Below are 114,056 nucleotides of genomic sequence, written 5' to 3' on the forward strand. Positions count from 1 at the left end.
CACGCCGCCGTCGCACCCGCTATCAGTCTGGAAGACGTTCTGCACAAGCGTCCGCAAGTGGTCATCCTGGCTTACCGTGACCCCGCCCAGCTGCGCGCGCGCCATCTGTTCTGGGAAAAGCATCTGGGGCTCAGTCCCCACGCGTTACTGAACCTGAACCCGGACGCCCTGTACCGTCCCGGCCCAAGGCTGATAGAGGCCACTCGCCAGTTGTGCGAACAACTGGACCGCTATCGGGCCCAGGCTTTTTGAACGGTTTTTCTTCTGCCGCTTAAAACTGATACTTCACTGCCAGCATCATATTGCGCGGCTCACCCCAGGTGTAGGTGCTGTACCTGACCGGCGTAACCGGGCCGGCTGACCTCCCCCCACGTTTTGCTTTGCCAACGTGCGCCACCGCCCAAGGTCAGTCCCTTCCAGCCGCCCTCGAAATCATAGGTGGTGTAGCGCTTGAACTGATGCTCGGGTGACAAGATGGACACGTTATCGCCGTCCTGGCGCGAGAGCTTGTAAGCGTAACCCGCATGCATCTGCCGTTGCGACGTCAGTTGACCCGCCAGCTCGAACTCTACCCAATGGGTGCGCACGCCAGGCACCGCTCCATACGCGATGCCGCCCGAGGGCGTACGTCCTCTCGTTTCTTTACCGAAGTTGTCCTGCCGCAGCTGAAAATAAGCCAGGCTGGACGTCAGTCGACCTTCCATGAATTCGCCTTTGAGCCCAACCTCAGAGTTATCCCCGCGCAAGGGGTCCAGGACACGACCGCTCTCGTCTTGCAGGTCTTGAGGCTGGAAAATCGTGGTGTAGCTGGCGTAGACCGAGAAGTTGTCATTAAGGTCATAAACAGCCCCCAAGTAAGGCACCCATACGCCGGTCTCGCACATCTCTTCCTTGCTGTAATTGGCTTGTAGAGGGGAATAAAGACAAAAAAGCGTACAGCGCCAGACAGGACGTCCAATCAACGGGGACGGCACATTAACCGTCCCCGTGGGTCCGCAAACGAGGTAAAGCGAAGCGCGGGCTGGTGGACCATCCTCAGAACCAGCCACACTCAGCGTAGGCTTGCTGCACTCTCACATCACAAAGGACGGCAGGGTCAATACCGCATGGGTAGGTTGACGACGCAAGCCCTCCACATCATCCAGACGGGTTTGAGCACGCCGAGACAGATGCTTGAGCACTTGACTGCGCTCCACAGTAGGCAACGTCGCCAGAACGTTTTCAATGGCGCGCCCGGACAGATCATTGAGCGCATAAGCGTATTCGCGGGCGCCGTGTGTTTGCAGCAGCTCCAGCAAATAATCCTGACGCTGGCGGGTGGCAGCCTGACGCAGCGCTTCTTGCAAAGCCAGGTTGCAGGGAGCAGAGCGAAACAGCGTGAGACGGAACATAGCATTCTCCTTCAGACCCGGGGTCCAGAAAGAGTGCTCATCTTCTTAGAGAAGCCCGCTTCGTGGTCCGGCGTCCGTTTGATTGGTCATTAAGAAGGCCGCCCTGGAACAGGGACAAAGCCATGAAGAGGGATCAGGGTCCATTGCGTTGTAAACCTGAGTGGTTAAACAAGAAGATCCGAAGGTTTTCCGAACCGGCACTATTTTCGCATCGTGCCCCAGGGCTTGTCTGCAAGGCATTGGCCTACGTGGCCTCACCCTTTGGACATCCCTTTTATACTTAGGGATACCTCCTTTTGCCGTTCGCCTGCAAAGGCTGGCCAGTGTCGTGCCGCGGCCAAACTGCCCATTCCAGCTGGGCGACCGACAAACTGGCGTGGCTTAAAATTGATGGGTCACACCCAGAGCGACACGGCTGGTACGCGGTTCACTGACATGGACGGCTGTCTCCATGTCATAGCGCCGCCCTTGGGCCGCAAAGACATAAAGGCTGGTGCGCGGCGACAAAGGATGCACATAAGCGACAGACATCACCTGGAGGCGGCCAGCCTGTTCCCCGGTCGCTTCCCACCTCCAGTTCGGGCGCCCCAATGACCACTGCCACTGAACCTCGCCCTTGCCAAGCGGAATGGCCGAGCCCACGTACCAGGTATCCAGGCGGCCGCCCTGAACAAACTCCGTCGGCCCCAGGCCACCCAGCCCCCTCTGCTGCCAATACGTCGGGCCTTCATCGCCATTCAAGCCCACAAAACCGTTGCTCTGACGACTCCAGCCTGCCGCCACACGAGCAAATCCGAAGTCATAGCTGGCCCCCAACTGCAAGGCGGTGGGCCGATTGGATTCGATCCGGCTCAAACTCTCATGACTGGCTGCCAGTAACCAAGGGCCCTGCTCATAACGCAGCGCCAGGCTGTATAGCTTTGTGCGCGCATCAGCCAAACCAGACAGGCTCTGCTCGCCAACATCGCCGCTGTAGCTCAGTCCGAGCTGCAGGCCCGCCCACTGTGGGCTACGCCAGCTGAGCTGCTGAGAGACCTGATAATTGTCCGAGGCACGCATCAACGCCCCCATCCCGAAGTCTTTCCAGGAGCCCACTTCAATAGCAGAGACAAACTCCTGACCGACGGTGTGCTGACGTCCAAACCGCAGTTCACCCCACTGATCGCTCCCCAGCCCCAGCCAGGCCTGGTAGTTGAATAGCCGCGCCGACTCGTCGCCCCGTCCTGTGGCCAGATCAATGCCACTTTCAAGATTGAAGGTGGCACGCCCCCCCTCCCCCAGAGAGTCCTGGCCCCGACTCCCCCACAAGGAGTCTGCCTGTCCGCCACTGAGAACGCCTCGTTGCGAGCCTTGACCGCTCACATGCGTCCAGCCCAAACCGGCATCCACAGTGCCATAGAGCTGCGCGGAGGTTTCGGCATCACTGTGACCCGGCACCAACACGCCACCAAGCCCGCCCAAGGCCACGCACACCACCCAATAAGTACTGCGCAAACGCAAAGGCCGGGCGTGGCAGACCCCATGACCCTGGCCACGGTGCCTCAGGTGTCTTGAAGCCGGTTCTGCAAACAGACTGGGGTCAGGGTAAAAAGACTCGGTCGGGTTCATGCGCACCTCTCGCTCGTGATACAAGGACAGCCATCCAGCCCGGCTTGGACACGAGCTGCTTTCTTGTCATCGTAAAAAACAAAAACCGCTATTTATCATCTCAGACGTGCCCAGCCCGACCCTCTGTCCGATCCCTTGATTGCGCCTTAGGACGGCTACAAACGGGAAAACGCCCACCAACTCCATCCCCCGCAGACTCTGACCCGGCGCTGGAACCGACCGGTGTGGGCAGACCCACCCTGCTTGGCAGGCCCGTGCATCAGGAGCAACAGGATTTTCGCATCGCGGCCCTGACAGAGCCAGTGGGCATTAGGCCTGTCTGCATAGACTTGAACATAAGGCGACTATGCCAAGGTATAGCGTTGCCCGGTCGACAGCCCAATGTGGCCAGCACATCGGGTCATGCTTTGGCCCGAGCCGCCTCCCTGCCCCGCACCGGCAAGGCCGCCTAAGGGTTTTCCTGCGGGCCCCGCCCAAATGGATTATTCTTGCAATGTTTGCCCAGCAAAAAACCAATTCTTGATCCGTCCACAGGCACGGATGCGCAACAAAGCACCACCATGACCCAAACAGTGAACAACGATCCTTTTATCCTGGCCGGAACCCACTACCAATCCCGGTTATTGGTAGGCACCGGTAAATACAAAGATTTTGATGAGACGCGTCAGGCGATTGAAGCGAGCGGCGCTGAGATTGTGACTGTGGCTATTCGCCGCACCAATATCGGCCAGAATGCCAACGAGCCAAACTTGCTCGATTACCTGCCGCCTTCCAAATACACGCTGCTGCCCAACACCGCCGGCTGCTACACGGCCGAGGATGCCGTGCGCACCCTGCGCCTGGCGCGTGAACTGCTGGACGGCCACAAGCTGGTCAAGCTGGAAGTGCTGGGCGACTCCGGCAATCTGTTTCCCAATATGCCTGAAACCCTGAAAGCCGCCAAAACCTTGGTGGATGAAGGCTTTGACGTCATGGTGTACTGTGCCGACGATCCTATCCAGGCACGGATGCTGGAAGACATCGGCTGTGTCGCCATCATGCCTCTGGCCTCCCTGATTGGTTCGGGGATGGGCATTATCAACCCCTGGAACCTGCGCCTGATCATCGATCAAAGCAAGGTGCCGGTATTGGTGGATGCTGGCGTAGGCACCGCTTCGGACGCCGCCATTGCCATGGAACTGGGCTGTGATGGCGTCTTGATGAATACCGCTATCGCTGGCGCCCGGCAGCCTGTCCTGATGGCCAGCGCCATGAACCTGGCGGTACAAGCCGGTCGCCAGGCTTATCTGGCGGGCCGCGTGCCGCGCAAATACTACGATGCCGACCCCAGCTCCCCAACCGAAGGGCTGATTCACTCCCGTACCTGAACGAGACATGATTCCCAATACGCTGACCATTGCCGGAGTTGACCCCTCCGGCGGCGCCGGTATTCTGGCTGACGTGAAAGCCATGAGCGCCCTGGGCGCTTATGCCACCGCTGTCATTGCCGCGTTGACGGCACAAAACACCCAAGGGGTAAGCGGCATCAGTCCGGTTCCCGCCGAATTTGTACGCCAGCAGATCACCACTCTGTTTGCCGACGTACGCATTGATGGCGTCAAGATCGGCATGTTGGGCCAGGAGGCCGTCACCACGGTGGTGGCCGAATGCATGGCTCAATTCAAACCCAAGCATCTGGTCCTGGACCCGGTCATGATCGCCAAGAGTGGCGATCATCTGCTGGAAAAATCCGCCGTGCATGCCTTGCGTGAACAATTGGTACCCCAGTGCACCATGATCACGCCCAACCTGCCCGAGGCCGGTGTATTGCTGAACGCCCGGCCGGTAGAGACCGTCAAGGAAATGCGCCAGGCAGCCGAGCGTCTGCGCCGTCTGATGAACCACAGCGATGAACGCTGGGTTTTCCTGAAAGGCGGCCATCTGCCCGGCTCAGAATGCATCGATTTGCTGCATGATGGCGACAAAATGATAGAAATGCCGGCCCGGCGTATTGATACTGCCAATACCCACGGCACCGGTTGCACCCTGTCGGCAGCGCTGGCAGCCCTGCTGCCCCAATACGACCGTGTGCCTGATGCCGCTCTGGCGGCCAAAAAGTACCTGTACGAAGCCATCGCCCGTTCGGGTGAGCTGACGGTGGGCAGCGGCCACGGCCCGGTACACCATTTCCATAAACTGTGGCCATCGTCCTGATACGTGCCGTTTGATCGGGCCGCTTGATGGCCCCTGTCTTATGTCTACACTTGGAATTATTGTCGCCATGCGCGAGGAGCTGGAGATTGTGCTGGAGCGCCTGCAAGCGCCACAGACCATCCAGCGCGCTGGCATGAGCTTTCATCGCGGCAGCTATCTGGGCAAGCCCGTCGTCGCCGTGGTCTGCGGCGTGGGCAAAGTCAATGCCGCGGCATGCACCCAGATGCTGATCTCGGAGTTTTCCGTAGGCAGCATCATCAATATCGGAATCGCCGGCGCCGTTGAACCTAGCATCCGGCCTGGCGATATTGTGATTGCCGATACCCTGGTCCAGCACGATGTGGAGCTCAAAGCCCTGGGGCTGGCGCCCGGACAGGTCTTTCGCCTGGATACCTTTGATTTTCCCGCGGACCCGGCCCTGCTGGCGATAGCCCAAACCGCAGCCCAGCAAATCGAAGGGCATCGGGTTCATACTGGCCGAATTGTTACCGGCGACCAATTTATTGCATGTAACGATAAAATACAGTGGTTGAGCACCACCTTTGACGCTATCGCCTGTGAAATGGAAAGTGGCGCCATTGCCCAGGTGTGCTATCTGAATACCGTGCCTTTTGTCTGCATACGCAGTATTTCGGACAATGCCAACAACGAGGCACACATGGATTTTGATACCTTTTTGCCCATTGCCGTCAGTAACGCCAGCACTTTGCTGCATGCGATGGTGCCGTCCTGCTAAGCCCAAGCGCGCATCTTTATCCATGCGCTGGCTTATAATCGGCTCTTTGCCAAGCCTTTAGTTTTCTGGAAGCTATGAACCATATTGCGCTGTCTGAACTCGAACGTGCCCGTTACTACATGGTGGAGCAGCAAATCCGTCCCTGGAACGTATCCGACGAAAACGTGCTGCAAGCGTTGGTCGCGGTCCAGCGTGAACGCTTTGTGCCCCCGTCTTTGCGCTCGTCGGCTTTTTCGGACACCGAGCTGCCACTGATCATCAATGCCGTGGACACGCACGAGACCATGCTCTCGCCCAAAGTGGAAGCCCGCCTGACGCAGGAACTGCTCTTGCAGCCCAGCGACGGCGTACTGGAAATCGGTACTGGCTCGGGCTACCAGGCGGCGTTGCTCGCCCACCTGTCGCAGCAAGTGACCTCTATCGAGATCGACAGCAAGCTGGCCGCATTCGCTCAGGAGAACCTGCAGCGTAACAATGTGCGCAACGTCAAGGTGGAAGTGGGCGACGCCCATGCTGGCTGGGGTACGACCGAATACGACGCCATTCTGGTCACTGGCTCAGTCCCTGTCATTCCTGACGCCCTGAAATATCAACTCTGTATCGGCGGGCGCCTGGTAGTGGTGGTCGGTCAGAATCCGGTCATGACGGCAGTGCGCATCACTCGCACCAGCGCAGCCAGCTTTGAGACGACGCCCTTGTTTGATACCTGGATCAAACCGTTACGCGGCACCGCGGTTTCGCAGTTTCGCTTTTAAGCACGCATGCGGTGCATGATTTCCGTGCGACTGGCGCTGTGCTCGCTGCTTGCCTTGAGCAGCACCGCCCAGGCGCAGGATCTGTTGCAGGCCTGGAATCAGGCCTTGGCTCGTGAACCCCAATTTGGCGCCGCCCAAGCGCTCCGTCAGGCGGATCAGGAACTCGTTCCGCAAAGCCGGGCGCAATTATTGCCACACATCAGTGCGATTGGTACGGCCGAGCTCCAGGAGCGCCGTCAGACCGGCCAGCTATCCAATCAACAAGCCAGCAATCGGGCCGCCTGGACGCTGACGCTGAGCCAGCCCATCTACAACCGCAATGCCTGGGCACGCTACGAACGTGCTCAGTTACTGGCGCAAGGAGCCGATATTCAGCTTAGCCTGGAGCGGCAGGACTTGATGTTGCGCGTCAGCCAGCATTATTTTGATGTGCTGGCCGCGCAAGACACGCTCTCTACCCTGACCGCCCAGCAGGCTGCTATTGAGGAGCAGTTACGCGCGGCCGAGCAGAACTTTGAGCTGGGCGGCACCACCATTACCGACGCCTACGAAGCCAAATCACGGCTGGACCTGACCCGTGCCAACGTCATTCAGGCGGAAAATGCCTTGCAGGTAGCGCGAGACAAACTGGCAGCACTGACGCTGGAACGCGCTGAAACACTGGCTCGCCTGCGTGACCCCCTGGTCTTGCCTGCTCCCCAGCCCGCAAATCTTCAGGACTGGCTCGATCAGTCCCGTCAATCTGGCCTGAGCGTTGCCTTGGCGGAGATCAAGGCGCGAGCAGCCGAAGAGCAATTGAAAAGCATCCAGGCACTGCATGAGCCTACCCTGGCACTGAAAGCCCAGACAGGTAGTGGCAGTGACCAAACCCTGTTCGGCCAAACCGGCGGTGGCCCCCGCTCCTTAAACAGCGCGCTGGGTCTGGAGCTGAGCATTCCCATTTTCCGGGGGGGTGAGACCCGCTCTCAAGTTCGTGAGCAAAGCTCGCGGCTGCAGCAGGCCCGCTACGACTACCAATTCGCCATTCAGCAGTCTCTTCAGCAGACACGCCAGTACTTCTCGGGTGTCACCACTGGTCTGGTGCGGGTAAAAGCACTGGAAACGGCCACCCAATCCAGCCAAGATGCACTGGAGGCCAACAAGCTGGCATACGAGGTCGGTGTGCGCGTCAATATCGACGTACTCAATGCTCAGCAGCAGCTTTATGAAGCCCGACGCAGTCTGGCACAAGCCCGCTACGAGGTCCTGATGAACAGTCTGCGTCTGAAAGCCGCCAGTGGCACCTTGAACGAAAACGACCTGCGTGCTGTCAACGATCTGCTTGAACCGGCATCCTGAAGCCTGCGCTGGCAAGAGACACGAACCAGGCACCGCAATCTGGCCCTAGAAGCATGACCTCTCCAGCCAGACTCGAGAACTCATACATACGCTCAATATCTGCCTCCGAGACACATACGCCCAGCCCACCAGATCAAGCACGAGGGCCGCATCACATCTTGCTCAGCCACTGATAAACGCAGGAGCAGTCCTGTCTGGCTTGGGCCCAATACTCCGGCATCTATCAAACACTAAACCATCCTGGGCATCAGCAGACCCTCGAGCTCCCTGCTTGCAAGCAAAAAAAATCCCAGACCAAGCCGGGATTAAACACATCCATTTGTATTTCGCTTTCAGTCGCGCAGCTTCTTGACCAGTGCTGTCGTGGAACGCTGAAACTCAAAGGGAATGGCGACGGCATCGCCTCCCCAGCTACGCACCAGTGCCGTTTCGGGCAAGGCTTCCATATCGTAGTCACCGCCCTTGACGATCAAGTCTGGGCGCAGGGCGGCAATCAAGGCTTCCGGGGTGTCCTCATCGAACAGGACCACGGCATCCACGCAAGCCAAGGCAGCCAACAAGGCGGCGCGATCCTGTTCGGAATTGATGGGGCGCTCCGGGCCTTTGTTCAAACGGCGTACCGACGCATCGGTATTCACCCCTACGATCAGTGATGCACCCAGCTGCGCGGCCTCATCCAGGTAGCTGACATGCCCGCGATGCAAGATGTCAAACACACCATTGGTAAAGACCAGCGGACGTGCCAGGCGACCCTGCTCCACAGCCTCACGCAACGCCTGCAGTTCCAGCACCTTGGCCTCGAAACGCGCACTCATATCAAGCCTGCACCAGGGACGAGTCCGATCCAACCTGACGAGCCAGTTCCTTACGGTAACGGTTCAATTCCTGAACGGTTTCAAACGAGCTGCCCATCAAAAGGGACATATTGTGCAGGATACGCGAGCTGACTTTATGCTCCCACTCCTTGTCAAAACGAATCTGCGTATCCAGCCAGTTTTCCAGCCAGCCGGGTGAAGGCAGCTTGGACTGCACGGTATCTTCCGGGAACATGGCCTTGTTGACGTGCAAGTTGGTGGGATGCAATGCCTGGGCCGTGCGATGCGCCGACGCCATCAGCACTCCAATCTTGGAGAAGGCCAGTCGGGCTTGCAGACCGAACTCCTGGCCCTTGTGTACCAGGGCACGCTTCATATAGCGCAGGTACGCACCGGCATGACGGGCCTCATCCTGGGCCACGATCTTGTAAATGGCCTTGATGACAGGTTCGGTGTGCCAGTCTGCGGCACGACGGTACCAGTGGTTCAGGCGAACCTCGCCGCAAAAGTGCAGCATCAGGGTTTCCATGGCGGGTGCCGGATCAAAATCAAAGCGCACTTTATGCAACTCTTCTTCGGTAGGCATCAGCTCGGGGCGGAAACGGCGCAGGTACTCGATCAGAACCAGTGAGTGTTTTTGCTCCTCAAAGAACCATACGGACATAAAGGCGCAAAAATCGCTGTCATCTTTATTGTCACGCAGGAACATCTCGGTTGCCGGCAAGGCAGCCCACTCGGTAATGGCGTTCATTTTGATGGTGTAAGCCTGCTCGTCGCTCAGCTTGCTGCCGTCAAAATCATCCCATGGTATGTCATGCGCAAAATTCCAGCGCACCGCTTCCATGGATTTAAATAAGTCATGGTAAAGCATAACGATTCCTAAAAAGAATCAAGCGGTTCCTTGAGGGCGGCCATTTACCGTCCGGAAGGCGCCGGAAAGCGCCAGCTTAGCAATACGCTGGCGGACCTGCGTCTATCGTAGAACCTGCAGTTATCAGAAATATGTCAGCCACAAAAAAACTGACACGCTGCGGGGTCGTCACACTTAACGCCCCACCAAAGCCCAGATGGCCACCCCGACCGCCACCGCCAATACAGCACATAAGGCGGTCAACAATCGGTTGGTCTGCTGCTGCGACTGACGCAGCAGCTTAAGTTCCTGGTTCAACGCCTGCCCTGTCTCTGGTCTATTCAGGCTGGAATAAACCAGACGCGGAAGCTGCGGCATGATCTGGGCCCACTGCCCGGCTTCCTGTTTCAAACGCGAGTAAAAGCCCGATGGTCCAATACGCTGGTACATCCACTTTTCCAGATAAGGTTTGGCGGTATCCCACAGATCCAGTTCCGGATCCAGGTCCCGCCCCATCCCCTCCACATTCAGGAGAGTTTTCTGCAGCAGCACCAGCTGCGGCTGAATTTCCACATTAAACCGGCGCGAGGTCTGAAATAGACGCAAGAGCACTTGCCCCAGCGAGATCTCGGACAAAGGCCGATCAAAATACGGTTCACACACCGCGCGTACCGAGCCTTCCAGCTCTTCCTCGCGGGTTTCTGGCGGCACCCAACCAGACTCAATATGCAGTTGGGCTACCCGGCGGTAGTCGCGCCGGAAAAAAGCCAGAAAATTCTGTGCCAGGTAGTTTTTGTCGAACTCGGACAAGGAGCCCACGATGCCAAAATCCAGGGCAATGTAACGGCCCAGCGTCTCAGGGGCATCCGACACATAAATATTGCCAGGGTGCATGTCAGCATGGAAAAAGCCGTCGGTAAACACCTGGGTGAAAAAAATCTCCACCCCTTTGCGGGCCAGATCTTTCAAGTCCACGTTGGCCGCACGCAAACGATCAATCTGATTGACGGGGATACCCTTCATGCGATCCATGGTGAACACGGTGGATGCGCAGTAATCCCAATGCACTTCAGGCACGATCAGCAATTGGGTGCGCTCGACATCCTTGGTGAAATTGCGGCGCAGCTGACTGCAATTGGAGGCTTCACGAATCAGGTCCAGCTCGTCGTTCAGATACTTGTCGAACTCGGCGACCACCTCACGCGGCTTCAGACGACGGGCATCCGGTCCCAGACGTTCCATGAACGCGGCCAGAACCCGCATCAGGCGCAGATCTTTGTGAATGACCTCACGCATGCCCGGACGCAGCACCTTCACAGCGACCTCGCGGCCATTGTGAAGGGTGGCAAAGTGAACCTGGGCGATCGAGGCCGAGGCGACGGGCGTGCGATCAAACTCCTGGAACAGATCGTAAGGCGAGGCACCCAACGCTTTCTGAATCGTCGCCTCCGCCACGTCGGAAGGAAAAGGCGGCACACGATCCTGAAGCATGGCCAACTGTTCGGCGATATCCATCGGAATCAGATCCCGGCGCGTAGAGAGCACCTGACCGAACTTCACAAAGATGGGGCCCAGACTTTCCAAAGCCAGGCGCAAACGCACACCGCGCGGCAGCTTGGGCTTGCGGCCCAGACGCACAACGCGCAACAGGCGGGACGCCCAGGGATGGCGGATACTGGAGAGCACCAGCTCGTCCAGACGAAAACGGAATACAACCAGCAGGATGCTCAGCAGACGGCACAAGGAGAACATATTCAGGACTCCCGCCGACGTGCATCAAGACGACTCAAGCGCTGGTCCAGCTCGTTCAGACGCTGGACCAAACTGGACGCCTGCCCGCGCATCCGATCCAGTTCGGGACGGGTGACCAGCAAGGCACTTTCCTCGGTCAGGTACTCGGTGGCATTGCCGGCCAGACGCTGCCCCAAATCCCGCAGCCCGGAAACAGCCCGTCGCGCGCCACTGAACAGACGCACCGCCATGACATCGCCCACTATCTTGGCCAGATCATGTTCCGCATCCCAGCGCAGATTGGCCGCCAGATCAGATACCAGATTAGCCAGACCGGCCTCACCTTGCACATGCATCAGTTGCGCCACCCGGCTGAAATCGCCATCCTGCAAAATTTGTGGCAGCTCCGGCAGCTTGTCCTGAGGCAGGGTCAAGGTCACATCAGGAACCACAGCGGGGTGGCCCTGCTCCAGCTTGCCCTGGGAAGTGATGGTGTAGACCAGTTGTAAACGGCCCACAATCAGCGAGACGGTTTTACCTGCATGCGCCTGCAAACGATCGCGCGCCCAGTCCTCGCGATCAAGCAAGGCATTGAGCAAACGCACGCCCACGGCGCTAGGTTCTAGGAATGAAGGGATACCAAGCATGTCCATGCAAGTCTACTGCCGGGGCGAGTAAACCAGTCCAATTAAAACAGCCAGTTTAACCCGACAGACACACGGCCGGATGCACGAGACTAAAGGAACACGGGCAGATGGGATCACAGAGAAACGAGAGCGCTCATAACAGAACAGCCGCCTGAACAAGAAGGCGGCTGTTTGTTTCGATAAAGATCAAGCGTTGGGGTCAACCGGGATCTGCTGAATGCCTGCCAGCAGCCAGCCGGCGCCGTCAGCTTTAAACAGATTCCAGACTTCCTCGAAGCGGAAGGCCTCGGCACCCGCCTCTTCACGCAACATGCCGGAGTAACGAACACTGGCCAGGTGACCATCGGCCACTTTTTCAATGCCCAGCAGCTCCGCATTGAGCAGGACCACCTCAGTCACGTTCTCACCCTGACGCTGGGCGATCTGAGGGGCAGCTTCCTTGAGCAGATCATCGGTCAAGAATGTACGCAGCTGTTCGACATCGCCCTTGTCCCACAGCTTCTGGATTTCCACAAACTGGGTCTTGGCATTGGCCAGGAACGTCGGCGTATCAAAGTCACCAGGGATAAACCAGCTCTCATCGACCGGAGGTGCGGGCACAGCGGCAGCAGCGGCCGGCTGTACAGCAGGGGCAGCGGCAGGAGCCGGTGCCGGCGCAGCCTGGGGCTGTTGCCAGGGGCTGCGAGCAGGCTCGGCATTACGCATCATGGACTGACCACCGGCTTGCTGCATGGCAGGACGAGCCGCCGAACCACGCAAACGGCGCACGATAAACAGCACAGCGAAAATAACCAGGCCAATCAGCAAGAGGCTGGACATCATTTCCAGGAACGCACCACCCAAGCCCATGCTGGAGAGCAAGGCGGCAATACCCAGGCCGGCGGCAATGCCGGCGATCGGGCCCAGGAAGCGGGACATACCCGACTTGGCAGCCGTACCCGCAGCGGCCGTACCGGCAGCAGCAGCGCCAGCAGCAGGAGCCGCCGAGCGAGTCGTGTTATTGGCCGCGGCTGGCGGCGTCGCAGCCGAGCGATTACTGGTGATATTGGAAGACTGGCGGCCAAAACTGGAGCCACCACCCATACGACGTGCTTCCGCATCGTAGGAAACGGTCAGCAAAGCGCCGGTGCTAAAAGCCAGCACAGCGGCCATGAAGTAACGAGAAAGCCGTCCAGACATAGTCACAAACTCCTGACCAGGACAAGCGCTTGACACACAGGGGGTTGAGCCCCCGGCCATACCATCCCAGTCGGTTATTCAAGAAAACTTACGATAAGCTGAACATTAACATGACACGTACACCTGCACCATGTTTTTTTTACCCTGTGTGACAGACAAAAAACAAACGGCACCCAAGGGTGCCGTGATAGAAAGACAGAATTCGCAGCGGATCAGTCCAGACGAATGCCTTCATGCAACGCAGCCACACCGGCTGTCAGATTGAAATACTGCACGCGCTCCAGCCCCACGTCCCGCATCATGTCCGCCAGCGTTTCCTGGTCAGGATGCATGCGAATGGATTCGGCCAGATAGCGATAGCTTTCCTCATCCTTGGCCACCAGCTTGCCGATACGGGGCAGCACGTTAAACGAGTACCAGTCATAAGGAGCCTGCAAAGGCTTGGCCACGCGGGAAAACTCCAGCACCAGCAACTTGCCGCCCGGACGCAGCACGCGTTTCATTTCGGCCAGCGCACGGTCTTTGTGGGTCATATTGCGCAAACCGAAGGCTACCGAGACGCGGTCAAAATAGCCGTCGGGAAAAGGCAGATGTTCAGCATCGCAAACCGCAACCGGGGTAATGATGCCCTTGTCCTGCAAACGATCACGCCCCACGCGCAGCATGGAACTGTTGATATCCGTGTGCCAGACCTCGCCATCGGCACCGGCCTGACGCGCAAAGGTCTTGGTCAGATCCCCTGTTCCCGCCGCAATATCCAGCACCTTCATTCCCGGTCGAACGGCTGCGCGTCCAATGGTGAAGGCTTTCCAGATACGGTGCAGGCCGCCCGACATCAGATCGTTCATAATGTCGTAGTTGTTAGCCACCGAATGAAAAACCTGGGCGACTTTGCCCGCTTTTTCGCTTTCGGCCACGGTTTGAAAGCCGAAGTGCGTATCGGCATTCTGGGCGGAGGGGTGAGAAGGACGCTGTTTTTCCATAATGGCATAATCGTAACGCAGATTTCCCGGTACAGAAACGAAAATCCCGCCCGCTGACAGCCACCCTTTCGCGCACATTCACAAACCTGAAACATTAACGCCATATGATGGCCGTATTACGTGCAGTCAGGAATTGAAGTGCCTCCCGTATTGCCCTTGAGCGGCCTGAGCCCTGCGGCAGGTTCCCGTGCTCAAGCCCGATACAGACAGGCCGCCGACCTGACCCCTCTTTTATTTTTTATCGGACCAGTCTGAAGCTAACAATGAGTACAAGCATATTAGTCGTGGAAGATGAGCCTGCGATCCAGGAGCTGATCTCTGTCAACCTGTCTTTTGCCGGCCATAAAGTGCTGCGCGCCTTTGATGCTGAGCAAGCCCAGATCCTCATCCGTGCCGAGCTGCCAGACTTGATCCTGGTGGACTGGATGTTGCCCGGCTCTTCGGGCATCAATCTGGCCCGCAAATTGCGTTCGGACGAACGCACGCGACACATTCCCGTCATCATGCTGACCGCCAAAGGCTCGGAGCAGGACAAGGTGGACGGCCTGGAGGCCGGTGCAGACGATTACATCACCAAGCCCTTCTCGCCCAAAGAGCTGATTGCCCGCATCAAGGCCGTGTTGCGCCGCCGCGCGCCTCAGTTGACCGACGATGTGATCTCCATTGGCAACCTGCAGTTGGACCCCAGCACACACCGCCTGTCCAGCCAAGGCATGGCCCTGACCATCGGACCGACTGAGTTTCGCCTGCTGCACTTTTTCATGACGCACACCGAGCGCGTTTTCACCCGCTCCCAGTTGCTGGATCAGGTGTGGGGCGACCATGTGTTTGTTGAGGAACGCACGGTAGACGTGCATATCCGCCGCCTGCGCAAGGCGCTCGAACCGAGCGGACACGACAAACATATTGAAACGATCCGTGGCTCAGGCTATCGTTTTGCCCTTTCCCCACTGGAAAAGGCGCCGACCGCCTGATCCCATGTTCAGCATATTTACGTCTATTGTTATCTGGGCCCTGTTGGGCAGCCTGATCGCCTGGTGGCTCGGTCCATTGATCGGTCTTGCCCTGTTTTGTGGAGGACTGCTCCTACTGCTGGTCATCAGCACCTTGCAGTTATCCCGCGTTGAACGCTGGACTCGCAACCTGAACGACCCGCCCCCTCCCGCAGTCGGCCCGTGGGATGCCATTCTGGCCCCCATTTACCGCCAGTTGCGCCGCGACCGCCAGGAAATTCAGGACCTGAATCGTTACGTAGACGGCATCATGATGGCAGCCGAGGCGCTGCCCGACGGCGCCATTACCCTGAACGGGGATATGGAACTGCAATGGTGCAACCAAACCGCCTGTGAGCACATCGGCCTGAATCTGGCCACAGACCGTCACCACAGCATCTTCAACATCCTGCGCGAGCCCGAGTTTTCCCGCTACGCCCGCCAACCCCAGTGGGATGGCCCCCTGATGCTGCATCTGAACAAAGATGGGCGGGAGCGCTCTTTGCTATTGCAATTGACGCCTTACGGTTTGGGCCAGTTCCTGATTGTGACTCGCGATGTCACCCAGGTTGAAATGCTTGAGACGACCCGCAAAGACTTTGTGGCCAATGTGTCCCATGAGCTGCGCACCCCCCTGACGGTATTGCTGGGTTTTCTGGAAACGCTGCAGGATATGCCGGCCGACAGCCTGCCTTTGGAACAGCGTCAGCGCTACGAGCAAATGATGCTGGAGCAAACGCGCCACATGCAGTCGATTGTGTCCGACCTGCTGACCTTGTCCACCCTGGAATCTTCCCCCACCGTCGAAGGTGACGTCGTACAGGTCAGCCAGTTGATTGAAAGCGCCTTGAAACAGGGCGAGGCCATTTCGGGCGGGCAGCACAGCTTTGTCACGGACATAGATCCCCGCATTGCCATTCAGGGCATGGAAACCGAGCTGAGCTCGGCCGTCTCCAATTTGATTACCAACGCGGTGCGCTATACCCCCAAGGATGGCACCATCACCGTACGCTGGTATTTGAATGACAATGGGGAAGCCTGCTACAGCGTTCAGGATACCGGTATCGGCATCGCCGCCCAGGATATTCCCCGCCTGACTGAACGTTTCTACCGTGTGGACAAGGGCCGCTCCCGTTCCACAGGCGGCACCGGGCTGGGCCTGGCGATCACCAAACACATTATCGTGCGACATAATGCCGATCTGCAGATTCAAAGCCGTCTGGGCGTAGGCAGCGTGTTTATGTTGCGTTTCCCCAAGAGCCGGGTCCGACTCCAGGACAGCTAGAACATACGGGGCCATATTGGCCCTACAATAAATGGCTCTGAAGACCACGTTGCCGGCCTTATGCCGCACAGGAGCCAAGCATGTCCCATACCAACGAGCTGCGCCCTTTCCACCTGGCTTTTCCGGTCCATGACCTGGCCGTTGCACGCCAGTTCTACGGACAGACCCTGGGCTGTCCCGAAGGCCGGTCCTCTGACCAGTGGATCGACTTCAATTTCTACGGCCACCAGATCGTGGCACACCTGGCCCCGTCGGAATGTGGCAGCAACGCCACCAGCGCGGTGGACGCTCATAATGTGCCCGTTCGACACTTTGGCGTCGTCCTGGACATGCCCACCTGGCAGGCCCTGGCAGACAAACTGGTCGCCGCCGGCACCCAGTTTGTCATCGAACCGTATATCCGCTTTAAAGGTGAACCCGGTGAACAGGCCACCATGTTCTTCATGGACCCATCGGGCAATGCCCTTGAGTTCAAAGCCTTCAACAATCTGGATTCGCTTTTCGCCAAATAAAGATGCATACCTCCTGGCAACTTAGCGAACAGGGCGACCGCTGTCTGCGCGTGCAGTTCAGCGGCGAGCTATCGTTGGACACGGGCCTGCGCTGTACCCGGGCTGCGCGTCTGCTGCGTGAGCAGGCACCGGCCTGCGTCCGTGATCTGGTCCCCAGCTTTACGGCGGTGGCCATCCACTTCTATCCCGATGGCAGCACGGACCAGCTCGCCCGTTTGCGCGACTATGTCCATCACGCACTGGTCGACCTGGATGCCGTGAGCGATCAGGTCGCCCCCGGCGCATTGGTGGATATTCCTGTTTGCTACGGCGGCCCCTTCGGCCCCGACCTGCCAATCCTTGCCGAGCAGTTGGGGCTGAGCCAGGAACACCTCATTGAGCTGCACGGCAGTCAGCCCCAACTGGTATTTATGGTGGGCTTCGCACCGGGGGCTCCCTATATGGGCATCTTGCCTGAACCGCTGAATGTACCGCGCCGTGCTACGCCGCGCACCGTGCTGCCCAAGGGCTCGGTGGCAATTGCCAACCGGCAGACCATTATTTACCCCAACGAGTCTCCCGGAGGCTGGCATTTGATCGGCCGCTCGCCGGTCAGCTTGTTCGATGCCCGGCGCTCTCCCGCGGCCTTGCTTGCCCCCGGCGACCAGGTGCGCTTTGTGCCATTGCCTCACGAACAATTTGATCTTTGGACTCCCGCATGACGGTACATATCCTCAAGCCGGGCATGCTAAGCAGCCTGCAGGACCGAGGCCGGTATGGACACCAGCATCTGGGCGTATCGCCCAGCGGCGCGATGGACGAGCGTGCTCACCGCCTGGCCCATTTGCTGGCAGGCAATACCCCCGAACAGGATCTGGCCAGTCTGGAAATGACGGTACAAGGCCCCAGCCTGCGCTTTGATGAACCCGCCTTGTTTGTCCTGACGGGCGCAGACCTGGATGCCACCCTGGATGGCCAGCCCGTCGCTGCGCTACGCCCGACGCTGGCGCGCGCCGGACAAACGCTAAGCCTGCCAGCCGCTAAACCCGGCCACGGTGCGCGTGCGTACCTGGCGGTGCATGGCGGATTTCAGGTCGAACCCATACTGGGCAGCCAAAGCACCCATATGCGCGTAGGCCTGGGTGGATTTGAGGGCCGCGCTTTGAAAAAAGGCGACCAGATTGCGCTGGCCCGGCCACTCCCCAAGGACGAAACGGTGCTCAGTCGTCTTCAGGCCGAGCTGGATGAATTGCGCATCTACCTGCCCGCCGCCCTGGCCCTGAGCCCACGGGAGCGCCTGCGCGTCATTCTGGATCAAGCGGATCTGTTTACCGACGAGTCGCTGGTCTTGTTTCAAAGCCAGCACTATCGCATCAGCCCCGCATCAGAACGCATGGGCTACCGTCTGGAAGGTCAGCCCTTACGCCGTACGTCATCTGAAGAACTGCTGTCCGCCCCCACGTGTTTTGGCACCATTCAAGTGCCTAACGATGGACAGCCCATTGTGCTGATGGCCGACCGGCAAACTACAGGCGGCTATGCCCGCATCGCTCAAGTCGCCAGCGTAGACCTGGCCCAGATCGCCCAACGCGTACCCGGTCAGAGTCTGGGTTTCGAAGTGGTGACCGTGGAGCAGGCGCAGGCACTGGCGGCTCGTCAGGAGCAGGCCTTCACGCGCCTCAATGAAAGTCTGGAGTCGTTGCGGCAGGCCCTGAAACGCTGTCTGGCCTAGTTTCGCAAGACGCCAACAGCAAAGCCTCTGTCGCGGCTGCCCTCCTTCGTTCTGCCCTCGGGACGCAAGACTATCCGGCAACCTGAGCCATTCCTTGCTGACGAGCCCTCGGGCAACAAGGAATGGCGCCTTGCTGGATCGCGGCTCGGCCTGCCGCTCTCGAACTCAAGCACAAAAAAAACACCTCACTTGATAAAGTGAGGTGTTTTTATGCGGATGCTGCTGACCGCAAGCCCTAAGGCCTTCAAGTCCTCGCCCGTGTTACAGGAACAACTTGTAAGCGGGGTTGCCGGTCTCATCCCAATACGGGTAGCCAAGATTGCCCAAAAAGGCCTTGAACTCTTTCTTGTCCGAAGCAGGAACCTGGATACCGATCAGAATACGACCGTAATCGTCACCCTGGTTACGGTAATGAAACAGACTGATATTCCAGTCCTGATTCATGCTGGAGAGAAATTTACGCAACGCGCCGGGGCGCTCCGGAAACTCGAAACGCAACAAGACCTCGTCGGTCGCCTGACTGGATACACCACCCACCATATGTCGCAGATGGGTTTTAGCCAGTTCGTTACCGGTCAGGTTCAAGGTACCAAAGCCTTTTTTTACAAATCGCTCTTCCAGCTTCTCGATTTCTGCTTCCGAAGAAATCGACATCCCCACAAAAACGTGTGCCTTTTCAGGATCGGACATGCGGTAGTTGAACTCGGTGACCGAACGGGTCCCCAAGGCGTCGCACAGGCGGCGAAAGCTGCCTTTGGCCTCGGGAATCGTCAAGGCAAACAGTGCTTCACGAGCCTGACCTACGTCGGCGCGGTCGGCAACCATGCGCATGCGGTCAAAGTTCATGTTCGCGCCCGAGGTCACCGCAATCAGGGTCTTGTTTTTAAGCTTGTGCTGGGCTGCGTAACGCTTGGCACCGGCCAAGGCCAGGGCACCGGCAGGCTCAAGCACACTGCGGGAGTCCTGAAATACATCTTTGATCGCCGCACAAATCGCGTCCGTATCCACGACGACAAAATCATCCACGTACTGACGCACCAGACGGAACGTTTCCGAACCGACCTGTTTGACCGCAGTACCATCCGAAAACAGGCCCACATCGGTCAGGTTCACGCGGCGACCCGCCTTGATGCTGCGCACCATGGCACAAGAATCTTCGGTCTGAACGCCAATGACCTTGATTTCAGGGCGCAAGGCCTTGATGTAGGTAGCAACACCAGCCGCCAGCCCACCCCCGCCAATCGCCACAAACACCGCCTCAATCGGGCCTGAATGCTGCTGCAGTATTTCCATGGCCACCGTGCCCTGCCCGGCGATCACATCGGGATCGTCGAACGGGTGTACAAAGGTCAAACCTTCGCTTTTTTGCAGCTCCAGAGCATGCTGATAGGAGTCGGAATAGCTCTCGCCCTCCAGCACCACTTCTCCACCCAGGTTGCGCACGCCATCAATCTTTACTTGCGGGGTGGTGGTGGGCATCACGATGACGGCACGGCAGCCGAGCTTGCGCGCTGCCATGGCCACCCCTTGGGCATGGTTGCCTGCCGACGCGGCCAATACGCCCCGCTTCAATTCTGCGGCCGACAAATTGGCCATCTTGTTATAGGCACCGCGCAGCTTGAAGCTAAAAACAGGCTGATAGTCTTCGCGCTTGAGCAGCACCGTGTTACTAATTCGTGCCGATACCTGAGGAGCGGGTTCAAGTGGTGTTTCGATGGCTACATCGTACACTTTCGAGGTCAGAATGCGCTTTAGGTAATCGTTCGACATGACTCAGCTTTACTTAACAACCGGTTTTGCCACCAAGGCCAGCCGCAGGCCCCTGCCTGAGACCGCTCACCGGGAAAGAAAAACAGAATACCATAGGCGCAAGCCCTCACTGGCGTCCATTATTTCCTCTCTTACCCACCCACTTTACTTATGCAAGCCTGGACTTCTGATCTCATTGCTTGGCTCTTGAACACCTTGTCTTTACCGGAAGTGGGCCTCAGTGCCATTTTCATCGTCAGTCTGGTCTCGGCGACCCTGCTTCCCCTGGGTTCCGAACCGGCTGTCTTCGCGTATATCAATCTGGCTCCCGATATGTTCTGGCCCGCGGTGCTGGTGGCAACAGTCGGCAATACGGCGGGGGGCGCCATCAGCTATGCCACGGGCCTGGCGGCCGAAAAAGCCTATGAGGCCTGGCGCGAGAAACATCCCCAAAGCACGGATGAGGACGAGACCAAGCCCAGAAACAAGGCCGCTGGCCGCTGGCATGAGCTGGGGCAGCGCTGGCTGATCCGCATGGGCCCGCCCGCCCTGCTGTTGTCCTGGCTACCCGTCGTGGGCGATCCCTTGTGCGCGGTAGCCGGCTGGCTGCGTCTGCCTTTTTGGCCCAGCGTGTTTTACATGGCGGTGGGCAAACTGGGGCGCTATATCACCATGACTGCCGGTTTGCTGTGGATTTTCCCCAAGCTGGGTTGGTAAATTGCTGCAAACTCGCCGCAAACCTCTCATTAACCCTGTTTCCCGCCGGTAGTAAGGGGGCAGCCCGGCGACGATTCGTATACACTTGTCTTTTGCCTATCTGCTCCTCGTTGAGCCGCCCTTTGACGGGCCTTGCCAATTATCGCCATGAACGCCCCCATTGCAAGCAAGCACCTGGCTGCCCAGGCACGCAACAACGACACGCCGCGCCTGCGTGAAATCCCCTACAACTACACCTCGTACTCAGACCGGGAAATTGTCCTGCGACTGCTGGGTGAGGAAGCCTGGGAAAAGCTGTCCGAGCTTCGCTCCGAACGCCGCACCGGCCGCTCCGCCCGCATGCTGTTTGAAGTCCTGGGTGATATCTGGGTCGTCAAGCGCAACCCCTATTTGCAGGACGATCTGCTGGACAATCCCAAGCGCCAGCATCAACTGATCGAAGCCCTGAATCATCGTCTGAACGAGATCGATCAGCGTCGTGACAGTGCCGTGCCCGATCGCGATGCAAAGGTTTTGCGCCTGTTGCACGCCGCCCGGGGTGCCGTCGCTGCGTTCGAGCAGGAATTTACCGATACCCGCGAACTGCGCCAGAAGATCGTGCGTTCACTCTCGCGTCTGACCGCCAAGGACAACATCAAGTTTGATGGCCTGTCGCGTGTCTCGCACGTCACTGACGCGACCGACTGGCGTGTGGAGTACCCGTTTGTCGTGCTCACGCCCGATCACGAAAACGAAATGGCCGCCCTGGTTCGCGCCTGTATTGAACTGAAGCTGACCATCATCCCGCGCGGAGGTGGTACCGGGTATACCGGTGGCGCCATTCCACTGAGCTGGCGCTCGGTTGTGATCAACACCGAAAAGCTGGACACCATTGGCAAGCCTGAACAAATCACGCTGCCTGGCATGTCCGAACCGGTCACCACGATTCTGACCGGCGCCGGCGTGGTTACCCGCCGTGTCGCCGATGCGGCCGAAGCCGCAGGTACCGTCTTCGCGGTCGATCCCACCTCTGCCGATGCCTCCTGTGTCGGCGGCAATATCGCCATGAACGCGGGTGGTAAAAAAGCCGTACTGTGGGGCACCGCGCTGGACAACCTGGCCTGGTGGCGCATGGTCGATGCCCAGGGCAACTGGCTGGAAGTGACCCGTCTTGAGCACAATATGGGCAAGATCCACGACGTGGAAATGGCCCACTTTGAAGTCAAATGGTTTGATGGCCGTTACGCCCCCGGCGCCCAACTGCTGCGCAGCGAAACCTTGCACATTGAAGGCCGCCGTTTCCGCAAGGAAGGCCTGGGCAAGGACGTAACCGACAAATTCCTGGCCGGTTTGCCAGGTATCCAGAAAGAAGGCTGTGATGGCCTGATCACACAGGCGCGCTGGGTATTGCACCGCATGCCGGCGCATACTCGCACCGTCTGTATGGAGTTTTTCGGCCAGGCCAAACAGGCCGTGCCCTCCATTGTGGAAGTCATTGACTACCTGAATGGCGAAGGCAAGCGTATCGGCGCCATTCTGGCCGGTCTGGAGCACTTGGACGAACGCTATCTGCGCGCTGTGGGCTATGCCACCAAGAGCAAGCGCGATGGCCTGCCCAAGATGGTTCTGATTGGCGACATCGTGGGCGATGACCCCGATGCTGTGGCAACGGCCGCCTCGGAAGTCGTGCGTCTGGCCAATGGCCGCTCCGGTGAGGGTTTTGTGGCGGTCAGTGCCGAAGCACGCAAGAAGTTCTGGGCCGACCGTGCCCGTACTGCTGCCATTGCCCGCCACACCAACGCCTTCAAAATCAACGAAGACGTGGTGATCCCCCTACGCCGCATGGGCGAGTACACCGAAGAAATTGAACGCATCAATATCGAGCTGTCCACGGACAACAAGCTGCGTCTTACCCGTGAGCTGGAAGATTTCCTGCAAGGCGATCTGCCCGTTGGCAAGATCGAGGACCACAACGATGCCGAGCACACCCGCGAAGAAATTCTGAACGAGCGTCGTCACGACGCCCTTCAGGTGGTACGCAGCGTGCGCCAGCGCTGGCAGTGGTTGCAGGACAACCTGGACAAGCCCCTGAAAGACGCGCGGGCCGAGCTGGCCAAGATTGGCGTGCCGCTGGACAGCGCCGCCATCGACGCCCGTTTGCAGGCCGACCCGGACACCTCGATCTTCCAGCTATTACAAGACCACACCATCCGCACATCCTGGAAGAGCGAGATTCGCGAGAATCTGGAACACATTTTCCCAGGCGCCGACTGTGCTGCGGTGCTGGCCGAACTGCAGGCCATTCACGACCGCGTGCTCAAAAGCCGTGTATTTGTCGCCCTGCACATGCACGCTGGCGACGGAAACGTACACACCAACATCCCCGTGAACTCAGATGACTACGGCATGCTGCAGCAAGCCAATGTCACCGTCGCCCGCATCATGCAAATTGCACGCGGTCTGGACGGCGTGATTTCCGGTGAGCACGGTATTGGCCTGACCAAGTACGAGTTCCTGACTCAAGAAGAGCTGGAACCTTTCCAGAACTACAAGCGCGAAGTGGACCCGAACAACCACTTCAACGCTGGCAAGCTGATGCCCGGTGCGGACTTGAGCCGCGCCTGGACCCCCAGCTTCAACCTGCTGGGCCACGAATCGCTGATCATGCAACGCAGCGAGATTGGCTCCATTTCACACGCCATCAAGGATTGCTTGCGTTGCGGCAAGTGCAAACCGGTCTGTGCCACCCATGTGCCACGCGCCAACCTGCTGTACTCGCCCCGCAACAAGATTCTGGCCACCTCTTTGTTGATCGAAGCCTTCCTGTACGAAGAGCAGACACGCCGCGGGATCAGCCTGAAGCACTGGGAAGAGTTTGAAGACGTGGGCGACCACTGCACCTTGTGCCACAAGTGCTACAACCCCTGTCCGGTCGATATCGACTTTGGCGATGTGTCCATGGAAATGCGTTCCTTGCTGAACCGCATGGGCAAGAAGTCTTTTAATCCGGGCTCGGCCGCGGCCATGTTCTTTCTGAACGCCAAAGATCCGCGCGTCATCAAAGCGACGCGTACCGCCATGATCGAGGTGGGCTACAAGGCGCAGCGTGCTGCTCACAATCTGCTGGCGGCGCCGGCACGCAAACAGGTCAGTGCGCCGCCTGCCACGATTGGCAAGGCACCGATTCGCGAGCAGATCATTCACTTTGTCAACCGCAAGATGCCCGGTGGCCTGCCCAAACAGACTGCCCGTAAACTGCTGGACATCGAGAACTCGGACTATATCCCTATCATTCGCAATCCCGAAGCCACCTCGGTAGATTCGGAAGCCGTGTTCTATTTCCCCGGCTGTGGTTCGGAGCGCTTGTTCTCGCAAGTCGGTCTGGCAACCCAGGCCATGCTCTGGCATGTTGGCGTGCAGACTGTGCTGCCTCCAGGCTATCTGTGCTGTGGCTACCCGCAGCGTGGCAGCGGCCAAAGCGACAAAGCCGAGAAGATGATCACCGACAACCGTGTGTTGTTCCATCGCATGGCCACCACCCTGAACTACCTGGACATCAAAACCGTGGTGGTGAGCTGTGGGACCTGTTACGACCAGTTGGCAGGCTACGAGTTCGACAAGATTTTCCCCGGTTGCCGTCTGATCGATATTCACGAGTTTCTGCTGGAAAAAGGACTGAAACTGGAAGATGTGCAAGGCGTACGCTATATGTACCATGACCCTTGTCACAGTCCCATGAAGCTGCAGGACCCCATGAAAACGGTCAAATCCCTGGTGGGCGATAGCACCATCAAGGCAGACCGCTGCTGTGGCGAGTCCGGCACGCTGGCGGTGTCACGCCCAGACATCTCCACGCAGATCCGTTTCCGCAAACACGAAGAGCTGCAGAAGAACCAGGATGCTGTTCGCGCCGATGGTTTCCAGGGCGAAGTCAAAGTGCTGACTTCCTGTCCTTCCTGTCTGCAAGGCTTGTCCCGTTACGAGGACGAAACCAAGATGGATGCGGATTACATCGTGGTGGAAATGGCCAAGCACATGCTGGGTGAGAACTGGATGGCGGACTACGTCCGCCGTGCCAACGACGGTGGTATCGAGCGCGTGCTGGTGTAAGCCTCGCGCCTCACATTCCGCAAACAGGCCGGCTTTATGTCGGCCTGTTTTGTAAATGCCATATCGGTATTGTTTAGCACTGGGCAGCCCCCAGGTAAAAGCGTTCCTCGTGGGCAGCTACACGAAGAAGCGGCATGGGGCTTTCTTGATCGCTGAGCCATTAGCAAGATAAAGGTGCCCGGCAACGGATAACGCGACAACGGTGCCATGAGGAGGCTTTTCTGTCGGGCCACTCAAGCTAATATCCCCTTCGCAGCACCTCCCGCACAAGACGCTGTATGGAAGCTTTTTCAGAATAGGTGTTTTTATGTCTATGGATGATCCATTGTTGCTCAGCCTCCAACGCCTACTGCGCAGCGAACGGACTGCTTCGCTGGGCACGCTCAGCAACCAGGGTTTGCCGGTGGTTTCCCGCGTTCCCTTTGCGATCTGCCCCGAGCAAGCCAACATCATCATTCACATCAGTGAAATGGCGGCCCACACCCGTTATCTCATGCAACGTCCCGACGCCAGTCTGATGGTCAGCCAAAGCGAACATGGACAGGATGCCGTCCATGACCTGCCACGCGTCACCTTTCAGGTGCTGGCCCGCCAGCTCGAACGAGGTCAGGCCGATTTTGATCAGGCCCGGAAAGCCTATATAAGACGCTTCCCCGATATGGAGTTTCTCTGTCATTTCACGGACTTTCACTTCTTTGCTTTGGATCTGGTACGCGTGCGCCATATTGCAGGCTTTGCTGCCGCACGTACGTTGAAGCCTGAACCGGTACGTGCCCTGTTGGCAGAATCTTCAACAGGTCAGGACTGACGCCTCCTTGAATCAATACGCACTACCGCTCTACTCCATTGCCTGTGCCTTGACCGCTTACTGCGGTTTTCCACCGCAAATTCAGTCTAGTGGGTTTCGGGTAAAAGGCCGATTTGTTGTCACTTTGCTGCCGCTACCGCAATAAAATCCGGAGCCGCTGGTTTTCTCAGCAGTTGAGCAGCCCCTCGATTAAACGCCCCTCTTCCTACGTAAAGCCTCCGCGCACCCGCCTCGCCAAGAGATAAAGGTGTCACGTTTTTGCCGCTCTCAAACGCTAAAAATGACAAAACGTAAATTCAGTCGCTATAAGATTCAACGGCCATGACGTTAAATGTAATGCGGAAAACTGATCGGTACCCATGCACGACGACTTGCCGCCACGTCTAAGACCCCCCTGGAGAGGAAGAGATGTCGAACAAGACACGCAGCACCTATGTTCTGGTGCAGATGGCGATGCTGACCCTGGCTTTGCCCGGCATTGCGTATGCTGAGCCTGACAGCACACTGGAACAATGGCGCAGCAAAGAATATAAGCGCCAGTCTGGTCTAGATATGGTCAATGCCGCCAAAGCCTATTCACTGGGTTTTACCGGCAAAGGCGTCACAGTCGGCTATCTGGACTCTGGCATTGAGGCCAAGCACCCTGAGTTTGCAGGGGCCATTGCAGGCGGCTTTGACTTCAACACGAATACCGCCTACGCCAACGGCCAAGGCATAGACTCCGACCCACCGTCAGGTCACGGCAGCCACGTTGCAGGCATTATCGGCGCACGTCGTGACGGCGTTGGCATGCATGGTGTCGCGTTCAACAGTCAGCTTTTTGCCGTCGCTTACGACGGCACGGATGAGGACGACGACATGCTTGGCAATGATCCATATGAACCCGACCCGCGTGAAGCGGCCGCCGCCTTTGATCGCGTCGCCTCGCAAGGCTGGAACTATTTGGCACAGTTCAAGCTGCCTATCATCAACAGCAGCTTGGGAGTCAATGGCTGCAATGATGTCAGTTCCCCACCCCCCTGCAATGTCGTGGATTATGGCTCCCCCGAAGGTGTACTGGATTGGCAGCCGCTGGCGATCAACGCATTTCACAACAGCGTAGCAGCAGGCTCTCTCATGGTATTTGCTACCGGCAACGAATCTCAGGACCACCCTGACCTGCTGGCTGGCTCCCCCTATTGGTTCCCCGAGCTGAAAGACAACTGGCTGGCTGTAACGGCCCTGGCTGAGGATGGCTCCCTGGCTTCCTACGCCAATAAATGCGGAGTTGCTGCCGAGTGGTGTCTGGCCGCCCCGGGGGGTGACGATAAGCCCGGCATCAATTCGGTCAATTCCTCGGGTGGCTATATCGCTTTTAGCGGCACCTCCATGGCCGCCCCGCATGTCGCGGGTGGAGCGGCTTTGGTCAAGGAGGCCTTCCCCTATTTCACCGCTTATCATTTGCAGCAAACCCTGCTGACTACCGCCACCGACATGGGCGACCCCAGCACGTACGGCTGGGGCCTGATGAATGTAGGCAAGGCCGTGCAAGGGCCCGCGCAATTTACCCGCCTGTTTGACGTCGATACGCTGGGCTATCACTCCACCTTCGCCAATGACATCAGCGGCACGGGTGGACTGCACAAGCGCGGCGCCGGCTCACTGGAGCTGAGCGGCAACAACAGCTACACCGGCGATACCACCGTCAGTGGGGGCCGTCTGGCCGTCAATGGCACCCTGGCCTCGGCTGTCACCGTCGAGCGCGACGGCACCCTGGGAGGCTCCGGGACCGTCGCCCAGGTCGATAACTACGGCACCCTGGCCCCCGGCAACTCGGTGGGCACACTGACCGTCAGCGGCGATTACACCGCCCATGCTGGCTCAATACATGAACTGGAGGTTGGCCCTGCTGGTGCAAACGATCGTCTGGTCGTCGGGGGGGCCGCCCATATCGACGGCACCCTGAAGCTGGCCGGCGGCCCTTTCCGTCAAAACGTCGCCTATTCTTTCATGGAGGCAGCCCAGGGCGTGACCGGGAAATACAGCCACATTACGTACGACATGGCATTCCTGTCACCAACGCTGCTCTACGGCCCCGGCCTGTCCTTGATGATCCAGCGCAATGACACCCCATTTGCAGCATTTGCCCATACCCGCAACCAGAAAGCCGTGGCCAACGCTCTGGATACCGGCTCGGACCAGCCACCAGCCGCGATGGCTGAACTGTATGACACGGTGCTCAATGCCCAGTCCAGCCAGGTCGCAGGCTATATGGAACAACTGCAAGGCCAGATCCATGCGGGCACCACCTCGGCACTGCTCAGCAATGGCGATCTATTGCCCCGTACCTTGGGCAAACAAGCCTCGGGCGCCCGTCATGCCACAGGACAAGACACCGTGTTGTGGGCGGACGTGATCCATCAACAACGCGATCTGGACGGCAACGAGGACAGCCAGGATGTACGCCACAAAGTCGGCGGCCTGTTCCTGGGTGGCGATACCTCCATCGGCGAACAAGGCTGGCGCATGGGTGCGTCTTTGGGCTATCTGGAAAACCGCATCAAACTGGATGATCGCCGTCAGAGCTCGCGCAGCAACAGCTACAGCGCCGCCCTGTACGGGACGCAGGCGTGGGAAATGGGCTCAGGCAGCTTGAACCTGCTGGCCGGCGCTGCCTACACCCGTCACCGTCTGGACAGCGAACGCTCGATCTTCGTTCATCAGAACGAGACGCTGAACGCCGACTACAAGGCCCACAGCGTCCAGGCCTTTGCCCAATTGGCTTACCGCATGCCGGTGAGCCCCCGCTCCAGCGTGGAGCCTTATGCCAGCGTCAATTGGCACCAACTGCGTCACGGCTCCTTTAGCGAATCAGGCGGTCAGGCAGCACTGCGAGGTAACTCCCAGCGTCAGAACCTGAGCACGGTCACGCTGGGGCTGCGAGGCACCACGGAGCTGGACCTGTCCAAAACCACGGTGGCCCTGAGCGCCGGTTTGGGCTGGCGTCACGCCCTGGGTGATACCACCCCTGAACGTGAACTGGCCTTTGCGGCCCTGCCCGGCAGCAACTTTCGCGTAAGCGGTGCGCCTATCGCCAAGAACGCCGCCGTTGCCGAATTGGGTGCCGAACTGAAAGCCGGCAAAAACACCTCTTTTGGCTTGAACTATCAGGGGCAGTTTGGCCGCAACCAGGATCATGCCGGTTCACTGTTCATGAAACTGCGCTTCTGATTGAAACCCTCAAGGCGGGCTTGGCATTTAGCCAAACCCGCTGCGAGCTTACAGGCGACCAACAAAAATCCCTGCGATAGGCATGCATGGCATGGGTCCCCACAAGAACACGATCTCGACAATACTGCAGTCCCTAACAGCCGGATTAAACGGCTATGCCGTTAAATGAAAGATGCCTTGAGGACCTCCACGGCAGGTTTTCACAACGAGTGGCCACCCTCCTTAGCAAATCCAAGTAGATAAGACATGTCGAACAAGAAACGCAACACCTCTATGCTGGTGCAGTTGGCTTTGTTAAGCCTGACTTTACCTGGTATCGTCCACGCCGATTCTGAGAGCTCGCTGGAGCAATGGCGCACCAAAGAATATAAGCGTCAACCCGGCCTGGACATGATCAATGCCGCCAAAGCCTATTCGCTCGGCTTTACGGGCCAGGGCGTCACGATCGGTTATCTGGACTCGGGCATTCAGGCAGATCACCCGGAGTTTGCCGGCGCTATTGCAGGAGGCTTTGACTTTACCAGCAACAGCCTCTACGCCAATGGCCAAGGAGTCGATACTCAGCCTCCTGCCGGGCACGGGAGCCATGTTGCCGGAATCATGGGTGCGAGACGTGATGGAGCAGGCATGCACGGGGTCGCTTTCAATAGCCAGCTTTTTGTCGCTGCTTACGGCATGGTTGCTGACGATGATGATGATGATGATGATGATGGTGATGATGATGATGACAATGACGGCACTGCACCGACTCCAGACGATATAAGGGCCTTTCAAGATCGAATGCTCTCTAATGGCTGGAACTATCTCGCCCAATTCAAGCTACCCATTATCAATAGCAGTCTAGGGCTCAATGACTGCTCAAGGTCCTATAACCCGCCCTGCCATATTGTGGACTATGGCTCAGCGCAGAGCGCCCTAGAGGCCCACCCTCTGATCATTGAGTCCTTCAAGAACAGTGCGCAGGCCGGCTCCCTGATGGTGTTTGCTACCGGCAATGAATCTCAAGACCACCCCGATTTTCTGGCCGGTTCTCCCTATTGGTTCCCCGAGCTGAAAGACAACTGGCTGGCCGTGACGGCAGTAGGGGAGGACGGTTCATTGGCCGTCTACGCCAATAAATGTGGGGTTGCCGCCGAGTGGTGTTTGACCGCGCCAGGGGGGCAGTGGGATCCTGGCATCAACGCCGTCAACTCGGACGGCGGCTATACCTATAAAAGCGGCACCTCCATGGCATCACCACATGTGGCCGGAGCAGCAGCATTAGTCAAGGAGGCCTTCCCCTATTTCACCGCTTATCATCTGCAGCAAACCCTGCTGACTACCGCCACCGACATGGGCGACCCCAGCACGTACGGCTGGGGCCTGATGAATGTAGGCAAGGCCGTGCAAGGGCCCGCGCAATTTACCCGCCTGTTCGACGTCGATACGCTGGGCTACAACTCGACTTTCGCCAATGACATCAAGGGCACAGGCGGCTTGCACAAGCGCGGCGCCGGCTCTTTGGAGCTGACGGGCAATAACAGCTATACCGGCGACACCACCGTCAGCGGTGGTCGTCTGGCCGTCAATGGCACGCTGGCTTCTGCTGTGATCGTTGAGCGTGAGGGAACGCTGGGGGGGGCCGGTACGGTCGCACAAGTCGATAACTACGGCACCTTGGCCCCCGGTAATTCTGTAGGCACCTTGACCGTCAGCGGCGACTATACCGCCCATGCCGGTTCGGTGCATGAACTGGAAGTCGGCACCGCAGGCGCAACAGATCGTCTGGTGGTTGGCGGTGCTGCCCATATCGACGGCACTCTGAAGCTAGCCGGCGGCCCTTTCCGTCAAAACGTCGCCTATTCTTTCATGGAGGCAGCCCAGGGCGTGACCGGGAAATACAGCCACATTACGTACGACATGGCATTCCTGTCACCAACGCTGCTCTACGGCCCCGGCCTGTCCTTGATGATCCAGCGCAATGACACCCCATTTGCAGCATTTGCCCATACCCGCAACCAGAAAGCCGTGGCCAACGCTCTGGATACCGGCTCGGACCAGCCACCAGCCGCGATGGCTGAACTGTATGACACGGTGCTCAATGCCCAGTCCAGCCAGGTCGCAGGCTATATGGAACAACTGCAAGGCCAGATCCATGCGGGCACCACCTCGGCACTGCTCAGCAATGGCGATCTATTGCCCCGTACCTTGGGCAAACAAGCCTCGGGCGCCCGTCATGCCACAGGACAAGACACCGTGCTGTGGGCGGACGTGATCCATCAACAACGCGATCTGGACGGCAACGAGGACAGCCAGGATGTACGCCACAAAGTCGGCGGCCTGTTCCTGGGTGGCGATACCTCCATCGGCGAACAAGGCTGGCGCATGGGTGCGTCTTTGGGCTATCTGGAAAACCGCATCAAACTGGATGATCGCCGTCAGAGCTCGCGCAGCAACAGCTACAGCGCCGCCCTGTACGGGACGCAGGCGTGGGAAATGGGCTCAGGCAGCTTGAACCTGCTGGCCGGCGCTGCCTACACCCGTCACCGTCTGGACAGCGAACGCTCGATCTTCGTTCATCAGAACGAGACGCTGAACGCCGACTACAAGGCCCACAGCGTCCAGGCCTTTGCCCAATTGGCTTACCGCATGCCGGTGAGCCCCCGCTCCAGCGTGGAGCCTTATGCCAGCGTCAATTGGCACCAACTGCGTCACGGCTCCTTTAGCGAATCAGGCGGTCAGGCAGCACTGCGAGGTAACTCCCAGCGTCAGAACCTGAGCACGGTCACGCTGGGGCTGCGAGGCACCACGGAGCTGGACCTGTCCAAAACCACGGTGGCCCTGAGCGCCGGTTTGGGCTGGCGTCACGCCCTGGGTGATACCACCCCTGAACGTGAACTGGCCTTTGCGGCCCTGCCCGGCAGCAACTTTCGCGTAAGCGGTGCGCCTATCGCCAAGAACGCCGCCGTTGCCGAATTGGGTGCCGAACTGAAAGCCGGCAAAAACACCTCTTTTGGCTTGAACTATCAGGGGCAGTTTGGCCGCAACCAGGATCATGCCGGTTCACTGTTCATGAAACTGCGCTTCTGATTGAAACCCTCAAGGCGGGCTTGGCATTTAGCCAAACCCGCTGCGAGCTTACAGGCGGCCAACAAAAATCCCTGCGATGCGCGTGCATGGCAGGGATTTTTCTGGACCACATAAGCGGTGATCGATCGGCCTATAAGGATCAGCGATCCGATTCCTTAAAGCTGCAGACGGTATACACCGACAGGCCGGAGTCTGTTACCGCTTTGGAGCCGCCCAGCTCGGGCAGATCAATAATAGCCGCGGCTTCCACCACATTGGCCCCCAAACGCTGCAACAAGCGTGCAGCCGCCAGCAAGGTCCCGCCGGTCGCAATCAAATCATCAATCAGCAGTACGCGCTGACCAGGACGCACGGAGTCAGTGTGCATCTCCACACTGGCATTGCCATACTCCAGGGAATATTCTTCCGCCACCGTATTGAAAGGCAGTTTGCCTTTCTTGCGTACCGGTACAAAACCCAGATTCAGCTCATACGCCAGCACCGAGCCGACGATAAAACCGCGAGCATCCACACCCGCCACCAGATCCAGTTTTTGTCCCATGTAACGGTAGACAAACAGGTCAATCAGTACCCGAAAAGAGCGCGGGTCTTGCAACACCGGGGTGATATCGCGGAACGTCACCCCTGGCTTGGGCCAATCCGGCACATTGCGAATGATTTGACGGATGTACTGGGTGGGATCTATTTGCATGTCAAAGCTTCTACAACAGAAAATCCGGGCGCAAAGGGCGCACTTGGATACGTTGCAAGTGTACACAATTGGGCAGCAGCAACAAGGGCTCATCCCGCTTGTGCCCGCACGTTGTACTAATACGACGCGATTGAGTGGAAACTCCCGCAGACTTGACCGAGAAAGTCTTTTAGTTCGACGCTACAGTCGTTGCACGCGAGACAGCGACACGCTGCAAACGCCCTGCCTCGAACTGATAAACACAATCAACCAACGGCAGCAAACGCGTGTCGTGAGTCGCCATAATCACGGTTTTGCCCCGAGCGGCCGTCAGGATATCTTGCATCAGGGCCTGACTGGTCGGGCCGTCCAGACTCGCCGTGGGCTCATCCAGGAACCAGATATGGGCCGGCGACAACAAAACACGGGCCAGACATAAACGGCGCTGCTGCCCCAACGACAGTTGCTGCCCCCCCTCACCCAGCCAAGTGTCCAAGCCTTGTGGCAAGTCACGCACGACTGAATCCAGCTGGGCATCGTGCAGTACCTGCCACAGGCGCTGCTCGCAGGCCCCCGGATCGGCCAGCAGCAGATTATCGCGTACAGAACCCAGAAACAGCGGCGAGTCCTGCGCCAGCAAGGCGCAATGATCAAACCAACTGGCACGGCTCCAGTGTGGAGCCGGCTCGGCCTGAATAAGGTATTGCGGACCAGGCACCGGCAACAAGCGCATCAATACGCTTAGCAAGGTTGATTTGCCCGAACCGCTAGGGCCAAAAATCGCAATATGCTCGCCGGGCGGAACGTGCAGCGACAAGTGCTCCAGTACCGGCTGCGAACCATAAGCGAAACTCAGATCGGAAACGTCCAAGGAAGCGGGCCCATCCAGAACAATGGCCTGACCTTGCTCCTGCTGTGCTTCAAGCGGTTCATCTAAAATTCCCAACAAGCGTGTACTGGCCGCCTGAACTTCACCCAAGCGTGACGCTCCTCGCATCATGGGAGCCATAATCTCGAACAAACCCAACAAAGCAAGAACCAAACCGACCCATAAGGGCCCGCTCATGGCTTGTACATTCACCTGCTGCGCACCCACCAGCAAGCAGATCAGCAGGGCTACGCCCATAAGAAGCTGTTGGAAAAACTGACCGGCAATGCCCCAGCCGTTGCTGCGCAACCGGGCCTGACTGAGCGCTTGGGCCAGCTTGTCCACTTGTTGCTGAACCACATCAGCTGCTGCAAACACCTGAATGTCGGCGTAAGCCCGTATCGCTTGATGCACCAGAACACGCTGGCGATTTTCCAGCTGATGGACCTGTTCGGCAGCACGGCTGGCACCCCGGGCGCAAAGGTAGGGAATCAGGCAGGCTGCCACCAGCAGGCAGGCCAGAATCAGCCAGGCCCACCAGGACAACCAGGTTTGCAGAACGGCACTGAACACCAGCCCGGCAAACACGGCAGTGGTCAAAGGCACCAGAATCAACAAGAGCACCAGATCAAGAACGGCGACATCCGAGGTCAGACTGGACGCCAGCTCGCCATCACGAAACTGCGCCAGACGGGACTGACTAAAGCGACTCAAACGCCCAAAAACCAGAGTCCGGATGCGAACCTGCAAATCCAAGGTCAAAGCATGGCCGACCACACGCTCCAGATAACGGGAAGCGATACGCCAAAATGACAAACCACGGATCATGGCGGAGGGGCCGAACAGATTAAAGACGATCCCCAAGGTCGCCAGAAAGGCGCTGCTCAGGAACCAGCCTGCGACCCCGAGCAGGCTGACGCCGGCTGCCACCGTACTGATCGCCAGAAGTACCGTGAACATAACCGCTCCACGGCGTGCGCGCAAACTGGCACCTAAAAGGCGAAACCACGCTTTCATGCCGTCAACACTCCTTGGGCAATCTGCAAGCGGTTGGAACACATAGCCGCCAATTCCTGATCATGCGTGGCCACAACCAGACAGCGGCCCTGACAAAAGCGCAGAACATTGCGCATAACGCGATCTCGTGTGGCTGCATCCAGGCGGGAACTGGGCTCATCCAGCAACACAACATGCGGGTCCGTCAAGAACAGACGCGCCAAGGCCAGACGCTGTATCTGACCGCCGGAAAGCCCAAACCCCCCTTCACCCAGCTCAGTCTGCAGGCCGGCTGGCAGGGCTCGCACGAAATCGGCTGCACAGGCTTGTTCCAGGGCTTGCCACAGTTGCTCCTCATTGGCCTGCGGTGCTGCCAGACGCAAGCCGTCGGCAATCGTGCCCATCGCTAAAAAAGCCTGCTGTGAAATCAGTACCACCCCGTCATGACGAGTCAGCAAGCGTCCGGCAGTATCGCTGTTGCGCAGCAAAATCTCGCCCTGAGACAGGGGACGCAATCCAATCAGACTCTCCAGCAAGCTGGTCTTGCCGGAGCCACTGGCTCCCAGCACCGCATAGGACTGATCTATATAGAGTTGCAAGCCAGGCACCTCCAGTAAGGTCCCCTGCCCGCCCAGTTGCGGCAAATGTAGGTGACGCAAGACCAGTACCGGCAAGTTGGCAAACACCGCTTCATTATCGGCGTTGGTGGGAGCCGCAGGAATCAAATCCTGGCCCAAGTTTGCCCACAGCCTATCGACTTCTACCGCAGCCGCACGCGCCGCTGCCCGATCATGATAATTGGCGGCCAGTTGGCGCAAGGGCTGGTAAGCCTCGGGAGCCAGCAGCAAACAGAACAAGCCTTGTTGCAAGCTGATGCCCGAGAAGGATTCCCCCAAGTAACCCAGATACCCCAGGCCAATATAGACAGCAATACCTGCTACGCCCAGGGCCGCAAAAAACTCCAGCACAGCCGACGATAAAAACGCGATGCGCAGCACTTTCATGGTGCGTGTGCGCAACTCCTGACTGGCCAATTCCACACGCTGCAACTCGTCCTGCCCCCGGCCCATCAGACTCAGGGTAAAAATGCCACGCAGACGATCGGCAAAAAACCCCGACAGACGCAGCGTTGTTTGTTGTTGTTCACGGCTGGCCGCTTCCGCCCCCCAGCCCACCAAGGCCATGAACAGAGGAATCAGAGGCGTGCTCAACAAAAGAATCAAGGAGACAATGCCATCCACCGGCAAGACCGCCAGCACCAGCGCCAAGGGCACCAGGGCCGCCGCAGCCATGCAAGGGATGTAGCGCGTCACAAAGCCATCCAGTGCTTCGATTTGCGTAATCAAGCTAGTAGAAAGTTCACCGCTATTGCTAGCCCGCAAACGCGGCATCGTACTGCGGAACAGTCGGGCAAAAAGCTCCGAGCGCAGATCTTGTTTCAGATGTTCTGAAACTTTTTGAGCGCGGCGTTCCCCCAAAGCGGCAATGGCGGCGCGCAGCAGCAAAAGTGCGGCCACCATAAGGATAGAGAACAACTGCTCTGTCCAGGGCAGCCCGTCGACCACAATGGCCTGCACAATCTGTGCCAGCAACCAGGCCTGGGGGATCAGCAAGGCGCCGGCCAGCACCGGCGCCAACATGGAAACCCGCAAAGCCGTGCGGGCGCGGCTGGAAAACTGCCCCAGCCACTGCTGCGCGTTTGGACTTTGCGGGGTCAATCAGGCCTCGATATCTGCATTGGCCTGGGAGGCGGCTGCATTTTGCAACGCAGTGTTCTCACGCAGTTCGAACCACATCGCATTCAAGATGGAGAATGCGCAGGCCAGACCCAAACCTAGAACCCAAGAGAAGTACCACATAGGTGTTGGCCTCCTTAGTAAGAATGAGAAGAATCTTTCATGCTGGCAACCGATACCTTGCCACGCATGACGCTGTACACCCACGAGGTATAGAGCACGATGATGGGCAGAAACACCAGCGTGACCAGCAGCATGATCCACAGGGTCAGGTGACTGGCCGAGGCATCAAACAAGGTCAAACTGGAGCCGGGATTCAAGGACGATGGCAGCAGGAAAGGGAACACGGCAAAACCAAAGGTCAGAATGATGCCGGCCAGTGCCAGGGACGAGAACAGCAGGGCCAGCAAGCCACGACCACGTCCCGCCAGCAAAGCCCCGAGCAGCAGGCCTGCAAAACCGATAATCGGTGCCGCCCACAAAGCGGGCCAGGTTCGGTAGTTGGCTAACCATCCGCCTTCGACCATCTCGACTGTCTTGCCAATCGGGTTGGACATGGCATGGGCCACTTCCGGCCAAGGCATGCTGTAGCCATTCATGGCAGTGATCCACCAGCCACCGGCAGCAAACGCCACGATAGCCAGCAATCCCAACGGCATGGCCCAGGCACGAGCACGTCGAGCGACCTGATCGCTGCCTTTCCAGGCCACCACGACCGCCCCCTGAAAGGCCAGCATCAGGATGCTGAGCAATCCACACAGGATGGCAAAGGGCTGGAACAGACCAAAAAAGTTACCTTGATACAGGGGACGCAGCGTGGTTTCGTCAAAGCCAAACGGCACACCCAGCATGACATTGCCAATCGCGACTCCGAACACCAGGGCACAAACCACACCGGAGGCGGTCCAGATCGCATCCCAGTTACGACGCCAGCGCGTAGAACTGAGCTTGCTGCGGTACTTGATGGCAACCGGGCGCACTATCAGGGCCACCAGCAGCAACATCATGGCCAGATAAAAACCCGAGAATGCCATCGCATACAGCAAAGGCCAGGCGGCAAAAGCCACCCCGCCGGCCACAATCAGCCAGACCTGGTTACCTTCCCAGACCGGGCCAATCACGTTGTAGAGCGTACGCCGCTCGTCATCACTGCGCGCCACCAGCGGCAGCACCATGGCCACCCCCAGATCAGCCCCGTCCATGATGGCGAAAGCAGCCAACAAAACGCCCAGCAGCAACCACCAGATGATGCGCAAGGTGTCGTAATCGAGAAGAATCAGGCTATCCATAATGGTTTCCCCTCCTTAACCGCGCAGCAACGGCGCGTTGCGCGAACCATAAGACAAGGCGGACGGTGCAGCGGTCTCGCCCCCCTCGTCCGGGCCTTTGCGTATTGAGTGCAGCATGACCTTGATGCCAATCACCGCCAGGGTGGAGTAGAGCAGCAAGAAGATGCTCATACTGATCATCAGGTCTACAAAGGACAGGCCCGAAGCTGCATAGTAGGTAGGCAGAACGCCTTCAATCGCCCAAGGCTGTCGTCCAAACTCGGCCACAAACCATCCACACTCGATGGCAATCCAAGGCAGAGGGATACTCCAGACAGCCGCCTTGAGCAGGCGTGGGTGGCGTTGCAGGCGGTCACGCGATGCCAGCACAAAGGCCACAATGAAGAACAGGATGAAGTACAGCCCCAGACCCACCATCACACGGAAGCTCCAGAACAAGGGAGCGACCTGTGGCACCGTATCCCAGGCAGCCTGAGCAATCGTGTCGGTGTCGGCCTTGGTGATGTCATCCGTGTAGCGCTTGAGCAGCAACGCATAGCCCAGATCCTTCCAGTTATTATCAAAAACCCGGCGGGCTTCAATATTGCTGGCATCGGCGCGAACCAGCTGAAGGGCCTCGTAAGCGCGCAAGCCATTGGCAATACGGATCTTGGCATGCTCTACCAGCTCATTGATGCCCAGCATGGGCGTACTGACCGAGCGTGTCCCGATCAGGCCCATCACCCAGGGAATTTCCACGGCGAAGCGGTTTTCACGGGCCTCCTGATCGGGCCAGGCAATCAGATTGAAACTGGCAGGCGCTTCCTCGGTCTCCCACATGGATTCCATGGCTGCAATTTTCATTTGCTGATGTTCGGTCGTCAGATAACCGCTTTCGTCACCCAGGACCACGACAGACAAGGAAGCGGCCAAGCCAAAACTGGCGGCTACGGTCATCGAACGCTTGGCCAGGTCGATATGACGCCCGCGCAGCAGGTACCAGGCACTGATGCCCATCACGAACATGGCCCCCAGCACATAACCGGCACTGACGGTATGCACGACTTTGGCCTGCGCGACAGGGTTGAGAATGACCTGGGCAAAGTCGGTCATTTCCATACGCATGGTATGGGGATTGAAGATGGCGCCTACCGGATTCTGCATCCAGCCGTTGGCGACCAGAATCCATAGGGCCGACAGGTTGGTGCCAATGGCGACCAACCAGGTGACGATCAAATGCCCCAGCTTGGAGAGACGATCCCAACCAAAAAAGAACAGGCCGACAAAAGTGGCTTCCAGGAAAAAAGCCATCAAACCTTCAATGGCAAGCGGGGCGCCAAAAATATCGCCCACATAATGGCTGTAATAAGCCCAGTTCATGCCGAACTGAAACTCCATCACAATCCCGGTAGCCACACCCAAGGCAAAGTTAATGCCAAAGAGCACTCCCCAGAACTTGGTCATGCGGCGCCAGATGGCCTTGCCCGTCATGACATACACGCTTTCCATGATGGCCAGCAAAAAAGACAGGCCTAGCGTCAAGGGCACAAATAAAAAGTGAAACATCGCGGTGGAAGCAAATTGCAACCGCGACAAGGTAACGACATCCAGATCAATCATGACGACCCCCAGTTTGATCAGCTTTGCGAATCTTTCCGGCGAAACCCAGCACCTTCTGAACTTTGCTACCTAAGCGCATCAGATTTTGCAGGGTTTCGGGCGGCAAGTGATGAACTTCGTCAAACCACCCACAAGCCAACTCAATCAACTCCAGCATTTCGTTAATGCGCTGCTGCCCGTATGCTTCTTCATCATTGACGGGCGCTTCCATAAGGATACTGCGCAACAAGGTTAATGTGGGGTCAATCTCGCGCTTGCGCTTTTCCTCCACCAAGGTACGAAAAATATCCCAGACATCCTTGGGGGATTCGAAATATTCGCGTCGCTCGCCGATCTTGTGCGTCATATTGACCAGACGCCAAGACTGCAGCTCGCGCAAGCTCATGCTGACATTGGAACGGGAGATGCCCAGCGTTTCGGCAATCTCGTCGGCGTGGAGGGGTTCGGGTGTAATGAACAAGAGCGCATAAATCTGGCCTACCGTTCGGTTGACCCCCCAGCGCCCGCCCATTTCCCCAAAGTGCAGAATAAAACGTTCTGCCTGTGGTCCTAGATTCATGGCTTCCTGAATTTTCAGTAATTACTGAAATTACAAAACAAGACGTATCTTAACCCTAAACTATTACGCCCGCCACTGGTCCAAACGCTTCTGATCGTACAATGTGCCTCCTGCGAATCAGCATGCCAAGCGCACACTTCACGTTTACAATTCCGCCATGAATACACCGGCACATTTCGATCCCGAACACATTCTGTCCTCGGCACGACGCACCTTCGCCATTGAAGTAGAGGCGTTGCAGGCGCTGGGTCAGCGCCTGGACCAGAACTTTGTCCAAGCCACCCAGTTGCTCGTGCACTGTCAGGGCCGGGTAGTGGTGACCGGCATCGGCAAGTCTGGCCACGTTGCGCGCAAAATCGCCGCGACACTGGCGTCGACTGGCACGCCGGCTTTTTTCATGCACGCTGCCGAGGCCCTGCATGGCGATCTGGGCATGATTACCAAGCAGGATGTGGTCATTGCCATTTCCTATTCGGGTCAGGCCCAGGAGCTGGTCACGGTGCTGACCGTCCTGCGGCGCATGGGTGCCAAGCTGATTGCCATCACAGGGCACGCCCAGTCCGAACTGGCTCAGAACGCCGATTTGCACCTGGATGCCCATGTCGAGCATGAGGCTTGCCCCCTCAACCTGGCCCCTACGGCCAGCACCACCGCCGCCCTGGTCCTGGGTGATGCGCTGGCCGTCGCCTGTCTGGAGGCCCGAGGCTTTAGCCGTGAGGATTTTGCCCGCTCCCACCCAGGTGGAGCGCTGGGCCGACAGCTCCTGACGTTTGTGCGCGACATCATGCGCAGCGGCGAGCAGTTACCCGTCGTTTCCCCCGACACCCTGGTCCCTGATGCCCTGATCGAAATGTCCAGCAAGGGAATGGGCATGACGATCGTCACCGATCCCCAGGGCCGGCCGGTGGGCCTGTTCACCGACGGGGACCTGCGCCGCCTGATTGCGCGCGCAGGCGACATACGAAACCTGCCCGTGTCCGAAGGCATGTCGCGTGAACCGCGCAGCATTGCCGCCGAGGCGTTGGCCATTGAAGCGGCCGAGCAAATGGATGCCCTGCGCATCAGCCAAATGCTGGTATTGGACGCAAACGGGCTACTATTGGGAGCTCTGCACATGCACGACCTGTTGGCTGCAAAGGTAATCTGATCATGATGAACACGCCCACTGCCCCGCTTCACCCCGCTGAAGCCCAAATTCTGGCCAAGCTGCCCGAACTCGTTCGAAACCAGTTGCGCCAGTTGCGCATGATGGTCTTTGACGTGGATGGCGTATTGACCGACGGACGCCTGTGGTACAGCGCGAACGGCGAGGAATTCAAAAGCTTTCACGCGCTCGATGGCCATGGTTTGCGCATGCTCGGCGAGAGTGGCATCGGCGTGGCTCTGATTACCGGGCGTGAAAGCGGTATCGTGTCACGTCGTGCTGCCGAACTGGGCATTCCCTTCGTCCACCAGGGCGTACGCGATAAAATTGCCGTGCTGACGCAGCTGGCACAGGAAAATGGTCTGTCCCTGAGCGAGCTGGGATATATGGGCGACGATCTGATCGATTTGCCTGCCATGCAGCGCGTGGGGTTCTCCGCCAGCGTTCCTGAAGCGCCCTTCTATATTAGCCAGATCGCCAGCTGGGTGGCCACACAGCCTGCCGGCCACGGCGCGGTGCGTGAGTGCTGTGATGCCATCCTGGCCTCCCAGGGACGCCTTGCCGCTTTTATCACCGGGGGCCCCTTGAAGACCACGGGAGTCATTCAGTAATCATGCGCGACCGTCTACCTACCTTCATTTCCCTGTTGCTGCTGGCTTTGCTGGTACTGGCAACGCTGTGGGCGGTCGATTACACGCAACGCTCGGTCGCGATTGATCCCCCTCGCCGTGTTACCCACGAGCCCGACTCCTGGGCGCGCAATTTCACCATGATCAGCTCCGATGAAACGGGCATGGCAATCAGCCGCCTGGACGGAGAAATTGCCTATCACTACCCCGATGACGACTCACACGACATCACCTCCCCGCGGGCCGTCAGCAACCGGCCCGACTCGCCCCTGACGATTGCCACCTCGGACACCGCCCATATGAATGCAGGCGGTGACGTCATCACCATGAAGGGCAATGCCCATATCCACCGACAGGCCACGCCCGAGGAAGAGGCAATGGACGTGCGCAGCGAAGTGCTGATCATCCTGCCCGAGGAAGACGTGGTGTACACCAACGAACCGGCATTGGTCGTGAACGGCCAGTCCACCATGCGCGGCACCGGAATGCGTTACGACAATCGCGTTCGCCAATTGAACGTCATGTCGGAATCCGACGTTAAAATCTCGGGCCAGCAAACACAAAAAGCGCGTTCCTCCAATAGCTCTAAGGATTCCCCTCCATGACTACGCCTGACAGCGCCCGCCTGGGCCACAAGCCCATGCTCTCCTTTGGCCTCGTGCGCGGTGCCCTGGCCCTGTGCCTGAGCACAAGCGCTCTGGCCATGCTGCCTGCGGCCCCCGCCCTGGCCCAGGCAGCGGCCTCGGCGGCTGCCGAACCGGACACCTCTGTATTGTCCGATACCCTGACCTACGACGATATTGCCAAGCAAACGGTTTACAAAGGCAACATCATCCTGACGCGCGGCGCCATGACCTTGATGGCCGACCAGCTCGCAATCGAACAGGATGCGGAAGGCTTCCAGCATGGAACGGCCACCGTCAGTGAACGCCCCCGTGTCACGATTCGACAAGAAGACCCGGCCAAATTTGAGCTGATCACGGCCGAAGGCGTCCGGGCCATCTACAACGGCAAGACCGAAGAGGTCGAGCTCATTGGCAAGGCGGTGGTCAATCGTTATATTTGCGGCAAACTGCAAGACTCCATTCAGGGGCAACGCGTGATCTACCGGCAAAAAGACGGCACGTACCAAGCGTTCGGGGGAGCCGACTCCGCCACACGAGACGGTCGCGTACGCTCTGTGGCGCGCCCCCGCGCCAATGCCGATGCAGCCTTGGCTGAATGCCAACGCAAGTCTTCCTCCCGCAAATAGACCGGACACCCCTGAACCATGGTTGCTCCTAACAACCCGTCTACCCCCACCCGCGCCAGCCACTCGACCAAAGGCAGCCTGATTGCACAAGGCCTGCGCAAAACCTACGGCAAACGCACCGTTGTGCAGGACGTTTCCCTGAATGTGGAAAGCGGTGAGGTGGTAGGCCTGCTCGGCCCGAACGGAGCTGGCAAAACCACCAGCTTCTATATGATCGTAGGCATTGTGCCTGCCGATGCTGGCCGCATCGAAATTGACGGCACGCCCATTACCGCCATGCCCATGCACAAGCGCGCACGGCTGGGCCTGTCGTATCTGCCGCAGGATGCGTCTGTCTTTCGACGTCTGACCGTAGAGGAAAACATCCGCGCCGTACTCGAACTGCAACTGGACGAGAACGGCCGCCACATCAGCAAGCAAGACATCAACGAGCGCCTGGAAACCCTGATTAACGAGCTGCAGATCGGGCATATCCGGCAAAACACCGCCCTTTCCCTGTCAGGCGGCGAGCGGCGACGCGTGGAAATTGCCCGTGCGCTGGCCAGCAACCCGCGATTTATTCTGCTGGACGAGCCCTTTGCCGGGGTGGACCCGATTGCCGTGATCGAGATTCAACGCATTGTGCAATTTCTCAAGGGGCGCAACATCGGCGTGCTGATTACCGACCATAACGTGCGCGAGACACTGGGCATTTGCGACCGGGCCTACATCATCAGTGAGGGCACCGTTCTGACCAGCGGGCATCCGTCCGAAATCATCGACAATGAAGCTGTGCGCAAGGTTTATCTGGGATCGAACTTCCGGATGTAAGCCAATTTCAAGCCTGGTAACCGGACCGGGCGGGGCCAAGGGTTTTCCTGCACATCACAGATTGATTCAGGTCATGTTATCTGACCCACATATAGGTATACTGGGATATCCAAGATCAGTAGTAAGGAGGCTAAAGACGACGATATCCCCCCTCTAGAACAAGTTGTTTGACTACTACGGAGAGCCTATATGAGCCTTAACATCACTGGCCGTAATCTTGACATAACTCCTGCCATTCGCGACTACGTCAAAAGCAAAATTGGTCGAATTGAAAAGCACTTCGACAACGTGGTTGACTCGCAGGTTATGCTTTCCATTGAACGTCTGAAGCACACTGCCGAAGTGACCGTCCGTGTCCCCGGCAAAGATATTCATTGCGCATCTTCAGACGAGAACTTGTATGCCGCGATTGATCTGCTGGCCGATAAGATTGACCGACAGATCCTGAAATACAAGGAAAAGGCAAACAGCCATGCGCATGAGCCCGCCAAGCGGCTCGAAGTTCCGGCTGCCTGATCACGCCGAACTGGTACAGCAGGCATAGCCCTGCCAACAAACCCCGTACTTTTCATAAGTTCGGGGTTTTGTGTTTCAGGGCGTATCTGTCCGCCTGTTGTTAGCCATCCAAAAAATGTTTAGCTAAAAAACATTCCCCCCTATAATGGCCGTCATGAATCTCTTGTCGCGTATATTGCCTTTGTCCAACGTGGTTCTAGATCTTGCTGTCACCAGCAAGAAGCGCGCTTTTGAACAAGCCGGACTAATATTCGAGAACCATCACGGCATTGCCCGGACAGCCGTTTTCCATAGCCTGATCGCTCGCGAGCGCCTGGGCTCCACCGCTCTTGGTCACGACGTTGCTGTGCCGCACGGTCGGATCAAGGACCTCAAGGAGCCTTGTGCCGTTTTCATGCGTCTGGCCGAGCCGGTGCGTTTCGATCCCAGCGATGGCCGTACCGCCAGCCTGCTGTTCTTTCTGCTGGTTCCCGAGACGGCCACTCAAATCCACCTGGACTTGCTGGCCGAGATCGCCCGCCTGATGGCCGATCAGGATATCCGTCAGGCACTGGCACAGGAAACGGACCCGGTTCAAATACACCAGCTCCTGACCCAGACCCCCGATCTCAACGCGGAACATTCCGATGCTGACAGTTCAAGAACTGGTCAATGATAATCACGACAAGCTCGAGGTAAGCTGGGCAGCCGGAAAACATGCTGCCCTGCGCCCCATCCCCGACCTTGGTGCTTCTGCCGCGGATCTGGTCGGCCATCTGAACCTGATCCATCCGGGCCGCATTCAGGTTTTCGGCCCCGAAGAGCTCTCTTTCTACAGTCGCTTTGACGTCAAGCGTCGCCTGCATCACCTGGATGATCTCAGGCAAGGCGGAGTTCCCGCCCTGTTCATCGCCAATGACGCCGTCGCTCCCGACGACCTGATCCAGTTTTGCGAAGAACAAGGCGTACCCCTGCTCTACACGCCTATTGATGCCGCCCAGCTCATTGATCTGCTGCGCATTTATCTGGGCAGACGTCTGGCCCCGAAAACCACCATGCACGGTGTCTTTATGGATGTGCTGGGTTTGGGGGTACTGATTACCGGCGAGTCGGGACTGGGAAAAAGCGAACTGGCGCTGGAATTGATCTCGCGTGGTCACGGTCTGGTGGCAGACGATGCGGTCGAACTGTCCCGCACCGCCCCCAACATGATTGACGGTCAGTGCCCACCCCTACTGCAAAATCTGCTTGAGGTACGGGGCCTGGGTCTGCTGGACATACGCACCATTTTCGGCGAAACCTCCGTTCGTCGTAGAATGAAGCTTAAACTAATCGTGCACCTGGTCCGTTCCAACCCCGACAGTTTCGAGCGTCTGCCCACCCAGGACCAGACGCAGGAAGTGCTGGGGGTCGACATCAAACGTGTCATGCTCCAGGTGGCCGCAGGCCGAAACCTTGCGGTGCTGGTGGAAGCGGCGGTGCGCAATACCATCCTCGCTTTCCGCGGCATTGACACCATGGGCGATTTCATCGAACGCCAGGCACTGGCTATCATGAATAGCCGCGAAGACTAGGCACCCCAGGGCCATTCGCACTCAGCGTGCCCTGAGGGCTTTGTCCTGTTTCACCTAACCGCCGCCCGCCTGCCGGGCAGCGACTCGGAGCCTTTTGCCACAATGCTGAAAGTTGTATTGATTACCGGCATATCCGGTTCGGGAAAATCAGTTGCCTTGCGTCTGCTGGAAGATACCGGCTATCTCTGCATAGACAACCTGCCTCCCCGATTTCTGGCCGAATTTGTTCAGCGTTCTGCTGAACAGGGGCTGGAGCGACTGGCCGTCGCCATTGACGTGCGCGGCGCCGGTGATCTGGACATCCTGCCCGGAGTCATCAGCAAGCTGAACGAAGAAGGCTATGCCCTGCGCGTACTGTTTCTCAATGCCAGCGATCACACTCTGATGCAGCGTTACTCGGAATCGCGTCGCCGTCACCCGCTGACAGACCGCCTCCGTCAGGACGGCCGCTCCCCCTCGCTGCAGGAATGCATCGAAGCAGAGCGGGAAATGACCGCTCCTTTGCGCGAACTGGGCCACATTATCGACACCACGGACCTGACACCCGGCCAGCTGCGCGCCTGGATTCGCGATCTGGTGCAGGCCGATCGGGCCAGCGTGGTGCTGACCTTTGAGTCCTTTGCCTACAAACGTGGCGTGCCCGGCGATGCCGATCTGGTATTTGACGTGCGCTGTCTACCCAACCCGCACTACGACCCCGAACTGCGTCCCATGACAGGCCGGGACGAGCCAGTGGCCAAATGGCTGGCCCAGTTCGGCTCCGTGGAAACCATGATCGATGACATCGCGGGTTTCGTGCGGCGCTGGCTACCTTTATATATGCAGGACACTCGCAATTATCTGACTGTAGCCATTGGTTGCACGGGCGGTCAGCATCGCTCTGTCTATGTAGCGGAACAACTGGCACTGCGTTTTGCCGATTATGCGCCCTTGCTGGTACGCCATCGCAACCAACCGCCTATCAATCCCGTCCCATGAGTCATTCCCTTTTTTACAAATTAGGCGCCGTGCTGAGCATACTGGCCTTGCTGGCCGGGTGCTCATCCAGCCCCAAGCGCGCCAAACCCAAAGCCAAACCGGGGGCCACCGTTTCAGCGCCGCGAGGCGGAGGTTATTACAAAGACGATGGCCCCCACTCTCGCATACCGGCCAATCTGCACGCCACTCCCAACGCCACCCCTCGCATAGAACCGATCGCCCGCAGCAATACCCGTCCCTATACCGTGCTCGGCAAAAGCTTTGTTCCTCATACTTCCCACAAAGCCTTTACCCAGACCGGCACCGCTTCCTGGTATGGACGCAAGTTTCACGGCAAGAAAACCGCTAATGGCGAAACCTACGATATGTATGCCATGACGGCGGCCCATCCCACCTTGCCTATTCCGAGCTATGCGCGTGTGACCCGGCCCAAGACAGGCAAATCTGTCATTGTGCGCATCAACGATCGCGGCCCCTTTCACAGCTCACGCATCATCGATTTATCCTACGTCGCGGCAGCCAAGCTGGACTTGATTGCGCCCGGCAGCGGCACTGTCCTGGTGGAAGCGATTACCGAGGAAGAAATACGTAATGGCAGCTTTGAGCAGGGCGACATTGAGCTGGCCCAGGCCGAGGCTGAAACACCCCTCGACACACTGGCCATCGCCGAACCCCAATCCAGCCTGACCATCACGGAAACGCTGGAGCCTACGCCCGATGCCTTGTCTGCCCTGCCGCAAGAAGAGCTGACGATAGAGCTGGATGATTCCCCCAGCTGGAGCAGCGATGCCAACGATCAGCAGTTGATTGTGCAGGCGACGACAACAAACACCAGCAAGCCGCAGGCTCCTTCGGGTCAAAGCCGGGTTTACCTCCAGTTCGGCGCATTCTCTGCAAGAGAGAATGCCGCCGCCCTGGCGCAACAGCTCAATCGCCAGATAGCGCAGGTGGAATACCGCGATGCCCAGGTTCAGACCCACAACGATCTGTACCGCGTACAGATCGGGCCCTACCCCAATCGCACCGAAGCGATTAACGCGGCCTACCGCATCAAGCAAAAAACCGGTCTTAGCCCCTCTGTCGCTGTGCGCTAAGGTATTGGGAGAAGCAATCCGACCGGCTCCAGCTCACTAGCCTTGGGGCGCGTTTGCCAAGCCCCAGGCATAGAGTACATCGCGGGAAATCCCGGTTGCCTGACTGGCAATGCGGGCGGCGTCCCGCAATGAAACCTGCTCCAGCAGGGCCTTCATCCACCGCTGCGTAGTTGCATCCAAAACGGGCGCATCCTCATCAGGCTCTCGCGGGGCCTCATGCAAAATCAGCACAAACTCCCCTTGCTCCCGGTGACTGTCCTCATCCAGCCAGGCCAGAGCCTGCCCCAGGGGCACGGTGTGAATCTGCTCGAAACGTTTACTCAGTTCACGCGCAAAAGTCAGCTCCCGCATTGGGCCGCATACCTCTTGCATATCGCGCACGGCGGCACGCAGGCGGTGGGGCGACTCGAACATCAACACCGGCATGCCCAGGCTGGACCAATGCTGCAGCCACTTGCGACGCGCCACCGTCTTGGGCGGCATAAAGCCGGCAAACGCAAATGCAGGGTTCTCGTCGCTCGTGGCGCCACTACCCATCAAGGCGGCAATAACGGCCGAGGCTCCGGGCAAAGGCACGACCTGAAACCCGGCTTGCCGCACTGAGCGCACCACACGCGCACCCGGGTCACTGACAGCAGGTGCCCCCGCATCCGACACCAAGGCCACTCGCTGCCCTTGCTCCAGACGCTGAATAATGGCCTGAGCCGCCTGCGCCTCGTTGTGACGATGAGCCGCCATCAGCGGCGTTTGTATGCCCCAGGCCTGTAAAAAAGGGCGCGTTGCCCGTGTGTCCTCGGCCGCAATAATGTCACACAGCTCCAGCGCCTGCCAGCCGCGCAGGCTAAGGTCTCCCATATTGCCAATGGGCGTGGCCACCACATACAGACAAGAGGATGGCCAGACCTGGCCCTGTACCTTGTCCATCATGCTTTGCCAGACTGCCGCGTTCACTGTCCGGTTTTCGGTATCGCTCATGCTCGATCCTGCTTATTCATCATCGTGTATCCCTATGAACCTCTTTGACTACGCCCGCCAGGCTCAAAATCGGCAACTGCGACGCAAACCGCAGCGTCGCCCAGCAAGCAGAAAGGCTGAGCCCAGGCGCTCTCCCAGTCAGACAAGCGGCGATCAGGCCGAACAGCGCGCCTGCGAACATGTCCTCGCTCATGGAGCCCGCGTTCTGGCCCGCCAATTACGTACTCGCTTTGGGGAAATTGACCTGGTCCTGTGCCATCAAGAGCAACTTGTGTTTCTGGAAGTGCGCCAGCGCAATCACAAGACCTACGGAGGGGCGCTTGCCAGTGTAAACCGGGATAAGCAACGGCGCTTGATCCTGGCCGCCCAACACTGGCTGCCAATCCTGAGCCAACGCTATTTTCATGGCCGGCTGCCAGCCTGCCGTTTTGACGTGATCGCGATTGAAGGCGATACCCTGACCTGGGTCCAGCAGGCCTTCGAACAAACTTGAGCCCGTTCCAACCAGGCCTGACTAGCTGGGAATTTTTCGGCAAGGACACTGTCCTATAGAAAAAATCGGGCACCTGCCCCTATCTCAATCCGGATACAGCATCTGGTTTCAATACCGTGGCGTTTTTTTCAACATGACACGTTCTGCCTGCCCCACAGGGAAATTCTCCGTGCGATAATGCGCGCTATGGACCTTATCGCCTTAATGACTTCGCATTTCGACGATTCCGTCGATACCCTCAAAGCCAGCACCCGCGAACTGGCCGAACCTTTGGCCGCCGCTGTCGAGCTATTGTTTGCCACCCTGGCTAACGACGGCAAGATTCTGGCTTGCGGAAACGGCGGATCAGCAGCCGACGCCCAGCACTTTATTGCAGAGCTGGTGGGCCGTTTTGAGCGCGACCGCCTGCCTTTGGCCGGCATTGCGTTGAACACCGATACCTCGATCATGACGGCGGTGGGCAACGATTACGGCTTTGACAGTATTTTTGAACGCCAGGTCAGTGCCTTGGGCCAGACTGGCGACATTCTGGTGGCCATCTCCACCAGCGGCAACTCGCCTAATGTCATCCGCGCCATCGAGGCCGCCCGCGAGCGCGATATGGTCATCATTGCCCTGACAGGCAAAGGCGGCGGAAAAATCGCCGAGCTGCTCTCGGACACAGACATTCATCTTTGCGTACCGCACGATCGAACCATGCGTATTCAGGAAGTACACATTGTTCTGTTGCATGCCATGTGCGATGGCATTGATGCCCTGCTGCTGGGAGATCCCCTATGAAACACCGTTTGATTCTGGCCGCCCTGCTGGCCAGCACCACACTGACCGGCTGCGGACTACTGGTGGTCGGCGGCGCTGCCGCCACGACCGCTGTCGTAGCTACCGACCGTCGCACCACAGGCGAACAGGTCGAGGACAAAACCATCGTCATGAAAGCCGGCGCGGAAACACGTCGCCTGCTGGAGAACAAGGAAGGTCGCATCAACACCACCTCCTACGCCGGGCTTGCCCTGCTGACGGGGGATGTGCCCACCCAGGCTGACAAGGAAGAGGCAGGACGTCTGGTCTCCAAAGTCGACAAAGTCACTCGCGTGGTCAATGAATTGCGCGTGGGCGAGCCCACCCCGTTGAGTGTGCGTTCGAACGACTCCTGGATTACCACCCGGGTCAGCACCGCCTTGCTGAACGCCAAGGACGTGCCTAGCCGCACGATCTCCACCACAACCGAGCGTGGCGTAGTCTACCTGCTGGGCCGTGTCACTCACGAAGAGGGCGAACGCGCCGCGATTGCCGCCTCCAGCGTGCCCGGCGTGAACAAAGTGGTCAAGCTCTTTGAGTACGTCAGCGCCGAAAGCCTGGCACAACCTTTTAGCACCAACAATCAGCCAAGCACTGCCCCCGCTGGCACAGCGGCTCCGGCAGCACAGCCTGCTCCCGCCTCTTCTGTAGAAGTGATGCCTGTCCAATGAAAAAAGTAGTCATCATTGCCTTTGTCGTTGCCATCGCTGTAGGTCTGGGCGTATGGACCATGTCCGGCAGCGCCAAGGCCAGCGCCCCGGACGTCGCCTTCACCGACCTCAATGGCAAACACTTTGAGACCAAAGATCTGCAAGGCAAAGTAGTCCTGGTGAAGTTCTGGGCCACGGACTGCACCACCTGCGTTGCGCAAATGCCTGACAACATTGAGAACTTCAATGCCTTGTCCAGCAAGGGATTTGATATCGTGGCCGTCGCCATGAAGCACGACCCCATCAATTACGTGCGTAATTTCACCCAGTCCCGCCAACTGCCGTTCACGGTTGTCCATGACGACAAGGGCGATATCGCCAAGGCCTTTGGGGACGTCCGTCTGACGCCCACTGCCTTTTTACTCGACAAACAGGGTTACATCATCAAGCGCTACCTGGGCAACTACGACAAGCAGGAGTTCATTGCTACTGTCGAAAAAGCCCTGGCCAGCAGCTAAGCTCCTGTTTTTGCCCCAGCCACATAACCCCGGGTACCAGCAGTGGACCCGGGTTTTCTTCAAGTGAGCGCATCAATGAGCACCACAGATCCGCAGAATTATTCCTCGACCGTCAAAGCAGAAGTTTTGTCCGAGGCCCTGCCCTATATTCGTCGCTTCCACGGCAAAACCGTTGTCATCAAGTACGGTGGCAATGCCATGACCGAAGAAGCTTTGCAGCGCAGCTTTGCCCATGATGTGGTCTTGCTCAAGCTGGTTGGCCTCAAGCCCGTTGTGGTGCACGGTGGCGGCCCCCAGATCAACGACGCCCTCAAGCGCGTGGGTAAGGAAGGCACTTTTATCCAGGGCATGCGCGTGACCGACGCTGAAACCATGGAAGTGGTGGAGTGGGTTCTGGGTGGTCAGGTACAGCAAGACATCGTCATGATGATCAATGAAGCCGGCGGCAAGGCCGTCGGTCTGACAGGTAAGGACGGTGGCATGATTCGTGTCACCAAAAAAATGCTGCCTGACGCCGAGCACCCCGGCCAACTGCTCGATATCGGTTTTGTGGGCGATATCGAAAGCATTCAGCCCGAGGTGGTCAAAGCCTTGCAAGATGACCAGTTCATCCCCGTGATCTCCTCGATTGGATACGGCGAGGACGGTCAGGCTTACAACATCAATGCCGACGTGGTGGCCGGCAAGATGGCCGAGGTGCTCAGTGCGGAGAAACTGGTCATGCTGACCAACACCCCCGGCGTGCTGAACAAGGAAGGCCAGTTGTTGCGCCGCCTGTCGGCTCAAACGATTGACGAGCTCTTTGCCGACGGCACAATCTCCGGCGGCATGCTGCCCAAGATTTCCTCGGCTCTGGATGCCGCCCGCAACGGGGTCAATTCCGTCCATGTCATCGACGGACGTGTTCCCCATTGCCTGCTGCTGGAAATCCTGACTGACCGTGGTGTTGGCACCATGATCAGCTCGCATTAATCCGTGCGCGCTCCAATCCGTGCCCATGCCTGGGCACGGCCTTTGTCTGCCTGCCAGCCCGATGAGACCATCTGGCTGTTTGACCTGGATAACACCCTGCACAATGCCTCTCAAGGCATTTTTCAGGCTATTGACGGGCGCATGCGCATCGGCGTGGCGCAAACCCTGGGTGTAGACATGGACGAGGCCGACCGGCTGCGTCTGGAATACTGGCAACGCTATGGCGCAACCATGATTGGCCTGCATCGCCATCACGGCGCCGACCCGGCGGCCTTCCTCAAGCACGCGCACGATTTTGATGTGCCTTCCCTGATCAGTGCCGAGCCGGGCCTTGCCTACCAGCTGCGCCGCCTACCGGGCTATAAGCTGTTGTTGACCAACGCGCCCCAGGACTACGCACATCGTGTTCTGAAGGCACTGAATTTGCTACCGGTTTTTGATGGCCTGTGGGCTATTGAGCACATGCAACTGCAAGGTCGCTATCGCCCCAAGCCCTCGCAGGCGCTGATGAAGCAGGCCTTGGCCATGCTCAAGGCGCAGGCTCGCGACATTGTGCTGGTGGAAGATACCTTGCGCAATCTGAAAAGCGCCCGACAACTGGGGATGCAAACCATCCACATCTATAACGCGGGCACTCCCTTTAGCGCCATGTATCATGGCCGCAGCCCTTATGTCGATCACCGCATCAACCGCATCGCCCAACTGGTCAAGAACTGGCCACGCCTCTAAGGGCCTTACCATCCCTGTCACGATAGCGAGCCAATTCCCTTTTTCAGTGATGTGTCGTCAAGAGCGGCCATTTTGCTGCTCTTGACTCACCGACATACACAGCGGTCAGAAAAAAATCAGACCTGATGGCGCTGTTCCACCGCTTCGGCACCGCATACCGGGCAGGCCGGATCTTTGCGAAAACGCACCGTATGCCAATTCATGTTGAAGGCATCCACGCTTAACAAACGGCCGACCAAGGGCTCTCCGAAGCCGCCTAACAGCTTCAAGGCCTCGACTGCTTGCGCACTACCCACCATACCCAGCAAAGGCGACAGAACGCCTGTGGTAGCGCAGCGCAATTCCTCAACATCATCGGCTTCGGGGAACAGGCAGTGGTAGCAAGGGGCGTCGGGTTGACGCAGGTCATAGGTGCTGACCTGCCCCGAAAAACGAATCGCCGCACCGGACACCAATGGTTTACGCAGGGCCACGCAGGCGCGGTTAATGGCGTGGCGGGTCGCAAAGTTGTCGCAGCAATCCAGCACCAAATCGACTTGCCGAACCCAATGCATCAAGCCCGCTTCGTCCAGACGCTGAACGACAGGAGTGACCTTGACTTCAGGATTGAGCTGCTCAATGTGCAGCTTGGCAGACTCGACCTTGTCCCAGCCCAGACGATCAGTGGTGTGAGCAATCTGGCGTTGCAGATTGCTCAATTCCACTTGATCATCGTCGACCAGAATGATGGAGCCCACCCCCGAAGCCGCCAGATACGCCACCACCGGGGAGCCCAGGCCTCCCGCTCCAACTACCAGGATGCGGGAGGCCAGCACCCGCTCCTGCGCTTCCACCCCGAACTCGTCGAGCAGAATATGCCGCGCATAGCGCAGTAATTGCTGATCTTCCACGTCAAGAGCCTGTGTTTACGGAGTTACCGGCTCGAGCCCTTTCGGGGTGATTCGGAACCGCTCAACGCTGGGTTGCTGATTCAGGGGACTTTTTTTTTCAGTCGATTCGGACGCCACGTCCTTCTCGCGCTGGGCAGCAGCCTGCTTGGCGGCAGCAACTTTGGCCGGATCATTTTTCATGACCGGACGTCCCGCCAAATGGTTCAGCGCCTGCTGCAACTGATAATCGTCGTCACCACCAAACTCGAACATCTTGAATTCGGGGCTCATACCCAGATCAGGCTGTTCTTCTTCGGTGCTTTCATCCACTTTACTGTTGAGCAAATGGCGTTTGAGATCCACCTCACGAGGCAGACGGAACAAATTACCTTGTGCGGTATCGTCCACCACCACATCTGGCTGAACGCCCGTCACCTGAATCGACGTGCCGTTAGGCGTGTAATACAAAGCGGTGGTCAGCTTCAGCCCTGAGTCCTCGGACAGCGGCACCACGCTTTGCACCGAGCCCTTGCCGAAGGTGCGATTACCAATAATGGTGGCCCGCTTGTGATCCTGCAAAGCACCAGCCACAATTTCCGAGGCCGAGGCCGAGCCCACATTCACCAGCACAACGATAGGCACGGTCTTGAGCCAGTCCAGCTTTTTCAGGACGTCCGCATCCGTGTCGAGCTCACCCAGCACGGACTGCATGGACTTGACGTAATACTCGCGATTGGACGAGGGGATACGACCTTTGGTCGATACCACCAGGTCACCCGAATCCAGGAAGGCGGACGAGACGCCAATAGCGCTTTCCAGCAAGCCACCAGGATCGTTGCGCAGGTCAATGACCAAACCTTTCGGTGCGCCAGGGCCTTTGTAGACTTCGGACAATTGCTTGATCAGATCAGCCGCCGTGCGTTCCTGGAACTGGGCAATGCGCACGTAGGCCACGTCGTCAGCCAGCATCTTGGAGCGCACGCTGCGCACCTTGATGACATCGCGCACCAGATTGAATTCCAGCGGCTTGTCCCGGCCAGCACGACGAATCGTCAGTTTGATCGATGTATTGGGCTCGCCACGCATTTGCTTGACTGCATCATTCAGGCTCAAATCCTTGGTCGGTTTGCCATTGATGTGCGTGATGATGTCGCCAGCCAGAATGCCGGCACGGGCAGCCGGTGTGTCTTCAATCGGCGAGATGACTTTGGGCATCCCGTCCTCGCTACCGATTTCTATGCCCAGACCGCCAAACCCGCCCTGGGTCATGGCTTCCATTTCCTTGAACGCATCCGCATCCAGATAGGCCGAGTGCGGGTCCAGATCGGTAAATAGCCCCTTGATCGCATTATTGACCAGGGTCTGATCCGTCAAAGGTTCCACGTACGTGTTCTTGATGGCAGCGAACACATTGGCGAACTGTTGCAGTTCGCGCAAAGGCAATGGCTCGCCGCGTTGAGCGACCGCAGTAATGCCAAGGCTGATCAAAATACCGCCCACAGCACCTGCTGCCACTAGTCCAATGCTGCCAATCCTTCGAGTGCTCATGCACATTCCCATTATTTTCAGATTCAAGACGGGGCCACCTCCCGGAGCTGACCCGACCATGCATTATAAGAGTAGCGTAAAGCGCCGACCAGCGTGAACTGGGCTTGAGTCGCTACCCTGCGCAACAAATGCGAGCAAAAGTAAACGGCGGCCCAAAAAAACTCAGGGCCCCAGCCAAACCTGCGGATTAATGGGCTTGCCCTGATGGCGCAACTCAAAATACAGGCCCGGCTCAACCTGCCCGCCAGTCGCCCCCACCCGCGCAACAGCGTCTCCGCGCCCCACGACATCACCGACCTGCTTGAGCGTGCTCTGGTTATAAGCGTAAACGCTCAGGTAGTCGCGCCCATGATCAATAATCAGCAAATTACCAAACCCGGTCATCCAACTGGCAAAGACCACCCGACCGGGGGCCACCGCACGGACCGTAGTGCCGGCTGACGCCCGCAACACAATACCGCGCCAAATACCGCCGTCAGGCCGCTCGGCACCGAACTTGCCTTGCACTTGTCCCCGCACGGGATAGGGCAAGCCCCGCTTCAAGCCCTGAAATCCACCTTCGGGCTCCAAGGCAGGCGCGGCAGACTGCTCCACAGGCTCTTCCTCCACCTGCACCTCCCGCACCTTGGGAGCAACAGGCTGGCCAATCGGCTCGCTAGGCTCGGATGAGGCCTCCAGACTATCAGACAGCAACCGCTCGTTTGTCGTCGGTGGCGTGTAGGTCAAGGGCGGACGCGGAATGGCTTGCGCCGGCTCTGCTGGCGCCGGTTTGCTGGGCGGCAGGGCTGGCGGCAATGGTGGCTGGGTAGCGCGGGCGCGCTCCAACAGCTCCCGCTCGCGTTCCAGACGCGCCTGCTCACGGGCGGCCTGCTCCCGCTCGGCCTTGCGACGCAATTCCTGCTGGCGAAGCTGCTCGGCCTTGCGCGCCTCCTCGGCACGACGAGCGGCCTCCCGGCGTCGTTGCTCTTCAGCACGGCGGGCTAGCTCGGCCTGGCGGGCAATCTCGGTTTCCAGCCCAGAGATCAAGTCTCCCAGGCGCTTGTCATTGCTTTGCAAATTGGCTGCCTGGCCACGCTGGCGCTCGAGCTCCGCGCTGATGTCCGCCACCACCTTGGCCCGCTTTTCTTTCTGTTCCTGCAAGGCCACTTTCTGGGCAGCCGCCTCAGCAGCCAGTTGCTCCTGTTCTTTTTCACGCGCGGCAAGCTGAGCCTGCAGGCGATCCAGTCGCTCAACAGTACGACGCACCTGATGCACCTGCTCGGTCTGTTGACGCGACACATAGCCCAAGTAATACAACTCGCGGTTGATGGCGTTGGGGTCATCGCCGGACAAGAGGGCGGCCCAGGGAGAGACGCCATTGGCGTACTGCGCGCGCAACTGCTCGGCCAGTTCCTGCTGACGCTGCGCTTTAAGCGCCTGTTGTTCGCGGATCTGCTTGCCTAGGGTGCCCAGTTGCTCGTGCAACTGCTCTTGCCGCTGTTCGATCTGGGCCAGCGTGCGATCGATATCGGAGATCGCCTGCTCGGATTCACGCAAGGCATTGGCCGCATCACGACGAGAGCTTTCACTGCTGTCAATGCTCTTGCGTAAGGATTCGATTTTCTGGCGCAGCTCTGCCTGCTGCTTTTGAGCCTGGGCCTGGCGCGCGGCCAGATCCGGGTCCACAGCCAGTACCGGAAAGGTCCAGGCTGCCAGCAACAGGCAAACGCTGTAGCGCCACATTGTTTACTGCGCCTTGCCCTGATTGGCGACCGCTTGCATCTGGGCCGCAATCGATTCCTGGTCGCCCAGGTAGTAATGGCGGATAGGACGCAGGTTCTCATCCAGCTCGTATACCAGTGGCTGACCGGTCGGAATGTTCAGGTGAACAATATCCTCATCGGAGATGCCATCCAGATGCTTGATCAAAGCGCGCAGGCTGTTGCCATGAGCGGTTACCAGAACACGGCGTCCGGAACGGATGGCCGGCGCAATGGACTCGTCCCAGAACGGCACGACACGGGCCACGGTGTCTTGCAAACATTCGGTGCGCGGCAATTCATCGGCCGGCACACGGGCGTAACGAGCATCAAAGCGTGGGTTGCGTGGATCATCCTCGGCAACGGGATCAGGAGCGATTGCATAGGCACGACGCCAGATCAGAACTTGATCCTCTCCGTACTTTTGTGCGGTTTCGGCTTTATTTAAGCCTTGTAAAGCACCATAATGGCGTTCGTTCAAACGCCAGCTCAAACCGATAGGAGTGTGCATGGCGTCCATCGAATCCAGGGCGATCCAAAGGGTACGGATAGCGCGCTTGAGGACCGAGGCAAAAGCCAGGTCGAACTCAAAGCCGTTTTCTTTGAGCAGATCACCGGCCTGCTTTGCCTGTTGGCGCCCGGTTTCGGTAAGATCGACATCGGTCCAGCCAGTAAACCGGTTCTCCAGGTTCCACTGGCTTTCGCCGTGCCGCATCAATACAAGTTTATACATGGTAAAAACAGCCTCGAGGTTGAAAAATTGGCGCCACTCTATAATCGTGTGATCCGACCTTTTTTTCTTGCTTTTCTTGGTAATCAACAGGATTTAACGTGGACTTCATCTTAAGTCAGAACAATCTTCTAATTTTAGCAATTGCGGTGCTTGCCGGCATTATGCTGTTAATACCCAGCTTTTTCAAAGGCCGTGCCGGGCGCGCAGTTTCAAGCTCTGAAGCGGTACAGATGGTAAACCAGAAAGACGCTATTTTGATTGATCTACGTAGCGCCGATCAGTTCAAGACCGCGGCAATTGCGCAATCGCGCAACATCCCGGCTGCCGACCTTGACGCCAAGGCCAACAGCCTGCCCAAAGACAAACCTGTCATCCTGGTGTGTGAAACTGGCCGTAGCGCCCAACGCAGCGTTGCGGTTCTGCGCAAACATGGCATTGAGCAGGCCTACACACTGGAAGGCGGTATCCAGGGCTGGATGCAGGCCAGTCTGCCCGTCAAAAAATCGTAAGCTCTCCTTCTACGAGGCTCTCATGGCAAAAGTCACGATGTACTCCACAATGGTGTGCCCTTATTGTGTGCGCGCTGAAATGCTGCTCAAACAACGCGGCGTCACCGAAATCAATAAAATCCTGATTGATCGCGAACCGGAACAGCGCGCCCTGATGATGGAGCGTACCGGTCGACGTACGGTTCCCCAAATCTACATTGGCGACACCCATGTAGGTGGCTACGATGATCTGGCCGCTTTGGACCGTGAAGGTGGTCTGCTGCCTTTGCTGGCTGCCTGATTTTTTTTCTAACCATTTTTTTATCCCATAGGATCACCCATGGCCGACCAGAACAACACAGCCGCTGAACAAGAAGCTCAACAACCCAGCTTCAGCCTGCAGCGCACCTACATCAAAGACCTGTCCATCGAAATGCCCAATGCCCCCCAGATCTTTCTGGAGCAAGAGGCCCCTTCCGTGGAAGTGTCCATCAATGTGGGCGGCCAGCGCCTGGCTGACACGGTTTACGAAAGCACCGTGACCGCCACAGTGACCACACGCATTGGCGACAAGGTCATGTACTTGGTGGAAGCCACCCAGGCCGGTATTTTTGAAGCTGCCAACATTCCTGAAGAGCAGCTCGAGCCCTTGCTGGGCATTGTGTGCCCCACCATGCTGTACCCATACTTGCGCGCTGCCGTGGCCGACGCCATCAACCGTACGTCCCTGCCTGCCCTGCATCTGACGGAAGTGAACTTCCAGTCCCTGTACGAGCAGCGCCTGGCTCAGCAACAGGGCGCAGCCCAAACTGACGGCCAGCCTTTGCAGGCCTGATGATGTCAAACGCGCACACTCCTGTTCGTGTCGCAGTCCTGGGCGCAGGCAGTTGGGGCACGGCGCTGGCCGCCCTGGCCAGCCTCCAGGCTCCCACGATGGTGTGGGCGCGCAAATCATCCACAGCTCATGCCATCGGGCAGGATCATCGCAATCCCGCCTACCTGCCCGATGTCCTGCTCCCCGAATCGCTACAAGCCAGCGACAATCTGAAGCACGTCATGGATTTCGCACTGGCCGACGATACCGGGCCCGCCCTCATCATTCTGGGTGTGCCTGTTCGTGGTCTGGCACAGACCTGTGTGGACCTGGCGCAGCACTTGCCCGCCACACGCCGTCATCCTGTCCTGTTGGTCTGGACCTGCAAAGGCTTTCATCAGGAAAGCGGTTTACTACCCCATCAGATTGTGCGCGAAAGCCTGCCTGAGCGCCCCTGGTTAGGCCGGGCCGTATTGTCTGGTCCCTCTTTCGCGCTGGAAGTGGCCAAAGGCCTGCCTGTCGCCCTGACCCTGGCCTGCCAACCCGCCTCCATGGCGGACATCGCCCTGGCCGCTCTGCATGGCAAGCAAGCCCGCCTCTACACCAGCACCGACATGATCGGTGTGGAAGTCGGTGGCGCTGTCAAAAACATCATGGCAATTGCCTGCGGCATTGCCGACGCACTGGGCCTGGGCCACAACGCCCGTGCCGCCCTGATTACCCGAGGCCTGGCTGAAATGCAGCGTCTGGGTGTCGCTCTGGGCGGTCACGCAGAAACCTTCTTCGGACTGGCCGGTCTGGGAGATCTGGTCCTGACCGCGACCGGCGAGCTCTCCCGCAACCGGCAAGTTGGCCTGGCGCTGGGCGCCGGAGAAAGCCTGGACAGCATCCTGGCCACCGGCATTACGGCCGAGGGGGTACGCTGCGCCCGCGCGGTTCTGGAGATGGGCAAGGCGCACCACATTGAACTCCCGATTACCGCCGCGGTCTGCCAGATTCTGTTTGAACAGCTCTCCCCGCGTGAAGCCGTCCACGCCTTGCTCACTCGCGAGGCCAAGCAGGAAGGCCATTAACCCCGCTTGCCATCTGGTCTGGCCTCTCCTTGTCAGGCCGGCGGTCAACCGTCTTTTTATTCAACATCAAAACAATGTCATTGCTTGCTCGTTCTCGTGATCTTCTGCTCCGCTCCGTGCTGGGGCTGGCCTGCACCGGTTTGCTGGCGCAGGCTGCTCAGGCCCAGTCCAGCTGGCCTGAACGTCCCATTCAGATGGTGGTGCCCTTCCCGGCAGGCTCCTCGCCTGACGCGCTGGCCCGTGCCATTTCCGAACCCCTTTCCCAGGCCCTGGGGCAGACCATCATTGTGGACAATCGCCCGGGTGCAGGCGGCAATATCGGCACCCGCTTTGTTGCTCATGCCAAGCCCGACGGCTACACCCTGCTGCTGACCATTAACGGCCCCATGGTGACGGCTCCCACCCTTTACAAGACCTCGCTGGGCTACGACCCGCTGAACGATCTGCAGCCTGTCTCCATGATTGGCACCAGCCCCAACGTTCTGGTCGTACCGGCTGACTCACCCGCCAATACAGTAGAGGAGTTCATTGCCCTGGCCAAATCCCGCCCCGGTGAATTGAACTACGGCTCTGTCGGCCCCGGCAGCTCGGCCCACCTGGCGATGGCCATGCTCGAGCATGCCGTCGACATCAAGCTGGAGCAAATCCCCTACTCCGGTTTTCCACAAATTCTGACGGCCATTATTGGCGGAGACATTGACGCCGCCTTCATGGTTCCAGGCATTGCCATGCCGCAGGTTGAGGCTGGTAAAGTCAAGGCATTGGCCGTGACGTCCCTGCAGCCCAGCGAATTGCTGCCGGACTTAACCACCATGGCACAAGCCGGTCTGGAAAACTTCGAGGCAATCTCCTGGGATGCTTTCTTTGTCCCCCACAACACCTCGGAGGATGTCGTCAAACGTCTGAACCAGGAAATCACCACCATCTTGCAACGCGACGATATCAAGGCCAAGCTCAAGGCCTTTTACTTTTCGTCCGAACCCTCCACCCCCCAAGCGCTGACGGACAAGATCGTGGCCGACAAAGCTCGTTGGGATGAGGTGATCGAACGCCTGAATCTGTCGCTGGAATAAAAGCCTCGACTCATTCCTCTGCAAATGGCCCTGCGAACCTCTTGGTTGCAGGGCCATCTTTCTGTGGATTCGACCACCATCACGCACAGTCCGTCCAAGCTCAACGGACTGTGCCGCCTCACTGCCAGCCCCATGTCATGGCGAAGCAGACCAGCCCCCCTTTACACCCCGCCCTCATAGCCTGCCTGCCGCCAGGCATCAAACACACAGACCGCCACCGCATTGGACAGGTTCAAACTACGCTGCCCAGCCAGCATGGGCAAACGAATCCGCTGCTCCTGAGGAAACAATGCAAGCTGTTCGGCCGACAAACCTGCAGTTTCACGACCAAACACAAACACATCACCCGGCTTGAAGCTTTGCTCCGCCAGCAAATGGCTGCCGCGCGTCGTCAGAGCAAAAGCCCGATCGGCCGCGGTGCCGGTGGCGCGCAACGCCTCTTCAAGGCTGTCATGCACCTTGACCTGGGCCCATTCGTGATAGTCCAAGCCGGCACGGCGCAGCTTGCTGTCCTCAAGCTCAAAGCCCAAAGGCCGTACCAGATGCAGGACACAGCCTGTATTGGCCGCCAGACGAATGACATTGCCCGTATTGGGAGGAATCTCGGGCGAAACCAGGACGATATGAAACATGAAGAACCCAAAAAAACACAGAAAAGCCGCCAGCTGGCGACGCAACAGAAAAGACTAGAACCTCGTTGACTTCCAGGGCGCCCGGGCCGCGACCAGGGCATACACCGGGCCGGCGCCGGCCACACGACAGGCACGCGCCAGTGCATCCAGCGTGGCCCCCGTCGTCAACACATCATCGATGAGCAGCACGGCACGCCCGTCAAGCGGCTCCAGCACCTGAAAAGCACCCCGCATGGCTTGCCTGCGAGCCTGACGCCCCAGAAACTTCTGGGCCACGTCCTGACGTGGCGACAATGCGACGACATGCAGACATGCCGCTAAACCCAAACGACGCGCTACGCGCTGAGCCAGCACGGCTGCCGGGTTAAAACCCCGACGGCGCAAGGCGTCGCGTTGTGAGGGAACCGCTATGACCCGACACCCATCATCCAGTGCTGGCCCGTAACGGCGCCATTGCTGCAACATCAATTCCGCCAGCACCGCTGCCACCTCCAGCCGACGGGAAATTTTAAACGCATGAATCAACATATCGCCAGGATGTTCATAGTCAAACCCGGCCACGGTGGCTTGCAAGGAAAATTGCCCCGCTCCGCAATCCGGGCAGGCCAGCAAGGCCAGGGGCGGCAAGGCCAGCGCACACCGTGGGCATCGCAAGTCATGAACCGGCCTGAGCAGGGCGTGACGACACCAGGGACACAGCGCCCCGCTTGGTGAACGCAAGCCACACAGCATGCAGGGGCGGGCCAGCAGGGGAAGCCCTACAAGACGATGGAGCGACTCGCGCCCGAACTGGGGATGCGCCATAATAGATCATTACCTTTCAGAGCCAGGCTGATCCGATCACAGCACAAGCTCCTGATCCAAGCCAGCAACGTCCGCGCAATTATGTCCCAGTTACCTTCTTTGCCTATCAACTCCGCCCACGTCGAGCAGCAATTCAATCGCCGCGCTCCCCTGGATCACGCTCAGTTTCTCTACGGTGAAGTCGCCCAGCGGATGTTGTCCCGGCTGGCCTTGGTACGGTTACAGCCCACGCATATTCTGGATGCAGGCTGTGGCGCCAGCCACGCGCTCGAACCGTTACGCTCACGCTATCCGGACATGAAATACACCGGTCTGGATCGCAGCGCGAAGTTGCTGGACGTGGCTCGCGAGCGTTACCAGTCCAAACCCAGCCTTTGGCAGAAACTGCGCAATCAGCCTACCCCGGCTGCCAGCTGGATTCAGGCTGATATGGCCGATACCGGCCTACCGGCTGAAAGCCAGGAACTGATCTGGTCGAATATGGCCCTGCACTGGCACCCCGAGCCCCATCGGGTACTGGCCGAATGGAATCGTCTGCTCAAACCTGAAACGCTGGTGATGTTCTCCTGCCTGGGGCCCGGTTCTTTTGCCGAACTGCGCAGCGCCATGGAGCAGGCAGACCTGGGCACCAGAACGCTGGAATTCGTGGACATGCACGACTTTGGTGATCTGCTGCTGGAAAGCGGCTTTGCCGATCCTGTCATGGATCAGGAACTCGTCACCCTTACGTACCGCAGCGCCGAGAAACTGCTCGATGATCTGCGCCTGCTGGGCGGCAACCCGCACCCTCAGCGCAAGGCTAGCCTGAGCACCTTGACCTGGCGTCAGCGTCTGCTCAATGCGCTGGAAAAGCAGCGCCACATGGACGGAACCCTGCACCTGAGCCTGGAAATAGCGTACGGACATGCCTGGCGTGCCCGCAGTCGCCGCAGCACTCATGGAGAGGTGAGCGTACCCATCTCCACCATCAGCCGCCGTCCCAAGCCTCAGGAATAGGCGGCACCTCCAAGCCCGTTCCAAGGATGGGCAAGCAGATGGGCCCTCTCTGACAAAAAAATGGTTTAGGGGTACACTTTTGCGGTTAGCCAAGCTGGCTAACAATGTTCTCAGGGCGGGGTGCAAGTCCCCACCGGCGGTAATGGCACAGCCTAGCCCGCGAGCGCCTGGCCTTGTGTCAGGGACAGCAGACCCGGTGTGATTCCGGGGCCGACGGTATAGTCCGGATAAAGAGAGAACGGGATATCTTCACCCCTGTACAGGAGCCATCCTGTTGGGGGCTTGAGCTGTCCTGCTTCCTGCATGCCCTGTTTTTGTTGTCATAAAACAGGAAACCAACATGAACAGCATTACCCCAGCCAATCGTCTGGCCCCTCGCATCGCTTTTATTCAAGCTTGCTGGCACAAGGACATTGTGGATCAGGCCCGCCAGGGCTTTATCGACGAAGTCACCTCCTTGGGCCATGACAGCAGCCTGATCGACTTCTTTGAAGTAGGCGGTGCTTTTGAAATCCCGCTACATGCACAGCGTCTGGCCCAATCGGGACAATACGCGGCGATTGTAGCGGCGGGCCTGGTCGTAGATGGTGGCATCTATCGCCACGACTTTGTGGCCACCGCAGTCATTCAGGGCTTGATGCAAGTGCAGCTCAGCACTAATGTGCCTGTGTTTTCAGTCGTGCTGACTCCGCACCACTTCCATGATGGCAAGGAGCACCACGATTACTTCCATCGTCACTTTGTGATCAAGGGCCAGGAAGCGGCCCGCACGTGTCTGGATACCGTCGCCAAGTTGCAGTCCCTGCCTGTGGCACAGGTCGCCGCGCTCTAAACGACAAGGCGGCCTGTCAGGCCGCCCCACCATCCCCCCCCGGCCCGCTGCTCCTGGCAGCGTCGGGACAGACTCAAACCCTGTCGACCCCTATTGGGGCACGGCCCGTCTCAAGACTGGTTACGCTTGCGCGACGAGTCGATACCCAGCTGTTTGAGTTTGCGGTACAAGTGGGTTCGCTCCAGACCGGTACGCTCGGACACGCGAGTCATGCTGTGATTTTCACGGCGCAGATGATATTCAAAATAAATGCGCTCGAACTCGTCACGCGCTTCACGCAAGGGCAAATCCAGGGAAATGCTGCCCAACTGGGACTCATCCTGCTCGACCTCGGGTACGGTCATGGCAGGGGCCATGCCAGGCGCCATCGGCGCTGCCTCAGGACGACGCTCCCCACCCTGCACCACCGGACGAGCTGCCGCTGCCAATGTCTTGGGCGCAACGGTACGCTCCAGACCGGAAGCAACGGTCTTGAGCAAACGCTGCATGGTGATTGGCTTTTCCAGGAAATCCACTGCACCGATACGGGTGGCTTCCACCGCCGTATCCACCGTGGCGTGGCCGCTCATCATGACCACCGGCATATCCAGCAAGCCTTGGGAAGCCCACTCTTTGAGCAGACTGACACCGTCTGTGTCTGGCATCCAGATATCCAGCAAGACCAGATCGGGGCGGCCCCGCAAGCGTGCCTCGCGAGCCTGGGCGGCATTCTCTGCCAATTGCACGGTATGTCCTTCGTCGTAAAGAATTTCCGACAAAAGTTCCCGAATGCCGATTTCGTCATCAACTACCAGAATTCTGGCCATAAAACGTCACCTACGTGATTTTTACGCATTATCGTTTGCTCGCCGCCCAGAGTCCAGACGAATATGCTGGCCAGCAAGCCGGGTAAAGAGGATGGAAATGCGAGCCCCCCCCTCACGGCGATTGGAAACATCGATTCTGCCGCCGTGCTCCTCGATGATTTTCTTAACTATAGCAAGTCCCAGACCCGTGCCGGTGGGCTTGGTGGTTACGTATGGTTCAAAAACACGCACCAGCATCTGCGGATCAAAACCCGGCCCGTTATCTGAGACCACAAAACTGACCGTCGTAGCCGAGTCGGAACCTTCTACGCCTGCAATCATGGTTTTAACAAATACATGCGCCTGGTCAAGTGATTGATCCTGGGCAGCAGCTTCCCGAGCATTGGCCAGCAGATTATGAATAACCTGACGCAACTGTGTGGGGTCCCCCAGGACCATCGGCAAATCCGGGTCCAGTTCCACGTCAATCGCCACACTGTAACCGTCGTCCCGAACCATGCCTTCTTCCGGGTCCCAACCATATAAAGTCAGCACTTCGGTAATCAGCTCGTTCAGATTCAAAGCCTGCATCTGAGTGGCGGGCTTGCGGGCATACTCACGAAAATCCTCCACCATCTTTTTCAGGGAGGCAACCTGGTTGACGATGGTATTGGTGTAGCGCAGCAGCATGGCCGCATGCACCTCGTCCAATTGCGATTCCAGCTTCATGGCCAGACGTTCGGCAGACAGCTGAATAGGCGTTAAGGGGTTTTTGATCTCGTGCGCCAGGCGTCGGGCCACTTCGCTCCAGGCCACCAGACGGCTGGCAGAAATCACGTCAGTAATGTCATCAAACACCACCAGATAACCCGTGGGCTGGCCGTCGACCCGCAGCAAGGTGCCCCGAGCCAAAACGGTGACGATAGTATCACGCGCCTCATTGCCTTCTTTCATGTCCAGCTCAAACTGCTGCTGCCAATAAGGATGATCGGACCCCATGGCCTGATGCGTGGAAAACGCTTCGCGTATGACGGATGCAAACGTCAGCGCTCCGTCCAAGGTCTCCAGCGGGCGACCTTTTATGGAGCGCAAATCCACTTGCAGGATTCGTTGCGCCCCTTGGTTGAACATGGTCACGCGAAACATTTCGTCAAAGGCCAACACCCCGCTGGACAGATTGCTGAGCACTGACTCCAGATACATATTGGAGCGCTCCAGCTGCAAGCGATTTTTCTCGACCATGCGGCGCGCCTCATCCAGTTGCCGGGTCATGGCATTGAACGAGCGGGTCAACTGGCCGACCTCGTCCTTGGCGGGCGGTTCAGGCAAGGCCCGGTAATCCCCCACCCCTACCGCCTGCGTCCCGGCAGCCAGCGTCAGCAATGGGCGCGTCAGACGGCGAGACAGGGCCAGGGCTGCAGCCACAGCGGTAAACACCGCCAGAATCAAGGCCAGTGTCAAGGTGATGCCGTAGAGCTTGCGCAAGCCCTGACGGGACAAAGCAAGCTCCTGATAATCCCGAAACCCCTGCTGGACCTGGTTGGCATTACGGGCGATCTTGTCGGGCACAGGCTGGATCACCTGCAGCCAACGCGAGTCCGCCGTACCGCTCAGGCTTGCTGTAAAACGGTTGGGATCGGCCAGCGGCAGCACCGCCCGCAAACGCAAGCCGGTCGACTCTGCCGGCACACCCCCCTCGTCCAGGCCATTGTCATGTACCGGGGCATCATCATCCACTTCAGCCGCCGCGTAACGACCCGAAATACGCAACTGATTCATCACGCTGGAAGGGGGCATGTCCGGTAGCAAGGTGTCATACCGTGAGGACGAAAAGGCAATCAAGCGGCCATTGCCAGAAAACACCATGGCTTCGGTCACACCGCTGTTTTCCCGCAATGAGATCAGCAGACTGCTGTACTGGGCGCTATCGGCTTTATTCAGCGCCGCCACCATTTCCTGGGCGCGGCCTTCCAGCTCGCTGAGCTGCGAATCCAGAGCCGCCCGCCCCAGACTCAGCCCTGACTCCAAGGCCGAATCCACTCGTACGTTGAACCAGGACTCGATCGAGCGCGACATGAACTGCACCGAGAGCAGATAGATCAGCGCACCCGGAATAATCCCGATCAGTGTGAAATAAAAAGCAAAGCGCGCCGTCATGCGGGCCCCAAACTGGCGCCTGCGTATTTGCCTGAACAGGCGAATCGTCAGCATCAGCACCCAGGAAATCAGGGTGGCCGCCAGCACGCCGTTGAGCACCAGCAACAGATCATATTGCTGTGCGTAGCGCGAGGCGTTGCCTGTTGACCAGACCAGCAGCGTAAACAGCGCTAACGCGCTGACTCCCGCTCCAAACAGAGCGGTACGCAAGATCCAGCGGATCAAGGTTGGGGCTCGTCGACGGAGACGGAAAAGGAAAAGGTTTTCCATGGGGTGGCCAATGTCCAGGCAGAACTATTGATGGCATCCACTTGAAAGGGGCGAGCCAGCAAGGAGGTATCCAGGCGCAGACGCACACGACCCTGGTATTCCTGGTCGCGGTCCAGATCCGCCACATAGGCAACTGCCCAGCCACGGATATGGCGCAGCATGGCCAGTGCATCATTCATGGAGGATTCGGGCAAAGACAGGTCCCCGGTTCCCACACGCCACTGTCGGGTTAACGCGTTATACACAACCCGCCAGGTTTGTTGTTCTTTAACAACATTTTTATCAAACCAATACCAACGGGGCTGAGCCAACTCAACTTCAACCGTGAAATACAGTGGCACCCCTTTCTCGGCAGCCGTCCGCAACTCCGGACTGAGTTCGAACTCGATATCCGCGTCGATATACAGCTTTTCGTCCCGAATATGGGGCTCGACCTTGACGACCCGCTCTCCCGACGTGGCAACCGGCACAATCGTATTGGCCGAGCTGAGCGCGCAGTTGAAAATCAGCAGAAAAGACAGGAAAACGCGCCACATCGTGATTAACCGCAAAAAGGACAAAGTCAGAGCCCTAATTGTGACAAGTCAAACCGGGCGCGTAAATAAGGCATAGAAAAAACCGTCGCCATCTGCCAGAGATCGTCCTGCAACGCCGGGCAAAATCTGGCCAGGAGAGTCCAAAAGCTGCGCCTCAGGATGACGGGCCAAAAACGCCTCGACCTGTTGCTGACCTTCGGCCGGAAAAATCGAGCAGGTCGAATACAACAAATGTCCACCTGCTCGCAACGTGGACCACAAGGCATCCAGTATAGAGCTTTGCAGACGGGCGGTATCGGCAATGTCCGACTCGCGGCGCAACCAGCGAATATCCGGGTGACGACGCACAATGCCCGATGCCGTACAAGGTACATCGGCCAAAATCGCATCAAAGGGCTGACCATCCCACCATTGGGCCGGACGCGCCGCATCACCCCGTTTCAATTGAACCTTGTCGCCGGCCAAACCCAGACGACGCAGGTTGTGATCCACACGCTCCAGACGCTCGCCGTCCGAGTCCAGGGCCAACAAGGAAACATCCGCCTGCTCCAGCAAATGAGCGGTCTTGCCACCCGGAGCCGCGCAAGCATCCAGCACGCGCATGCCATCCTTGACCGGCAAAAGCAGACCGGCTTGCTGAGCCGACCAGTCCTGCACCGACCACCAGCCCAGATCAAAACCCGGAATCGCCTGAACCGGCATGGCCTTATCCAAAGTCACCGCGCCAACTCCAGGACTGCTCGACGCAATCCCGGCTTCAGTTAGCACCGCCTGCAAACGCTCTACCGAACAACGGCGCTGATTAACACGCAGCGTCAATGGACCGGGGCGGTTGGCCGCTTGCAGCAAGGCTTCCCAATCACGCGGATACGCGCGACGCAATTCCTTGACCCACCAGCCGGGGTGATTCCAGCGTGCCTCGGGACGGCTCTCGACCTGAGACAAGATCATCTTGCGCTCGCGCGTGAAGCGGCGCAGCACGCCATTGACCAAACCCTTGGACAGACGCAGCGCAGCCTGACTGTCTGCCGCTCGCACCGCCTGATCCACCACGGTATGGACGGCATACACTGGCACATCCGGGCGATCCTCAAACGCCTGGGCATCCTCCTGCACCCGCATGGCCGTATCCAGCAAGGCCAGCGACACCATCAGCAGGGCATCCAGCCAGCTATTGCTGGGCTGGCGCGGCACCAGCGTGATACGAATCTGACGAGCGTGGCCCAAACGGCGCAGGACATGAAAGCTGACAGACTGCACGGCCGCACGCGCCGCGGCGGGCGTCGCGGCCAGGCTTTCAGTCAGGGATTTGCCGGCCAGCACGCCTTCAATATTGCGCGCGCTCAGCAGCATGACTTCGGACAGGGGCAAGGAGGGGGAAAGATGGGTGTCGGACACAGAACAACCGCTAGAAAAGAAAAATATGACTGCGACTGTAGCACTATTTACCGCATAAACCGGGCTCAAACACACAAGATCCGCACGCATCGGGGCACGGGACGGTAAAATCAAGCCTATTTCCCAATTTCGAGCCCTCAAGCTCCAGAAGGACCCTCTATGAGCGCCCCCAAAGTCGGATTCGTGAGCCTGGGTTGTCCCAAGGCCCTGGTCGATTCTGAACGTATTCTTACTCAACTGCGCACCGATGGCTATCAGATCACCCCCAGCTACGACAATGCTGACGTGGTGGTGGTCAATACCTGTGGCTTTATCGACAGCGCCAAGGCCGAATCGCTAGAAGCGATCGGCGAGGCACTGGCGGAGAACGGCCGCGTCATCGTCACCGGCTGCATGGGTGTGGACGAAGGACTGATTCGCGAGGTCCATCCCTCCGTGCTATCAGTCAGCGGCCCCCAGCAGTATGAGCAGGTATTGCGCGCCGTGCGTGAGGCCGCCCCGCCTTCGCTGGATCACAATCCTTATATTGATCTGGTGCCTCCGCAGGGCATCAAGCTGACCCCACGTCATTACGCCTATCTGAAAATTTCCGAAGGCTGCAACCACAGTTGCAGCTTCTGTATTATCCCTTCCATGCGTGGCAAGCTCGTCAGCCGCCCGGTAGGCGAGGTACTGGGCGAGGCCGAGCGTCTGGTCAAAGCCGGCGTCAAAGAACTGCTGGTCATCTCCCAAGATACCAGCGCCTACGGGGTGGATATCCGCCAGCGTACCGGCTTTTGGAATGGCCGCCCGGTCAAGAGCAGCATGGTGGAACTAAGCGCTGCCCTGTCCGAGCTGGGCGCCTGGGTGCGTCTGCACTACGTCTATCCCTATCCACACGTAGACAACATCATTCCCCTGATGGCCGAAGGCAAGGTGCTGCCCTACCTGGACATCCCTTTCCAGCACGCCAGCCCCTCGGTGCTGCGCGCGATGAAACGCCCTGCATTTGAGGACCGCACCCTCTCGCGTATCAAGCAGTGGCGCCAGGACTGCCCGGATCTGACCATACGCTCGACCTTCATCGTTGGTTTCCCCGGCGAAACAGAGGACGACTTCCAGTACCTGCTGGACTGGATGAGCGAGGCGCAACTGGATCGCGTGGGCTGTTTCCAGTATTCGCCCGTCGAAGGCGCACCGGCCAACAAACTCGATGGCATCGTCCCTGACGAGGTCAAACAAGAGCGCTGGGAACGCTTCATGGAACATCAGCAAGCCATCTCCACCGCTCGCCTGGCTGCCAAGGTAGGCCGCGAGATGGATGTACTGATCGATGAGATCGACGAGGACGGCGACGCCGTAGGCCGCTCCAGCGCCGACGCCCCCGAGATCGACGGCAACGTTTTCATCACCAGCGCACAAACCCTGGAACCCGGTCAAATGGTGCGCGTGCGCATTACCGACTCCAGTGAATATGACTTGTTTGGCGAACAGGTTTAAGCGCTGACCAGCCCCGATGGCTCAAGCAGGCCCGTGTCACTCTGATGACACGGGCGCTATACATCAAGCTGCCCTTAACCGTCCCGTACTCTTGCCCAACTGTCCCCGCCCCAACACCGGACATGGGCAGCCGGGCACCATTCCAAGGATCTGTCATGCCCGTCTACCAATTAGATCAACATGCCCCGCAAATTGACGACAGCAGCTTTGTTGCCGCCGAGGCAACACTGATTGGCAAGGTCGTACTGAAAGAGCACAGCAGTGTCTGGCCAGGTGCGGTCATTCGTGGCGATAACGAAACCATCACCGTAGGAGCAGGCTCCAACGTCCAAGAAGGTGCCGTCCTGCACACCGATCCGGGCTACCCGCTGACCATTGGCGACCATGTCACCATCGGCCACCAGGCCATGCTGCACGGCTGCACGATCGGTGAAGGCGCCTTGATCGGCATTCAGGCTGTGGTCTTGAACGGGGCCGTCATCGGTCGCGATAGTCTGGTGGGTGCCGGCGCGCTGGTCACTGAAGGCAAAGTCTTCCCTGAACGCAGCCTGATCATTGGCTCGCCCGCCAAAGCGGTGCGCACCCTCAGCGATGAAGACATTGCCAAGCTGCGTCAGAACGCCCAAGCCTACACAGAGCGCGCTGCGCACTACAAGACGGCGCTCAAGCACCAAGATTAACTCCTTCACCGTCATCTTATTGGAGACACATCCGATGACCCACAAGATTCTCGTGACCGGCGGAACCGGTTTCATCGGTTCCCACACCTGTCTTAAACTGATCGCCGACGGCTATCAGGTAGTTATATTAGACAATCTATCCAACAGTCAGGAAAGCGTACTGGACGCGCTTGAGCAGATCAGCGGCACCCGGCCCGAGTTCATCCACGGCGACATCCGAGACCGCATCCTGCTTAATCGCATTTTCCAAGAGCAAGACATTGCCGCCGTCATCCATTTCGCCGGTTTGAAGGCAGTCGGCGAATCCGTCTCTCAGCCGCTGAAGTACTACGACAATAACATTGCTGGCACCGTCGTCCTGATGCAGGCCATGCAACAGGCTGGCGTGCGCAGCCTAGTATTTTCGTCGTCGGCCACGGTCTACGGCGATCCGCAACAACTTCCTATTCCTGAAGACCACCCCCTTTCGGCAACCAATCCTTACGGCCACACCAAGCTGGTCCTGGAAGAAATCATGGGCAATGTCTACCGCAGCGAATCGGGCTGGCGCATTGGACTGCTGCGCTACTTCAATCCCGTGGGCGCACATCCATCCGGACTGATCGGTGAAGCCCCGCAGGGCGTGCCCAACAACCTGATGCCGTATGTCGCCCAAGTGGCTAGCGGGAAACGTGAGCAAGTCCAAGTCTTCGGCCAGGACTACGACACGCCTGATGGCACCGGGGTGCGCGACTACATCCACGTCATGGACCTGGCCCAGGGCCACGTCGCCGCCTTGCGCTACCTGCAAGATAACGAACCCGAATTGCTGGCTGTAAACCTGGGCACTGGCCGCGGCTACTCCGTACTGGAAATGATCCGGGCGTTCGCTCGGAGCAGCGGCCGCGACATCCCCTATACCATCGCACCACGCCGTCCAGGCGACATTGCCTCGTGCTGGGCCGACACACGGCTGGCCCGCGAAAAGCTGAACTGGACTGCGGACAAGGACATCCAGGAAATGTGTGATGATGCCTGGCGCTGGCAGTCGGGGCAGGCCTGACCCGTGCATGCGTGCCATCGCCATTGGCGATGGCACGTTGACAGATGGTTGATTTGCAAGGAAGAAAACGGGTCCTAGAATAAAGGTGTCAATCTAAAAACCACCCTCAGAGACAGATTCCCATGAAAACCTATCGCATCGGCCAGATCGTTCCCAGCTCCAACACCACGATGGAAACCGAGATTCCTGCCATGTTGCAGGCACGTTACGCCGAGTTTCCTGAAGAGCGCTTTACGTTCCACTCGTCGCGCATGCGCATGATGCACGTGAACCCCGAAGAACTGAAAGCCATGGACATTGCCAGCGACCGCTGCGCGGTTGAGCTGAGCGACGCCCGCATGAACGTGATGGCCTACGCCTGCCTGGTGGCTATCATGGCCCAAGGCGACGGCTACCACCGCGTCTCGCAAGAGCGTCTGCAGAACACCGTTAAAGACAACGGCGTGGACATTCCCGTGCTGAGCTCGGCCGGTGCCTTGGTCGATACCCTGAAAGAATTCGGCTACAAGAAAGTCTCCATCATCACGCCGTACATGAAGCCGCTGACCAAGCGCGTGGCCGACTACATCGAAGCAGAAGGCATCGAAGTTCAAGACTCCATCAGCCTGGAAGTGTCGGACAACCTGGAAGTGGGTCTGCTGAATCCAGAAAACCTGCTCGAGCACGTCAAACGTCTGAACCACGACGGCGTGGACGCCGTCATCCTGTCCGCTTGCGTGCAGATGCCTTCCCTGCCTGCCATTCAGCGTGCCCAGGACCAGATCGGCAAACCCGTTCTGTCCGCCGCAGTGTGTACCGTGTACCAGATGCTCAAGACACTGGGTCTGGAAACCCGCGTTCCCAACGCAGGCCACATCCTGTCAGGCGTCAAGCCACAAGCCTGATCCAGCCAGCCTGGTGACGCACAACCCTGTCGACCTTACATCGGCAGGGTTTTTTTATGCCTGATCAGTTTTCAACAGAGGGGCATGCCCCCATGAGGATGAACACTCCAGCGCACGCGGTCACCTAAACGCGCGGCTTGCCCACCACCGCCGCTAAGGAACGTCTTGAAGGCCGCAGCTTATGCAGACATGCTGAAAAAAACGATATGATGCCAGCATGAAACTGGACCTTCTGACCCTCAAACTATTTGTCCGAATACTGGAAGAAGGCACGATCAGCCAGGCGGCTGAACGTGAGCACATTGCCGCCGCCGCGGTCAGCCGCCGCATCGCGGATCTGGAACAGTCTCTGAACACGACCTTGCTGCTGCGCACCAACAAAGGGGTCAGCCCAACCGCCGCAGGTCTGGAGTTGTTGTACCGCTCCCGGGCGCTGCTCAATAGTGCGCAGGAAATCGAAACCCGCCTGCAGGCCTTCTCACAAGGCCTGCAAGGTTTGGTCCATATTCTGGCCAATACCTCCGCCATCTCACAATTTCTGGCTGAACCGCTGGGCGAATTCGGGCGTCAACATCCGGCGATTGCCCTGCAACTGGAAGAACAAACCAGCCTGGACATTATTCGCGCCCTGTCAGAGGGCAAAGCAGACCTGGGAGTGTTTACCCGCCTGCCTTACGCCGCCGATATCCAGGCCTATCCGTTTCGCAGTGACAAGCTGGTGGTACTGGCGCCCATCCATCATCCTTTGGCCAGGCACGAGAAAGTACGTTTTGAGCAGACTCTGGAACATGAGCAGATCACGTTGCTAAGCGGAACACAGCTGCATTACCAGATCACCAAAACCGCCATGGAGGCCAACCGCTCCGTGCGCATTCGTACCGAAGTATCGGGCTACGACGCCATGTGCCTGTTGATCAACGCCGGAATGGGGATTGGCATCTTGCCACGCAAGAGCGCCAGCATTTACCAGATCCCCAATACACGCATGATTGAACTGGACGAAACGTGGAGCCAACGGGAAATTCTGATTGGAGTACGTCGGCGCGATGATCTGCAGCCCAGCGCTGAAACCTTGCTGAGCTTTCTGCTGGACAGCAGTACCTGAGCACGAGCTCTCTGGAGGCAGCAGCAATCTGTGCCCGACAGGCGGTCAAACTGCCACCCCGTCATGGGCAGGTCCGAAGCCCCTGGCATTTAGCTCAGTACGCTGCCCCTGGCTGAGCAACAGGCACGGCAATCTCATCCTTGAACTGACTCAGCAACACCGTAGCGGCTTGCCGCAGCAACACGGCGTCCACGCCGACGGCGACAAACAGGGCTCCCAAGGACAGGTAGCGATGCGCAGCCTGAACATCCGCCTGCAAAATACCCGGCGCCTTTCCCGCCTGACGTATACGTACAATTGCCTCTTCAATCGCCGCCAGAACCGCCGGATGTCCTGGTTCGGTCAAATAGCCCATGCTGGCGGCCAGATCAGCCGGACCAATAAAAACCCCGTCCACGCCTTCCACCGCCAAAATCTCATCCAGGTTTTCCAGGGCTTGCCGTGTTTCAACCTGGCATAGCACGCACATTTCCTGATTGGCCCGCTCCAGATAATCAGACGTGGCCCCCCAGCGGGCCGCGCGAGCCAAGGCAGCACCCACACCCCGGATACCATGGGGCGGATAGCGAACCGCCGCCACGGCCGCCCGGGCTTGCTCGGCATCCTGCACCATGGGAATCAGCAGGTTCTGAGCCCCTATGTCCAGCAGCATCTTGATCTGCACGGGATCATTCCAGCTGGGACGGACAATCGGCGCGATCGGGTGGGCCGCGACCGCCTGCAACTGCGCCAGCAAGGTCTGCACCGTGTTGGGAACGTGCTCGCCATCGAGCAAGATCCAGTCGTACCCCAGGCCAGCACACAAATCCGCCACGTACGGGCTGGCCAAGCCATGCCACAAACCGATCTGTGGCCTGCCTTGCTGCATAGCCTGCTTGAATGTATTGACCGGATGCATCCTATCTCTCCTTGTGGTCTGCGTGGGCATCAAACAAGCAGTGTAGAACGCACACGGGTAAAATGAACGTGAACACGAGGTTTATGTCCGGTACGTCATCGTCCATGGACGGCAGATGAAAGACAAAAAAAGGCCCCACACCGGGGCCTTTTCAAGGCAAGACAACAGGCGGTGCTACAAAGCCTGCCCAACCTGTTTGACCAACTCGCCAAAACGGGGCGTCGTGCGGTCTCGTGGGCGAGGCAGGTCCACCTCGATCCGAGCACTGACCCCTGCCGGACTGCCTCCCAGCACGATAATGGTATCGGCCAAAAAGACAGCTTCATCAATGTCATGCGTCACAAATAACACGGCCGCTGAACTACGCTGCCACACCTGCACCAGCTCATCCTGCAAAGCCTGACGGGTCAAGGCATCGACCGCCGAAAAAGGCTCGTCCATGAGCAGTAAATCAGGCTGTACGGCCAGAGCACGAGCGATACCCACCCGCTGCACCTGCCCACCCGACAATTGATGCGGCCAACGGTCTTTCAGGTGGGCCAGCCCTACCTGATTCAAGGCCGCCTCAACTCGCTGCTCGCGCTCCTGACGCGACAGCCCCAGACCTTCCAGCCCATACGCCACATTTGAAGCAATGCGTCGCCAGGGCAGCAGGCGGCTGTCCTGAAAGACAAACGCATTGGCGCGCCGACCGGGGCTATCGTGCAGATTGGAGCGCAAATGTCCGAAGCTGGGTTGGCTCAAACCAGCAGCAGCCCGCAACAAGGTGCTTTTGCCAACACCGGAGCCACCCACAATCGCCACAAAATGCCCGGCCTGAACATCCAGGTTCACATCACGGATCACCGGCGCCGGCGCACCGGGGTATTGAAAACCAAATCCCTGGAACTGAATCAAGGCTGCCACTGAAGTACCCATTTGTTAAAAGTCAGAAATAGCATGTCGCACAAGGTGTAAACCACCGAGATGATCAGCATGTAGACCACGACCGCATCGTAAGCCCCTACCCCGGCTGCGGCATTCATTTCCTGTCCCATGCCAGGAACACCCAGCAGCTCGGCTGCAATCAGCGTCATCCATGCCTGTCCGATGCCGGCGCGCACGCCGCTGAGCAATCCGGGGCTGATGGCAGGTAAAACTACCGTCCAGGCGCGGGAGAAATAAGAGTGGTGCCCGAAGGCAGCCGCCAATTCGTAATAGCGTGGATCTACCGAGCGCACAGCACTATACGTGGCAAAGTAGTTCAGCCAGAACACGCCAATAGCGATTACGAAAGCCGCCCCGGTATGGCTAACCTTGAACCAGGCAATCGCAAACACCACCCAGGCCAGTGGCGGGATGGGACGCAGCAGACGCACCAGGTAAGCCTGCAACAAGTCAAAGCGATGGATGGTTGCCGCAGCCAGACCAAACCCAATCCCCAGGATGGTGCCAATGCCCAAGCCCCAGAAATAATGCACCAGACTGGACTGGGCAGCGGGCCATAAGCGACCCGACTCCAGCTCAGCCACCAAGGCCGAAGGCAAGACCAGCGGATCGGGCAAGGTGCCGCGCGGCGCCCAGTCCAGAACATACGCCAGGCGCCAGACCAGGATGAACAAGGCCAGGCCCGCCAGACCATACACGACCCGCTCCAACCCGCGGCGCCACAAGGCATCCGCCCAGGCTCCCGCAGCCGGCGCGGATTGCGCGGGCAGACTGGCTTGTTTGACGGCGCTCATTACTGAACCGCCTTTTGGAAGAAACGGGTATCAAACAAGCCCTGGACATCGTCCAGCTTGGTACCCAAGGTCCCCAGCGACGCCTGAAAATCTTGCAACTCGCCCGTCGCCTTGATGATCTTGCCCGGATCCGCCTGGAACTGGTCGTGCGAGCGCTCGATCGCACCCTGCACCACGTCCTTGGGCAGACGGCCGCCCCCGACGTATTTCTGCACATAAGGCGTGGCCTTGGCAGGGTCATCGCGCAACAAAGCCGTGGAGCGCACCTGCGCATTAACCATATGCTGCACCAGATCAGGCTTGGACTGGATCAGTGACTCGCGCACCAGCAACACAGCGCCCGGCTGATTGGGAAACAGCTGCGCCCCTTGCGCCAGCACCTTGGCATCGGACTGGCGCTTCAGGATCTGACTGACCGTAGGCTCGAGAATCGCCGCGGCATCCACCGCCTGGTTGCTCAAGGCCTGCTGAATCTGCGCCTCGCCTTGATAGATAAGCTCAACGGCGTCAGCCGGCAGCTTGACCACATTACGCAGCCAATACTGCAAAGCCGCCTCCGGTACGGCGCCCTTGGGGTAGCTGGCAATCATGGGCTTGCGGCCCTTTTCCTGGGTAAATCGGGCTACCGCCACTGCAAAATCAGGCTCATCGCCATCGAAGTAGTTCGCCAGCTCGCCGATGGCCAACACATTGACCTGCTCCACAATATTGGAGGCAACCACCTTGATGTCAGCGCCCTTGGCCTTGGCCACCAACGCTGGGCCAATGCCCACATAGGCGACATCCAGTTGGCCTGCGATCAGCGCCTGCGTCAGCGCCGGTCCGCTCTGGAACAACACCAGCTTGGGCGCAGGCTCGTCTTCCGGCAGCAAATCGCCGGACTCCAGCCCCACAAACAGCTGAGCGGCAGGCAAAATAGGCAGATAGCCGATTTCTAGGGGCTGCTCGGCAGCATGCACAGGCAGGACAGCGGACAAAGCCAGTACGCTGGCGGCTACATAACGAAAAAGCATTAGAAACTCGAAAAACAGGCCAAAATTGAAGCATAAACCTGTTGGTGAGACCTATCTTTATTAGTTAATAACCTCAAGAAATAATAAACCTTGCTGGTCGCAGGGAAACACTCGCTATACTTATTGATAGCCTACATATAGAAACAATATTCAAGGCGCATCACAGGTCGTCCCATGCAGTGTTTTTTAATCACTTGTCCATGTCGCCATGCCCTCACTCTCCAAACATCACATCGCCCTGATTGTCCCTTGCTATAACGAAGAAGCGGCTATCGCCACTGTCATACAAGACTTTCAGAGAGCCATTCCGTCTATTTCCATTTATGTTTTTGACAATAACTCCACAGATCGGACTCAAGAGGTAGCGCGTTCAGCCGGCGCCACGGTATTTCAAGTTCAAAAGAAGGGCAAAGGCAATGTCGTGCGCCGCATGTTTGCAGATATCGACGCCGACTACTACATCATGGTCGATGGAGACGCGACCTATGACGCCTCATGCGCCGGCGACATGGTGAACCGCCTGATTGCGGACAACCTGGACATGCTGGTGGGGTGCCGCACGGATGGCGGCGAAAAAGACAATTATCGGCGCGGCCACCGTTTCGGTAATCGTCTGCTGACCGGCTCGGTCAAGAATATTTTCGGCGGCGAATTCACTGACATGCTGTCGGGCTATCGGGTCTTTTCCCGTCGCTACGTCAAATCCTTTCCCAGCCTGTCCGTGGGCTTCGAAATCGAAACCGAACTGACGGTCCATGCCCTGGAAATGGCTATGCCCTATGGAGAAATGGACACGACCTATGGGGCTCGCCCCGAGGGATCCGCCAGCAAGCTGTCGACCTATCGCGACGGGATACGCATACTGCGCACCATAGGGCGGCTGTACATGTTCGAGCGTCCCCTGGCGTGCTTTAGCCTCATCAGCGTTCTGTTGGCACTGCTGGCACTGATCCTGGCGACCCCCTTGCTGATCGATTACCTGGACAACGGAATGGTTCCCCGGCTCCCGACGGCCATATTGGCCACGGGTCTAGCCATTGTCAGCCTGCTGATGTTCGTAGCCGGCATCATTCTGGATTCACTGACTCGCGCGCGCCGGGAGATGCGACGCTTCGCTTATCTCGCCGTTCCATTGCACAGGACACCCAAGCGCGATGCCCAGGCTTAAGGAACTGTTTTTTTTCGGACTCGCCGGCACAGCAGGCTTTCTGATCGACAGTGCGGTGTTGTATGCGCTAAAAGGCGCCATGGGCCTTTACCTGGCCCGCGCCGTCTCGTTTCTGTGCGCAGTGCTGGGAACATGGCTCATCAATCGCAACCTGACCTTTCATCACCGCTCATCCAAATTGTCCTTAGGTCAGGAATTCATCCGTTACTTGACGATGATGCTATTGGGCGGCGCCGTCAACTATTTGGCCTATGCCCTGTCCATCCACTATCTGCCCACGGTTCGGGACTATCCAATCCTGGGTGTGGCCTTGGGCAGCCTGGCGGGCATGGTCGTCAACTATCTACAAATGAAACTGTTGCTGTTCAAGGCCCATCATGCCGATCATCGCTAGACTTTCTGTAAAACAGGCGATGCCGCTCTGGGCGCAAACAATGCTGTTCCTGGTCGCAGCCATGCTGAACCTGGCCATTTTCTATCCTGGCATCGTCACGCCGGATTCGCTGTCGCAACTGGCGCAGGCCAACAGCAACAGCTACAGCGACTGGCACCCTGCACTTATGGCCTGGTTGTGGCGGCTTACCAATTTCATTGTTCCCGACCATGCCGGCCTGCTGGTACTGCATGTGTGTGTGTTCTGGGGCGCGCTGTTTTACCTATCCCGTCAAAATCAGCAACAGTCGCCAATTTGGTACCTGGCCGTGGGACTGCTGCCCTTCATCCTGGGCATCAGCGGCATCATATGGAAGGACGTGGGCACCGCCTATTTCCTGCTCCTGGCTGCGGCACTGCTGCAGAAGCGGGGTTACGTCGCAGCGGGCATTTTCTGGGTCTGCGCGTTCATTGCCGTGGGCTACCGCTACAACACAGCCCTGTCCATCTTTCCTCTGCTCTACCTGTTCTTCCATATACGCTTTCGGCGTCTGGCCTGGCCGCTGCTGCTGGTCATTTCCGCCATCGCCATGGTGGCCGTCTACGCCGCTGTCCAATTATTCAATTCGAGCGTGCTCAAAACGCAAAAGGATAACCCTTCGATTGTCATCCTGGTGGACGATCTGACTAATCTTTCCATCGCACGACAAGAGTCCCTGATCCCTGGACTAAGCCTGAACCAACTACAGGCTAGCTACCGCACGTCCATCAATGACAATTACTTCCGCCTGCACGACAAAGGCGAGCCGCCCCTTTCAATCGAAGGAATACAAGCTGCCTGGAAGCAGGCTGTGCAAACTTATCCCTGGGACTACCTGAGCTTCCGATTAAAGACCTATGCCCATTTCATGGGCATTTCGCTGTCCCCGCCTTTCGACCTGAACAAGCCCAGCTACAGCTACTGGGAACCCCACTCCTTCGAATCGACCGATACCAATCGTTTACGCATCCTGACAGGACAATATGTCCGGGGCATAGCCAAGGCGCTACCGTTTCTGTTCACGGGATGGTTCTGGCTACTTGCCTCGACGCTGCTGCTGATGGCCTGCTACCGCTGGCGTCACCACCCCAATGCAGGTCTGGCCGCGGCCTTGAGCCTATCGGCCATGATCAACCTGCTGTCCTATCTGCTGGTGGCCAACGCGCCTTACTTCCGGTACTACTATTGGTCGGTTCTGGCTTGTACTGTGGCCTGCGTATTGCTCAGGCAGAGCAGTCGATACCAGACAAACCGATATTCAGACGCCACAAAAGACCTGAATACAAACCAATGACATCGAGTTTGGCCGCTATGGGCCTCCATAATCTGTCCTCGTACAGTGACGCCTTGAGAGCAAGCCTTTAAAATGGCAGCTTACTAGGGCGTCAGCCTTGAAAAAACACAGAATAATCAAATACATTACAATTACCGAATCTAGGTAATGGCATTGCCGAACTTATCCATGAGCCCTACTTTGCACAAACCTGAAGAACGCATTCTGGTCTTTATTCCTGCTTACAATTGCAGCAAACAAATACAGCGAGTGCTAGCTCAGTTCAAGGGCGTCGAGTCCCTTTTCTCAGAAATACTGGTCGTGGACAACCAAAGTCTTGACGGAACGCTGGAAGCCGCTCAGACGACAGCAAAAGCCTTGAACGTCAAGGTCACAGGCGTTCGTAACAATGACAACTATGGCTTGGGAGGCTCACACAAAGTCGCCTTCAACTACGCCATCAAGAACGGCTTCGACTACCTCATCGTTCTCCACGGCGACGACCAAGGCAATATCCACGATCTGATCCCTCATCTGCGATCGGGCGCCCACCGCGACGTTGACTGTCTGCTTGGCGCCCGCTTCATGCCAGGCTCCAAACTAGAGGGCTACTCGGCTTTCCGGACCTTCGGCAACGAGGTATTCAACCTTTTGTTCTCTGTTGGTGCGGGACGCCGGCTCTACGACCTTGGTTCGGGCCTGAACCTGTATCGGGTCAGTCGGCTATCGCAAGGCGGGTATGCCGGATTTGCGAATAACCTAACCTTCAATTATTTCATGATCCTCGCATCCGTAGCCTGGAAATGGAACATTCGATTCGTGCCCATCACCTGGCGTGAGGACGACCAAATTTCCAACGTAAAACTGGCGCGCCAGTCCATTCAAGTATTGGGGATTCTGAAACGTTACATCTTCAATCGAACCGCCTTCATGAAAGGTAATTACTCAGGGCGCCCTGCAGACGACTATGGTTGTACCGTTAAATGGTCGCATGCTCCTATCGATGCACCGCACGACTGATATGACCTGCATGACTCAACTGCGGTTTTCCCGCTGGGGTTTCTGGCTCTCGGCGTTAATATTCCTGCTTTGCACTGCCTTATGGCTAACCACATTTCCAGACCTGTACTCCTCTGCGCAAGCACCCCTCTGGATTCCTCTGGGTGTGTACCTGCTGGCTCACTGTCTGCGCGCCATACGGCTGAGCGTGCTGCTGGGCGCGCGCCAGCTACGCCCTCTGTTAGGCATGTACTTCTATACCGCTGCCTGCTCGGCCATCATCCCATTCAAATTGGGAGAACTAGTGCGCATCAACGAAGTCGCCTGGTGGACTAACAGCTACTGGAAAGGTCTGCTTATTGTATGGGTAGAACGCGTTTTCGACGTCGCCGCACTGATCCTGCTGGCGCTGCTGGCTTTCGCATTGAGCCCTTACCTGCCTGGCCAACTAGATGTCCTTCTCTGGGCCATGGGCGGATTCGTGCTGCTGACCTTGGTCGTTTTCTTCATTGTCCCCGAACAGCTTGCCAGCCTGAATCTGCATGTCATGCGCAGTTACCAAGGCCGCAAGGCCATTGGCATCCTGCGACTGTTGGACTCTTTCCAGCAATTACTGGATCAGGCTCGTCCCCTATTGTCGGGTAAAACGGTCACTCTGAGCCTGCTCACCATCCTGATCTGGCTGGCGGAACTGTCGGCTTATGCCCTGCTTTTTCAAGATGCTCCCTGGCGTGATGGAACTCAGGCATTAGTGATGCAACTCACCCTAGCCCTGGGCTCCACCGCCTCTATCGAGCTCCTGCCTGCCGTCGCTCAACTAGACCATGCCCGCCTGCTTTTACTGGTGTGCATGGGCGTGATAGCCCTTGGTATCTATACCAAAATGAGACAGCGCCTCCATAATTCGCCACCCTGAACCATGACTTCTGCCGTTCTCCTGTTCGATAACGCCTCCATCGTTCCACATGACATCAGCAACCTGCTAGGAGTCAGCCGCTACTCGGACATCTACTATCGCAAGCGGTCTTTGGACCGCTGGATTGCAGACATCTGCGCCGCAGCAGGCATCGATTTCGTCGAGCTTGCGGAAGGTCCAGCATCCAGCGCCTTGACCAAAAGGTTGGAACAAGCCAATCTGGTCGTGCTGTATATACCTTCATTCATGGCGTTTGGCTGCCCAGAAGAAGACGCGGCCCTGTTCCTGCGTAAATTAAGCCTGACACGCTCGTGCATCTGCGTGACCGAATCCGATGCCGCTGCACAGCCCAGCATTCAAGTCGCCGCCATGACCGGGCAATTAGCCCGGCATGTTCTGCAAACAGCGCTGCAAGGAGGAAACCTGGCAGAGACTCTGGCCGAGGCGCGCCATCAGATGCACTCGGTGCCCAGCGACGTCCACCTCATCGACATGCGCGATCCATTGCGCTTCACGGACTATCTCACCAGCAACTTCGATGTGCGCTTTTTTAACTCCGTGCAATCGGTCAACGACTTCACTGTTGAAAAACGTTCATCAGATGCGCGGAAGTTACGGCGCGAATACCAATATTACGGACTGCTACCCGCCGAACTGCAAACTTTCTTCATTCAACCCTATGCGTTTCATCAGGAAGGCAACAGCGCCAGCTACCGGATGGAACGCTTGTTCGTACCGGATATGGCCTTGCAATGGATTCACGGATCCTTGGATGAGCGCAGCCTGAAACGATTTTTCGACAAAATATTTCACTATATCGACCTGCGGCCTGCCAAGGCAGTCGACAAAGTGACAGCGCAATCTGTTTATCAGGATGCATATCGGACCAAAGTCAAAGAACGCCTGCAGCAATTGAAGACTCTTTCAGAATTCGATCGGCTCAGCCCATACCTGGACGTCAACTTTGGCGGCATAGACGCGCTGTTCAATCGCTACTTTACCTTGCTGGATCAAGCTGACGAGCGACCTCAGCCCAATGAGCTTCGCTTGGGACACGGCGATCTCTGCTTTTCTAATATTCTCTACAGCAAGACCACAGACTTGATGCGTTTCATCGACCCTCGTGGCGCTGACAGCCAGGACGACCTGTATCTGACGCCTCTTTACGATCTGGCCAAGCTTTCGCACTCGGTTATCGGAAACTATGACTTCATCAACTATGGCCTGTTCCAACTGGAAATAGATCAAGACCTCCAACTGAGCCTGCATATCGAACAGGAGGTTCCGACATGGGCTCGCCCGATGTTCGAGCAACATCTGCGCCAGAACGGTTTTGATCCTTATCGAATCCGTCTGCTCGAAGCCTCGCTATTCCTGAGCATGGCACCGCTGCACATCGATTCGCCCAGAAAAGTGCTTGCTTTCCTGGTCAACGCCGGCAAGATCCTTGCCGAACTCGAATCCCAATCTTAAGGAAGCTGTCGTGCTCTGCAAAGAACGCTGCATTGTCATGGATGTAGACGGGACTATCTGCCCGATCCGCCATCCGGACCAGAGTTATTCGGACCTTCAACCCTATGCCGATATCGTCGATCTTATGCGCGACTACAAGGCAAAAGGCTTTTACCTGATTCTGTTTTCAGCTCGCAACATGAACACGTTCGATGGCAATGTCGGACGCATCAATGCAGTGACTGGCAAGCAAATGATGGAATGGCTGGATCGTCACGACATCCCCTACGACGAACTTCATCTGGGCAAACCCTGGCCTGGTCGAGGCGGATTTTACGTCGACGACAAAGCAATCCGTCCAGACGAATTCAAGTCACTTAGCTATGAAGAAATACTTTCACTTATCGGCGAAGACCCAGGAGGTCAATAAATGAGCAATGTCGTCATCACAATGGCCGGCCTGGGCAAGCGTTTCCGGGACGCTGGTTACGACTGTCCAAAATACCGCATCCAGGCACACGGACGCACACTTTTTGCCTGGTCCATGTTAAGCCTGCGCAGCTTTATCAACGCCGGCGCCGAATTTATATTCGTGGTGCGAAATGAAGACCAGGCCACCGACTTTATCGAGCAGGAATGCCGCGACCTGGGTATACGTTCAGCCAAAATTATTGAAATCGATGCCCTGACCGATGGTCAGGCTACCTCCGCAATCCTGGGCGGAGAGCATCTGAGCCGTCCTGATGAGCCATTCCTGGTCTACAACATCGACACTTTCGTCCACCCCGACGCCCTACCAGCCGACGCAGTGCGCGGGGACGGATGGGTTCCATGCTTTCCAGGCAAGGGCGACGGCTGGAGCTTTGCAGCCGCAGATGAGCAAGGTCGTATCACAGAGATGCGTGAAAAAGTGCGCATATCGCCCCATGCCACCGTCGGCCTGTACTGGTTCAGCTCCTTTGACCTGTATCGCACTGTGTACGAGACCTACTACAGCGACCCTGCCAATATGGAAAAAGGCGAAAAATACATCGCTCCCATGTACCGCAAGATGATTCAGGATGGTCAGGCTGTGTATCTCCACGAAATCGCCTATGACGATGTCGTGCCGCTGGGTACACCGGTCGAGGTCGAAAACTTTCTGCAGCAGTCGCCTCCCATACTCTAGATATTAAGAGCATCAGAACGAGGCATGAACCGGCTCCACACCACCCGTTTTTTTTGGCATATCGCGCTGGCGCTAGCTGGCGGCTTGGCTTATCTGGCTCCTCTCATTAGCAATCTTTCTACTGCCGCCCTGCTCAAGGCGGCTCTGGCAAGCTCTGGCATTTACCTGGGACTACGCTGCCTGTCGGCACGACGAGGCACCCGCAATGCCACCTTGCTGGCCTGTGCATTCGCACTCGTAGCCGCGCTGCTCCTAGGGCTTTCAACTCCTATGGTGCGCGACTCCGTTCCTTCGGTATCCATCACGGCCACAGGCGATCGAAACCCCCAATCCTTGTCATCAGAAGTGTTCGTGAGCCTAATCGATCAGAGCAGTCCGGCGGCAAGTGTATTCAAGGGGGACGATTGGGAGCAACGAGGTGATGTGTATGTCTCTTATCAACGGCAACCTGCGACCTTGGTGCTCCAAGGGGGCTGGAGCGATGGAGCCTCGCTCAACTTTGTATCGCATGATCACTCAGGCAAGGTGATCGTCGATATTGGCTCGAACCGAAGCACACTTGACCTTTACGCTGCTCAAGCTCACTCCATCTCCCTTGCCCTTCCTGTGCCCGAGCTCTCGTGGAGAGGCCTACTTCAGCAGGCAGCCATCGTTATTGCTTTGGCCGTTTTTCTTGCCGGGGTCTATGTCCGTTTGTTTTCGCCCCTCACTGTCTGGAACGCTGGCTTGGCATTGTCTGTTCTATGCACAGCAGCAACAGTCTGGACGCTGCAAGACGTCAGCTACTCAGGGGCGCTGGAAATAGTCAGTTTTGACGCCCCTGCTCCGGCAGCCCAAGCTCATCTGAACACAGGCTATGGATATTCATCTTTGCTTGTTATTCCTTTGCAAACGGGCCAGTCCCAACGTTCGCAACAGGTTCACCAAGCCTATGACAACAATATGTTGCGAGCGCAGGCACTACGGCTAGTACCATACGGCCGAGCACAAAATGCAGTGCAATCGACATGCCGGCCTACACAGGATAAGCCCTGTCTGTACGAACTGCTCAGCACATCAGCGGACACAGCCCCGACGCTGCAGCTAAGCACTCGAGATAGCAATTTAACCATTCCTCTACCCGCCGACATCAGTACCAGAAGAACATTCCTCTTGCTGGAGCAAGACGATATAGGCTTGACCGCCACAGTAAGCCAAGCCTATATAAATCTTGCGCCCTGGAACCAGTTTTCCAGTCATGTAGAGTCCTTGGCTATTTCACTGGAATCAAGTGGATATGCGCAAAAGAACTTCAGGCTGCAGACCTCTTCCCATGGAAATAGATTCCTGCCATTACAGACTCTGTCAGACGGCGAAATTGCTCTCACCCCCGTCCAACGCCCCACTACAAATAGTTTGACAGCAATGAAGGCCATGGCCGCGATGGTATCGGGCAGTTTGGTCATGCTGCTGGTCACCCTTTTTCAGGCTACGCGCAGCTTGCTGCAGATCGCCGGTCGAGGCAGGTGCGTTCAGGCAAGCTTGTGCCTGCTCGCCTCGTTTGCTTGGTTTGGCCTGCTTGCGATAATCAGTTGGCCGGCCATCCTGGGCTGGGATGGTCTGTCCCCATACGTGCAAGTTCAAACCGGACAAATATCGTTATGGTACGGATTGGGATACCCATTATTCATTGGAGGCTTCCTGCTTCTGGGGCCTGGCTGGCTCGTAACGATATGGTCGTTGCTGGTAGGTTTGGTCATCATGCTGGGCGTATCCGTCCTATCGCTCCGTTGGTCGCCCAAACGATTCAGCTGGCTGCCCGTCATTCTCACCGTCCTTCTCTTGCCCTTAAGCGCAATCAGTATCGGCGTCGTCACCCATCTGCGCGACGCTATCAATGGCCTGATGCTGGGGGCCTTCGTAGTCCTCGCATTTAGCCTAGTCATTCAGTATCGCTGTAAAAAAACCGTGCCAGAAGGGGCGTGCATTTGGCTGTTGATCATTGCCTGTATCCTTGCCCTGCTGCGCATAGATAATCTTCCTACGTTGATACTGCTGAGCGTTGGATTTATAGCTATAAGTTTTGGCTGGGGCCTCCGTACACTGGTCATAAGCGGTGTGGTGCTCGGCATCCTCATTTCCATCAACCCACTCGTGGCCCGCTTCGTGCTTCCAGACCAGACCGCTGCTGCCAACGAAAAAAGGCTCTATGCGTCGACCGCATTGATCAATCCGTTGACGGGGATGCTGATATACGGAAAAGAAGCACTGCCTGCCCCTCTCTATGCCGACATCAAGGCCGAGCTGAACCAAATAATGGATGTAGACCATGCCATCAACAACTGGACCCCTTACAATGTGGTCTATTGGCACCAGACAAGCAATCAGCGCCCCCTGCCCAGCGATGCCGTAAACAAACAGCTTCAGCATCTGTATGTACGGTCCATGATCGAGGCCCCATTGCTATTCTTGAAGCTGCGTACAGCCACCTTTGGCACCATTCTGGGGCATGACTGGAACAGTCTTGGAAAGAATTATGATGCCAATCCTGCCGCGCACCCGTCCTTTCATGACCATCTACTGAACCCCGATCCTCATTGGCGACAGCAAACGGCCATTTTTACCGGTTTCTCAACTGACGGACACCCATACCCAGGAGCCAGTCAGGCCTTACTAACATGGAATGCCAAAATGGCGAGCTCCGTTGGCCAACTGCTCATCTGCTTGCTCGTGGCACTATTTGGCTGGCGCAGGGCTCCTCTTTCCAGCGTCATTGCATTAAGCCTGCTGGCCCGGTCTGCTATTTTCTTTCTATTCGCCCCCGCATCTGTTTTCCTTTATCTATATGACTTACATTTTATTGGAATCCTCATTCCATTTCTTGCAATAACGGAATATTTCTCTCGCTCGCACAGAAAACCAATATCATGATAATGCGCTTTGGCCTAGTTTCTGGTTTTGGCTGGTTAATTGATTTTGTACTTTTCACTACATTAACCAGTATTCAAACCCCTGTATGGCTGGCAAACATCATTGGGGCCACCACCGCAGTAACCTTTGTTTTTTTTGCATCTATAAAACGTATCTTCCAGTACGACGGTCATTATTTAATTAAAAATCTGGTTGTGTACTTGATCTATCAAGTCATCGCTATTCTTTTGGCCTCATTTATTATCGATTTAATTACCAGCATCGCTCAGATTAAGCCAATTTATTCAAAAATAATAGTCACTCCATTTACTTTTTATGCAAACTTTCAATTCATGTCATATTTAACAACAGGAAAACTAAGATTACTGTAATAAAAAAAACCGCCAGCTGGCGGTTTTTTTTGTGATTCAATTCATCATTTTTTCAGAATCTCATCAAAAAATATTTCAAAATTCTTTGTTTTTTCTGACCAATCCCATTTTTTTATACTTTCTCTGTTTTCCTGAGACAGGATAGGCGCCAATTCCTGTCGTTTCATGTAGAAATGCCGCAACTTTTCCTTAAGCCCTTCAATGCTACGCTCAAAAATGAAATCCATCTGCAAAGGACCAAATGCCTCGGGAACAATGCCTACATCCGTCGACAGGACAGGAACGCCGCAGGCCATAGACTCCAATATCGGGTTGGGCGTACCTTCGATCTTGGACGGACAAATGTAGAGATCGATTCGTGCATAGTAATCAGGCATATCGTGATGACTGATAAACCCCAACTGGCGATCCGCCAGATGCAGTTCGAACTCCAAGCCTTCCTGGCGTAATTGCTCAATCGCCGGCATGAGAATGGAATGAAAACCCTTGAAATCCTCTTGCTCGCCAGCCCACTTGGAGTTTCCAGCCCAGCCTACGACCATAGGACGCTGGCCTATATCATCGAAGCGCTCTAGATTTTTGGGTTTGAATAAGGTCAGGTCGACGCCATCCGCTGTTTCTTGCGTAGGATCAGGATAACAATCGATCTGGGTATAAATAGTTTGTAGCCGTTGCGAACTGACGGTATAGCCACACATGATTTCCGTAAACAGACGCTTGCGGGCGAGTATCTCCGATTCTTTCAAGAACAGGTGGTCGTATACCGCACCAGTAAGCTTCAGGGGTGCGATGTAGCGCCGATGGAAATCGGCCTCAGAGTAACCCAGACCGTAGTTATAGTCCTTGAAATACTGCGAGTCCATCAAGGTCAAGAATTCACGCCAAAAGAAGTGCACCATGTCGCAGTCGCGGCACATCAACAAAATACGCGTGAGACTATCGACCACTCCCGTAGGGATAATGACAAAATCATATTTATGGCTCAGATAGCGTACAACTTGGCGTGCAATATTGGCGAATGCCCAATACTCGGAGTCGATGATCAAAGCGATGCGTGGCTTGCGCTTCTCCACTGCAGCTGACGGCCCAGGACTCAATACTCCCATCCAGTCGCTCATGCCAGACTGGCGATAAGCCTCCAGTTGCAGATCGACTTGATCAGACTCCAACTCTGCGCATACTTCAATGCCATACTCACGCAGCATTGCCGCCTGAAAATCGGCATCCACATGCAGCCCTGGCGCATCACGGCCAGCGACCAAAGGGTGGGCGGCTTTATCGGGCACCGATTGCTGCTCAATACCGCCCTCGACCATAGCTAAGGCTTTAAAGCCATTGCGAAAAACCCGCAGCGAAAAATCAAAATCCGCATACTGACCGGACAACCCAGGCTCGAAGTCGCCCAATTGAGCCCAGCTAGGAACAAATACCAAGCAGGCTTCCAGACTTAAATACGGACAACGAAAGTTGTGCACGTCGGCAACACTGAAAAGACTGTCCTGTGCGCTGTTCACAATCGCCAGACTGCGGCCATTAAGGAACAGTACTTCAATAAAGCGGGGTGCAACCACCTTATCCGCTACTCCGCGCACACTCGCATGGAAACTCAGGAAATGAGCCCCTGTAGACGACAGCTCCGCAATGGCCACATCCAGAGGATTACGGACGAACACCATATGATCCGTAAGCAGAAGAGCCCAGCGCGTCGAGACTCCCGAGATGACTTGCTGCAAGTGCTCCATCGAGACCAGGTCCCGGACTTCGCGAGTGTGTATACGGTAACGATCGCCATAAGCGGCGAGAATCGCTGTGACCTCTTCCATAGCGCCTGGAAGGTGGACCAAAACGATTTCTCCGGCGAACTCAGGCATTACTTGCCAGACGGACGCCATGAAGCCGGCCAATGTCCCTTCAGCACCATCTCCGGTCCTGACGACAAGGCTTAGATCCTGACCGTTGCGTCCTAGCATGGCCTGATTGAAACGCGTGAATGCAGCGATGCTGCTGCCAGGATCCTCGTTGGACATTGCGTCCTGGTCTCGACGTAGCTCAGAAGACATGACTTTATCCTTTCACTACACGCTTCAAACCCATGAGGATGCGCTTCAAAGGCCCTGGCACCATGCGGCTCATACGGGTGTAGCGCCAGTATCCGGACTCCATGGTAGAAACCACCTCCTCTAGATAGGCAATACGATCCCGAAAACCGGAATTATCCGTGTTGCGCAGTGCTTCATTTTCCGAACGAATTGCAGCCATTAAAAGTGCCATATGGCGGTTCTCCTGCGACAAATCCGCTACTCGCCCTTGCAGACGGGTTACGTGCTCCGACATCCGCTGAATCTGATGATCAAAAGCCGCCTGCTGATCTGGAAAGTCGCACCACGCGTCAAACATCCGCAAATACGCATCCATATCTACGGCAAAATAGCTGGCCGCTGCACTCGCTTTTTCGGGCAAGTTCCAGATACCCGCGTAATAACTGCAGTTTTCTGTATTGACAATAGCTGCTTGTTTGTTCGGAATGGCAAATCCTTTATCTGCCGACCGTACCTGCATCCATGACTGGCCAATAGATTCGTAATCATTTTCCTGATTTTTAGGAACAGCTCCGAACCCAAATACAGCCGTACCCAATGACCACTGTACTTCAGTACCGAGCACACCGGTCGCGACATCCTCAAACTGCTCAAAGGTATATTTGCGCAAGTGATAAGGGTTGGATTGATCGGGCTCGAAATACCAATGGTCGTTCGGACACGTGATATAAAACACGGCATCAGGCTTAGCCATCTGTTTCAAAAGTGACAGAAACTCGCTGTCATCGGGCACGTGCTCGATTGTTTCGATGGACACAACCACATCAAAGTAATCAGATCCAAACTGTTCCGCCAATGAATGGGCATCCGCCTGCAGGTACTCCACCCCCACTTCACTGAACAAAGTGCGCGACTTCTCCACCGCCTCGACAGAAACGTCTGCTGCGATAACACGGCGCGCCCCTGCCATTTTCAACAAGGCCGAGCCGTACCCCTCTCCACACGCCAGATCGAGCACCACTTTGTCCCTAACGTACGGCAAGACTGCTGAATAGCGCGCCAGATGAATAGCTGCTTCGATGTTCGGATATTGTGGCGAAGCCACCATGTCCAGCCTTTCCATTTCCTGATTCTCCCGAGACTCTCGCCAAACCGGACGGCTGGCAGCTGAGATTTTATTTTTTGAATGATTGCAGCGCTGCAATCAGCTGCGCCCTTTTTTCAGCGCATATCCGCATATAGTCCCCACGATGAGCCTCCAGCAACTCAACAATCTCGTGCCGGCTCGCAAGCACCTCATCCAGGCGACGGCTGATCGCTTCAGGATCGTCTACCCTAGGCTCAACCAACAATTCCGACAATCTGGAACTGACAGCGGAATACACATCGCCCGCCGGACCGACGATGCACGGCACAGAGAGCGCCCAGCTTTCAAGTGCGGACATAGGGCTGCACTCTGTATTGGTCACATACAGATTCACATCCAATCCGTCGAGCAAATGCAGAAAATCGGTGCGCGGCAAGGTAGGATAGAAATCAATACCTTGCACGCCCAGGTTCAACGTACTGAGTTGCGTTTGATCCAGATTGGTCTTCAGAACCACATTTTTTCGACCGGCCACTGCCAGGGCCTGAACAAAGGGATTTTTGTACCAAGAGCTGATCGCAGAAAAAAGGCCGATGGATACACTGTCCGCCTTCCCCTGATGTCCGCCTCGGCTGCTGCTAATTTGCGGAATAGGGTTGAACAAATCCCAACCCCTGATGCCTAATCTTTCAAGAGTACGGTGTAGACCCGGCTTGATGGTCACGACTCCATCGATGACTTTGTTGTCATATTGTTGGCGCCACAGATCAAAATGCGCCCGGTGCGAAGGCTCAACCCACTGAGCCGGCGAGCCATGCCAGGCAAAAAACTGACGCACACCCGGATTAATGTTCCGCAACCGCTGAGCCAGTTCAATATGCAGTACAGACCCACCGCTATAGATAATAGGGTGGCGCCAGTTTTTCAATTGACTGACCAAGGCATCGAGATAAACATGTTTGCGTACTTCAGGGAATTCCTGATCCGCATAAGGAAAACGCAGACACTCCTGCTCGAACAAGGCTTCCGTGGACGCGGCAACGCCTCGCCACATCGGAGCATAAACGACAAGTAGACCCATTCGCTCCGAACGTTCGATTTGTCGCTGATAATATCGCTCCAAACGCTCATAATCGACTGCGCTACCCGCCCCGCCATGAATGACGCGGTTATACAACGCAGACGCGCCCGGCACGAAACGTCCTATCGGTTTGATAAGATTGAATTGCTGAGCAAGACGAGCCCCCGAGCGGAATGCCGTGACCAAGCCGCGATTGAACCAACCCATACGCCGGGCGCCTACAGCCTCTTTGCGCAAGCGGCCGTCCTGAAGATTACGATCATGGGCCAGATTCAAAAAAGCAATCCATTTCGACAACAATGGGCTTTCAGCCCCGAACTGGATCTGATACATCCTCTGATTGTCATCCTGCAAGGTCTTAAGCAACTGTCTGTCTCTAATCAGCGCCTCCAGAGCCTGCTCAAACGCAAACGCGCTGCGCTCGACTATCATCGCTTCCTGAGAGGCCGGCAGGACTTCCCGTGCAATTCCCACATCTGTCGTCACTACTGCGCAGCTACACGCCATGGCCTCAATCAGGGTCAAGGGCGTGCCCTCCTGCTGCGACGCGATCAATAACACATCTGCGTCCTGCAGTATTTCAAGCAAACGTTCTCTGGGTGTTGCGTTTACTGCCGAATCGCAGCAAATGAACTGAATATCGGGGTACTTTGCACGCAAGGCCTCGATAGCCGGCTCAATGATGCTCACCAAGCCCTTATAGTCCGAGAAACCGGCACTTTCCCCCCACTTCGAATTACCTGACCACACGACCGTAAACGGTCGTCCAGTTAAAGGGCGGGACTCACCGCTCAGCGGCACTGCAGGCCAATCGAAGATTATGTCGTCCGGGTCCGCTACCAATGGATCTGCGCTGTACAGGTCATGGAGATCGCGACATGTCGTAAAGTAGCCATCCACGAACTCGAACAGACTGGCTCTGTCCAGCAATTCCAGATGATTGGAATACAGGTAATCGGGCACATGTGTCGATATCGCCATCTGAGTGAATGCACGATAAGGCGCCGAAGCGCCATCGACGACCGAAAGCAGAAGCTTCAGGTGCTCACGAAAGAAAAAATGAACATGGTCGACCTGCTGCTCAGCCAACTTTTTAAGCAACGTAACTGGATTGGAAAAATCCTCCCAATACAAAATAGTGCAATGAGTATGGGCATTCAGCTTGTCACACAGAGAGCGAGCAACATTGTCAAAAGCCCAGTTTCGAATATCAACAATGAGGGCAATGCGTCTGGACTTGATTTTATCCACGGCTTTCCCCGTCAAGACTTAGGTTCGGCAAGATAAGCCCAGTAGGCCTGCAACCCCTCCATGACATCACCGGCAAAACGGAGCCTGCCTCCTTCTAACCACATCACCTTGTTGCACATATCTATAATGACCTCTGCAGAATGAGAGGCAATAAACACAATATTGGCCTTGTCCTGGAACGCCTTCAGGCGCGCGTTCGCTTTCTCCAGGAATGCAGCATCACCTACCCCGATGACCTCGTCCAGCAGCAGCAACTCAGCCTCGACCGCCGTGGAAATGGCAAAAGCCAGGCGGATGCGCATGCCCGACGAGTAGGCTCGAATGGGAAGATGCAGATAGTCGCCCAAACTGGTGAATTCAGCGATTTCAGCCGTCTTGGACTCGACTTCTTCGGGCGACATGCCAAGCAGCATGCCACGCAACTTGATATTCTGATAACCCGTCATAGAGTCATCCATGCCCAAGCCCATTTCCAACAGAGCGACCGCTTTGCCCTGAACCTCCAGATGCCCGGCCGAAGGCTCATAGATGCCGGCCAGCACACGGAGCAAAGTGGACTTGCCCGACCCGTTCGATCCTATCAGCCCCACCCGATCGCCATCACCGAATTCGAAACTGACGTCCTGCAGGGCTCTTACCACGGTGATGCCATTGCCGCCTGCGCCGATCCTACCCGAGGCCAGCTTATTGAGCATACGCATTTTCATGGAGCGGCCGCTCAACTCATAGACCGGCATCTCCACAACCAAATTCTTTGCTATTACATGTGACATTTAGCTGCCCCTAAACCCAGTACGGAATACGCGCGCGATATTTACCGTGCATGAAAAGACTTAACAGGGTCCCGACAACAGCCAGCCCAAGACAAACCATCCAGCTCAGCAGTGGAACGGACGTGCCCAGCAACGGCCCACGCACCACTTCAATCAGGTGGGCGAATGGATTCAAGTCAATCAGCAGCGGGTACTTCTGCAGCATGTCACGCTTAAACAGAATAGGCGTGATATAGAAAATGACTTGGATGAAGCTGGCTACAATCTGCGGCAAGTCTCGAAAACGGGCGCACAGTAAAGCCAGCAGCGTAATAACCCACATCAAATTCCATACCACCAGCGCAAATCCCAATATGAAAAAGTGCAATTGATGAATGAAATTGATCTGGAAAATCACCAGAACCAATATAACAATAACGAAGTTGTGTGCCAGCACAATCATGTTGCGCCATAGCGTCTGAAAGATGAACAGCCCTCGTGGCAACGGCACCTGCTTCAAATAAGGACTGGCGCTGATATAGGCATTACAGCCGTCATTGATCGACGTCGAGATGAAGGCCCAGAATACGAAACCAATGGCCAGCAGAGGCAAATACTCACTCAGCTTTGCCTGAAACAAGGTTCCATATACCAACCCCAAGGCCGTCACCAGAATGGCCATGCTGATCGTCAACCAGAACGGCCCAATCTTGGACCTAGCATAGCGCTGGCGGATTTCCACCCAACCCAGCAAAAGCCAAAGGCTACTGGAGCGCAGACTCTGCGCCATATCCTGGTAGCCAACACTGAAAAATCGATTCATTCCCTAACCTAGAAAAAAACCAGCCTGTCAGCCTGTATTCAGGCCCGACGCCGCAACCGGCCGGCATAGATGGCTCCCCGCAGGGAGTCCGAAAGCAAGCGCACCGGAATTCTAATACTTAAATTTCGGGTGAACTCAAAAATGTTGGTAAACCCCCATCGCAAGAATTTACGCTGAATGGCATATTCAAGACGCGCATAATGCCAGCCACCGCGGCGGGCTAGCATGGTCCGACCTGCACGTGCCCAGACAGTAGGCTCAGGCATATTGTCCAACTGCGCGCCGTCAAGCAGCAAGCGCACCCACAACGCATAGTCCTCAAAATAACGATCATCTTGATAGCTGCCCGCATCCAGAACACGCTGCTTGCGAAACATGACCGTCATATGATTGAATGGATTGCGCAACCGGGCATAACGAGCCAGCTCAGCCTGCCCCACTGGCACGGACTTGAGAAGCAGGCCCGACTCCAGATGGCTATGCTCGAACTCCCATATAGGCGAGCTGAAGGCATCAATATGCGGATGCGAGTCGATGAAGGCCAACTGGCGCTCGAATCGATCAGGCATGCACAGGTCATCCGTATCAAAGCGCGCCACCCAATCGTGACGGCAGTATGGCAAGCCCGCCGCTAAGGCGGGACCCAAGCCACGATTTTCTGGCAGGGACACAAGCACGAGAGGCAACCGTTCCAGAAATGAATCGATTATGGTACGCAGTGATTGTGGCACGGGCCCGTCCAGCACCAAGACCAACTCATCGGGCACCACGCTTCCTTGACAAACGCTTTCAAGGGCCTGCCGGCAATACTCTGGATGGTCCCCGTGATAAGTGGACATCAGCAAACTGAATGGTATGGACATAACAAGCAAAGAAAGTGCGCAGGGCCTTTCGCGAGCATCGGGGTGGAAAACGACCGCGCGGTTTGGGAAGCGCCTCAGGCTTTCATGATGACGGGAATCGATGGGTAAAACAGTCTATGTTTGTAACACAACGTCCCATGACAGCCAGCCGTGCAGTGCAATAAAACAACGCAGCCAGATCACTACATTGCCTTGCAAGAAAACCGTCATATGCTTAACCGCATCCGGAAAAATCTCCTATTTTTACGAAGGGATTAGCGTATCGTAAGCCCCAAGAGCCTACACATTGTTCTAAGTCCCCCTAAGCCTTTTCCGCGCAGCAAGAGCGCATACCCGGTTCAACGTCCAAGGCGGGTCAAGTCGTGTAAACTTTGCCACCGCCTGCTTAACACTTCTTATGACCCATTTGCACACTAGACGCTACACCCGGCTCCACGAACAGATCCTGCTTTCGCGCACTTTCTCGTTCCTATGCGGATGGCTTCTGACCGTGGCCATCCCGGCCACCGTGTACTGGGGCCACCCCTTCTGGGAGGCCAAGGATCCAGGACGCTGGACGGCAATCACTCTTGCCTCTGTTTGTCTACTGATGTGTTATGTAAGCATTTCCCGCACGGTGAACAATTATCCGGGTGGGCAAAGCATGGGCCTTATTATCTCGAATGTCTTGTTTATCTACTTGGCTGGAGCACTGACCACCTTATTCCTGCGCATCGAGCTGTCCCGGTACATGCTATTTGCCAGTACATTCATCAGCATCAATTGGTTCATTGCTGAACACCTGCTTACCAAGCGTTATCTTAGAGCGAAGATCGCCATCATTCCAGGCGGCATGGCCAATGAGCTGATTCACTTGGGCGAGATCGACTCACGAGTGCTGAGCGCCCCAAATCTGGCCGGAGTGCGCTACGACGCGGTAGTGGCTGACTTCAACGGCCTCGACAGCACATGGCAACGCTTCATTACTCAGTGCGTTCTGAACGGCATTGCGGTTTACGACGCACGAGCTATGTACGAGGCCATTACAGGCCGCGTGCGCCTAGTGCGCATGGCGGACAATAACCTGGGCGCCCTGCTGCCATCGCGTGGCTACGAACGACTGAAGACATTGCTGGACTTCTGCATGGTCATCTTGGCCCTGCCGTTGTTGCTGCCGCTAGTGTTGATCACCGCACTATGCATACGACTTGACAGCCCAGGCCCTATTTTTTACACACAAATGCGGATTGGCCGAGGCAATCAGCCTTTTCGCATCTATAAATTTCGCAGCATGAGGACCGAGGCGTGCCTACAAAAAGAGGCCCGTTTTGCCCAAACAGACGACCAACGCATCACTCGGGTAGGCCACATCATCCGCAAACTGCGTATTGACGAACTCCCCCAATTACTGAATGTACTTAAGGGGGAAATGGCTATTATCGGCCCTCGACCGGAGCAGCCCGAGTTCGTGGAACAGTTCGACAAAACCCTACCGTTTTATACGTACCGCCATGTCATAAAGCCCGGCATTACCGGATGGGCTCAAGTGCGCTACGGCTACGCGGCAGACGAAAGCGATACACAGGCAAAAATCGAGCACGATTTCTACTATATCAAGCACGCTTCGATCTATCTGGACATCTACATACTGCTGCTGACTGCGCGCACGGTGCTAACAGGATTTGGCGCACGCTAAGTCAGCGCTGCTCCAAGAGCAAGCAGCGCTGGCTCAGCAGCCCCATTAATACCGCCAGCATCAATAAAAAGAACATCAACGTGTTGTTGCGTATGAGCATAACCTGACTCTGGCTGTACACGACGTAGCCCAGGATCAAGCAAACGCCTGCCAAAGCGTAGCTGCGCACAATAGTATCGGGATGGCGCAGATACCTCAGAAAATGCCAAGCCGAGCTGACTATCATCCCAGTCAGCGCCAGTAAAGCAAGCCCCCCGTATCTCACCCATACTTCCAGGAAGGTGTTGTGCGTATTTGCCAAGCTGGCTGGAACCCGGCCTAGTAAACCCGCTTCAGCACGTTCACGCAGCTCCTTGCGAAAGTGCACTTCTCCCCAGCCAAGAATTGGTTTTTCCTTCAAAAGTTCCAACGACGTGTGCCAAATCGCAAAACGTGCGCCCAACGAACCCGAACTGGCAGCCCCCTCGTTTTGATACTCCGCCAGATCTTGGGACACTTCCTGTATGCGTTCCTGCACCAATGGGGAATACAGCGTAACAGCGGCCCCAGAAGCCACGATCGCTGCAAACACCAGCAAGCAAGACATTAAATTACCACGTCGCAGAAAAGCTACCAAAAACAGCATCAGGAAGACAGGAATAGCAACCCAACCGCCCCGGGTGCCCGAAAAATACGAGCCCAACAGACCGCAGGTAGCGCCTGCAGCCAGTGCCACAATCCAGAGCCGACGATGAGCGCAGCGCTGGCAAAGCGCCCAACACAATCCTATGATCAGGATCACGCCCATGGTTAAAGCTAGGTTGCCGAACTGAATAGCCCCGGTGTAACCGTAGGCCTTAAATTCGCCGGACTGAACCATTTTCCAATAGGCGAGCACCAGTCCGCTAATTGCTCCTACCACCAGCCCCGACCAAAGCGCCGCCGGCTGGGGTGGCTGCTTCATACAGCATTGGATCAACACTATGCCCAAGGCAAACTTGGCCGGCACTTCGTAAGCGTCTGCAGGGTCTCCGTGCCAGGCTGCGGCAATGCCCCCCACCAGCACAAACAAGCCCATCCAGACCATTACCCAAACTTCCGAACGCTTAAACGAAATATGTGGCCCTTTCAACTGCCAAAGCGAGTACAACGACAACACGCCCAGCACATAAGAGTAGCCGCTTTTTGTGGACAGAAGACTGGCGAGGAACAGAAACACCAATACCGATGTAACACGATGGCCCTCGCGGGAAAAAAGGGATGCTAAAGCCATAGATTAAGAATATTCAATTGTTCGGGTTGGTATGGTCCGTTATTCGGGCGAAACTAGCCCAGACTGCTGAGTGTTCGCATTGGCTTGTTGTCATGCTAAAACTGCTATGCGAAAGAAAGAGGGACGCGTGTTAAAGCAGGTATTAAATTGTAACAGAACTTCTCTGGCGTGGCAGTTTAAATCTGACTCGTCGTGGTTTCCGCTAATAACATGACACACTACTACGGTCGATCCAGTAACGCCATAGTCCGGATAGAAGCGCAGCTTAGGAGCACCGTCCATCCGAATTATCCGAAATCAACATATCATGCACATTCTCGTCACCGGCGGTGCAGGCTTCATTGGCTCCGCGCTCATTCGCCATATAATCAAGCACAGCTGTCACACCGTACTGAATCTTGATAAGCTGACCTACGCCGGCAACCTGGAGTCGCTGGCTTGTGTCGCTAACAGCGCTAGGTACCAGTTCTCCCAAACAGACATCTGCGACGCCGCAGCACTTGGCTCGCAGATTCAGCAGTTTCAGCCCGACCTCATCATACACCTAGCTGCAGAGTCACATGTTGACCGCTCTATCGACGGACCTGCCCAGTTCATTCAAACCAATATCGTGGGCACCTACACCTTGCTTGAGCAAAGTCGCCAGTATTGGGAAGGACTGAGCACGCGAGACAAGCCGCATTTTCGCTTTCATCACGTTTCCACGGACGAGGTCTATGGTGATCTGGGCAAAACGGATGCGCTCTTTACCGAGACGACCGCCTATAACCCCAGTTCCCCTTATTCGGCCAGCAAAGCCAGCTCCGACCATCTGGTGCGGGCCTGGCATCGCAGCTATGGTCTGCCGGTCGTCATCAGCAACTGTTCCAACAACTATGGCCCCTATCAATTTCCGGAAAAACTGATTCCCCATATGGTGCTCAGTGCCCTTAAAGGCCAAGCCTTACCGGTGTATGGGCAAGGAGACCAAGTACGCGACTGGCTGTACGTCGAGGACCATGTACGTGCCCTGATCGCCGTGGCCACACGGGGAAAGATAGGTCAGACTTATAACATCGGGGGAAACCAGGAACGGAGAAATCTGGAGGTAGTACAGGCGATCTGCTCCATTCTTGAGGAGCTTTGCCCTCGCAAACCGGCAGGCCTGGCCCTTTATTCAGACCTGATTACGTTTGTCGAAGATCGGCCCGGTCACGATCAGCGCTATGCCATTGATGCCAGTAAAATAAGGCGGGAGCTTGGTTGGCAGGCTCAAGAAAGCATAGAGACGGGCCTGCGCAAAACCGTACGCTGGTATCTTGAAAACACGTCCTGGTGGGAACGCATCCTAAGCGGTGCCTACCGTCTGGACCGTCTGGGAAAACAGGTGTGAAAGGAATTGTTTTGGCAGGGGGCTCAGGTACACGCCTGCATCCGATTACGATGGGTGTGTCCAAGCACTTACTGCCTGTCTACGACAAGCCGATGATCTACTATCCCTTATCCGTACTCATGCTTGCGGAAATACGGGAGATTCTGATTATCTGCACCCCAGAAGATCGGCCTAATTTCCAGAGCCTGCTAGGTGATGGCTCCCGCTTTGGCATAACACTTTCCTACGCCGAGCAGGCCTCACCAGACGGTCTGGCTCAGGCCTTTCTGATCGGAGCGGACTTTATCGGCAAGGAGTCCGTCTGCCTGATTCTGGGCGACAATATTTTCTACGGCTATGGCTTTAGCCAAATGCTGCGCACCGCCCGCAGCCGCGCTGAAGGCGCCACCATTTTCGGCTATCCCGTCAACAATCCGGAAAGCTTTGGCGTTGTAGAAATAGATGCAGAAGGCAAAGCCCTGTCGATTGAAGAAAAGCCGATGGTGCCCAAATCTCACCTTGCCGTTACCGGCCTGTATTTTTACGATAATCGGGTCGTGGACCTAGCCCGCCAAGTCACCCCATCGGCTCGCGGCGAGCTGGAAATTACCGACATCAACAACGCCTATCTCCGTTTGAATGCGCTACATGTCTCCATACTCGGGCGTGGCTTTGCGTGGCTGGACTCAGGCACTCACGAAAGTTTGATGGAGGCGGGCTCGTTTATTCGTACCATTGAACACCGTCAAGGCCTGAAAGTGGCTTGTCTGGAAGAAATTGCTTTCAATCAGGGCTGGTTACCCAGATCCGCTCTGCAGGCCCAGGCCCAGGCCTTGGAAAAAACAGGCTACGGGCAATATCTGGCCCGCTTGCTGCACCCATGATATGCACATTCATCCCACCTCTTTACCCGGCGTTCTGATTATTGAGCCGCGCGTCTTTCACGACGAGCGAGGCTATTTCAAGGAAAGCTTTAATGCGGCTCGCTATCAAACGCTGGCCGGCATTGACAGTGTCTTTGTACAGGACAATCAGTCCTGCTCCAGGGCCTGCGTTCTACGAGGACTGCATTTTCAAAGGACCAGGCCTCAAGGCAAGCTGATTGGCGTTACGCGCGGTGCCATATTTGATGTCGTCGTTGATATAGACCCCCACTCCAGCACATTCGGACACCATCTTGGCGTAGAACTCAGCCAGGACAATCACAAACAGCTGTGGGTCCCGCCTGGCTATGCGCACGGTTATTGTGTGCTCAGTGCCGAGGCGGATGTCAGCTATAAATGTACGGACTACTATCGACCCGACGATGAAGGTGGGCTGGCCTGGGACTGCCCACGGTTGGGCATCGACTGGCCCATTCCGAACCCCATCCTGTCTGCAAAAGACAAAATGCACCCGGGATTGGAGCAATTTCTGCGGCCATGACCAGGATTTTGATCAGCGGTGGGCACGGCCAACTCGGTCAAGCACTCACCCAGCAAGCCACCCACTTGCACCTCATATCTTTGGGGCATCAGAAACTCGACGTCACGCAACGCGCCTGTCTTGAACGCGCCCTGGATCGCCACCAGGCAGATATCGTGATCAACGCTGCCGCCTACACCGCGGTAGACAACGCTGAAACCGATGTCGAACAGGCATACCGAGTCAACGCGATCGCTCCGGGCTTGATGGCGTCGGTCTGTGCCGAGCGCGGTATTCAGATGCTGCACCTTTCCACCGATTATGTTTTTGATGGTCTGGCCGCTCAGCCATATGCGGAAGACGCGCCGACCAACCCTATCAGTGTCTATGGACATAGCAAACGAGAAGGGGAACAAGCCGTTCTGCGCGCCCTGCCCTCGGCCCTCATTTTGCGTACCAGCCGGGTGTTCAGCCCATTTGGGAACAACTTTCTGACTCGTCTGTTGACGCTTGCTCAGGAACGCTCGGAATTGAGCCTCGTAGATGATCAAACAAGCGGTCCGACCTATGCCCCCCATCTGGCACGGATCGTCTTGCAGCTGACAGAAAGGCTGCTTGCATCAAGTTCAGACACAGGCTCGTTACCGCTTACAGGCATTGTCCATTTCTCTGGCCTTCCCTGCATCAGCTGGTACGGTTTCGCCCAGGAAATCATTGGACAAGCGGTCAAGCTGGGCTTGCTGGGCACCGCGCCGACACTCACCCCCATCCCGGCCAGCCACTACCCGACACCTGCCCGACGACCTGCCCAATCAGGACTGCAGCAAGACCGTGTAGACGCCCTGCTAGGCAAGGACACTATAGAAAGAGACTGGCGCAAGGGAATTGAACACAGCCTTTTGTTTCTGCAAAAAACCCGCTAACCCGGGCATGAAACACCCTGTCTGAGCAACTCAAACCCGGCAGACAACAAGACCAAGCCTAGGCTTGTACGCCAGATTCGAATTTGAAGCCCCCATCTCTTCTCACCCAGCGGGGCAATCAGCATCATTGTCAGTGTGATCGCTGCTGCCCCTCTGAGCCCCCTCCAGACGCAAAAAAGCCACCCCTGGGGGTGGCTTTTTCTCGGACACTGCCGATGTCTGGATCAGTGCTTGCGCACGTCACGCAAACGACGTGCTGCGGCTGCCTGAGCGGCCAGCATGGCCAGCTCGGCTTCCACAACAGCGATATCGGCCTTGTCCTTGGTGTTGCGCAGGGCCTCTTCCGCATGTTTGCGGGCTTCCAGCGCCTTTGCTTCATCCAAGTCGTGTGCGCGAATCGCGGTATCCGACAATACAGTGACTTTCCCAGGCTGAACCTCGAGTATGCCGCCAGCGACAAAGATGTGCTCTTCGCTGCCATCGTCCATAACGATCTTCAGCGTGCCGGGACGAATCCGCGAGATCAGGGGAGTGTGACCGGGCAAAATACCCAATTCTCCAGCCTCGCCGGGCAGCGCCACGAACTTTGCCTCACCAGCAAAGATCGATTCTTCGGCACTGACCACGTCAACATGAAGCTTAGCCATGAGCAATCCTTATTACTGAATAGTCTTGGCTTTTTCGAAAGCCTCGTCGATGGAACCGACCATGTAGAACGCCTGTTCTGGCAGAGCATCACACTCGCCGTCGACGATCATCTTGAAGCCACGCAGGGTTTCAGCCAGTGGAACGTACTTACCAGGCGAACCGGTAAACACTTCAGCCACGTGGAAAGGCTGAGACAGGAAGCGCTGGATCTTACGGGCACGGGCAACGGCCTGTTTGTCTTCAGGAGACAATTCGTCCATACCCAGAATGGCGATAATATCGCGCAGTTCCTTGTAGCGCTGCAGCGTTTGCTGAACACCGCGAGCCACTGCGTAGTGCTCTTCACCCACGATTTGTGGATCAAGCTGACGGCTGGTGGAGTCCAGAGGGTCCACAGCGGGGTAAATACCCAGAGCAGCAATGTCACGCGACAACACAACGGTGGAGTCCAAGTGCAAGAAGGTCGTAGCAGGCGATGGGTCAGTCAAGTCATCGGCTGGAACGTAAACGGCCTGAATGGACGTAATCGAACCGGTCTTGGTGGAGGTAATGCGCTCTTGCAGCTTACCCATTTCCTCGGCCAGCGTAGGCTGGTAACCCACTGCGGAAGGCATACGACCCAGCAGAGCGGACACTTCGGTACCGGCCAGCGTGTAGCGGTAGATGTTGTCCACAAAGAACAGGATGTCACGGCCTTCGTCACGGAACTTCTCGGCCATGGTCAGGCCGGACAGTGCCACACGCAGACGGTTGCCTGGAGGTTCGTTCATCTGACCGAACACCATGGCCACTTTGGACTCGCTCAGGTTGTCCATCTGGATAACGCCAGCATCGGCCATTTCGTGGTAGAAGTCGTTACCTTCACGGGTACGCTCACCCACACCGGCAAACACGGACAGACCGCTGTGTGCCTTGGCGATGTTGTTGATCAGCTCCAGCATGTTCACGGTCTTGCCCACACCGGCACCACCGAACAGACCAACCTTACCACCCTTGGCAAACGGGCAAACCAGGTCAATCACCTTAATACCGGTTTCCAGCAGCTCTACGGAAGGCGACAGTTCGTCGAAAGTAGGTGCAGGCTGGTGAATGGCGCGGCGCTCGTCGGACTGGATAGGACCGACTTCGTCAATGGGGCGACCCAGAACGTCCATAATGCGACCCAGGGTGCCAACACCCACGGGAACGGAGATGGGAGCGCCCGAACCGGCCACTTCCATACCGCGGCGCAGGCCGTCGCTGGAACCCATGGCGATGGTGCGAACTACACCGTCACCCAATTGTTGCTGTACTTCAAAAGTCAGGCCTTTTTCTGCGAAAGCCGAACTTTCGTCAACGAGCGTCAATGCTTCGTAGACTTTAGGGATGCTGTCGCGGGGGAACTGAATATCCACCACGGCGCCGATGCACTGAACGATGGTACCGTTGCTCATGTTGAGTCCTTGCAATATAACTTTGATGGTGTGCCTTGCCGTGATTACACAGCGGCGGCACCCCCCACGATTTCAGAGATTTCTTTCGTAATCGCTGCCTGGCGAGTCTTGTTATAGACCAGCTGAAGATCGGCAATAACGGTCTTGGCGTTGTCCGAAGCGGCTTTCATCGCCACCATACGAGCAGACTGCTCGGAGGCCATGTTCTCGGCAACGGCCTGATACACCAGACCCTCTACGTAACGCAGCAACAAGTCATCAATAACCGACTTGGCATCGGGTTCGTAGATGTAATCCCAACCGTATTCGGAAGAGTTGACGCTTTCTTGAGCGACTACCTGATCACCAGCCTGGAAAGGATCTTTCAGACCGGAAGGCAGAGGCAACAAGCGAATAAATGTTGGGTCCTGCTTCATCGTATTGACAAAGCGGCTGGTCGCCAGATAAACAGCATCAATGCGGCCTTCCACGAAGTCGTCGATCTGCACCTTGATAGCGCCAATCAGACGTTCCAGGTTAGGCGCATCGCCCAAACCCACTTCCTGAGAAACCAGATTGGCACCCACACGCGCCAATGTTCCCGCGGCTTTACCACCCAGAGCCGTCGTCTGAACTTTAATACCTTTGTCTTCAAACTCGCGAACACGCGCAAGTACCAGACGCAGAATATTGGTGTTCAGGCCGCCACACAGACCTTTGTCCGTGCTGACAACCACGATACCTACCGATTTGACTTCGGCGGGCTCAACCATGTAGGGGTGAGTGTAGTCGGGGTGCGCCTGCATCAGATGCGAAGCAATCTCGCGCACCTTATCTGCATAGGGACGGCCAGCACGCATCCGCTCTTGCGCCTTGCGCATCTTGGATGCCGCCACCATCTCCATGGCTTTGGTGATCTTGGACGTGTTTTGCACGCTCTTGATCTTAGTACGAATTTCCTTGATTCCGGCCATCACACTTTCCTGTAAGGGCATTATCGGGAGCCCGACTAGGTTGTCGACTCCCGCTAATCATGACGCCGGGGTTTCCGGCGCCTGCCAACAATGATTAGAAAGCGCCGTGCTTTTTGAAGTCCTGGATGGCTGTAACCAACTCAGCCTCGTCTTCTTTAACCAGTTCCTTCTTGCTTTCGATACGCTCAACCAGAGCAGCGAACTTGCTGCGCAGGTGATCTTTCAGGCCTTTTTCGAAAGGCAGAACCTGAGCGACTTCCAGATCGTCGAAGTAACCGTTGTTCACAGCGTACAGGCTCACGGCCAGTTCCCACACCGCCAGAGGCTGGTACTGGGGCTGCTTGAGCAGTTCGACCACGCGCTTACCACGCTCCAGCTGGCGACGGGTTGCGTCGTCCAGGTCGGAAGCAAACTGAGCAAACGCAGCCAATTCACGGTACTGAGCCAAGTCGGTACGAATACCGCCGGACAGTTTCTTGATGACCTTGGTTTGAGCAGCGCCACCCACACGGGACACCGAAATACCGGCGTTAATAGCGGGACGTACACCAGCGTTGAACAGGTCGGACTCCAGGAAGATCTGACCGTCAGTAATCGAAATCACGTTGGTTGGAACGAAAGCGGAAACGTCACCGGCTTGCGTTTCAATGATGGGCAGTGCGGTCAGAGAACCGGTCTTGCCTTTCACTTCACCGTTGGTGAATTTTTCCACGTACTCAGCGTTCACACGAGCAGCACGCTCGAGCAGACGGGAGTGCAGGTAGAACACGTCGCCAGGGTAGGCTTCACGGCCTGGTGGGCGACGCAGCAACAGGGATACTTGACGGTAGGCCCAAGCTTGCTTGGTCAAGTCGTCATAAATGATCAGGGCGTCTTCGCCACGATCACGGAAGTATTCGCCCATGGTGCAACCGGAGTAAGGAGCCAGGTATTGCATGGCGGCGGACTCGGAAGCCGAGGCGGCCACAACAATCGTGTACTCCAGAGCACCGTGCTCTTCGAGCTTGCGCACCACGTTGTTGATCGTGGAGGCTTTTTGGCCCACGGCAACGTAAATACATTTAACGCCATTGCCCTTTTGAGCAATGATGGTGTCCACAGCCACGGCAGTTTTACCGGTCTGACGGTCACCAATGATCAGTTCGCGCTGACCACGGCCGATTGGCACCATGGAGTCCACGGCTTTGGTGCCGGTCTGCATGGGCTGGGAGACGGACTCACGGGCAATAACGCCAGGAGCCACTTTCTCGATGACGTCAGTCATCTTGGCGTTGATCGGGCCCTTGCCGTCGATAGGCATACCCAGGGTATCAACCACACGACCCAGCAGTTCGGGGCCAACAGGTACTTCCAGAATGCGGCCAGTTGTTTTAACTGCGTCGCCTTCGGAAACACCGGTGTATTCACCCAGAATCACGGCGCCGACAGAGTCGCGCTCGAGGTTAAGGGCCAGACCGAACGTGTTGTTCGGAAATTCGAGCATTTCGCCCTGCATCACATCGGACAAACCGTGGATGCGCGTAATACCGTCGGTCACGGATACGACCGTGCCTTGTGTACGAACGTCAGTCGACGCACCCAGGCCTTCGATGCGGCTCTTGAGCAGTTCGCTGATCTCGGACGGATTAAGTTGCATGTTCAGACTCCTGAAATCCTGTTTACTGACTCGCGCTATGCGGTCAGCGTATCGCGCATGCTGGCCAGCCGGGCCTGCACGGAAGTGTCGAGCACCTGGTCACCAACAATTACCCGAATACCGCCGATAAGGTCAGCGTCGACGGTCACAGTCGGTTTTAGCTTCAGGCCAAACTTTTTCTCCAGCCCAGCGGTCAGCTCAGCAACCTGAGCCTCAGCCATCGGGAAAGCACTGATAATTTGTGCCTGCGCCGTGCCTTCGAGTTGGTGTTTCAATAGATCAAACTGTTCTGCAATCTGTGGCAGCAGCAAGATGCGCTGGTTATCCACCAACAATTGAAGAAAGTTGCGAGCCTTTTCGGTGACCTGTGACTTAACCAGGCCCGTAAAGAGTTCGAGTCGCTGCCCGTTATTCAGGCGCGGATCGTTCAGTGCCTCGCGCACATCGTGGAGACCGGCCACCTGAGCCATTTCGGACAACAGGGCCGACCACGATTCGAGGCCCTGGCTGTCGTCGCGTACCGCGGCGAACAGGGCTTCGGCGTAAGGTCTGGCAATAGTCGATAGTTCAGCCATGGCCTGCCTTGATGTTAAAGTTCTGCCTTGAGCTGCTCGAGCAGCTGGGCGTGCGCATTCGCGTCAACTTCGCGTCGCAAGATTTGCTCGGCACCCTTGACAGCCAAGGCAGCCACTTCGCTACGCAGACCTTCACGTACGCGTTGCACTTCCTGGTTAGCGTCTTGCTGGGCCTGCGCAATAATGCGGGCTTTTTCGGCTTCAGCTTCACGACGAGCTTGCTCCAAAAGAGCAGTCGCTTGTTTTTCAGCGTCGACAATACGTTGATGGTTGTCGGACTTGGCCGAGGCTTCCATCAGGCTGATACGCGCTTGGGCCTGTGCCAGATCGGCCTTGCCTTTGTCAGCAGCAGCCAAACCATCAGCGATTTTCTGACGACGATCATCGATTGCTTTCGTCAGTGGCGGCCATACGAATTTCATCGTAAACCAGGCCAAAACGAAAAACACGATCATCTGAAAAAAGAGAGTCGCGTTTAAATTCACGGTCGTATCCCTTCAATACCACGTGTGTAGGAGGCGCTAGCGTCCTGACACATGTATGTTCAAGTCGACAAGCGGTGCATGATCAAACCGAGCAACACACCGCTAACGACGACTGCCTGCCCGTCTGCCAGGAATGGCAACGGACTCGCCTTATTACCCAACAAATGGGTTGGCGAATGCAAACAACATGGCGATACCGACACCGATCAGGAAAGCAGCATCGATCAGACCGGCCAACAGGAACATCTTGGTTTGCAGAGCGTTCATCAGTTCAGGCTGACGAGCCGATGCTTCCAGATATTTACCACCCATCAGGGCGATACCAATGCAAGCGCCAAAAGCGCCCAGACCGATGATGATACCGCAAGCAAGAGCAACGAAAGCTACGTTGGTCATGACAACTCCTTGGTTAAAAATCAGGTGTAATTCAAAAAAATCAAAGCGTTAGCAGGCCAGGCCTGCTCCCCCCAACCAGACACCATTGCCCGGTCGGAATCGGATTAATGGCCTTCGTGTGCTTGTCCGATATAGACAAGGGTGAGCATCATGAAGATGAACGCCTGGAGCAACACAATCAGAATGTGGAAAATTGCCCACACAGAACCGGCCAGAATGTGACCGATACCCAGTCCCAGGCTGGCGCCATTAAACCCTGTCCATGCGCCACCCAGCAGAGCGATCAACATGAAAACCAGTTCACCGGCAAACATATTGCCGAACAACCGCATCCCCAAAGACACAGACTTGGCCGCGTATTCGATGCAGTTCAGCAAGAAGTTGAAAGGTGCAAGCACGACAGCCATCAGGCCGCTTGCGGTGAACGGTGCAGTAAACAGCTCTTTGACAAAACCGCCGGGGTGCTTGATCTTGATGCCGTAGTAGAACATCAGCAGCAGCACGCCCAGAGACATACCCATAGGCACGTTCAAGTCGGCGGTTGGCAAAATACGGTGGTAGTACAGCGGGTCGCCATGCTCGGAAGCCAGACCAGTCTGAATGAAAATCCAGCCCAGACCGTCAACGGGCAACAAGTCCAGCACGTTCATCATGACGATCCACAGGAATACCGTCAGCGCCAGAGGCGAGACGAACTTGCGGGACTCGGCATTGGGAACAATGGATTTGGCCTGGTCTTCAACCCAGTCAACCAGCATTTCAACAAAAGACTGCAAGCGGCCTGGCACACCAGCTGTAGCGGCCGAAGCAGCACGCCACATAAAGAAAACCACAACCAGACCCATCAGCAGGGACCAGAACATGGAGTCGTAGTTGATGACACCGAAGTTGGCCAGAACATCCTGTTTTTCACCCAAGTTGTTCAAGTGAACCAAGTGATGCTGGATGTACCCTGACTGAGGCGAAATATCACTAGCAGCAGCCATCTGTATTTACCCTGTGATGTATACGTTATGGGACAAGCCCGTGAAACAAAAATCCCTTATGGCAGCTTGCGAAAAAACAGCAGCAGCACATATCCCTTCAAGACACACAGCAGGCCAAACAGCAAGGCAGGCCAGACCAGCCAGCCTGTATTTGCCATGGCAGCAGTTGCCAGTGTCAATACCGCAAAACCAAGCTTGAAGGCCTCTCCCCAGAAAAAGGAGAGCGCTCCGGCGTTGCCGCCGCCCATCAAACCCAGCAAAAGACGCAATGCGAACAATGCGTTAGGCACAAAATAAGCAGCCGCACCAATCAGTGCTGAGGCTGCTGCAGATGCGCCGGAAATCCATGCCGACAGAACAATAGCCAACAGGCCCATAAAAGCCTGGGCAGCAAGTGTACGCACAATTCCTTGCCCTGCCCGGCGAGCCATACGGCTACGTTGCTCAGGCGTCAGTACAACGGGTTCAGGAATGGGCGACATATCTCCTGCTGGGTGCACCTTGGCTGGGGTGCCTGTTTGCTGATCAATCGGCTCGCTCATAGTAGGAAACAATCAGATAACGTTGTGTGGGTGGATGCACTGCAAAGGCTTCTAGCCAATCCATCCGCGCAATATTATCGGCCCCTTTTAAAAGCCGCTGTCGTCAAACCCATAAAGTATAGCGTCTTTTTTTTGTTGTAAGCAAATTCAGCCTTGCTTGTTTGATACTTAATGCAAGGCTGATATTCGCAATCTCAATGACATCAAGGGGTACGCTTATTTTGTAACATTGCAGTGCAGCAATTTTACAACACACCCCTCCGTTTTACCGGTTTTTGAGAAATTTAGCGGTGCTTGAACTCAGGCTTGCGCTTCTCGACAAACGCACGCATGCCCTCTTTCTGATCGTCAGTGGCAAACAGGCCGTGGAAATTGCGACGCTCGAACAGCAAACCCTCTTCCAGCGAGGACTCGAAAGCACGATTCACGCATTCCTTGGCCATCAGAACCGAAGGCAAAGACATGCTGGCAATAACGGTTGCGGCGTCCAGTGCCTCTTCCAGCAATTTGTCGGCCGGCACCACACGGGATACCAGACCCGAGCGCTCGGCCTCTTCGGCATTCATCATGCGAGCGGTCAGAATCAGATCCATGGCCTTGGCCTTGCCTACGGCGCGAGGCAAACGCTGTGTCCCACCAAAGCCGGGGATGACCCCCAGCTTGATCTCGGGCTGGCCAAACCGGGCCGAGTCGGCCGCAATAATGAAATCACACAACATGGCCAGCTCGCAGCCGCCGCCCAAGGCATAACCGGCTACGGCCGCAATGATAGGTTTGCGGAAACGGCGCAGCTCTTCCCAATGGCCTCCCAGATAATCCTGAGAGCTGACATCGTGGTAATTCCAGTCTTTCATGGCGCCAATGTCAGCACCCGCCGCAAACGCTTTTTCGTTACCGGTCAGCACGATACAACCTATTTCGTTGTCGGCATCGTATTTTTTCAACAGGGCATACAACTCGGCGATAAGCTCGTTATTGAGCGCATTCAAAGCCTTGGGCCGATTTAATGTCAATAAAGCAACACGACCATGCACCTCTGCTTTGACTAAGGGTTCGTTCATGCTGACTCCCAGAAAAATTAAATAGAATAGGGGAATGGAACCTACACCCGTACTTTACCGTGCCGAGCCGACCGATCTCGCCGGCCACCGCCTGACTGTCCAGATACAGATCACTTCCCCCCAAACAGATGGCCAGATCCTGAGCCTTCCGGCCTGGATTCCCGGCAGCTACCTGATCCGCGACTTCTCGCGTCAGATCGAAAGCATAGCCGCCTTCTCTGGCGACGAACCGGTTTCCATCCGCAAGCTGGACAATCACCGCTGGCAATGCGAACCCTGCCAAGGCCCCTTGAGTGTGCAGTACCAGGTCTACGCCTGGGACCTGTCCGTACGCGGCGCGCATATTGATCAGACCCATGCCTTCTTTAATGGCACCAGCGCCCTGCTGGCCGTTGAGGGTCAGACTGAACAGCCTTGTCTGCTGGAACTGGTAGCCAATGAGGACATGGAAGATTGGCAGGTCTACACCAGCCTGCCCGAAGCCATTGGCGTGCCGGGAGCCGCGCAACGCTATGGATTTGGCGTGTACCGTGCCAGCAATTATGACGAGCTGATCGATCACCCCATTGAAATGGGCACCCCCCAGGTCATCAGTTTCTTTGCACACGGCGCAGAGCATGAACTGGTCTTTACCGGCCGCATCCCCAATCTGGATTTGCCGCGTATCGCCCGTGATGTCGAAAAAATCTGTGCCGAACAGATCGCCTTCTTCGAACCAGACACCCGACGCGCCCCCTTTCTGGATTGCAGCTCGCGCTATGTATTCATGACCATGGTGACCGAGGACGGGTACGGTGGCCTGGAACACCGCGCCTCGACTGCTCTAGTCGCCTCGCGCAGCGATCTGCCCACCCAAGGCCAGGACAAGTCGGTAAAAAGCCCCGGCTACCAGACTTTTCTGGGACTGGTCAGCCATGAGTATTTTCATACCTGGAATGTCAAACGCATCAAACCTGCAGCCTTTGCGCCCTATGACCTGAGCCGCGAGAACCACACCCGTCTGCTGTGGGTCTTTGAAGGTTTCACCTCGTACTACGATGATCTGATGCTGTTGCGCTCGGGCGTGTTGAGCGAGGCAGACTACCTGAAACTGCTGGCCAAAAACATCAATGCCGTTGTGCGCGCCCCTGGACGCTTCAAGCAGTCCGCCGCGCAAAGCTCGTTTGATGCCTGGACGCGCTATTACAAACAGGATGAAAACTCCCCTAATGCGCTGGTCAGCTATTACAGCAAGGGCGCCCTGATCGCACTGGGCCTGGATTTGCGCATTCGCAGCCATACCCAGCACACCAAGAGCCTGGACGATGTCATGCTGTTGATGTGGGCACGTTATGGCCGTGACTTCTATCAGGGCAAGCCACACGGCATCCCCGAAGACGCCATGCCCGCCCTGATTCTGGAAGCCA

At 57.0% G+C, this 114,056-nt stretch carries 109 protein-coding genes and 1 riboswitch (2 of these 110 only partly in view); of the genes, 60 read left to right on the forward strand and 49 right to left on the reverse strand.

Annotation, left to right across the window (positions count from 1 at the left end; translation table 11 throughout):
* Positions 1 to 252: the final stretch of an ABC transporter substrate-binding protein gene (locus ACOZ42_RS14635; RefSeq protein WP_426345303.1), read on the forward strand. The gene continues 789 nt to the left of window position 1, outside the view; the window shows 252 of its 1,041 coding nt (coding positions 790-1,041); its start codon lies beyond the left edge, outside the window; its stop codon occupies positions 250 to 252.
* Between the two features lie 59 nt (positions 253 to 311).
* On the opposite strand, the gene ACOZ42_RS14640 is transcribed toward ACOZ42_RS14635, so the two are convergent.
* The 3 genes from ACOZ42_RS14640 to ACOZ42_RS14650 all read right to left on the reverse strand — a co-directional run bounded on the left by ACOZ42_RS14640 (position 312) and on the right by ACOZ42_RS14650 (position 2,999).
* Positions 312 to 884: a TonB-dependent siderophore receptor gene (locus ACOZ42_RS14640; RefSeq protein WP_426345304.1), complete on the reverse strand. Its 573-nt coding sequence runs from the start codon at positions 882 to 884 to the stop codon at positions 312 to 314.
* Positions 885 to 1,073: 189 nt separating this feature from the next.
* Positions 1,074 to 1,391: a hypothetical protein gene (locus ACOZ42_RS14645; RefSeq protein WP_426345305.1), complete on the reverse strand. Its 318-nt coding sequence runs from the start codon at positions 1,389 to 1,391 to the stop codon at positions 1,074 to 1,076.
* A gap of 381 nt (positions 1,392 to 1,772) precedes the next feature.
* Complete coding sequence (locus ACOZ42_RS14650; protein ID WP_426345306.1) at positions 1,773 to 2,999, reverse strand: porin; 1,227 nt, start codon at positions 2,997 to 2,999, stop codon at positions 1,773 to 1,775.
* 560 nt (positions 3,000 to 3,559) lie between these two features.
* Here ACOZ42_RS14650 and ACOZ42_RS14655 point away from each other — a divergent pair.
* From ACOZ42_RS14655 to ACOZ42_RS14675, 5 genes are all read left to right on the forward strand, one after another.
* On the forward strand, positions 3,560 to 4,366 hold the full coding sequence (locus ACOZ42_RS14655) for a thiazole synthase (protein WP_003802067.1): 807 nt from the start codon (positions 3,560 to 3,562) through the stop codon (positions 4,364 to 4,366).
* 7 nt (positions 4,367 to 4,373) lie between these two features.
* A complete protein-coding gene (gene thiD, locus ACOZ42_RS14660; protein WP_003802069.1) occupies positions 4,374 to 5,192 on the forward strand; it encodes a bifunctional hydroxymethylpyrimidine kinase/phosphomethylpyrimidine kinase in 819 nt (272 codons plus the stop codon).
* 40 nt (positions 5,193 to 5,232) lie between these two features.
* Complete coding sequence (locus tag ACOZ42_RS14665) at positions 5,233 to 5,928, forward strand: 5'-methylthioadenosine/adenosylhomocysteine nucleosidase (RefSeq protein ID WP_426345307.1); 696 nt, start codon at positions 5,233 to 5,235, stop codon at positions 5,926 to 5,928.
* Positions 5,929 to 6,002: 74 nt separating this feature from the next.
* Entirely contained in the window at positions 6,003 to 6,683 is a 681-nt protein-coding gene (locus ACOZ42_RS14670; protein WP_003802073.1) for a protein-L-isoaspartate O-methyltransferase family protein, read from the forward strand.
* Between the two features lie 15 nt (positions 6,684 to 6,698).
* Positions 6,699 to 8,021: a TolC family outer membrane protein gene (locus ACOZ42_RS14675; protein ID WP_240209292.1), complete on the forward strand. Its 1,323-nt coding sequence runs from the start codon at positions 6,699 to 6,701 to the stop codon at positions 8,019 to 8,021.
* Positions 8,022 to 8,353: 332 nt separating this feature from the next.
* Here the strand turns inward: ACOZ42_RS14675 and rfaE2 are convergent, their stop codons facing one another.
* From rfaE2 to ubiE, 6 genes are all read right to left on the reverse strand, one after another.
* Positions 8,354 to 8,836 (reverse strand): D-glycero-beta-D-manno-heptose 1-phosphate adenylyltransferase, encoded by a 483-nt coding sequence (gene rfaE2, locus ACOZ42_RS14680; protein WP_003802078.1) that lies wholly within the window; start codon positions 8,834 to 8,836, stop codon positions 8,354 to 8,356.
* Between the two features lies 1 nt (position 8,837).
* Positions 8,838 to 9,707 (reverse strand): ferritin, encoded by an 870-nt coding sequence (locus ACOZ42_RS14685; protein ID WP_003802080.1) that lies wholly within the window; start codon positions 9,705 to 9,707, stop codon positions 8,838 to 8,840.
* Between the two features lie 174 nt (positions 9,708 to 9,881).
* Positions 9,882 to 11,438 (reverse strand): ubiquinone biosynthesis regulatory protein kinase UbiB, encoded by a 1,557-nt coding sequence (gene ubiB, locus ACOZ42_RS14690; RefSeq protein WP_059318224.1) that lies wholly within the window; start codon positions 11,436 to 11,438, stop codon positions 9,882 to 9,884.
* Between the two features lie 2 nt (positions 11,439 to 11,440).
* Entirely contained in the window at positions 11,441 to 12,070 is a 630-nt protein-coding gene (locus ACOZ42_RS14695; protein ID WP_003802084.1) for a ubiquinone biosynthesis accessory factor UbiJ, read from the reverse strand.
* A 180-nt stretch (positions 12,071 to 12,250) separates the two neighbouring features.
* A complete protein-coding gene (locus ACOZ42_RS14700) occupies positions 12,251 to 13,243 on the reverse strand; it encodes a Tim44 domain-containing protein (RefSeq protein WP_059318223.1) in 993 nt (330 codons plus the stop codon).
* A 212-nt stretch (positions 13,244 to 13,455) separates the two neighbouring features.
* The gene (gene ubiE / locus ACOZ42_RS14705) at positions 13,456 to 14,226 is read right to left on the reverse strand and encodes a bifunctional demethylmenaquinone methyltransferase/2-methoxy-6-polyprenyl-1,4-benzoquinol methylase UbiE (protein WP_039943448.1); all 771 of its coding nucleotides are present in this window, start codon (positions 14,224 to 14,226) and stop codon (positions 13,456 to 13,458) included.
* A gap of 263 nt (positions 14,227 to 14,489) precedes the next feature.
* Between ubiE and phoB the strand changes: the two genes are divergently transcribed.
* From phoB to ACOZ42_RS14730, 5 genes are all read left to right on the forward strand, one after another.
* Complete coding sequence (gene phoB / locus ACOZ42_RS14710) at positions 14,490 to 15,200, forward strand: phosphate regulon transcriptional regulator PhoB (protein WP_035270329.1); 711 nt, start codon at positions 14,490 to 14,492, stop codon at positions 15,198 to 15,200.
* A 4-nt stretch (positions 15,201 to 15,204) separates the two neighbouring features.
* Positions 15,205 to 16,503, forward strand: coding sequence for a phosphate regulon sensor histidine kinase PhoR (phoR, locus tag ACOZ42_RS14715; protein ID WP_059318222.1), 1,299 nt, complete (start codon positions 15,205 to 15,207; stop codon positions 16,501 to 16,503).
* A gap of 80 nt (positions 16,504 to 16,583) precedes the next feature.
* Positions 16,584 to 17,015 carry a VOC family protein gene (locus ACOZ42_RS14720; protein ID WP_003802094.1) on the forward strand — a complete coding sequence of 144 codons (432 nt, stop codon included), beginning with the start codon at positions 16,584 to 16,586 and terminating at the stop codon, positions 17,013 to 17,015.
* 2 nt (positions 17,016 to 17,017) lie between these two features.
* Entirely contained in the window at positions 17,018 to 17,716 is a 699-nt protein-coding gene (pxpB, locus tag ACOZ42_RS14725) for a 5-oxoprolinase subunit PxpB (RefSeq protein WP_003802096.1), read from the forward strand.
* Positions 17,713 to 18,726, forward strand: a complete 1,014-nt coding sequence (locus tag ACOZ42_RS14730; protein ID WP_131070943.1) for a biotin-dependent carboxyltransferase family protein — start codon at positions 17,713 to 17,715, stop codon at positions 18,724 to 18,726. The genes pxpB and ACOZ42_RS14730 overlap by 4 nt, the downstream gene beginning before the upstream one ends.
* 261 nt (positions 18,727 to 18,987) lie before the next feature.
* Here the strand turns inward: ACOZ42_RS14730 and ilvA are convergent, their stop codons facing one another.
* Positions 18,988 to 20,496 carry a threonine ammonia-lyase, biosynthetic gene (gene ilvA, locus ACOZ42_RS14735; protein ID WP_219235170.1) on the reverse strand — a complete coding sequence of 503 codons (1,509 nt, stop codon included), beginning with the start codon at positions 20,494 to 20,496 and terminating at the stop codon, positions 18,988 to 18,990.
* A gap of 150 nt (positions 20,497 to 20,646) precedes the next feature.
* Between ilvA and ACOZ42_RS14740 the strand changes: the two genes are divergently transcribed.
* The 5 genes from ACOZ42_RS14740 to ACOZ42_RS14760 all read left to right on the forward strand — a co-directional run bounded on the left by ACOZ42_RS14740 (position 20,647) and on the right by ACOZ42_RS14760 (position 32,368).
* On the forward strand, positions 20,647 to 21,192 hold the full coding sequence (locus tag ACOZ42_RS14740) for a YqaA family protein (protein ID WP_003802101.1): 546 nt from the start codon (positions 20,647 to 20,649) through the stop codon (positions 21,190 to 21,192).
* Between the two features lie 147 nt (positions 21,193 to 21,339).
* Entirely contained in the window at positions 21,340 to 25,281 is a 3,942-nt protein-coding gene (locus ACOZ42_RS14745; protein WP_003802104.1) for a DUF3683 domain-containing protein, read from the forward strand.
* 307 nt (positions 25,282 to 25,588) lie between these two features.
* Positions 25,589 to 26,089, forward strand: a complete 501-nt coding sequence (locus ACOZ42_RS14750; protein WP_039943404.1) for a pyridoxamine 5'-phosphate oxidase family protein — start codon at positions 25,589 to 25,591, stop codon at positions 26,087 to 26,089.
* A gap of 408 nt (positions 26,090 to 26,497) precedes the next feature.
* Positions 26,498 to 29,299, forward strand: coding sequence for an autotransporter domain-containing protein (locus ACOZ42_RS14755; protein ID WP_426345308.1), 2,802 nt, complete (start codon positions 26,498 to 26,500; stop codon positions 29,297 to 29,299).
* Positions 29,300 to 29,545: 246 nt separating this feature from the next.
* Positions 29,546 to 32,368: an autotransporter domain-containing protein gene (locus ACOZ42_RS14760; RefSeq protein WP_426345309.1), complete on the forward strand. Its 2,823-nt coding sequence runs from the start codon at positions 29,546 to 29,548 to the stop codon at positions 32,366 to 32,368.
* Between the two features lie 139 nt (positions 32,369 to 32,507).
* Here the strand turns inward: ACOZ42_RS14760 and ACOZ42_RS14765 are convergent, their stop codons facing one another.
* From ACOZ42_RS14765 to ACOZ42_RS14795, 7 genes are all read right to left on the reverse strand, one after another.
* Entirely contained in the window at positions 32,508 to 33,059 is a 552-nt protein-coding gene (locus tag ACOZ42_RS14765) for an adenine phosphoribosyltransferase (protein ID WP_003802109.1), read from the reverse strand.
* 169 nt (positions 33,060 to 33,228) lie between these two features.
* Entirely contained in the window at positions 33,229 to 34,923 is a 1,695-nt protein-coding gene (gene cydC / locus ACOZ42_RS14770) for a thiol reductant ABC exporter subunit CydC (protein WP_426345310.1), read from the reverse strand.
* A complete protein-coding gene (cydD, locus tag ACOZ42_RS14775; protein ID WP_003802111.1) occupies positions 34,920 to 36,620 on the reverse strand; it encodes a thiol reductant ABC exporter subunit CydD in 1,701 nt (566 codons plus the stop codon). The genes cydC and cydD overlap by 4 nt, the downstream gene beginning before the upstream one ends.
* Positions 36,621 to 36,761 carry a cytochrome bd-I oxidase subunit CydX gene (gene cydX / locus ACOZ42_RS14780; RefSeq protein ID WP_003802112.1) on the reverse strand — a complete coding sequence of 47 codons (141 nt, stop codon included), beginning with the start codon at positions 36,759 to 36,761 and terminating at the stop codon, positions 36,621 to 36,623.
* Positions 36,762 to 36,775: 14 nt separating this feature from the next.
* Positions 36,776 to 37,927 (reverse strand): cytochrome d ubiquinol oxidase subunit II, encoded by a 1,152-nt coding sequence (gene cydB, locus ACOZ42_RS14785; protein ID WP_003802113.1) that lies wholly within the window; start codon positions 37,925 to 37,927, stop codon positions 36,776 to 36,778.
* Positions 37,928 to 37,942: 15 nt separating this feature from the next.
* Positions 37,943 to 39,526, reverse strand: coding sequence for a cytochrome ubiquinol oxidase subunit I (locus ACOZ42_RS14790; RefSeq protein WP_003802114.1), 1,584 nt, complete (start codon positions 39,524 to 39,526; stop codon positions 37,943 to 37,945).
* Positions 39,519 to 40,085, reverse strand: a complete 567-nt coding sequence (locus ACOZ42_RS14795; RefSeq protein WP_003802115.1) for a GbsR/MarR family transcriptional regulator — start codon at positions 40,083 to 40,085, stop codon at positions 39,519 to 39,521. The genes ACOZ42_RS14790 and ACOZ42_RS14795 overlap by 8 nt, the downstream gene beginning before the upstream one ends.
* Before the next feature lie 157 nt (positions 40,086 to 40,242).
* Between ACOZ42_RS14795 and ACOZ42_RS14800 the strand changes: the two genes are divergently transcribed.
* The 10 genes from ACOZ42_RS14800 to ACOZ42_RS14845 all read left to right on the forward strand — a co-directional run bounded on the left by ACOZ42_RS14800 (position 40,243) and on the right by ACOZ42_RS14845 (position 48,061).
* Positions 40,243 to 41,232 carry a KpsF/GutQ family sugar-phosphate isomerase gene (locus tag ACOZ42_RS14800; RefSeq protein WP_003802116.1) on the forward strand — a complete coding sequence of 330 codons (990 nt, stop codon included), beginning with the start codon at positions 40,243 to 40,245 and terminating at the stop codon, positions 41,230 to 41,232.
* 2 nt (positions 41,233 to 41,234) lie between these two features.
* On the forward strand, positions 41,235 to 41,840 hold the full coding sequence (locus ACOZ42_RS14805; protein ID WP_003802117.1) for a KdsC family phosphatase: 606 nt from the start codon (positions 41,235 to 41,237) through the stop codon (positions 41,838 to 41,840).
* 2 nt (positions 41,841 to 41,842) lie between these two features.
* Positions 41,843 to 42,463, forward strand: a complete 621-nt coding sequence (gene lptC, locus ACOZ42_RS14810) for an LPS export ABC transporter periplasmic protein LptC (protein ID WP_003802118.1) — start codon at positions 41,843 to 41,845, stop codon at positions 42,461 to 42,463.
* Positions 42,460 to 43,110, forward strand: coding sequence for a lipopolysaccharide transport periplasmic protein LptA (lptA, locus tag ACOZ42_RS14815; RefSeq protein WP_003802119.1), 651 nt, complete (start codon positions 42,460 to 42,462; stop codon positions 43,108 to 43,110). Before lptC ends, lptA begins: the two co-directional genes overlap by 4 nt.
* 18 nt (positions 43,111 to 43,128) lie before the next feature.
* Positions 43,129 to 43,920: an LPS export ABC transporter ATP-binding protein gene (lptB, locus tag ACOZ42_RS14820; protein ID WP_003802120.1), complete on the forward strand. Its 792-nt coding sequence runs from the start codon at positions 43,129 to 43,131 to the stop codon at positions 43,918 to 43,920.
* Between the two features lie 189 nt (positions 43,921 to 44,109).
* Positions 44,110 to 44,436: a ribosome hibernation-promoting factor, HPF/YfiA family gene (gene hpf / locus ACOZ42_RS14825; protein WP_003802121.1), complete on the forward strand. Its 327-nt coding sequence runs from the start codon at positions 44,110 to 44,112 to the stop codon at positions 44,434 to 44,436.
* Positions 44,437 to 44,590: 154 nt separating this feature from the next.
* A complete protein-coding gene (locus ACOZ42_RS14830; protein ID WP_059318337.1) occupies positions 44,591 to 45,091 on the forward strand; it encodes a PTS sugar transporter subunit IIA in 501 nt (166 codons plus the stop codon).
* A complete protein-coding gene (gene hprK, locus ACOZ42_RS14835) occupies positions 45,063 to 45,989 on the forward strand; it encodes an HPr(Ser) kinase/phosphatase (RefSeq protein WP_003802126.1) in 927 nt (308 codons plus the stop codon). Before ACOZ42_RS14830 ends, hprK begins: the two co-directional genes overlap by 29 nt.
* A 102-nt stretch (positions 45,990 to 46,091) precedes the next feature.
* Positions 46,092 to 46,967: an RNase adapter RapZ gene (gene rapZ / locus ACOZ42_RS14840; RefSeq protein ID WP_003802127.1), complete on the forward strand. Its 876-nt coding sequence runs from the start codon at positions 46,092 to 46,094 to the stop codon at positions 46,965 to 46,967.
* Positions 46,964 to 48,061: a septal ring lytic transglycosylase RlpA family protein gene (locus ACOZ42_RS14845; protein ID WP_003802130.1), complete on the forward strand. Its 1,098-nt coding sequence runs from the start codon at positions 46,964 to 46,966 to the stop codon at positions 48,059 to 48,061. The genes rapZ and ACOZ42_RS14845 overlap by 4 nt, the downstream gene beginning before the upstream one ends.
* Before the next feature lie 36 nt (positions 48,062 to 48,097).
* Here the strand turns inward: ACOZ42_RS14845 and rsmI are convergent, their stop codons facing one another.
* Complete coding sequence (rsmI, locus tag ACOZ42_RS14850) at positions 48,098 to 49,036, reverse strand: 16S rRNA (cytidine(1402)-2'-O)-methyltransferase (protein ID WP_003802132.1); 939 nt, start codon at positions 49,034 to 49,036, stop codon at positions 48,098 to 48,100.
* A gap of 34 nt (positions 49,037 to 49,070) precedes the next feature.
* Here rsmI and ACOZ42_RS14855 point away from each other — a divergent pair, with 34 nt between their 5' ends.
* The 6 genes from ACOZ42_RS14855 to ACOZ42_RS14880 all read left to right on the forward strand — a co-directional run bounded on the left by ACOZ42_RS14855 (position 49,071) and on the right by ACOZ42_RS14880 (position 53,196).
* Positions 49,071 to 49,529: a YraN family protein gene (locus ACOZ42_RS14855; protein WP_059318215.1), complete on the forward strand. Its 459-nt coding sequence runs from the start codon at positions 49,071 to 49,073 to the stop codon at positions 49,527 to 49,529.
* 186 nt (positions 49,530 to 49,715) lie between these two features.
* Positions 49,716 to 50,309, forward strand: a complete 594-nt coding sequence (locus tag ACOZ42_RS14860; RefSeq protein WP_003802136.1) for a phosphoheptose isomerase — start codon at positions 49,716 to 49,718, stop codon at positions 50,307 to 50,309.
* Positions 50,306 to 50,998: a BON domain-containing protein gene (locus ACOZ42_RS14865; protein WP_003802139.1), complete on the forward strand. Its 693-nt coding sequence runs from the start codon at positions 50,306 to 50,308 to the stop codon at positions 50,996 to 50,998. Before ACOZ42_RS14860 ends, ACOZ42_RS14865 begins: the two co-directional genes overlap by 4 nt.
* Positions 50,995 to 51,495, forward strand: coding sequence for a peroxiredoxin family protein (locus ACOZ42_RS14870; RefSeq protein ID WP_219235181.1), 501 nt, complete (start codon positions 50,995 to 50,997; stop codon positions 51,493 to 51,495). The genes ACOZ42_RS14865 and ACOZ42_RS14870 overlap by 4 nt, the downstream gene beginning before the upstream one ends.
* Positions 51,496 to 51,570: 75 nt before the next feature.
* On the forward strand, positions 51,571 to 52,467 hold the full coding sequence (gene argB, locus ACOZ42_RS14875) for an acetylglutamate kinase (RefSeq protein ID WP_003802143.1): 897 nt from the start codon (positions 51,571 to 51,573) through the stop codon (positions 52,465 to 52,467).
* A 3-nt stretch (positions 52,468 to 52,470) separates the two neighbouring features.
* On the forward strand, positions 52,471 to 53,196 hold the full coding sequence (locus tag ACOZ42_RS14880) for a pyrimidine 5'-nucleotidase (protein ID WP_003802144.1): 726 nt from the start codon (positions 52,471 to 52,473) through the stop codon (positions 53,194 to 53,196).
* 116 nt (positions 53,197 to 53,312) lie between these two features.
* On the opposite strand, the gene ACOZ42_RS14885 is transcribed toward ACOZ42_RS14880, so the two are convergent.
* The 4 genes from ACOZ42_RS14885 to gpmA all read right to left on the reverse strand — a co-directional run bounded on the left by ACOZ42_RS14885 (position 53,313) and on the right by gpmA (position 58,085).
* Positions 53,313 to 54,086, reverse strand: a complete 774-nt coding sequence (locus ACOZ42_RS14885; protein ID WP_003802145.1) for a HesA/MoeB/ThiF family protein — start codon at positions 54,084 to 54,086, stop codon at positions 53,313 to 53,315.
* Positions 54,087 to 54,101: 15 nt separating this feature from the next.
* Positions 54,102 to 55,613, reverse strand: coding sequence for a S41 family peptidase (locus ACOZ42_RS14890; RefSeq protein ID WP_039943413.1), 1,512 nt, complete (start codon positions 55,611 to 55,613; stop codon positions 54,102 to 54,104).
* 162 nt (positions 55,614 to 55,775) lie between these two features.
* On the reverse strand, positions 55,776 to 57,335 hold the full coding sequence (locus ACOZ42_RS14895; protein WP_426345311.1) for a murein hydrolase activator EnvC family protein: 1,560 nt from the start codon (positions 57,333 to 57,335) through the stop codon (positions 55,776 to 55,778).
* 3 nt (positions 57,336 to 57,338) lie between these two features.
* A complete protein-coding gene (gpmA, locus tag ACOZ42_RS14900) occupies positions 57,339 to 58,085 on the reverse strand; it encodes a 2,3-diphosphoglycerate-dependent phosphoglycerate mutase (protein WP_426345312.1) in 747 nt (248 codons plus the stop codon).
* Positions 58,086 to 58,315: 230 nt separating this feature from the next.
* On the opposite strand from gpmA, the gene ACOZ42_RS14905 reads away from it, so the two are divergent.
* From ACOZ42_RS14905 to ACOZ42_RS14925, 5 genes are all read left to right on the forward strand, one after another.
* Positions 58,316 to 58,594 (forward strand): rhodanese-like domain-containing protein, encoded by a 279-nt coding sequence (locus ACOZ42_RS14905; protein ID WP_230406212.1) that lies wholly within the window; start codon positions 58,316 to 58,318, stop codon positions 58,592 to 58,594.
* 22 nt (positions 58,595 to 58,616) lie between these two features.
* Positions 58,617 to 58,874: a glutaredoxin 3 gene (gene grxC, locus ACOZ42_RS14910; RefSeq protein WP_003802150.1), complete on the forward strand. Its 258-nt coding sequence runs from the start codon at positions 58,617 to 58,619 to the stop codon at positions 58,872 to 58,874.
* 39 nt (positions 58,875 to 58,913) lie between these two features.
* Entirely contained in the window at positions 58,914 to 59,408 is a 495-nt protein-coding gene (gene secB, locus ACOZ42_RS14915) for a protein-export chaperone SecB (RefSeq protein WP_003802152.1), read from the forward strand.
* Entirely contained in the window at positions 59,408 to 60,460 is a 1,053-nt protein-coding gene (locus ACOZ42_RS14920; protein ID WP_003802154.1) for an NAD(P)H-dependent glycerol-3-phosphate dehydrogenase, read from the forward strand. The genes secB and ACOZ42_RS14920 overlap by 1 nt, the downstream gene beginning before the upstream one ends.
* A 74-nt stretch (positions 60,461 to 60,534) precedes the next feature.
* Entirely contained in the window at positions 60,535 to 61,533 is a 999-nt protein-coding gene (locus ACOZ42_RS14925; RefSeq protein WP_003802156.1) for a Bug family tripartite tricarboxylate transporter substrate binding protein, read from the forward strand.
* Positions 61,534 to 61,694: 161 nt separating this feature from the next.
* On the opposite strand, the gene ACOZ42_RS14930 is transcribed toward ACOZ42_RS14925, so the two are convergent.
* Both ACOZ42_RS14930 and ACOZ42_RS14935 read right to left on the reverse strand, forming a co-directional pair.
* Complete coding sequence (locus tag ACOZ42_RS14930) at positions 61,695 to 62,165, reverse strand: tRNA (cytidine(34)-2'-O)-methyltransferase (RefSeq protein ID WP_003802159.1); 471 nt, start codon at positions 62,163 to 62,165, stop codon at positions 61,695 to 61,697.
* A 54-nt stretch (positions 62,166 to 62,219) separates the two neighbouring features.
* A complete protein-coding gene (locus tag ACOZ42_RS14935) occupies positions 62,220 to 62,969 on the reverse strand; it encodes a ComF family protein (protein ID WP_080584980.1) in 750 nt (249 codons plus the stop codon).
* An 81-nt stretch (positions 62,970 to 63,050) separates the two neighbouring features.
* Here ACOZ42_RS14935 and ACOZ42_RS14940 point away from each other — a divergent pair, with 81 nt between their 5' ends.
* Together ACOZ42_RS14940 and ACOZ42_RS14945 are read left to right on the forward strand one after the other, a co-directional pair.
* On the forward strand, positions 63,051 to 63,965 hold the full coding sequence (locus ACOZ42_RS14940) for a methyltransferase domain-containing protein (RefSeq protein WP_003802163.1): 915 nt from the start codon (positions 63,051 to 63,053) through the stop codon (positions 63,963 to 63,965).
* 102 nt (positions 63,966 to 64,067) lie between these two features.
* A riboswitch (FMN riboswitch) is annotated at positions 64,068 to 64,209 on the forward strand.
* A 96-nt stretch (positions 64,210 to 64,305) separates the two neighbouring features.
* Entirely contained in the window at positions 64,306 to 64,797 is a 492-nt protein-coding gene (locus ACOZ42_RS14945; protein ID WP_003802166.1) for a 6,7-dimethyl-8-ribityllumazine synthase, read from the forward strand.
* A 110-nt stretch (positions 64,798 to 64,907) separates the two neighbouring features.
* On the opposite strand, the gene ACOZ42_RS14950 is transcribed toward ACOZ42_RS14945, so the two are convergent.
* Genes ACOZ42_RS14950 through rsmB form a run of 4 tightly spaced genes read right to left on the reverse strand, consistent with a single transcriptional unit; the run spans position 64,908 to position 69,898 of the window.
* A complete protein-coding gene (locus ACOZ42_RS14950) occupies positions 64,908 to 65,603 on the reverse strand; it encodes a response regulator (RefSeq protein WP_003802167.1) in 696 nt (231 codons plus the stop codon).
* A gap of 21 nt (positions 65,604 to 65,624) precedes the next feature.
* Positions 65,625 to 67,961: a sensor histidine kinase gene (locus ACOZ42_RS14955; protein WP_165477574.1), complete on the reverse strand. Its 2,337-nt coding sequence runs from the start codon at positions 67,959 to 67,961 to the stop codon at positions 65,625 to 65,627.
* A complete protein-coding gene (locus tag ACOZ42_RS14960) occupies positions 67,961 to 68,545 on the reverse strand; it encodes a DUF4390 domain-containing protein (RefSeq protein WP_003802169.1) in 585 nt (194 codons plus the stop codon). Before ACOZ42_RS14960 ends, ACOZ42_RS14955 begins: the two co-directional genes overlap by 1 nt.
* Positions 68,546 to 68,593: 48 nt before the next feature.
* Positions 68,594 to 69,898, reverse strand: coding sequence for a 16S rRNA (cytosine(967)-C(5))-methyltransferase RsmB (rsmB, locus tag ACOZ42_RS14965; protein WP_426345858.1), 1,305 nt, complete (start codon positions 69,896 to 69,898; stop codon positions 68,594 to 68,596).
* Between the two features lie 204 nt (positions 69,899 to 70,102).
* Here rsmB and rimO point away from each other — a divergent pair, with 204 nt between their 5' ends.
* The 5 genes from rimO to ACOZ42_RS14990 all read left to right on the forward strand — a co-directional run bounded on the left by rimO (position 70,103) and on the right by ACOZ42_RS14990 (position 75,133).
* Entirely contained in the window at positions 70,103 to 71,422 is a 1,320-nt protein-coding gene (gene rimO / locus ACOZ42_RS14970) for a 30S ribosomal protein S12 methylthiotransferase RimO (RefSeq protein ID WP_059318213.1), read from the forward strand.
* Positions 71,423 to 71,577: 155 nt separating this feature from the next.
* Positions 71,578 to 72,102: a gamma carbonic anhydrase family protein gene (locus tag ACOZ42_RS14975; RefSeq protein ID WP_240209457.1), complete on the forward strand. Its 525-nt coding sequence runs from the start codon at positions 71,578 to 71,580 to the stop codon at positions 72,100 to 72,102.
* A gap of 34 nt (positions 72,103 to 72,136) precedes the next feature.
* Positions 72,137 to 73,144 (forward strand): UDP-glucose 4-epimerase GalE, encoded by a 1,008-nt coding sequence (gene galE / locus ACOZ42_RS14980; RefSeq protein ID WP_240209458.1) that lies wholly within the window; start codon positions 72,137 to 72,139, stop codon positions 73,142 to 73,144.
* A 122-nt stretch (positions 73,145 to 73,266) separates the two neighbouring features.
* Positions 73,267 to 74,028: a maleate cis-trans isomerase family protein gene (locus tag ACOZ42_RS14985; RefSeq protein ID WP_003802175.1), complete on the forward strand. Its 762-nt coding sequence runs from the start codon at positions 73,267 to 73,269 to the stop codon at positions 74,026 to 74,028.
* Positions 74,029 to 74,245: 217 nt separating this feature from the next.
* On the forward strand, positions 74,246 to 75,133 hold the full coding sequence (locus ACOZ42_RS14990; RefSeq protein ID WP_003802176.1) for a LysR substrate-binding domain-containing protein: 888 nt from the start codon (positions 74,246 to 74,248) through the stop codon (positions 75,131 to 75,133).
* 94 nt (positions 75,134 to 75,227) lie between these two features.
* Here ACOZ42_RS14990 and hpaI read toward each other — a convergent pair whose 3' ends face one another.
* The 4 genes from hpaI to ACOZ42_RS15010 all read right to left on the reverse strand — a co-directional run bounded on the left by hpaI (position 75,228) and on the right by ACOZ42_RS15010 (position 78,765).
* Complete coding sequence (hpaI, locus tag ACOZ42_RS14995; RefSeq protein WP_426345313.1) at positions 75,228 to 76,031, reverse strand: 4-hydroxy-2-oxoheptanedioate aldolase; 804 nt, start codon at positions 76,029 to 76,031, stop codon at positions 75,228 to 75,230.
* A gap of 174 nt (positions 76,032 to 76,205) precedes the next feature.
* Positions 76,206 to 76,949, reverse strand: coding sequence for an ABC transporter ATP-binding protein (locus ACOZ42_RS15000; protein ID WP_230406214.1), 744 nt, complete (start codon positions 76,947 to 76,949; stop codon positions 76,206 to 76,208).
* A complete protein-coding gene (locus ACOZ42_RS15005; protein ID WP_426345314.1) occupies positions 76,925 to 77,752 on the reverse strand; it encodes an ABC transporter permease in 828 nt (275 codons plus the stop codon). Before ACOZ42_RS15005 ends, ACOZ42_RS15000 begins: the two co-directional genes overlap by 25 nt.
* Positions 77,752 to 78,765: an ABC transporter substrate-binding protein gene (locus ACOZ42_RS15010; protein WP_426345315.1), complete on the reverse strand. Its 1,014-nt coding sequence runs from the start codon at positions 78,763 to 78,765 to the stop codon at positions 77,752 to 77,754. The genes ACOZ42_RS15005 and ACOZ42_RS15010 overlap by 1 nt, the downstream gene beginning before the upstream one ends.
* A gap of 208 nt (positions 78,766 to 78,973) precedes the next feature.
* Between ACOZ42_RS15010 and ACOZ42_RS15015 the strand changes: the two genes are divergently transcribed.
* From ACOZ42_RS15015 to ACOZ42_RS15060, 10 genes are all read left to right on the forward strand, one after another.
* Positions 78,974 to 79,933, forward strand: coding sequence for a glycosyltransferase family 2 protein (locus tag ACOZ42_RS15015; protein WP_426345316.1), 960 nt, complete (start codon positions 78,974 to 78,976; stop codon positions 79,931 to 79,933).
* Entirely contained in the window at positions 79,920 to 80,327 is a 408-nt protein-coding gene (locus tag ACOZ42_RS15020; protein ID WP_426345317.1) for a GtrA family protein, read from the forward strand. Before ACOZ42_RS15015 ends, ACOZ42_RS15020 begins: the two co-directional genes overlap by 14 nt.
* Before the next feature lie 40 nt (positions 80,328 to 80,367).
* Positions 80,368 to 81,639, forward strand: a complete 1,272-nt coding sequence (locus ACOZ42_RS15025; RefSeq protein WP_426345318.1) for a hypothetical protein — start codon at positions 80,368 to 80,370, stop codon at positions 81,637 to 81,639.
* Positions 81,640 to 81,807: 168 nt separating this feature from the next.
* Entirely contained in the window at positions 81,808 to 82,638 is an 831-nt protein-coding gene (locus ACOZ42_RS15030; RefSeq protein ID WP_426345319.1) for a glycosyltransferase family 2 protein, read from the forward strand.
* On the forward strand, positions 82,586 to 83,533 hold the full coding sequence (locus ACOZ42_RS15035) for a lysylphosphatidylglycerol synthase domain-containing protein (protein WP_426345320.1): 948 nt from the start codon (positions 82,586 to 82,588) through the stop codon (positions 83,531 to 83,533). Before ACOZ42_RS15030 ends, ACOZ42_RS15035 begins: the two co-directional genes overlap by 53 nt.
* 3 nt (positions 83,534 to 83,536) lie before the next feature.
* Positions 83,537 to 85,006, forward strand: a complete 1,470-nt coding sequence (locus ACOZ42_RS15040) for a capsular biosynthesis protein (RefSeq protein WP_426345321.1) — start codon at positions 83,537 to 83,539, stop codon at positions 85,004 to 85,006.
* Positions 85,007 to 85,016: 10 nt separating this feature from the next.
* Positions 85,017 to 85,415: a capsular biosynthesis protein gene (locus ACOZ42_RS15045; RefSeq protein WP_426345322.1), complete on the forward strand. Its 399-nt coding sequence runs from the start codon at positions 85,017 to 85,019 to the stop codon at positions 85,413 to 85,415.
* Entirely contained in the window at positions 85,416 to 86,153 is a 738-nt protein-coding gene (locus ACOZ42_RS15050; RefSeq protein ID WP_426345323.1) for a glycosyltransferase family 2 protein, read from the forward strand.
* Between the two features lie 24 nt (positions 86,154 to 86,177).
* Entirely contained in the window at positions 86,178 to 89,063 is a 2,886-nt protein-coding gene (locus ACOZ42_RS15055; RefSeq protein WP_426345324.1) for a hypothetical protein, read from the forward strand.
* Positions 89,060 to 89,434, forward strand: a complete 375-nt coding sequence (locus ACOZ42_RS15060) for a GtrA family protein (protein WP_426345325.1) — start codon at positions 89,060 to 89,062, stop codon at positions 89,432 to 89,434. Before ACOZ42_RS15055 ends, ACOZ42_RS15060 begins: the two co-directional genes overlap by 4 nt.
* A gap of 44 nt (positions 89,435 to 89,478) precedes the next feature.
* On the opposite strand, the gene ACOZ42_RS15065 is transcribed toward ACOZ42_RS15060, so the two are convergent.
* Genes ACOZ42_RS15065 through ACOZ42_RS15090 form a run of 6 tightly spaced genes read right to left on the reverse strand, consistent with a single transcriptional unit; the run spans position 89,479 to position 97,330 of the window.
* Positions 89,479 to 91,494, reverse strand: a complete 2,016-nt coding sequence (locus ACOZ42_RS15065; protein WP_426345326.1) for a glycosyltransferase — start codon at positions 91,492 to 91,494, stop codon at positions 89,479 to 89,481.
* A 4-nt stretch (positions 91,495 to 91,498) separates the two neighbouring features.
* On the reverse strand, positions 91,499 to 92,596 hold the full coding sequence (locus ACOZ42_RS15070) for a class I SAM-dependent methyltransferase (protein WP_426345327.1): 1,098 nt from the start codon (positions 92,594 to 92,596) through the stop codon (positions 91,499 to 91,501).
* A 52-nt stretch (positions 92,597 to 92,648) separates the two neighbouring features.
* A complete protein-coding gene (locus tag ACOZ42_RS15075) occupies positions 92,649 to 94,892 on the reverse strand; it encodes a glycosyltransferase family 4 protein (protein ID WP_426345328.1) in 2,244 nt (747 codons plus the stop codon).
* A gap of 11 nt (positions 94,893 to 94,903) precedes the next feature.
* Positions 94,904 to 95,665, reverse strand: a complete 762-nt coding sequence (locus ACOZ42_RS15080; protein ID WP_426345329.1) for an ABC transporter ATP-binding protein — start codon at positions 95,663 to 95,665, stop codon at positions 94,904 to 94,906.
* 10 nt (positions 95,666 to 95,675) lie between these two features.
* Complete coding sequence (locus ACOZ42_RS15085; protein ID WP_426345330.1) at positions 95,676 to 96,467, reverse strand: ABC transporter permease; 792 nt, start codon at positions 96,465 to 96,467, stop codon at positions 95,676 to 95,678.
* A gap of 38 nt (positions 96,468 to 96,505) precedes the next feature.
* Positions 96,506 to 97,330 carry a glycosyltransferase gene (locus ACOZ42_RS15090; protein ID WP_426345331.1) on the reverse strand — a complete coding sequence of 275 codons (825 nt, stop codon included), beginning with the start codon at positions 97,328 to 97,330 and terminating at the stop codon, positions 96,506 to 96,508.
* A gap of 397 nt (positions 97,331 to 97,727) precedes the next feature.
* Here ACOZ42_RS15090 and ACOZ42_RS15095 point away from each other — a divergent pair, with 397 nt between their 5' ends.
* Entirely contained in the window at positions 97,728 to 99,005 is a 1,278-nt protein-coding gene (locus ACOZ42_RS15095) for an exopolysaccharide biosynthesis polyprenyl glycosylphosphotransferase (protein ID WP_426345332.1), read from the forward strand.
* Between the two features lies 1 nt (position 99,006).
* Here the strand turns inward: ACOZ42_RS15095 and ACOZ42_RS15100 are convergent, their stop codons facing one another.
* Positions 99,007 to 100,257: an O-antigen ligase family protein gene (locus ACOZ42_RS15100; RefSeq protein ID WP_426345333.1), complete on the reverse strand. Its 1,251-nt coding sequence runs from the start codon at positions 100,255 to 100,257 to the stop codon at positions 99,007 to 99,009.
* Positions 100,258 to 100,561: 304 nt separating this feature from the next.
* On the opposite strand from ACOZ42_RS15100, the gene rfbB reads away from it, so the two are divergent.
* The 4 genes from rfbB to rfbD are packed head-to-tail and all read left to right on the forward strand — an operon-like array spanning position 100,562 to position 103,935.
* Positions 100,562 to 101,629, forward strand: coding sequence for a dTDP-glucose 4,6-dehydratase (gene rfbB / locus ACOZ42_RS15105; RefSeq protein WP_426345859.1), 1,068 nt, complete (start codon positions 100,562 to 100,564; stop codon positions 101,627 to 101,629).
* Between the two features lie 50 nt (positions 101,630 to 101,679).
* The gene (gene rfbA / locus ACOZ42_RS15110; RefSeq protein WP_230406339.1) at positions 101,680 to 102,492 is read left to right on the forward strand and encodes a glucose-1-phosphate thymidylyltransferase RfbA; all 813 of its coding nucleotides are present in this window, start codon (positions 101,680 to 101,682) and stop codon (positions 102,490 to 102,492) included.
* A gap of 1 nt (position 102,493) precedes the next feature.
* Positions 102,494 to 103,033: a dTDP-4-dehydrorhamnose 3,5-epimerase gene (gene rfbC / locus ACOZ42_RS15115; protein ID WP_240209468.1), complete on the forward strand. Its 540-nt coding sequence runs from the start codon at positions 102,494 to 102,496 to the stop codon at positions 103,031 to 103,033.
* Positions 103,030 to 103,935, forward strand: a complete 906-nt coding sequence (rfbD, locus tag ACOZ42_RS15120; protein ID WP_426345334.1) for a dTDP-4-dehydrorhamnose reductase — start codon at positions 103,030 to 103,032, stop codon at positions 103,933 to 103,935. The genes rfbC and rfbD overlap by 4 nt, the downstream gene beginning before the upstream one ends.
* A 224-nt stretch (positions 103,936 to 104,159) precedes the next feature.
* Here the strand turns inward: rfbD and ACOZ42_RS15125 are convergent, their stop codons facing one another.
* From ACOZ42_RS15125 to ACOZ42_RS15170, 10 genes are all read right to left on the reverse strand, one after another.
* Entirely contained in the window at positions 104,160 to 104,582 is a 423-nt protein-coding gene (locus ACOZ42_RS15125) for a F0F1 ATP synthase subunit epsilon (RefSeq protein ID WP_003805014.1), read from the reverse strand.
* Between the two features lie 12 nt (positions 104,583 to 104,594).
* Positions 104,595 to 106,016: a F0F1 ATP synthase subunit beta gene (gene atpD / locus ACOZ42_RS15130; protein ID WP_003805012.1), complete on the reverse strand. Its 1,422-nt coding sequence runs from the start codon at positions 106,014 to 106,016 to the stop codon at positions 104,595 to 104,597.
* Positions 106,017 to 106,060: 44 nt separating this feature from the next.
* Positions 106,061 to 106,969, reverse strand: a complete 909-nt coding sequence (gene atpG, locus ACOZ42_RS15135) for a F0F1 ATP synthase subunit gamma (RefSeq protein WP_003805009.1) — start codon at positions 106,967 to 106,969, stop codon at positions 106,061 to 106,063.
* A 94-nt stretch (positions 106,970 to 107,063) separates the two neighbouring features.
* Positions 107,064 to 108,605: a F0F1 ATP synthase subunit alpha gene (gene atpA / locus ACOZ42_RS15140; protein WP_003805007.1), complete on the reverse strand. Its 1,542-nt coding sequence runs from the start codon at positions 108,603 to 108,605 to the stop codon at positions 107,064 to 107,066.
* A 35-nt stretch (positions 108,606 to 108,640) separates the two neighbouring features.
* Positions 108,641 to 109,180 (reverse strand): F0F1 ATP synthase subunit delta, encoded by a 540-nt coding sequence (locus ACOZ42_RS15145; RefSeq protein WP_003805005.1) that lies wholly within the window; start codon positions 109,178 to 109,180, stop codon positions 108,641 to 108,643.
* A 14-nt stretch (positions 109,181 to 109,194) separates the two neighbouring features.
* A complete protein-coding gene (locus tag ACOZ42_RS15150) occupies positions 109,195 to 109,665 on the reverse strand; it encodes a F0F1 ATP synthase subunit B (RefSeq protein ID WP_003805003.1) in 471 nt (156 codons plus the stop codon).
* Positions 109,666 to 109,818: 153 nt separating this feature from the next.
* Positions 109,819 to 110,061, reverse strand: a complete 243-nt coding sequence (atpE, locus tag ACOZ42_RS15155) for a F0F1 ATP synthase subunit C (RefSeq protein ID WP_003805001.1) — start codon at positions 110,059 to 110,061, stop codon at positions 109,819 to 109,821.
* Positions 110,062 to 110,165: 104 nt separating this feature from the next.
* Positions 110,166 to 111,047: a F0F1 ATP synthase subunit A gene (gene atpB, locus ACOZ42_RS15160; RefSeq protein WP_003804999.1), complete on the reverse strand. Its 882-nt coding sequence runs from the start codon at positions 111,045 to 111,047 to the stop codon at positions 110,166 to 110,168.
* Positions 111,048 to 111,103: 56 nt separating this feature from the next.
* Positions 111,104 to 111,529: an ATP synthase subunit I gene (locus ACOZ42_RS15165; RefSeq protein WP_003804997.1), complete on the reverse strand. Its 426-nt coding sequence runs from the start codon at positions 111,527 to 111,529 to the stop codon at positions 111,104 to 111,106.
* A 344-nt stretch (positions 111,530 to 111,873) separates the two neighbouring features.
* Positions 111,874 to 112,650, reverse strand: a complete 777-nt coding sequence (locus ACOZ42_RS15170; protein ID WP_003804995.1) for an enoyl-CoA hydratase — start codon at positions 112,648 to 112,650, stop codon at positions 111,874 to 111,876.
* A gap of 34 nt (positions 112,651 to 112,684) precedes the next feature.
* On the opposite strand from ACOZ42_RS15170, the gene ACOZ42_RS15175 reads away from it, so the two are divergent.
* Positions 112,685 to 114,056 carry the 5' portion of a M61 family metallopeptidase gene (locus ACOZ42_RS15175; RefSeq protein ID WP_003804993.1) on the forward strand. 404 nt of this gene lie beyond the right edge of the window, so only the first 1,372 of its 1,776 coding nucleotides appear in the window; its start codon is at positions 112,685 to 112,687; its stop codon lies off the right edge, out of view.

This window comes from Alcaligenes sp. HNGD-HTN06, assembly GCF_049932565.1.
GTDB lineage: Bacteria > Pseudomonadota > Gammaproteobacteria > Burkholderiales > Burkholderiaceae_B > Alcaligenes > Alcaligenes ammonioxydans.

What these genes read in the sequence shown, in the direction of transcription:
- ACOZ42_RS14800 (WP_003802116.1), top strand. Translation starts at nt 40,243, where the DNA reads ATGAATACACCGGCACATTTCGATCCCGAACACATTCTGTCCTCGGCA.
- ACOZ42_RS14870 (WP_219235181.1), top strand. Translation starts at nt 50,995, where the DNA reads ATGAAAAAAGTAGTCATCATTGCCTTTGTCGTTGCCATCGCTGTAGGT.
- argB (WP_003802143.1), top strand. Translation starts at nt 51,571, where the DNA reads ATGAGCACCACAGATCCGCAGAATTATTCCTCGACCGTCAAAGCAGAA.
- rfbA (WP_230406339.1), top strand. Translation starts at nt 101,680, where the DNA reads ATGGGTGTGTCCAAGCACTTACTGCCTGTCTACGACAAGCCGATGATC.
- ACOZ42_RS14895 (WP_426345311.1), bottom strand. Translation starts at nt 57,335, where the DNA reads ATGTGGCGCTACAGCGTTTGCCTGTTGCTGGCAGCCTGGACCTTTCCG.
- cydB (WP_003802113.1), bottom strand. Translation starts at nt 37,927, where the DNA reads ATGGATAGCCTGATTCTTCTCGATTACGACACCTTGCGCATCATCTGG.
- ACOZ42_RS15070 (WP_426345327.1), bottom strand. Translation starts at nt 92,596, where the DNA reads ATGGAAAGGCTGGACATGGTGGCTTCGCCACAATATCCGAACATCGAA.
- cydX (WP_003802112.1), bottom strand. Translation starts at nt 36,761, where the DNA reads ATGTGGTACTTCTCTTGGGTTCTAGGTTTGGGTCTGGCCTGCGCATTC.
- ACOZ42_RS14930 (WP_003802159.1), bottom strand. Translation starts at nt 62,165, where the DNA reads ATGTTTCATATCGTCCTGGTTTCGCCCGAGATTCCTCCCAATACGGGC.
- ubiB (WP_059318224.1), bottom strand. Translation starts at nt 11,438, where the DNA reads ATGTTCTCCTTGTGCCGTCTGCTGAGCATCCTGCTGGTTGTATTCCGT.
- ACOZ42_RS14685 (WP_003802080.1), bottom strand. Translation starts at nt 9,707, where the DNA reads ATGCTTTACCATGACTTATTTAAATCCATGGAAGCGGTGCGCTGGAAT.
- rimO (WP_059318213.1), top strand. Translation starts at nt 70,103, where the DNA reads ATGAGCGCCCCCAAAGTCGGATTCGTGAGCCTGGGTTGTCCCAAGGCC.
- ACOZ42_RS15095 (WP_426345332.1), top strand. Translation starts at nt 97,728, where the DNA reads ATGACCCATTTGCACACTAGACGCTACACCCGGCTCCACGAACAGATC.
- thiD (WP_003802069.1), top strand. Translation starts at nt 4,374, where the DNA reads ATGATTCCCAATACGCTGACCATTGCCGGAGTTGACCCCTCCGGCGGC.
- ACOZ42_RS14935 (WP_080584980.1), bottom strand. Translation starts at nt 62,969, where the DNA reads ATGGCGCATCCCCAGTTCGGGCGCGAGTCGCTCCATCGTCTTGTAGGG.
- ACOZ42_RS14990 (WP_003802176.1), top strand. Translation starts at nt 74,246, where the DNA reads ATGAAACTGGACCTTCTGACCCTCAAACTATTTGTCCGAATACTGGAA.
- ACOZ42_RS14700 (WP_059318223.1), bottom strand. Translation starts at nt 13,243, where the DNA reads ATGTCTGGACGGCTTTCTCGTTACTTCATGGCCGCTGTGCTGGCTTTT.
- grxC (WP_003802150.1), top strand. Translation starts at nt 58,617, where the DNA reads ATGGCAAAAGTCACGATGTACTCCACAATGGTGTGCCCTTATTGTGTG.
- lptA (WP_003802119.1), top strand. Translation starts at nt 42,460, where the DNA reads ATGACTACGCCTGACAGCGCCCGCCTGGGCCACAAGCCCATGCTCTCC.
- ACOZ42_RS15000 (WP_230406214.1), bottom strand. Translation starts at nt 76,949, where the DNA reads ATGGGTACTTCAGTGGCAGCCTTGATTCAGTTCCAGGGATTTGGTTTT.
- ACOZ42_RS14730 (WP_131070943.1), top strand. Translation starts at nt 17,713, where the DNA reads ATGACGGTACATATCCTCAAGCCGGGCATGCTAAGCAGCCTGCAGGAC.
- ACOZ42_RS14790 (WP_003802114.1), bottom strand. Translation starts at nt 39,526, where the DNA reads ATGATTGATCTGGATGTCGTTACCTTGTCGCGGTTGCAATTTGCTTCC.
- ACOZ42_RS15080 (WP_426345329.1), bottom strand. Translation starts at nt 95,665, where the DNA reads ATGTCACATGTAATAGCAAAGAATTTGGTTGTGGAGATGCCGGTCTAT.
- gpmA (WP_426345312.1), bottom strand. Translation starts at nt 58,085, where the DNA reads ATGTATAAACTTGTATTGATGCGGCACGGCGAAAGCCAGTGGAACCTG.
- atpD (WP_003805012.1), bottom strand. Translation starts at nt 106,016, where the DNA reads ATGAGCAACGGTACCATCGTTCAGTGCATCGGCGCCGTGGTGGATATT.
- ACOZ42_RS15085 (WP_426345330.1), bottom strand. Translation starts at nt 96,467, where the DNA reads ATGAATCGATTTTTCAGTGTTGGCTACCAGGATATGGCGCAGAGTCTG.
- ACOZ42_RS15005 (WP_426345314.1), bottom strand. Translation starts at nt 77,752, where the DNA reads ATGAGCGCCGTCAAACAAGCCAGTCTGCCCGCGCAATCCGCGCCGGCT.
- ACOZ42_RS14765 (WP_003802109.1), bottom strand. Translation starts at nt 33,059, where the DNA reads ATGCAAATAGATCCCACCCAGTACATCCGTCAAATCATTCGCAATGTG.
- ACOZ42_RS14655 (WP_003802067.1), top strand. Translation starts at nt 3,560, where the DNA reads ATGACCCAAACAGTGAACAACGATCCTTTTATCCTGGCCGGAACCCAC.
- ACOZ42_RS15165 (WP_003804997.1), bottom strand. Translation starts at nt 111,529, where the DNA reads ATGTCGCCCATTCCTGAACCCGTTGTACTGACGCCTGAGCAACGTAGC.
- ACOZ42_RS14950 (WP_003802167.1), bottom strand. Translation starts at nt 65,603, where the DNA reads ATGGCCAGAATTCTGGTAGTTGATGACGAAATCGGCATTCGGGAACTT.
- ACOZ42_RS15055 (WP_426345324.1), top strand. Translation starts at nt 86,178, where the DNA reads ATGAACCGGCTCCACACCACCCGTTTTTTTTGGCATATCGCGCTGGCG.
- ACOZ42_RS14975 (WP_240209457.1), top strand. Translation starts at nt 71,578, where the DNA reads ATGCCCGTCTACCAATTAGATCAACATGCCCCGCAAATTGACGACAGC.
- rsmB (WP_426345858.1), bottom strand. Translation starts at nt 69,898, where the DNA reads ATGCTGCTGAGCGCGCGCAATATTGAAGGCGTGCTGGCCGGCAAATCC.
- ACOZ42_RS15020 (WP_426345317.1), top strand. Translation starts at nt 79,920, where the DNA reads ATGCCCAGGCTTAAGGAACTGTTTTTTTTCGGACTCGCCGGCACAGCA.
- galE (WP_240209458.1), top strand. Translation starts at nt 72,137, where the DNA reads ATGACCCACAAGATTCTCGTGACCGGCGGAACCGGTTTCATCGGTTCC.
- ACOZ42_RS14960 (WP_003802169.1), bottom strand. Translation starts at nt 68,545, where the DNA reads ATGTGGCGCGTTTTCCTGTCTTTTCTGCTGATTTTCAACTGCGCGCTC.
- pxpB (WP_003802096.1), top strand. Translation starts at nt 17,018, where the DNA reads ATGCATACCTCCTGGCAACTTAGCGAACAGGGCGACCGCTGTCTGCGC.
- lptC (WP_003802118.1), top strand. Translation starts at nt 41,843, where the DNA reads ATGCGCGACCGTCTACCTACCTTCATTTCCCTGTTGCTGCTGGCTTTG.
- hpaI (WP_426345313.1), bottom strand. Translation starts at nt 76,031, where the DNA reads ATGCATCCGGTCAATACATTCAAGCAGGCTATGCAGCAAGGCAGGCCA.
- ACOZ42_RS15145 (WP_003805005.1), bottom strand. Translation starts at nt 109,180, where the DNA reads ATGGCTGAACTATCGACTATTGCCAGACCTTACGCCGAAGCCCTGTTC.
- ACOZ42_RS15125 (WP_003805014.1), bottom strand. Translation starts at nt 104,582, where the DNA reads ATGGCTAAGCTTCATGTTGACGTGGTCAGTGCCGAAGAATCGATCTTT.
- ACOZ42_RS14745 (WP_003802104.1), top strand. Translation starts at nt 21,340, where the DNA reads ATGAACGCCCCCATTGCAAGCAAGCACCTGGCTGCCCAGGCACGCAAC.
- ACOZ42_RS14755 (WP_426345308.1), top strand. Translation starts at nt 26,498, where the DNA reads ATGTCGAACAAGACACGCAGCACCTATGTTCTGGTGCAGATGGCGATG.
- ACOZ42_RS14830 (WP_059318337.1), top strand. Translation starts at nt 44,591, where the DNA reads ATGAATCTCTTGTCGCGTATATTGCCTTTGTCCAACGTGGTTCTAGAT.
- ACOZ42_RS14670 (WP_003802073.1), top strand. Translation starts at nt 6,003, where the DNA reads ATGAACCATATTGCGCTGTCTGAACTCGAACGTGCCCGTTACTACATG.
- ACOZ42_RS14920 (WP_003802154.1), top strand. Translation starts at nt 59,408, where the DNA reads ATGATGTCAAACGCGCACACTCCTGTTCGTGTCGCAGTCCTGGGCGCA.
- lptB (WP_003802120.1), top strand. Translation starts at nt 43,129, where the DNA reads ATGGTTGCTCCTAACAACCCGTCTACCCCCACCCGCGCCAGCCACTCG.
- rapZ (WP_003802127.1), top strand. Translation starts at nt 46,092, where the DNA reads ATGCTGAAAGTTGTATTGATTACCGGCATATCCGGTTCGGGAAAATCA.
- ACOZ42_RS14845 (WP_003802130.1), top strand. Translation starts at nt 46,964, where the DNA reads ATGAGTCATTCCCTTTTTTACAAATTAGGCGCCGTGCTGAGCATACTG.
- cydC (WP_426345310.1), bottom strand. Translation starts at nt 34,923, where the DNA reads ATGAAAGCGTGGTTTCGCCTTTTAGGTGCCAGTTTGCGCGCACGCCGT.
- ACOZ42_RS15100 (WP_426345333.1), bottom strand. Translation starts at nt 100,257, where the DNA reads ATGGCTTTAGCATCCCTTTTTTCCCGCGAGGGCCATCGTGTTACATCG.
- ACOZ42_RS14795 (WP_003802115.1), bottom strand. Translation starts at nt 40,085, where the DNA reads ATGAATCTAGGACCACAGGCAGAACGTTTTATTCTGCACTTTGGGGAA.
- rfbD (WP_426345334.1), top strand. Translation starts at nt 103,030, where the DNA reads ATGACCAGGATTTTGATCAGCGGTGGGCACGGCCAACTCGGTCAAGCA.
- ACOZ42_RS15015 (WP_426345316.1), top strand. Translation starts at nt 78,974, where the DNA reads ATGCCCTCACTCTCCAAACATCACATCGCCCTGATTGTCCCTTGCTAT.
- ACOZ42_RS14675 (WP_240209292.1), top strand. Translation starts at nt 6,699, where the DNA reads ATGATTTCCGTGCGACTGGCGCTGTGCTCGCTGCTTGCCTTGAGCAGC.
- ACOZ42_RS15065 (WP_426345326.1), bottom strand. Translation starts at nt 91,494, where the DNA reads ATGTCTTCTGAGCTACGTCGAGACCAGGACGCAATGTCCAACGAGGAT.
- ACOZ42_RS14750 (WP_039943404.1), top strand. Translation starts at nt 25,589, where the DNA reads ATGTCTATGGATGATCCATTGTTGCTCAGCCTCCAACGCCTACTGCGC.
- rsmI (WP_003802132.1), bottom strand. Translation starts at nt 49,036, where the DNA reads ATGAGCGATACCGAAAACCGGACAGTGAACGCGGCAGTCTGGCAAAGC.
- ACOZ42_RS15025 (WP_426345318.1), top strand. Translation starts at nt 80,368, where the DNA reads ATGCTGTTCCTGGTCGCAGCCATGCTGAACCTGGCCATTTTCTATCCT.
- atpA (WP_003805007.1), bottom strand. Translation starts at nt 108,605, where the DNA reads ATGCAACTTAATCCGTCCGAGATCAGCGAACTGCTCAAGAGCCGCATC.
- ilvA (WP_219235170.1), bottom strand. Translation starts at nt 20,496, where the DNA reads ATGTCGAACGATTACCTAAAGCGCATTCTGACCTCGAAAGTGTACGAT.
- secB (WP_003802152.1), top strand. Translation starts at nt 58,914, where the DNA reads ATGGCCGACCAGAACAACACAGCCGCTGAACAAGAAGCTCAACAACCC.
- ACOZ42_RS14905 (WP_230406212.1), top strand. Translation starts at nt 58,316, where the DNA reads ATGGTAAACCAGAAAGACGCTATTTTGATTGATCTACGTAGCGCCGAT.
- ACOZ42_RS15170 (WP_003804995.1), bottom strand. Translation starts at nt 112,650, where the DNA reads ATGAACGAACCCTTAGTCAAAGCAGAGGTGCATGGTCGTGTTGCTTTA.
- ACOZ42_RS14805 (WP_003802117.1), top strand. Translation starts at nt 41,235, where the DNA reads ATGATGAACACGCCCACTGCCCCGCTTCACCCCGCTGAAGCCCAAATT.
- ACOZ42_RS14650 (WP_426345306.1), bottom strand. Translation starts at nt 2,999, where the DNA reads ATGAACCCGACCGAGTCTTTTTACCCTGACCCCAGTCTGTTTGCAGAA.
- atpG (WP_003805009.1), bottom strand. Translation starts at nt 106,969, where the DNA reads ATGGCCGGAATCAAGGAAATTCGTACTAAGATCAAGAGCGTGCAAAAC.
- ACOZ42_RS14855 (WP_059318215.1), top strand. Translation starts at nt 49,071, where the DNA reads ATGAACCTCTTTGACTACGCCCGCCAGGCTCAAAATCGGCAACTGCGA.
- rfbC (WP_240209468.1), top strand. Translation starts at nt 102,494, where the DNA reads ATGCACATTCATCCCACCTCTTTACCCGGCGTTCTGATTATTGAGCCG.
- ACOZ42_RS14665 (WP_426345307.1), top strand. Translation starts at nt 5,233, where the DNA reads ATGTCTACACTTGGAATTATTGTCGCCATGCGCGAGGAGCTGGAGATT.
- ACOZ42_RS15035 (WP_426345320.1), top strand. Translation starts at nt 82,586, where the DNA reads ATGGTTGTACCGTTAAATGGTCGCATGCTCCTATCGATGCACCGCACG.
- ACOZ42_RS14645 (WP_426345305.1), bottom strand. Translation starts at nt 1,391, where the DNA reads ATGTTCCGTCTCACGCTGTTTCGCTCTGCTCCCTGCAACCTGGCTTTG.
- ACOZ42_RS14740 (WP_003802101.1), top strand. Translation starts at nt 20,647, where the DNA reads ATGCAAGCCTGGACTTCTGATCTCATTGCTTGGCTCTTGAACACCTTG.
- ACOZ42_RS15090 (WP_426345331.1), bottom strand. Translation starts at nt 97,330, where the DNA reads ATGTCCATACCATTCAGTTTGCTGATGTCCACTTATCACGGGGACCAT.
- hprK (WP_003802126.1), top strand. Translation starts at nt 45,063, where the DNA reads ATGCTGACAGTTCAAGAACTGGTCAATGATAATCACGACAAGCTCGAG.
- ACOZ42_RS14860 (WP_003802136.1), top strand. Translation starts at nt 49,716, where the DNA reads ATGGACCTTATCGCCTTAATGACTTCGCATTTCGACGATTCCGTCGAT.
- ACOZ42_RS14720 (WP_003802094.1), top strand. Translation starts at nt 16,584, where the DNA reads ATGTCCCATACCAACGAGCTGCGCCCTTTCCACCTGGCTTTTCCGGTC.
- ACOZ42_RS14760 (WP_426345309.1), top strand. Translation starts at nt 29,546, where the DNA reads ATGTCGAACAAGAAACGCAACACCTCTATGCTGGTGCAGTTGGCTTTG.
- ACOZ42_RS15040 (WP_426345321.1), top strand. Translation starts at nt 83,537, where the DNA reads ATGACTTCTGCCGTTCTCCTGTTCGATAACGCCTCCATCGTTCCACAT.
- ACOZ42_RS15060 (WP_426345325.1), top strand. Translation starts at nt 89,060, where the DNA reads ATGATAATGCGCTTTGGCCTAGTTTCTGGTTTTGGCTGGTTAATTGAT.
- ACOZ42_RS15050 (WP_426345323.1), top strand. Translation starts at nt 85,416, where the DNA reads ATGAGCAATGTCGTCATCACAATGGCCGGCCTGGGCAAGCGTTTCCGG.
- ubiE (WP_039943448.1), bottom strand. Translation starts at nt 14,226, where the DNA reads ATGGAAAAACAGCGTCCTTCTCACCCCTCCGCCCAGAATGCCGATACG.
- phoR (WP_059318222.1), top strand. Translation starts at nt 15,205, where the DNA reads ATGTTCAGCATATTTACGTCTATTGTTATCTGGGCCCTGTTGGGCAGC.
- ACOZ42_RS14695 (WP_003802084.1), bottom strand. Translation starts at nt 12,070, where the DNA reads ATGGACATGCTTGGTATCCCTTCATTCCTAGAACCTAGCGCCGTGGGC.
- atpE (WP_003805001.1), bottom strand. Translation starts at nt 110,061, where the DNA reads ATGACCAACGTAGCTTTCGTTGCTCTTGCTTGCGGTATCATCATCGGT.
- atpB (WP_003804999.1), bottom strand. Translation starts at nt 111,047, where the DNA reads ATGGCTGCTGCTAGTGATATTTCGCCTCAGTCAGGGTACATCCAGCAT.
- ACOZ42_RS14925 (WP_003802156.1), top strand. Translation starts at nt 60,535, where the DNA reads ATGTCATTGCTTGCTCGTTCTCGTGATCTTCTGCTCCGCTCCGTGCTG.
- ACOZ42_RS15010 (WP_426345315.1), bottom strand. Translation starts at nt 78,765, where the DNA reads ATGCTTTTTCGTTATGTAGCCGCCAGCGTACTGGCTTTGTCCGCTGTC.
- rfaE2 (WP_003802078.1), bottom strand. Translation starts at nt 8,836, where the DNA reads ATGAGTGCGCGTTTCGAGGCCAAGGTGCTGGAACTGCAGGCGTTGCGT.
- ACOZ42_RS14890 (WP_039943413.1), bottom strand. Translation starts at nt 55,613, where the DNA reads ATGAGCACTCGAAGGATTGGCAGCATTGGACTAGTGGCAGCAGGTGCT.
- ACOZ42_RS14940 (WP_003802163.1), top strand. Translation starts at nt 63,051, where the DNA reads ATGTCCCAGTTACCTTCTTTGCCTATCAACTCCGCCCACGTCGAGCAG.
- ACOZ42_RS14640 (WP_426345304.1), bottom strand. Translation starts at nt 884, where the DNA reads ATGTGCGAGACCGGCGTATGGGTGCCTTACTTGGGGGCTGTTTATGAC.
- ACOZ42_RS14865 (WP_003802139.1), top strand. Translation starts at nt 50,306, where the DNA reads ATGAAACACCGTTTGATTCTGGCCGCCCTGCTGGCCAGCACCACACTG.
- ACOZ42_RS14985 (WP_003802175.1), top strand. Translation starts at nt 73,267, where the DNA reads ATGAAAACCTATCGCATCGGCCAGATCGTTCCCAGCTCCAACACCACG.
- hpf (WP_003802121.1), top strand. Translation starts at nt 44,110, where the DNA reads ATGAGCCTTAACATCACTGGCCGTAATCTTGACATAACTCCTGCCATT.
- ACOZ42_RS14945 (WP_003802166.1), top strand. Translation starts at nt 64,306, where the DNA reads ATGAACAGCATTACCCCAGCCAATCGTCTGGCCCCTCGCATCGCTTTT.
- ACOZ42_RS15030 (WP_426345319.1), top strand. Translation starts at nt 81,808, where the DNA reads ATGAGCCCTACTTTGCACAAACCTGAAGAACGCATTCTGGTCTTTATT.
- phoB (WP_035270329.1), top strand. Translation starts at nt 14,490, where the DNA reads ATGAGTACAAGCATATTAGTCGTGGAAGATGAGCCTGCGATCCAGGAG.